The following is a 115,343-nucleotide window of genomic DNA, read 5'->3' on the forward strand; positions in this document are numbered from 1 at the left end:
TTATCCATCGGCTTACCAAATAGGTATCCCTGCATAAAATCACATTGATAAGATGAGACCCACTGATGCATGACATCGTGTTCAATGCCTTCAGCCGTGACTTTTTTATTTTGTGCATGACACAAGTCGATAATAGGTTTGATAACGTGGCTGTTATTGGTCCTCATAAGCGTTAATAAAAACTCTCGATCAAACTTGATTTTCTGTACTGGGTATTGAACCAATTGAGTTAAGGTTGTGTATCCAGAGCCAAAGTCATCAATTGCTAACTGATAGCCTAGACGAGAAAGTTTATCCAATAAGCATGTTCCTTTGTTGTCCGTGACGTAGGTTTCGGTAATTTCAATCTCAATATATTGAGTTGGAACATCATGCTCTATCGTTTTAGCATGAATAAAATCAGACATTGTCGAGGAATTAAGCTCAGCAGATGATAGGTTGATGGAAAGGGTAATATCTTTCTTAAAAATTGCTTTAAGAGAGTGGTAATCGGCTAAAGCATTCGCAAATACCCATCGATCTATTTTCTCAAACAAGCCACTTTGCTCTGCTATCGGGATAAATTCTTTTGGTGAGATCACACCAATTTCATCGGCTTCCCAACGTAATAGGACTTCGAGTCCTTCGATCTCTTTCGTTTTTGCATCCAAATAGGGTTGGAATACAAGAAAGAACCCTTTTTCTACGCTTGGTTGCCTCAAAGCGTGTTCGATATATGCCCTTCTTTGTGCTTGAATATCAAGCAGCGCAGAATAAAACTGGTATTGGTTTTTTCCTGCTCGCTTCGCTTGATACATTGCCGTATCCGCACAAGATATGAGCTTCTCAATTGTTTCTCCATCATGGGGGTACCGAGCGATTCCTACGCTTGCAGTGACAGAGAGAGAGGAAAACGATGGATGAGCTCTAAACTCCAGCAATTGTTGAGCAAAGCTCTCTAGGTGTGATGTTGTTGTTAATGTTGAACTGCATAATATTGCGAATTCATCGCCAGATAGTCGTGCACTAAAGCAAGCTGAGTTGTGTATTTGTGTAAAAACTTTACAAATACTTTGGAGATGAGAAGCAAAGCTTTTGAGAACTTTATCACCTGAAGTGTGCCCAAATTTGTCGTTGATACACTTGAAATTATCCAAGTCTACGTAGATTAGCCATACATTTTCGGGAGGCGATATCAGTACTCTAGACGCTTGTTCATTAAACTTATGTCGGTTAGCGAGTTGGGTGAGGTGGTCGGTTTCGGCAAGGTGTTTGGTTTGATGATAAACCTGATTCAGTTCGTCATATATATTGAAGAAGCGCGAGGACAGCCTACTAATTTCATCATTTTCTAACAATTTATCGATATTTTTGCGCTTTTTCGATTCAATTTCCTGTAATTGATTATCTAAGTTAGAAACAGGGCTGAGTATATAACGATAGAGGACGAGTACGATAAGCCCGATAGTGATAATAGAAGCGGCACCAAAACACCATGCGAGTTCTAACCAGACTTTATCTACTTTTTCCCACATTAAATACTCAGCGGGAGATAGGAGTGCATAAAGATTAGGCATGAGCTCAATTGTTTGAGAAAGAGGCAAATCTAAAAAGATCGGCTTATCTGAAAACGTAATCACGCTATGAGTATCAAATTCAACAATATGTTTGATGGTATTAAACTCATCTAATGATGCCGAAACAATGATGTAAAAGATGTTTTCAGGCTCGTAATGTTGTGCAATCTTTCCCGTATTTTTATCAAAGATTTGATACTTAAGTAAGATAGATTGGCCACTAGAGTTATAGATGAACCCCGTATGCTCAGAAACGTGTCCTAAAGCATGATTTTGTTGAATGTAGTTCAAGATCTTCGGGTCAAGGTTACCACTTGGTTCAAAATACTTATTGTCAGTGTAGTAAATAAGATCTTGTTTTCCATCTAAAATCGCCATGTTGGCCTCACCATTGTACCCGTAGCTTAGTACACTTGCAGATTCCCCGAGTCGTTGCCAAAGGCCTTGTTTATACTGATCATCGTTATGGTTGATTTTATCTTGGTAAAAAAAGTAATCCTGAAAGGCATTACTTTTATGGAGAGTGTAGGCATAGGTATTGAGAAATGCATGGGCTTGATGAAATTGCCCAGCAAGCTTCTCTATTTGGAGTTGTATATAGCTATCTTCCCTTTTTATTAGTGCGACTTTTTGGATACTGTAAATAATGTAACTGGAGACTAAAGCACTAATCAAAACCACAGGAGCGACAAGCAAAATAACTCGATTGCTTAATTTCATGTGTTTTTCCGCTGACGTATTTATACATATTGCTGCTCTATGCCCAAAACATTTCCAAGCCGAACCTTCTTTGAGGCTTTGTTAGCTAGACGATAAATGCATTACTTGGTTATAAAGTGAACAAAAATTGAGGTTTTTATATTTTTATCTGGAAATTGTAAAGGGGTGTTTTTATGAAGTCAGTTGTACTTCTTAGATTTGTGATATTGTTGCCCTTTTTGATAAATATCAGGGGTATTCATCTCATAAATAATAAATACTATTGATAGTGCAATGTATTTATGGGTACAGTAAGGAGGAACTGGTTGTGAGATGGTAGCAAAGTTATTGATTATATTTGATTAATTCATCAATTATTGGGCAGTTTTGTTGATCATCACCAGGGCAAGATGAGATCCATTGTTGTAGTTGTGCTTTGATTTCGACTAAGTGTTCTATTCGAGCCTCGACTTCTTGCAGTTTCTTGTTAGTGCGTGTTTTTACTTCACTGCTCGTTCTGATCGGGCTATGCGCCAGCTCAACTAAATCTTTGCATTCTAGTAGAGAAAATCCCGCTTTCCGCGCTCTAGAAATAAGGTTAAGTTCCTTGAGCTGTTTATGAGTGTATTGACGGTAACCAGATGCGCTACGAGCTGGTGGTGAGATAATGCCTTTTTCTTCGTACAATCGGATTGATTTTGTCGATAAGCCAGTCCTCTTTGCTACCACACTAATATTCATCACGTCCTTCCCCTTGCAGAGCCTGCTCAGTAGCGATTGTCTTGGCAGCATAATTACTGAAGGGATGTCGAGATAACCACATTTGACGTTTGATTTAAAGGTTTGCGTCACCGTGTTTATCTCGCTTCAACAATAAGAGGCTCAATCCGCTCTAATTATTGGATTTTACTTCTTGGCGCATTCTAGCAAGAAAGTATACGTTAACACAGGCAATAAATCCGTTGGTAATGACCACTGGCCAAGAGTCAATCATTAAGCCATAAGCGGTAAAAAGTGCACACCCAATAAAGTTAAGGATGCGAAGCTTGATGATGTCCTTCATGGTTAATGAAATAGCCACCATGATTGATGCGGCATAGCCTAAAATTTCAACGGCATTAATTTCCATTAGTGTACTCTCTTAAATCTGCTGGTTATCATTGCCATTCTTCTCACCTTGAGAACAGAGGTAGCAGCCTTGCCGGAATGGTTTAAACATAACTATAACAATGGAAGAAATCTGATGGAAGAGTCAAGAAAAGGTTAAGAGAAGGTTAGCGATTACGCAAACGTTTAAAGAAGAAAAAATTTCATACACAAATAAATCAAATATGCAACATGACTCTATCTATTTAGACGCGAATAAGAACTCAGGTTGTCTTGTTGAACACTGCATCTTGGGGTTGCTTGGGCATAGTGCCTAAGAAAAAAGCTCTGCTAATACGTCTCGCTCTTCACTTGTTAGTAAAGGGCCTTCTTGGCTATTCAAAGTGCGGTTAATTTCATTTTGTAAAGACTTTAGCTGGCTTATTGTTAGGCCTTGGATCATGTCTCGCAAATCGTTAAATTGTTGTGTTTTCATTTAGGCCTCCCCGTATGCTCAGTATTTGCCTATGCGTATGTTGCTTAGTAGAAAGGTGAATCTTTCGTACTTTATGGGCACATAATAAAGATAAAACACTAGTTTTAGGTTAAGCGTACGTTATTTCAATGTCAGATTACGATGGGGTGCTCTGACCTTCTCTTTGGAGGCTCTATCACTAAGATTATTAGGGTTTCACAGTTTGCCTTGGTGAGTAAACTTTTGAGCCAAGTCTTGAAGTTCAGGGAGCATGTGGTAGATCAAATGCAACTGCTGTAAAACCATTCTTGCGGAGTGTTCATCATCCTCTCGCCATTCATTGAGACGTTGCTCTAAATGGTAATTGTTTAGCGTGATAGGCTCTAATGACTTATTTGGGTGCAGTAATTGTTGCTCTAACTGTTCCAAATGTTGATGAATAGACCCGTAAGCGTCTGAAATTAGACGATGGATAGATTCATCATTTATTCTGGTTCGGTGGGCTCCTAGCGCGGAAACATAATTCAGCATGGCGTGACTGAGTGTCAGAAAGCGGAAACTTTCGTCGACGGCCGTTCGGTATTTATCGGGCTCGGAAAGCATGGTGTGAACCGCTGCCGATAAATTCGCATCGGTGTTATGCGCATGCCGCCTAGCAATTCGATAGCTCAAGCTGTCTTTTTTACCGATGCGATACTGAGCGATGATTTGACCTAGGTAAGATTTATTTGCTTCGATTGCGGCAGCCATAACTTTAGGCAGTCGTCGTGACTGCCAATCAGGTAGAATCGTCATGACCGCGATGACCGCTAAAATACAGCCGATTAATGTGTCGGCTAAACGAGGTAAAACGACCGCATACCCTTCGCCAAGTTGGTTAAACAAAAATAACACGAGTAAGGTAATAAACCCTGTCGCGTAGCTGTAGTTATTGATTCGAAAAGCAAAAAATAGCACGCCAGAAATAACGATGAAAACCAATTGACTTTCTTGCGAAGGAAAAAAGGTCAACAATGGCACACCAATAAGCAGCCCTGCAAATGTGCCGATAACTCGCGCTGTCAGCTTTTGGCGAGTGGCGCTGTAGTTAGGTTGGCAAACAAACAATGTGGTGAGTAGAATCCAGTAGCCATGGTCGATGTTAAAGCCTTTGATGATGGCATAACCTGTAGTGAGTGCTAAAGACATACGTAAAGCATGGCGAAATAACAAGGAGTCACGAGTAAAGTTCGTCGTTATCCGTTGCCACATTACTTTAAGAGTACGAGGATCAGAATCATCCAACGTGCCTTCTTCCAGTCGCTCTGCATCAGGGTTACTGATATTACTTAACTGCTTTTCTACGGTTGCTAAGTTATTAAATAAATAGCTCAACTGAAACAGAAGACGATTCCATCGAGGGTGTTGTTGCTGTTCAAGGTAGCTTAAAGCGTTCTGGAGTTCATTGAGAGCAAGTATCGACTGTTCGGTATGAATGTACTCGTTACCTAAGCGAATGGCTTGAGCAATTTCACGGCAAGCTTGAGCTTGTGATTGCAATAAATACTTAAAGCGAAAAAGAATATCGGAACGCTCAAACTCTTTCGCAAGGTCTTGGTAGCGATAGTGGCTAGAGCTGACTCGTTCGTGGATGTCTTGAGCGATAAAGTAAAGGTTGAGATATCGGTCGCTGGGGCCGTTGATATGACCACGTTTGGAACGATTCAGCAAGGTGACTTTACATGCATTCAGTGCATGCACCGTCATTGCGTTGAAATTGGCGACTTCAAGCCGCATGCCTTGTGGGCTTAAATTGGCTCCCGGGTGAAAAAACTGAGCTTTGGCATCAAGATAATGGGCTGTTTGTTGAAAAACGGTCGCTAAACTCTGTTGCACAGGCTGTAATGGCCAAAATATTTGCCAAATCATTGACATCAGATAGTACCAAGCGGCACCGCTGAGCAATAGCAAAGGTTGAAGCCACACCGTTGTCCATTGCTGAGCACCAAGCATAGTGTAAATAGCAATGAGTAAAGACCCAAAAGCAATACTGGCATATTTAGGGCCAATGGCTCCCAGCATGATAAACCCAAAGGTAGAAACAAAGAGGCCAAAGCCAAAAAACCATGGGCTATCAAAAAGCAGTTCAATCGAAAAAGCTGCAATGGCAAAACATAGGAAAGTTAATAACAGTGCTTTCAGTCTTCCTGTGAAGCTATCGTCACTTTCGGCGATCGCAGCGGCAATGACGCCTAGAATTAAAGGAGTAATAAAAGCATGTTGACCTAAATACCAAGCAGGAACAACGACGCCCAGTAGAGTCAATAGAATCAGAACACTATAGTTGATGGTTTGGTTAGACCAATAGAGGCGAAAGGTTAAAGCAGATAGCACCGTGAGTCTTCTATCATTATGGGGAAGAAATAATTTTAACAAATTTCTATTCTGTTCCCAAGTGAGTACCTAAAAAACCAATGAGGCAAACTGAGGTGTATAAGAAATCATCACACATGATAGAGAGGCTAAACATCTTCTACAATTTGACCGTCTAAAATGATATAAAACAAAGACAACTGAATAACAAGGCACCACTTTCATATGCAACTCTCTGCCTCTGCTAAAGCACGATTTTTCATTCAAAATGAGTATTATCAAGTTAAAGTTAATGATAACAGTGTTTTATTAAGCTCTACGGGTAGTGATGAACATATCCCCTTTACGGTTTGGAATGGTAAAGTTATCGTCAAACGCGGTTTACTCTGGAGTTCATTGCAGTTCTTTGCGCATCCACAGCAAGGAAAGCAGCAAAGTTGGCTGGTGCAAGGCTTGCCATGGCAGCAATGTCGAGAATTTGCGGCTCAAGCAGTAAAACACTATCAGGATTGGCATAATCTCCAGTGCCGTAAGCTGCTGGAGTACTTACCTCGTTGGGAAAAGAGCTTATCGGAACTCAAGCACTTGCCTTTGTATTTATCCGCTTCGAAAGTGGATGCTTGGAGCGAACAAACGAAAGCTGACTTTGTTGAGATACAAACCAGTTTGCTGGAAGCAAAAATGCATATGCCAAATCGTATCGAAGACATTGACACTTGGTTAACGCATCCCGAGCAAGCCCTCACGGATCGCAACCTTATTTGGTTAGAAAACGAACGTGAAAAGTGGGCACCGTTATTTAGTAACATCGAATCCTCTCCGCTCAACCTTTCTCAACAGCAAGCGGTGCTGCTTAATGAGGATCATAATTTAATACTTGCAGGAGCGGGTTCAGGCAAGACCAGTGTGTTAACCGCTCGGGTGGCTTATTTACTTCAAAGCGAGCAGGCAAAGGCAGAAGAGTTATTGTTGCTTGCTTTTGGGCGTGATGCTGCAAATGAAATGCAGACCCGTTTGGTAGAAAAAGTAGGGCCGATTGCCGAAAAGTCATGCGTGAGTACATTTCATCAACTAGGGCTAAGAATTCTCAAACAAGTTGAATCTGAAACCGTTGAGATTAGCCCACTTGCCATTGATGATAATCAACGTACCGCTTGGTGTATTGACTGGCTGAAAAAACATTGGATGACACCAACTAATTTTAAACGTTGGCAAAAACACTTAGACAAATGGCCCATCGCATATTTGAAAGGGGATGATGAGCTAGGAAGCCACTCCGAAAACCCCAAATTGATTGCTTGGTTGGATAGCCAAGTTGCTCAGTTAGCCGCAAGTGGATTGAGCAAAAAGGAAGTACAGCAAAAATTACTTAATCATCAGGACAATGCACGACTCAATAGTGAATTGGCTTTGTGCTGGCCTTGTTTCAGCGCTTGGCAGAAAATGTTAAAGGAAACCAAGCACATTGATTTTCCGACTATGATCAGTCGTGCTACGGATTATGTTGTAAAAGGGAAATTTGTTTCACCTTGGCGCTTTATCATGGTGGATGAATATCAGGATATTTCTCCTGATCGACTCGCGCTAATAGAAGCTTTATGTGCTTCAACAGCGAAACAAGCAGGAGCAACCTTATTTGCCGTAGGAGATGATTGGCAAGCGATTTATCAGTTTGCTGGGGCTGAGGTTGATCTCACTACAGGTTTTCAAGCTCGTTTTAAACATTCCACGGTCCATCAGCTTGATACAACTTATCGATTCAATGATCAAATTGGTGCGGTTGCTAATATCTTTGTGCAAGAAAACCCACGACAGATCCCTAAAACGTTGAACAGTCATAAAAAGCGCAAACAAAAAAGTGTCCATATTTCACCGACTAATCAAGTTGAAAAAATCCTAGACCAACTTAATCATCAAGCTAAAAAAACACGCAGCGTTCTGCTACTTGGGCGTAATCACTACCATAAACCGGATTTGTATTCAGAATGGTTAAGTCAATTCCCTAAATTAGACATCCAATTTATGACTTGTCATGCGAGTAAAGGTAAAGAAGCAGACTTTGTGATCATTTTATCGGTCAATGAAGGTCAGTTTCCAGCCAAGAAAAAGCAGCAACACATCGATGGCGCTTTGACAGGCACCAAGGATCATTATCCTTATGCGGAAGAACGTCGTTTGTTTTATGTTGCGCTGACTCGCGCCAAAGAGCGTGTTTGGGTGACACACACGGGCTCTGGCTCCAGTTTTGTACATGAACTTAGTAACGGCGATTATCCAGTCGTTATTTCTAAGTGATTTGGGCACCACAGTTCATTGGGCATCAATCTGTGGGAGATGTTAAATTCTCTCGGAGAGATAGGCTTGATAATCTGGAATTTCGATATCAACCTCTTGATCCAACAACGAAGATTCGAAGAGAAACTGTGCAGATGCTTGATTGGTTGCGACTGGGATATTCCACACGCTGGCGATGCGAAGTAAGGCTTTTACATCTGGATCATGTGGGACTGAGTTTAATGGATCCCAAAAGAACACCAAGATATCAATTTTCCCCTCTGAGATAAGGGCACCAAGCTGCTGATCTCCTCCCATAGGGCCACTAATAAGGCTGTTGATATTCAATCCTACTTTCTGACTCAGAATGTGGCCAGTCGTTCCTGTTGCGTACAGCGTATGCTGCTCTAGCTTTGGTTTATTTTCTGTTACCCACTGAAGAAGAGCTGGCTTACAATGATCGTGAGCAACAAGAGCAATATGTTTACTGGTAGACATGGTACGAGTTGTTTTATTCATTAGATCCTTCCGTATTTAATGGTGTCACGATTTGATTTTGTTAAGGAACCACGGGTTTAACATTGAAGACTGGTCGATATTCTGAAGGGGAAAGAGAGTCTTCAATGGTATGGCTCGACAGGCTATCAGAGGTCAGTGCTTGAATGGGTAGAGATATTTGTTGTTGGTATTTCTCGCCTCGCAGATATTGCAGTGCTTGTTTTACCGAGAGTCGACCTTGTGTCACCATGTTATCTGTCGGAGCGAATTCTACTTTATGGCGTATTAAACCACGATAAATTCCGTGACTAAGATAAACTGAAATCAAGCCAATTTCTTTTGCTTTTTGACTCGTACGCAGTTCACTTATGGCTGCTTCTATTGCAACAGCACTGCCAACAATGTAGTCAACTTTATCGGTGTCAATAATACGCTGGACTAGGTTACGTTGTAATTCTTTATCGTTATCTGCCCAATAGGTGTATTTGACTTTGATGTCGGAATTTTTAATGGCTTCGGTAACCCCTTTAGTGACAGGTTTAGTCCCCCCTTTTGTCCGAGGGCCGAGTAATAAGGCAATATTTGTCTGGCCAGAGCCTTTGGGGTGTTTCTGTGTTAAGTATTTGCCGACCTCATACCCCATCCAATACCAATCAATACCTACTCCGCCTTTGAGATGTTCACTTTGACTCGCGTCAAGATTCAATTGATTGACGATAGTAAAAACAGGAATGTCGCCGACCAAAGAACCAAGGTGTGTTTCATAAGCATTAGGGGAAACCGTGCCTAATAAAATCGCATCAGCTCCCCATTGACGGCATAGAGTCAGTTGGTCTTCTTGCTTGGATATGTTGTTATATCCACCTGATTCCATGACACGCAGTTCAATTCCGAGGTCTTCTGCTTCTGATACCATCCCGTAGTTAATCGAAAGCCAATAAGAATCTTTTAAATGAGGGTAGATCGCGCAAAGTTTCTCAGCAGCAGCCGAAGGTACTAAAGTAATAAATAACAAGCAAGAGACAAAATGTCTAAAAAATAGGCTGAAACGGTGATTGTTTGTATACATGGGACGGACTTTATAAAGATATAATGGTAAACATTATAAAATATAACGTAATATTGTGTTTAACACGAACATTCAGGTTAATTAAATATGCTGTTAGCTACCGCAAACATTGGTCGTAAATTGCTATTGTCTTATATGGCAATGGCAATGCTGGTGATGATTTCTGTATTGATCGGTGTCTCTGGCTTTTCTTTGGTGGCAAAAACAGAAAAAAATGTCGTCGATTCAGCGATACCGGCAATGATTGAAGCCCGTCAGGTTTCAGAGCTCAGTGCTCGGATCATCTCGTCAGTACAAATGTTATCGAGTGCACAAAATGAAAAGGAGCGACAAGAAGCAGGGCATAACCTCTTCGCACAACTTGAATTGCTCTTGTCTCATATTGAAGAGTTAGGAGATGAGTCTTTTGATCTGACCTTAGTGAAAGCATTAGAGAGAAATGTGCAAAATATTATTAATAATTTGGCAGAGCTTGGGATTTCTGTAGAACGTAAATTATGGCTAACTAAAGAAAAGTCGTCTTTTATCACTGAGATGAGAGCTCTCACCAAAGAGTTAGAGCAACTAACACGAACGCAGGTCCAAAATACATCGACCATTGCTGTTGCAAACGTAACCCACATTTATGAGCTGTTGGATAAGAAAGACGAAGGGAAAATTTACAAAGCTTTGGATAACTTGGTTGAAGTCGATTTAGATTTAACCGAACGTTTGCATGAGTTGCATTTGCTTGCATATAAAATTCTTAATCAGATTGAGGAAGCCAGTACTTTAGAAAACGAACAACAAATCACGGCGGCACAAAAGCAGTTTGAAAAAAACCTAAAAATTATGGAGAGACGGGCAATGGCCGTCGAAGATCCAACGCGTTCAGATCAAATGACGAAGATACTTTCTGAATTGAGTAAACGCCAGTTAGTTTTCGCGATTTTGAAACGACAATATGATAATGAAGCACAAGCTGATAACTTAATGCAGCAAACATTAACTCTATTTACAGAGTTAAATGATACGGTAAATAAATTAGTCGATGACGCCAATGAAACCACATTAATTGCGGCAGATGAGTTAACGAATACATTGAAATTTGCCCAATGGTCGCTGACACTCATCTCTGTCATTGGTTTGCTCATAGTCTTTCTAATTCTATGGAAAGTCGTTTATGTTTCAGTTATCAAGCGCTTAACAGAATATTCAGCTGCGTTACTTTCTGTGGCACGTGGTAACTTAGCGGTAGAGCTCGAAGTGACGGGGAATGACGAACTTGCCCATATGGGGCGTGCTATCATGACAGCCCGAAATACCGCTAAAGCCTTTAAAGTGCTGGCAGAGAGTGAAGCAAGAGCTAAGCGTGAATTACAAGAACATAAAGCCGCTTTGGAAGAGCTTATTGAACAACGAACTTCAGAGCTGAAATTGGCGAACCTTCGTTTAAATGAAGAGGTTCTGAATCATGCGAAAGCCCGAACGGCCGCCGAGCAAGCGAATCGTGCTAAATCTGCATTTTTGGCCACAATGAGTCACGAAATTAGAACCCCCATGAATGGAGTGCTTGGTACAGCACGTTTATTGATTGATTCAGGTTTGAATTCTATTCAAGAAAAGTATGCAGAGATTATTAATCGCAGTGGTACAAACTTGCTTGAGATATTAAATGACGTTTTGGATTATTCAAAAATTGAAGCAGGACATTTAGAAATTCGAAATCTGGGCTTCGATCTTCATCAAATGGTTGAAGATACCTATCAATTGATGGGTAGCAGAGCACAGGAAAAAAACTTAATGTTTACTTACCATATTGACGATAATGTCGGCCGATACTGGAAAGGGGATGTCACACGATTAAGTCAAGTGCTGAATAATTTGGTTGGTAATGCGATCAAGTTTACCGAGCAAGGAAAAATAGGAATTCGTGTTCAGTTGAACCCCAACATTGATTCAGAAGTCCTTTTTGAAGTGATCGATACTGGAGTTGGTATTGCACAAATCGAGCAGAAAAACTTATTCGATCCATTCACTCAAGCCGAAGGTGGTCTTAACCAAATGGGAGGTACGGGGTTAGGTTTAGCCATCAGCCGACGGATAGTACAAGCGATTGGTGGAGAGCTAAATTTAGAGTCAGCTCAGGGAGTAGGAAGCCGTTTTTGGTTCTCTGTACCACTTGAAGAGAGTGAGCCAGTGGAAAGTGGTGTTACGATACACAGCAATGAGTTTATTCGTGCAAAAGTGCTGCTTATTGAGGATAACCCGATTAATCGTTTAGTCGCTGAGGGGTTCTTACTCAGTTTGAATCACGAAGTAATCATGGCTGAAAATGGTGCTCAAGCCGAAGAAATCATGAAAACGGAACCGTTTGATATTGCGCTTGTCGACATAAATCTACCTGATTGCAACGGTGCGGACTTAATCCACCGTTTAAGAGATATTGATTCAATGCGTGATGATATTGGCACGCGCTTGGCGATTCCAATGGTTGCTGTATCTGCTCAAGTATTTGCGGAAGAAGTCGAAAGCTATTTAAACTCTGGCTTTGACGGCTATTTACCGAAGCCAGTAGAGAAGGAAGCATTAGCCTCATTAATTTTTAGTATGTTAGAAGGTAAACCTCTGTTGTTACCTCAAGAGAAACTGTCTATGAACGAAGAAGAGAGCGTTGACTCTCCTCCGATACCGACAACACTTGGTAACGCATTAGGTAACACGGCGATGATGGAAGAAGTGAATATGTTGATCAACCCTGAAGTGGTTCAGGCGGATAGGCAAGTTCTGGGTCAAACGAAGATGCAGCACATTGTCGAGCTTTTTGAACAAACAAGTAGTGAAATCCTGGCAGACTTAGAGAAAATGGCAGCAAACAACGAACAACGCGCGATTAAGGATCTTGCACATAAGCTTAAGGGGAGTGCAGGTAGTTTAGGTTTGCAGGCCTTAATGGATTGTTGCCAGCATATAGAAGCTGCCGATGACCCTCTGGCAGTCTATATAGAAACCAAAAAGAATTTGCGTGAGCTTTTTGAGCAATCGTTAGTTGCAATCAAAGATTTGTTAAGGCCACAGTGAACATATACCCAAGCATATTGAAGTTACTAGGGTATAAAGCCTCCAGCACCAGTCCGGAGGCTTATGTTTATTTGGTCGTTTCTCTTTGCCACTCGAACTGAGTGTTGATGGCATAAGGAGCATCCTCAAATGGATGTTCAAGCCTGCCACGTAAGTATTCGAGTTGGTGCTCTAAAAGATTGACCGTGTCGTAATCATTTTCAGAACAGGCAACAAACAGCTGTTGTTCCAGAACTGAGATAGTGTCTCGGATACTCATGAGAACCCCCTTTGATCATAATGATTCTCATCAGGAGTATAGAACCTCACATGGCGTCGTGTAGGGCAGGTTTTTACAATATTAATAAATGTGATCTTAATCTATTTTTAGCTAGAAACAGATGATTCAATTGCTTTGTTTGACACATAACATACTGAAAAATTAAGGTTTAAACGATTAAAAATACTGATCCAACGCCACTGATTGTCTTGGAGTTTATCGCCTGGGCCTTTGACTTCAATCCACTTAAACTCTCCATTCTTAAATGCAATTAAATCAGGCATACCATTGCGGTAAATTTTTAAATCACTGAGTTGAATCTTAAAAATTGCCACCAGCTTGTCACTGGGTATATGTGATAAAGCAAGTTCAATAAGCTCACGGGTTAGGCATGACCATTGGACAAGTGGATTACTGATGCCATGTTTTAGAGTGAAAGTTTCCAGTAAATGCTCTGTCTGATGTTGATAAACATTATTGAGTGCTTGTTCAATTAAAGTTGTTCGGTTTGCGGTAAAACTTGGATGATAGAAATCCAGTGGCCGAGTTTGGTAAGCATTAATAAATGCCCCCTCGACGGCAGAGTAGATCGCCTCCCAAATGGTTAAACCCAGTAAACCATTTAAGAGTGAATTCTCGGTATAAAACACCGTCCACCCTAAATGTTCATACTGTTCTTTAACTGCAAATTCAACACGTTGCTGTGATAAATCTAATTCCATATATTCGGAATGAAAAACCGGTTTGCTGTAGCTTAATTTGGCTAACCCCTGTTTACGTCGAACGCGTTGTTCCAGCTTTTGTGCGACTTCAAGCTCGGAGATGTTCACTGGGTTCTGGAGCATGGCACTGACTACATCAGCCAACTGCTGATTCTGTTCTAATTTGTCATAAATACGAGCTTGACGTTCCCGACTTGGAGGCAGTGAGGTTTGGTTGAACAAAGCTAATGCAGTGTCAAAGTTATTCAATCGTTCATAGTCACGAGCAATATCATTGAGTAAATGTTCTCTTTTACGATCTAAATAGTGATGTCCGATAGAAGCGGGTAGAGCACTGACAAGCTGATCAAGGTTGGTGACCTGTTTTCGATCAAGCTGAGTATAAAGATCAGATAAGGCGCTGAGTTCGATGAGCTGATTGACCTGTTTTCGCTGGTCAAAAAATCGCAGCGATTTACTCAAAGGATAGTTTTCAAAGCGATGAACACCAAGATCACTTAAAACAAACTGGCTGAGGTCCTGTCGTGCATTGGCGAAAAATAATGCTAAAAGTACCTCAATGATATGGGCGGAGTTCAATTTAATGATCGTGAAATTGAGAACAGAAAATTGATCAAAAGTCTCCTTACTCAGGCTGTCAACGAGCTCCTTTTTTTTGAGTAATTTTGAACAGTTTGGAAAAACAGCTAGCGCCTCTGGTTTCGTTAATAGCTGAGATGCAAGCTCTTGATTTGATAGAACAGGCGATAGTTCGATTAACTTGAAACTCTCAAGAGTAAGCAAACAAGCTGGAATGTCTTCAATTTCGTTGTAGTTCAGTTTATCACTACGAAATAAGTCCCCTTTTCGGCTGTACAAACGAACCAAAAGACATTGAGCTGAGTGGGGGAGCTGATGAAAAGATGAAAGCCATTGCTGTTCTTCAGTTGTCAATAGATCCTGATACCAACTTTCAGCATGATGAATTAATTTACAGAAGTTTTTAAGATAGTAATCAGGAGCAAGTTCATTGATGTCATTCATAGGCAAACGAAAAGCTTAACACACCGGAGCAGGTTAAGCTTTTTATTTATCAAATCAATGCCTATTGGAAAGATTTTGAAAATTTGTGGTGCTTGTCAAAGCTGACAAGAGCAGGGTTAATTTTTTCTCCAAGGAGTAGTAATACTGCTTCCTTTCAGTGATATCTTAATGTTTGTGACTTTGCTCAGATCGATATCCTCATGATTCTTAAGCTTAATGGTCCAATTTGACATTAAACTGGGCTTAAAAGTGTAACTCTTAAATTCTTCTTCTAAGTTACCATCCTGATTAATATTATGAATGTCTCCGTCTTTTTCGTATGAGAAGAATTTGTTAATTAATGTGCCATTGAATACAAATTCCTTACCTTTATATAGATCGGTAAACTGTCCGGTGTGTGAAATTTGAAATTTGTAAAGTGTATCTGGCAAATCAGAGCCAATAAGCTCGACACCAAAAGTTTCTAGGCGGATTCTGTTTTCACCCTCAAAAAAACCAGTACCAAAGCTTGTATAGTTATCAGGGCTAATACTAATTGAAAATTGCCCAGTTTCTCTAAGGCTCTTTATAGCATCAGCGTCATTTAAATCGAAACTATTTCTGAATACTTGAGCATATTCTGACAAACTAGACATATAGTCATTAAATTGCTCCTGCATCGTAACTCTATCTTGGCTATATTCAAGGTAACTTGCATTGAGTTTAGGTGTGACTTTACTGTTTTCAAAGGTTGTGTATTTGTATGCTGCATTGTAGTTTAACTGCGCAGAGTACAAAGGTCTTTTGAAAAAGTTGTAGCTTCTTAGCAAGTATTGTTCTACTTCAAGCATCGCCTCTTCATCAGACTCAAGGCTATCGATAAGAGCCGAGATACGATCAATGTCTTCTAAGATCACCGTCTTCTCTAGTTCGAGTTCGATGACGCGTGAGCTCATCTGAATCATCGCAAGTTGTGTTCCACTAATTGCTGATCCCCAAGTCATAAGTTTTTCTAAAGCTGCGCGGTATGCACTTGTGCCTCTGATACCAAGTTTTTCAGCAGCCCCGAGTTGAACCGCAATATCTTGTTTGGTCAGATCCCATGTAATCGAAGAAGATTCAAGCTCAGGTATCGTGAGATTAATCTCATTCATCTGTTCACGAAGATCAGCATTAAATACATGGTCTTTTACCAATTGGAGAATCTTATTAATGGTGTCAGCCATTTTTTTTATGTTGGCGATATTATCAGCAAGCTTCTTTAAGTTTTTAGCATTGAACACCGTATCTTGCACTTTGTCTGCCATGTCAGCTGCAGAATCAGCGACCTCGCCAACGTTACCTGTATAAGCAGAAATTATCCCAGTCGCTAGATCAGAAATGATTGAAAAACAGTCAAAAACAGAGGTCCACACAACCGTTTGAGTATAAAGTTCGATACCTTCACGAAAACCATTCGCGGTTTCATTGACATAGTCTTGCTGCTTCTCAAACTCGATTGTACGATCATCAATAACTTGCTGATAAGCTTCAATTTTCTTGTTTTGATTATCAATAATACCTTGCTGTGCAGTGAGAGCACTTTCTAGATGCTCAAGCATTAATTTAGCAGACTGTTTGCGAGCGGCTAAATCTTTGCTTTGGTCTTCAAATTGATCATATTCACTTTGATAAGCATTCATAGCCGATAACAAAGTGCCGTATGATTGAGAATAGACATCCATGTTTAAATTCGGCAGGTAATCACCAGACTTTTGATTTGCAGTAACAAAAATAGCCATTGATTTCAAAGATTGAAATAAGTTTGTAAAATCCTGATTTTTCTCAAGCAAACCTTGCGATTGTCCAAGTGCTTTGGAATACCAATTCAGCATCTCTAGACTAAGATTCGAATCTTGATCGAAAATAGATGCTCCGGTATCAAATGCTTGGTCAAATAAAAATGTTTTCTTGTTATGAATTGCGTCAATAAATGCTACTAAGTTTAGATCGTCATTCTGCTCAAAATGAGTTAAACCACCAGAGAATTGTACAAACCTAACTTTATGACCGAGGGTTGTATCGATTTTTTTTACATCACCATCAGTTAAAAGGTGAATGTCAGTTTCAACTTTATCAGCTATTAAATAGAATAATCCTGAATCGTTCTTATCTATCGATAAGTTCATATGATCAGAACCAATAATTCTTCTAGCCATTATTTTTAATGAAAGATCGGAAATATTAGCGAGAATAGGGTCATCGATATTAATTGTATCAGCAATGATCGTAATACCACTATAGTCTGATGAGCTGTTGAGCAGTTTGTTTATTTCATTTGAGTCAACATACATACCTTGAAGAGTCGCAGAGTTATATTCTTCCTCGAGAATAGAATTGGCATAATCAGAAGGAAAGTATTCAGGCTCTTGAAGGTTATAGAAGTCTGTCCAAGTATTTGCAAACGAAAACCCACTTGATAAAGCGAGTGATAGAGCAATGAGGTTTTTTTTAAACATAGTATGTCTGTGCCAGTAAAAAAGAAGTTTTAAATGGGTTTGGAAACCACCGCTGAATGACGGTGGTTGATAATGGTTTATTTAAAGCTATGTGCACTTTGCTCGGTGATATATGCATTCTTGTTCCATGCATCTGCAGAATCACCAATTTTCTGCCATTTCTTAACGATTTTACTAACAGCGCCACTGGTACCAAATGCTGCAGATATCATATCATCTCCATTTATAACTTGTTCAGTTGTTATACTTTCAATATCAACGAGAACAAACTCCAGTTGGTTAGAAATATCATGCCAAGCACCTTTCAATTTAGACAGTGAGTTAAGAGCATCTGCAATTGAACCTTTGGTATCTGTGATATTTTTTGTTGCCAGTTTCCAAGAAGAATAAACGGCACTTGTATGGTCATACTCTTTGCTCAAATCTTCGATTTCTTGCTTCTTAGCATCAAGTTTTGCTTTCAGCTGGAGTGCTTCGGCAGTTCCGGCAGCGGCGGTACTAATTGCAGCAATCGTTCCCAGAGGGAATATCCAACCATAAGTTGGAGTTGTTGCAGAGACTTTCACCCAATGTGCGTATTCTTCGTTCAACTGATCTTTTTCAACGATAAGTCGGTCAATATTCGCTTGAATAGCTGAACCATCGTTTAAAAGAAGCTCGGCATTATTATCCTCAATAATTTTAAGTTTCGATTGTTCTTTATCTAAAATGAGAATAAAGTTGGTTAACTCATCGTCGAGTTTTTTTGCGTCATCTGAGTAAGAGGTGACTTGTTCATTCAATCTTTCAACTTTTTTAGTGATCGCTGATTTAAGGCTTTCAAATTGAGCCTGATCATCATTCAATGCCGCTTCAATGAAATATTGAGTTAAAACTTGTAGCCCTTCGGCATCAGTAACGACATCGAGACTATAATTTGACAGTTGAGATGATAGATCAACCATTTGTTCACGATAGCCATTAGGGGCTAGCCATTTATTCCCAATATCATAGATATCTCTGTAGCTGGCTAATAAATCGACATAAGTGCCATCAAATTCAAGATCATCCGTCATTTTAAACTGACTTCTCATATCATGTTCAGTAACAGGCAATGAGAGTGCAGTCTTACCGAAAAGCTGAATTTTATACCACTCTTCAGAGGTCAAAATATATTCATCATCTTCCATAAAAACAGATGGGTCGCCAAAGATATTACCATCGCTATCAATAGAAGCTAAATGATTGCTTGTAACACTATTTTTATTAAAGTAAATGTTTTCTATATTACTTGTATTTGAGGCTATCGCATTAGTCTGAAGTCCTAGAGCGATCAATAAACATAAAGCTTTTGGTTTGTTAAATTTCATAATAATCTCCATTAGTGGTAAGTTTCGATTGTGATACTGTCAATAAAACGCTCACATCTCTGACTAAGTAAACGCCAGTTTGATTCTAATTTTTGTGCTGTGAATTCAGCTAAAATAGCGGCAATGATATTCTCTTCATCTAAGTTACTATCAAGTTCTTCAATTGCGTTGATCACACTTGATAATGAGTTTTCAAAAAGCCTCCATTGACCGATTAAAAGACCAAGACTGTTTGATGCTGGTCCAATTAATTCCTCAGTAGATTGAATACTTTGTCTTGCTAGTTTCCAAGAGCGGAAAATTTTTTTTCCATGGTCAAGAGACGTTTCAAGAGCATGCAGTTCATGAAGTTTTTCTTCTCGTTGTCGATTGACTTCAGCTGCCTGTGTGCCATAAACACCTGCGATAGCAGGAGCAATAAACCAACCCCAGAAGGGTACCCAAGCATAGGTAGGAGTTGTTGCTGCGATCGTCACTAATCTAGCGTATTCTTTATTTAATTGATCAATTTCTACCCTTAATTGTTCAATATGTTCTTTAATTGAATCACCATCATAGCTGCCAATCAGATCATCATATTGGCTCTCTAACCGGTCTAATTCGATATTTTTCTCACCAAGGTGATTTTGGAAATTAATCATTTCACCACGCAGTTTGTCTGCTTCCTCTGCACGTGGTACCGCAAAACTTAACAGCTGTTTCAACAGCATTAATAAAGGGCTTTTATTGTTTTCAAATAAAATCGAATTATCGATATCAGCGGCATACTGAAGTTCTTCTATATACCAATAGATGACTTGCATGATCTGACTTGAGTAGCTACACCAGCCAGACATCGCATCAACGCTACTAATCAGTTTTGGGAAGATGCTGTTATTCCAATGCTCGGCATTATTTTTAAGGTCGGTGTAGCAGTCCATCAACCAACGAAATCCTTCGATGTCGGTTTCCGCTGGAATTTGAAATTCGTTCTGAAACTCAAATATTGTGGTTGGTAAAGACTGTACATGAATAATGTAGGTTTGTATCTGAAGCCATTGATGATCAGTTAAAACAAAGCTCCCATCATCATTGATGAAAATATTTTCACCAGCAAATGCATCTAAATTAAAGTTACCTAAAATAAGTTCATTAGACATTGATTTAGATACTGCACTTAGAGGAAACAAAGATCCTACATATAATGTCGATAGTGTTTTCAGTAGACATCGCCTTTTCATTCCAATTCCTCCAAACTAATAAACTAATAAACTAATAAACTAATAAACTAATAAACTAATAAACTAATAAACTAATAAACTAATAAACTAATAAATATAATTTTAAATTTAGCGTTTATATTTTCTTATAAGTTAACTTTTGAAGGTAGATTGGTAAAATCAAATAAAATGAAACGTTTTATTTATATTAAACAATAACTTAAGTTATAAATTTTTTGTTTTGTGATTTTTTAAAAAAAATTCACAAACTAGTAATTGATAACTTAACTAGTTTTTCATGTTATTAATAAATATACTCGGATCATTAATATCTATTGGTTTATACCCAAGCATCTTGAGGTCACTTGGGTATAGGATGAGTTAGCTAATAAAAGTATTGCTTATTAAGTAATTTGTTTTTTAGGTGAGTTATTTATTGAAAGGGTGACTATGAAATAGGTGGTTTACTAAATTGGTAGTTGACTCAATAGATAGTCAAGTGGGTTATTGTGTAAAGAGTTGGGAGTTGGGAGTTGGGAGTTGGGAGTTGGGAGTTGGGAGTTGGGAGTTGGGAGCGGATATAAAAAAGCTTAACAAACCGGAGCAAGTTAAGCTTTTTATGTTCAAATCAATACCTATCAGTAAGATTTTAAAATTTTTTGATACTAAAAATGTGTGGTACTAAAATGTACAGTACTTATGCACTTTTAAGTTGGGCCAATTTCGCTTCTGAGAGCGGCTTAGTGATGAGTGCTAGCACAATACATACGGCCATCATTGCTGCGGAGATGGTGTAAGCAAATGTATAGCCCTCACCATTTGCCATCGAAAGTCCGACGACAGCAGCACCAATCGCACCACCAATACCCCATGAAGTATATAAAACGCCATAGTTAGTACCGTAGTTCTTAAGTCCGTAAAATTCAGCAGTGAGTGTTGGGAATACCGCTAGCAGAGTACCATAACCAATCGCAGCAATTGCTGTACCGATGATCAGAGTAAACTCCGTGTCAAACGTTGCGAACAGAACCATGTTGATACCTTGAAGAACAAAAGCAAGCAACAGTGTACGTACGCCACCAATCTTATCTGCTAAAATTCCCGCAGCAACACGACCACCAGAGTTAAAAATAGCAAGAATAGAGGCCAAGTAAACAGCGTTTGGTAGGTTTGCTTGAACACTTGCAATTGTCGTGATGTTACCAATGATCATTAAGCCTACAGATGCTGCTAATGCGTACATTACCCACAAAGCATAAAATTGTGGCGTTTTAAGCATGGCTTTCCATGATAGATCTTGACCATTTTTTAATGCTTTAGGCGCTTGACCGTGCTTTAGTTGTGGTTCGGTAGGTGTGTAACCCGCTGGTGGATTGTTTATTGTTGCCGCAAGTGGCACTGCAATAGCTAAAATTCCAACGCCAAGCACAATAAAGCTGGTTTGGATTCCCATACTGTTGATCAGTGCTGCGGTAAGAGGAGCTAGATAAATAGCTGCAAGTCCAAAACCTGCTGCAATAATACCGTTAACCATCCCTTTTTTGGATGAGTGGAACCACTTCATCGCCGATGGTGAAAGACATGCGTAGCCAAAACCGATACCGGCGCCAGTGACAACACCGAAAGTAATGTTAAGCATCAATGGTGAGTCGACAAACCCTGATGCAATCATGCCTAACCCTGTTAGTACTGTGCCTAATATTAGAATAAGGCGTGGGCCCATTCGGTCTTGTAAAATACCAGCAACCAACAGACAAATCGAAAAAGTAATCGTAGCGGTCGCATAAGGTGCAGAGGCTTCTGCTGCACTCCAGCCAGATTCAGTTACTAAAGCTTTGTTGAAGACACTCCAAGCATATAGGATGCCCAAACAAAGGTTGATACAGAACCCTGCCAACAGGATGCGCATCGCTTTATCAATCTTGTTCATGTTCAATCTCAGTCAAAACTCTCGCTATCAAGCGATAGAGGGGTTAAAAAGAAAGGTGTAAAAATAAGATTTCACTAATGGGTGTGAATCCAGATTGGCGCGGATTATAACCAATAAACTTTAGAATGGAATCCTTTTATCGAGCTCTAAAAGAAAATTAATGATTTATTAATGGTAATTGTATGGTTTTTGTTTCTTAAGGTGAGTAATTGTTAATTTATCTGCGGTTGTTCATCGTTTGGTAGTTTAGCTTTTATTAATAAATAAGACATTTATGGTAAAATTTAGAATAAAAGAAACAATTTGTTTCAATTTTAGTGTTAAGAAAATGTTTTTGAAGTGACCGCTGTTTCGTATTGTAAGGCTTGAATTATTGTGAATATAAGCTTTTTTAGGTTTTAATTGTAAGTGATATGTTTAAAATGTGTTTCTAATGCGTTTTTTTGTCAGAGTGGAGAAAAATTAAGCTTGAAATTAAGATGAATATCCGTCAAATTACATGCAAATTGAGTTCTCAATAATGAAAGGATGCTTTTTCTACTTTATCAGAGGTAATAATGAAACTAATCTTGATCGCGCTTTTTTCTATCTTGGCTAGCGTTCTATCTATTGAACATTTTCACTCTTTTTTATTTGGTTTCATGATTGCCACCTTGGCAGTAGGAAGTTGTTATTGGTTTGCTTTCCGTAGCTCTCGGTTTCCTGAGTTAGCGCTGTTTTTGTTAATCTGCGGTATGTTATCGAAGTTGGTGGTCACCGTCTCTGGTGTAGCATATGGTATGTCTCAGCAAATAATTACTTCTCCTATAGTGTTTGCTTTGTCTTACTTGTTTTTCTCAATTACAGTCACCTATTTGTGGTTCAGCCATAGAGAAAATAAGGTATCGATGCAAGAGACAACGAAAGAAGTTGCTCAGAAAGCAATTCTGGAACATGATTTTAGAGTTCAAATAGTCTAGTTCGGCTAGTTATATGTACACTAGGCATGTATTTATACATATCTACATCGCTAAATATGGTAACTTTTAGTGGTCAACTGAAGAAATAACTCAGTTGAGTCTATACCCAAGTTCCACGAGTCACTTGGGTATAAAGGGGGAAAGGTTAACGTTTATTACGTAAATAGCGTTTGCGTCGCTCTTCTTTACGTTTCGCTTTTTCTTCTTCTTTGCGTGCGGTCTCTTGCTCTACTTCAATCAACTCTTGCGTGATCATTTCTGGGAGTTCTAGGGTAACTTGCCCCAGTGTTCCTTGACGAAGCTCATGGAGAAGAATCTCAGAAACTTTGTGTAAATCAACGCGGCCACCAGCTCTCAATGCACCGCGACGACGACCTATTTCTTCCATGATTTCGATATCCGACTCAGGCAATTCGTCCATTTGATAACGCTGTTGGAGTTTTTCTGGGTAATGCTGGGCCAAATATTCAACCGTATAGAAAGCGACCTCTTCGTATTCCATTGCAGTGTCTTTGACAGCACCAGTTGCAGCAAGACGAAAACCACTGTGAGGGTTTTCAACTTTTGGCCATAAAATTCCTGGCGTATCCGATAAGACAATCCCATTTTGTAAATTGATTCTTTGCTGACGACGAGTCACAGCAGGTTGGTTGCCTGTGACAGCGATCGTTCGGCCTGCTAACGTATTAATGATGGTTGATTTACCGACGTTAGGAATCCCCATGATCATCGTGCGAATGTTTTTACCGATTTCTTCACGATGAGGTGCCAGCTTGCGACACAACTCCATGATTTTATTAACCTCGCTGACTTCCGAGGTTGTGATCGCCATCGCTTTCACATTATGTTCTTGTTCAAAGTGTTCAATCCAAACCTGAGTGAGTTCAGGATCGGCAAGATCGCGTTTATTGAGAACCTTAACGACAGGCTTGTCACCACGTAAAGTGGATATCATCGGGTTTTCGCTGCTAAAGGGAATACGCGCATCGAGTACTTCGATGATCACATCCACTTGCGGGATCGCCTCTTCAATTTCCTTACGTGCTTTATGCATGTGGCCGGGGAACCACTGAATAGAGTTATTAACCATTTGAAAATCGCCTTATTGTTTCATGGTTACGCTGTAACAGGTATCAATGCATTGGTGTGCGTAATAGGCTCACTCAAGCCAGTTCAGACCGAGAATATTGGCAATGATGCGATGAAAACAGCAAATATTAAGAAGATTTTAACACTTATTCAGTCAGGCAGGAATTTAAGAAAGAGCGATCGATACAATTATACTCAAGCATCTTGAAGTCACTTGGGTATATTGGAGGCAGTTGGCTAAGTGAAACGCTCCCCAAGGCCATCTTTTTAAACACAGCATCTTGGGGTAGCTTAGTTATCAGTAAGGCGGTGTAAATGCTATTTTGACTTTTGTTCGAGAGCCGAAATCAGCTCTTTACGTTCCAATTTGGCGGCTCGTTCAGCTTTATGATCGATAGGTGGCTGTGGGTGAGTTCGCATAAAGCGCTCATAATTGATGGCTCTGCCATTGTCGAGTAATTCAAGATGTAAATGTGGCCCTGTTGTTCGGCCGCTATTACCCGAATGAGCAATCACCTCGCCTTGTTCAACTCGATCGCCGACATCAACAAAACGCAGTGACAAATGTAAATAGCGCGAAACCATGCCATCTGAATGCTGCACATTAATGTAATCACCTGCAAAACGATTATATCGTGACTTAATCACGACACCATCGGCAATGCTGTGGATCGGAGTCCCAATCGGTACGGCATAATCTGTCCCTAGGTGAGGGGTGATTAATCCTGTGACTGGGTGTTTTCTGCGCATATTAAACCCGGAAGAAACTCGATAATTTTCATTCACGGGCATAATGAAATAAGGGTGCTGGTAAATATCTTGCTGATAAACGTTGTCACTATAGTTTACTTCATTATTTATAGCGAAATATTCACTTTTACTATCGAAGTAGTAAAAAGAACTGATGTATTTTTCATTATAACGGTCGGTTTTTAGCTTAATTGCAAACTGAGCACCATTTGTCACTGATTGAATAATATCAAAGTCTTTTTCGATTAAAGATAACAGAGATTTTATATGTGCTTGAGATAACCCAGTATCAATTAATGAGGGAACAAAAGAATAGCGAACAGTACCAGTAATAATCTGAGTTCGTTGAAAGTATTTATCATAAACATCCTCCATATGAAATGGCACAATGGCAGGGGGTTTGGCCTCAAGCGTGATGGTTTGTTTTTCGCTTTTAGGCGCCGTAACTAGGGCAATCAAAGCGGCATTGGTTGCTACTACCAATGCGATAGCCGCAATCGGCGGTGAAATACTTTGATGATGTTGCCTGAGTAATAAACCAGTCATGATATAAACAAACTTAGATAAAGAGTGGAGTCAAAGTATAATATTTTAAAGAAAATGTTACACGTCAGATAAGCAAATTCCTGTCTTTTAACTAAACAAATGATAATACAATTTGACATAAACCGAAGTTTGTCTGTTTCAATGACGGAAAGTATAGTTATTTCGGCGTTTTAATTGGGCTTTTTACCATATTGAGAAAAAATATAACAAGAATATAATCGCGGGAAAATTCCTATAGTTGTAATGCAGTATGGCCACTAAAAAAACATTTAAAACGACACTCAGCCTTATTTCTGTTTCACTGATGCTTTCCTCTTGTGGGGGAGGCGGCGGCGGTGGTGGCGGTGGTAGTAATACGCCTCCAGAACGCGCGAAAGGAACCGTATCCGGTGTGGTTTTTGATGCGCCAGTTGGTGGGGCCGTCGTTTCTGCTTGGGAATACGAAAATGGTCGACTCGGTCGATTGCTGGATGAAGTGAAAAGTGGCGTTGATGGACGTTATACCTTGAAACTGCAAACGTCATCAAAACCAGTTTACATTGAAGCTAAAGGAGGGGCATATCTTGACCCCTACACCGACAAGCAAATCAGTGAAAGCAACGGTCAAAAACTGCATCTTCGAGCTATCTTGAATTATAGTGAGGGGGATAATACCACTCAAATGATCACCCCACTGACCAACATGTTAACTGGTTTGGCGGAATTTAAGATCCATAATCAAGGTCACGATGTGCAGCGTGCTATCAGTGATACCTCTGCAACGTTAGAACAACTATATAGCTTTAATGTCAATCTCGTTGAGCCCATTGATATTGTGAATTCTGGCCAAAGTTCGATGCCAACAAGCGGTCATAAATACGGTGCATTATTGACGGCGTATTCTTCATTTTCTTATGATCTGATGGATCCAAATAACGAAGATGATCCATTACTTTACACTTCCATGCATCTCGCCGATATCCAATATCGAGATATACGTGCTGATGGTAAACTCGATGGGCGTGAAAAAGACGTGATAACAGGTGGTTCAGCTGTTATGTCGTTTGGTAAAAAAAGTGTTGGTTCAGAGCTCTATACTCATGACTTAGCAAAGTCTCTCCTTAATGTTGTTAATGATACTAAGATAAATCACTCTTCAACAGCAGGGAAAGACTATGTTGATTTCGCCAACCATATCAGTGGTTTGGGTTCAAACTCCAGTGCGAACTCTGGTGGTGGTGTTATTCCTCCTCGTGATGAGACACCAATAGATAATGTTAAACCAACAGTTAGTAGAGAAAAGCCAGGTGAAATACTGCAAGGTGAGAATGGCCAAATTCGTTTAACACTCAGTGATGATGTCGGCATCAAAGATGTGAGTGTCTCTTTGGATTATGGTACTGAAACCTTCCTTTGCGTTGCTCAGGGTGAGACCATACTAGACAGTTTTTGTTCAATTAACAGAGGCGTATTTACCGCAGGTCAACGTGAAACCCAAGTCGACGTTATCATTGATACAGTTAAAGTTGATCAAGAGCAAGCAACCGATGCGTTAGATCAAGCGAAGTTGATTGTCACACCATATGAAGTTGAGCCTTATGTCGGTAAACCAGAAGATGAAACCACCGAAATTCGTTTTCAGTGGGATAACCAATATCCTGTCATTAACTTTAAGGGTGGGGATGTTGGTGCGGTAAAATGCGATTCATTTAATAACGATGAATGCCAATATGCAGATGAATATGAACTCCAAGGTACAGTGAGTGATGCAGAACTGACTAGTAAAGTACAGATTGGTAAGAAAGGCGAGGCACTTGTCCCGACAGATTGTAAATCTCAAGGTGAAAATACTTGTGCTTTTTATTACAAAGTTGGCATAGATAAAAATTTAAATAAAACCTTACTTGAAATTCGTGCCAGTGATAAACGTGGCAATGAAACGGTTAAGGATTTCCCAATTTTTAGGGATACTAAGCAGCCCATATTGAGTGAGTTCTCCTTTCCCAAGGGAGATATGAATTTTATTTATGATGGTGATAGCGGTCGTGTTCAAAGTAAAGCGCAATACACTGAATCTACCTACCCAACAAATGAAGAAGCGGCTGGAGAGGCAAAGTTCTATTTGGATATCAACCGCTCGATTGCTAAAAACGGCATTGCTGTAGACAATTTTGACCCTGCATATCTTGATAACAACTCAATCCCTTATATCTCGTTCACAGCGTCGGATTTTTTTGAGCAAGATCCTACCAGTGGTATCGCAATCAGTACGCCGTCTGAGGAACTGAAAGTAGAGGTGGTTTGCTCTAAAAAAAGAGGTGAACAATGGATCCCCTATCAAGCCAGACAAGAGCAACTTCCGCGAATTGCCCCCAGTAATCCGGGAGATGATATTATCTACTACTTACCGTACACCAGACAAACCTGTGGTCAAATACTGATTAACCAAAGTAATGATCAGGACTTATTTAAAATCGATGTAAGGGTCGTCGATAATGCGGGGCGTAAAAGTCGGACAGAGAGCGCCTATTTTAAAAAGACGTTTAATCTACCAAGAATCAAAATCCATACGCCATTTATTGAAGCGCAGGTGAGAGCGGAAGTTTTAAATCCTGAAAATGGTAATTTTGAATCATTAGGGGTATGTACCACTCGTACTGATGAAGGTGATGAATATCATGATCGAGCGTCGTGTGAAATTGAAGCCGAGATAAATGAAGACAGCCGCATTCGAGTCAAATTGTTAGGGCAGGCCAGCTTTTATAACTGGTGTAATAATAACTGTTCAGAATCGAATAAAACCACGGTTACGCTGACGGAGAAGAATAATCCAACACCATATTTAGGTGCGTATTACAAGGTAGAAAAATCAGGTGAGTCACTTGACCTCCACCTAACGGAATTGTCAGCTTATCAAATGGGCCTATTTGAGTTTTTATGGAACAAGGCCGATGACAAATCCATAGCGAGCTTTGATACCATTCTTGATCAGGTAGAGACGGCGTTATCGGGTTCTAGTCTTGGTTCTGATGATGATAAGCCTTTCTTCGGGTTCGACCCAACCATTACCAGCTATGCTTTTGGTGACATGCTAAAAGAGATTACCGATCAACAAGCCGCGAGCAACGAATTCATTCATCGCTTTTTAGCTGAAGCATTGAATAAGATCCCTGGAGATAACCCTCAAAATGGATCAGATTGGGCCAGAGCAATTTTCAATGATCTTAAAGCCGATGGTAAAGCAGACGGTAAAGGAGCTCAAGGTCAGGATATCTTCGTCGATGGCAACCAATTGACCGAGGAAACATATCGCAAAGACTTAGCACAGGCGTATTTTAATGTAGCTACTGATACATATGGTGTTACTAAACATATTGCTCAGGACTATGCCGACGATATCTTTAACGCCAACCCAAAGTTAGGCGATGAGACGATTTTAGGACCAATATGCGATTCGACGCTTTTAGGACAAAAATGCGAAACAAGCATTGATAATAAGCCCCCGAGTGTATCTCTTGAATTCAGTGAAGAAAGCCGCACCATTGAGGTTGGTACAAATTTTGATAATAAAAAGATATACGTTGCGGGGAGCATATCAGCAAACATTACCGTTGAAGATGAGTCTAAAATAGTCAACGGACCACAGTTCAGCTCAATATGGTATAAAAAAGGCGAAGGTGGGTATGTTGATGGGGGGGAGAATTTACTTAAAATTGATGGCGTAAACCCAGATGATGCTTATAAAAAACAGTATAGCTTTAACTTACAAACGGTAGCAAATGAGCTCAAAGATATCGCTAAGTTTGAACTCATTACTCAAGTATCGGACGACAAAGGCAACGGTTATGCTGTGGGTAAGGAGCATATCAATACCGTATATGTCGATAATGATTTTCCTGTGGTCGAGTATGTTCCACCAAAGGTTAATGGCGTTCAAGTTAGTCAAGACGATTTCTTAAGTATTCATGGAGGTACTGAGCACGATCTTATCTTTAAGTTTGACGATCCCGTTGGTGACGATATTGATTCTCGCCAAATTCAGTTTTCTAAAGACGGTTCCACCACACAAACTATTAGCCCACAGGGTAATCAGGATGAATCTTTCAATATTAAACTATGTTCTCGCAACGAGGAGTCATGTGGAGAAAATGACGTTCAACTTGATGATGGCATTTGGAACGTAAAGGTTGCAGCTAAAGATAATTTAGGTAACGAGCGTACATTGGGTGATACAAACGCGACCACTTTTCATATCAAGGTTGACTCAACGCCTCCAGAAGTGAAAAGTAACGTCAGTGAGGAGTCTACACCGCCAGTTTTAAGTGGCAATGCTGAATGGCAACCAATAATAGATTGGGGTTCACTTAGCTCACGTGCTTCTGTAGATATTAGTCTCAAAAAACAAAGTTCGGGTAGCGATGTCAAATTGGACCCATGTCTAGATGGTTCAAAGAAAGAAGGTGATTCACAAACTCCCTGTATAATCATTCCTCAAGAAGGCAGTTCTGAACCTGTTAAAGTCCAGTTATTTGCTGATTACTTTCGTCACGATAAAGATAATCCTGATATTGCCACTTTCACAGTTAAAGCTAGCGACAATGCCAAGCCATCAAACGAAGGTAGCGGTGAGTTTAAATACAGCATTGATAATCAAGGACCAGTGATCACATACGCAGATGCTTGGATTATTGCTAATGGTGGTAAGTGCAATCAAGAAGATAAAGTAGTAGGAAAGACATTCTCTATATGCTTCAAGTCAGTGTCAGATGTTAGTGGAGTCAAAAGTGTTTCTTTATTTCAGGCTCAGGCTGAAAATTCTATTCGATTAAAAGAAATAGATATTGAAACGAGTAGCATCAATCCTGCTAATGCATTTTCAATGGATCTTGTGCCTAGCGAGACAGATCACATAGTGAATAATTCGGGTCAAAGCAAAGAAATAAAATTGTATGTTAAGGCACTAGACCGTAATAACTTTGAAAGTAGTGTAAATCCGAGACCAATAATTTTTGATAATGTTGGCCCAACTTTTAAGTTTGATCCAACTCTTCCCACACCAGAAACACAGGATAACAAAGCGACGATAAATTATTATTACTCAAATTATACATTTAAACTAATAGCAGAGGATTTGAATGCTGAGGGAGTTCAGGATTATAATAAAAATGTTATTGGTAAATTAAAGTATAGTCTGTTTAAAGAAGGTGAAGAAAAGACGGGTTCTGTTATAGATAAAAATCAGCCGGATAATGATCCATACCCAATCCAAGTAACAAATTTGGATCCTGGCCAATATATATTTGAAATCGATGGGGAAGATAAGCGCGGTAATGGATCAAAATCAGAATTTGAATTTAATGTTCATAATTCCGGACCAGAAATTAGTAATGTAAGCTTAAAATATAAAAATGAAAATGAAAATGAAAATGAAAATGCTCTTAATCAAATTAATGGTGCCTATAATGTTTTTGATAATAAAGATATCGTAATAACCTTCAAAGCCAAAGACGTGAGTGGTTTACAAAAACGTATTAACGTTACCGTTACAAAAGACTCATCAGGAGACAGTGTAGATTTTGAAGCGGATTTATCTTCAGGTGATTCAGGTGATTCAGGTTATAAGGACTATACTTTTGAAATCACGAAAGATAAAATCCAAAGCAATGGTCTTTATAAAATAGATATCGATGTTTTAAATAAAGTGAAATTTAACGAGGGTGACCAAGATGCTAAAAATAAACTCACAACAAAATTAACTCTTGATTTAAATGTTCAGCGCTCTTTCATCGATCTTAAAGTTGCTAAACCTAATAACTTTACGGATTATATCTCTAATAAAGAGCTAACAGTTGAGTTTGATGTGAGTAATGATACCGGGCTTAAAATACAGAAACTAAAGTGTATAGTGCAAAATGATTGGAAAGAAGGTGACGACATAAATGAGTCCAGCCCAAGTGTTACGGTAATTTCACCAACCAGCCCTAAATGTTCAGTTAAACTGGATAATCAAAACATGGACAACCCTGTTTTGATAACCCAAACAGAAGCGAATAATGGTAAAGTCAAACAGAAAGAATTCAGTTTTAAGATGGTAGATACTGTTCCACCAGAGGTTGACCTTAATATGTTCACATTGAGTGAAGACAATGTCGGCTTTAATGAAGATAATTCAAGAATGTTAAGTTTTGAATTACCTTTCGTAGACAATCTTTCAGGGGTCAACATCTCTGATAAAGATAATGACTCACCTTATTTGGTCAAAAGTTCGTCATCAACAAACCTCATAAAACCTTATGATGATTGCGAAGAGAGAACGGTAGACGGAGAGGCGAAGACTTTTTGCCCTTACCGAGCTAAATTTGATGATATTATCAATATCACGGATTCAGAGCATACAATCAAAGTTAAGAACTTGAGTGATAATGCGAACAACAAAGCAAGTGACAAAGATATTACCCTCGAATGGACAAAGGATACAATTTCAAAATTAGAAATCACCACTCCTGCGAGTTCTCCAGCTTGGATACAAGACAAAGGTGAACTTAAAATCAGCTTTTATGTAGAAATCGAAAAAGGATCTAAGCTACACAAGCTGTCAGTGTCATTAGAAGAAAATACGTACAATTCCCTAGATAATAGTGGTATGTTCAGTCCGAGTACTTGTCAAAATAAAGAACCTGAAGACAAAATTATAAGCTGCTATGAGTTTACAGTAAGCAGTGTAAATTCAGCAGAATACACCTATGATCAGGTGAATGTTAATGTTAAGGCAGAAAATGTTTGGGGACAGCCAAAGGAAGAGTCGCGTACATTAAGATTTGATAATAAACCTCCTGTAATTGGAGATGAAGTCTTAAGTATTGAAAACGTACCTAATGACTCTTCAAAAGTTCGGCTAAAATTTGATATTAAAGACGAAGAAAGTGGCCTTCAACAAGTGAAGTACGGTGTCAGAAATATCGGAAATGACATCATAATTGATAAAACAAAAGATTTTGACTTTATAGATATTAATATAAGTGATTTGGATAACATTGACTCATTAACAGTCGACATTACAGCAACCGATAATGTTGGCTTATTTAATCCGGTAAAAACAATAGATATCCCTATGAGTCTTCCTCAACTGTTAGTCACCTTTGACGAAAACCTAACTAGCTTGCGGGGTAAAACGCTAGTTTTCACCAATCAAAATCAACCATTCACGATTACGTCTACCGAAGGAAGTTATATCAAGGCAAAGAGTTATGCGATTGATATGATCTCAACATCCGGAGATACGCTTAACTTCAGCGGGAATATCACGTCATCAACCCCGAATACTGGTAAGACTAATGGTACCATGTATTTTGCAATTGATGACCAAACTGAATACGACTATACATTGACTGTCACTGACTCTATAGGTCGAACCATTAAAGACTTTAAATTGTTTAACGATAACAGTTCAGTCTATGGTGCCAGAGAAATCAAATCAATAGTGGATTACCAGAAACCTTCTGTATTAATTAATGGTATAAAACAGGGTACGTCAGCAACAGATGATGGCAAATATCAGTTGGATGTCACTGCTCAGGCAACAGATAAAAACTTGGCATCTGTTACATCAACGGTTTTCAACGATTTGGGCTTGCAAGTAAGTAAAAAATCAATTGAAGAGCCCAATCCCGATGACTCTTATACTTTTAGCCACTCATTAGAGCCAGGCAACTATAAGATAAAAGTAACGGCAACAGATTTAGTCGGCAAAACAGGTGAGTCTCGAGAGACAGACGTAGAAGTCGTAGCATCAAAAGTCCCTACGTTAGAAATTAAGATACCGACAAATGAGAATGAACCTTTGGCTGGTGGCACCGAAATCCCGCTTACGTTTACTTTTAGTGAAGAAGTCAAAGAATTCGATATTTCAGACGTAAAGTTAGATGAGAATAATGGCGGTGAGCTAAAACCTTTGTCTTGGAGTACCACTGACTACGTAACTTGGACAGTTATATACGTAACACCAAGAGATGAAAATAAAAAAGTAACCATATCGGTTGAAGATGATAGTTACAAGAGTACCAATAATATAAATGGTAAAGGATATAGCATTCAACTGGACGTTGATGGGGAGTTGCCAAAACTTGAACAAGTAACGTTTGATCCTCTTCATCAAAAAATCGGTGAAGATGTCCAAGTTGAGCTTAAGTTTGATAAAGATTTGCAAGCGGCCACGGCTACATTAGGCGCTAACAACATTACTTTGATTGCTGATGATGAAAATAAGAAAGTTTGGACCGGAAGCGTGAAAGTCCCAGACGTACCAGATCTCGGTGTTGGCTTAGTGGTGAGTCAATATAAAGATCTAGTAGGAAATGTGGGCGAGGATAACACGTCATATACATTGCCAATTACGCCAACCTTAACCATTAACGATGTGGGTAAGGTGGACGAGAGCAAGGCAGAAAACTATCAGTTTACAGGCACCGCGAAACGTCTTGATGATCAAATCCTGAGTGTAGAAATCCAAACTCTAGACGCTTCAGCAACTATCGCAACCGATGATAATGTTAAGGTTGAGAACGGCAATTGGACGAGCCGTGGGATAAACCTTAGCGGTCAGCCAAATGGCAAGTACAAAGTAGTGGTAACGGGGACGAGCACAGTCGATGGCATTGATATGGAAGCGCTGCAACAGGGTGAGTTCCTGTTAGAGCAGGCATTGCCTTCGCTGACTAATGCATCGTTTGATAAGCCACATCACTTGGTGAATGACCCTGTGAAAGTCACTTTGACGTTCAGTAAAGCGGTTAAAGGAGACACCATTCAAGCGACGCTTGCGGGTGAAGCAGTATCAGGTTTCACGATGCAGGGAGATGCTACAACGTGGAAAGCAGAGGTTGCTTCTTTGGCAGACCCGGGTGATACAGCGCTTGGTGCAATCCTAGCCGTCAGTGGTTTTGAGGACGAATCGGGTAACTCGGTGACGGTGGACCAAAAATATACATTGCCAATCACACCTATCGTGACAATAAATAAGATCAGTGATTTAATGGGCGCTACATTACCCCCAATTAATTTAACTGGTACTTACTCACACTTTGCCGCGGACGATAAGTTGAGATTAACAGTCAGCGATAGCACTGGTGAGGTGAGTGGCTTATCAGCAGAAATTGATTTGACGGATCTAAGTGGCCAGTGGTCATATCAATTAAGCCTTGATGATCTTGAAAATGGAACAATATCGATAAAATTACAGGGAACGAACACCCTAAATATCACCGCTGAAGAGGCAAACATGCAATTTACTTTAAATCGTATAGTTGCTTCCACAACCAATGATCCAGAACAACACTCTACTGAGACTGAGACTGAGACTGAGACTGAGACTGAGACTGAGACTGAAAACCGTGTAGAGGAGTTGGACCTCGCCGCTTAACTGTGAAAGCGAGCCATCAAAGCTCGCTTTTATTCTTTTTACCTAAGTGAAGACAAAGACACTTGTCGTTACTTGGGTACTTTTGAAGTTTTAAAAGCCAAGGCTTAATCTGTTTCATTGATCTTCATATCATGATGGGGTCTGAGCTTATACCTCCAGATAACATCCAGATTGTCATATTCAACTTATGAGTCGTAATCAATCATTGCTTTACAGCCATAAGATTCTACTTTAAGGATAAACCTAATGCTTGAATCGCATGAGTTCGAGTTACTTAGATGCATAGGTAATGTCATTTCGTTTTGTGCTTACTTAGGTCTTTTCACACTTCTGTTAGCCGCATTCTTTTATTCATATACAAAGTTTACTCCTCTAGATGAATGGAGTTTAATTAAACAAAATAATGAGGCCGCCGCTATTGCTTTTAGCGGAGCGACACTGGGCTTTGTTATTGCTTTAACAACGGCTTTTAAAGTGTCGATAAGTATTGTGGATTTTGTCCTGTGGGGCAGTCTTGCCATTTTAGTGCAATGTTTAACGTTCCAGGCAGTGCACCTTACAATCCCGAACCTGACAGCCGATCTTAAACAGGGATATAAAGCCAAAGCCATTTTTCTGGCTTGTACTTCATTGAGTACTGGGTTGATGAATGCAGCGGCTCTCTTTTATTAATGATATATACCCAAGCGGCCTGAAGAGGCCTGAATCAGGTCACTTGAGTTTATCTATGAATAATCAATGTGATCTGGCGCATGTTTTTATCTATGCTTCATGGTCATACCTGAAGAGCTTGACTCCATTTCTTCTGTTTATCTGTGCACTTTTACTAGTGAAATAGAGGTAATAAATCATATTAAGTGAATATGTCGACTTCGATGTGCATTCTCTTGGTTGATATATAACGTTGATATTATTGTATTTTTAAATATACTTTTATTTGAATTAACGTCTCATAAAGATTGGCATGGATACTCTGTCAGTGAGTTCCCAGTACCTAGTACGAGATGTATTCAATCTTGGTTAAACAAACTTTTGTAATTTTAGTGAGGGGTGCATCTGCCTAGCTTAACTTCGCTACGATTACGCTTTGTGAGCGCTTACCTTGATGGTTTGCGCTCACCTTTTTATGACATACACAGAGATGTGATCTTAATCTTTCTTATTGTGGTGACACGAGGTGAGCACAGTGTTGAGTCGGAACCACTATTTGTTCACTAGGATGAACTGACCGCTGAAATGTCATACTTCTTCATTTTATGATTCAATGTACTTAATGGTAATGCGAGCTGCTCAGCGACCTTTTTGGTGTGCCAATTACAAGCGTTTAAACAATCTAAAATGACGGTACGCTCGTATTGACTGACGGCTTCTTTTAAACCTGCTGGCACTTCTTTATTATTGCTAGTACCAGATTGTGTTGATTCAATCGGTTCAGGACTGGGTTTTACCACCGTTTCTATTATCGCGGCTTCTGGGACTTGGTCACCAAACTCAATTTGAGTAATTGTCTCAAAGTCAGAAAGTAAAACAGAACGTTCGATAATATTTCTCAATTCACGCACATTACCGGGATACGGATAATCAAGCAGCTGCTTTTGTACTCTGGCGCTTAATCCTGGCGGCTCATTTAAACCGAGCTTGTGAGCGGTTTGTTTAACAAAATGTTGAGCAAGAGGAATAATGTCTGCGGCCCTTGCACGAAGTGGAGGCAAAGTGACAGGGAACACATTCAAACGATAAAATAAATCGGCCCTAAAGCCACCGTCTTTAATCTGTTGCATTAGATTACAGTGAGTGGCGGCAATCACACGAACATCAACTTCAATTTCTTTACTCCCACCGATTGGGCGCAACTTACGCTCTTGTAAAACCCTCAAAAGCTTTGCTTGCAGTAGCATAGGCATGTCCCCAATTTCATCGAGGAAAAGTGTCCCACCATCGGCAGCCTCAAATAACCCAACTTTATCTTTATCGGCTCCTGTAAACGAGCCTTTTTTATGTCCAAAGAGCTCTGATTCGAGCAGTTGTTCGGGGATGGCCGCACAGTTTTGGACAACAAGTGGTTGATCGGCTCGATTCGAGTTCTCATGAATGTATTTAGCGATAACTTCTTTACCAGCACCTGTTTCACCCCGAAGTAACACGTCAACAGGGAGTGAAAGCACTTTATCCAAACGACTCAGCACATCGAGCATCTCTTTGCTTTCTGCGATTGGGCCTTGATAGGATTGATTCTTTTGTTTCTTAAGCTGAGTATTTTCACGAAATAGGGCGGTATTGTCTTCACTGAGAGTGCGTATGATCTGACCATATTGTTCTAACCAGATGGCTTGTCTTATGTTACTTGCTGCCATACGACAAAATTCGGTTAGTGCGGCTTCATTGTCGATCACACTTAAGTCGAGTAATACCAAAAGACCAATGGTTTTGCCATCGTTGTCGATCAGAGGCCAAGCCAACAGATTGGTGCTTTGTACGCCCAATATTTGCTCTGTTTGATAGACATCTTCACAATCGTAGCCATTGTATTTATACAATTCGTTGATCAGAACCACTTCGCCGTTATGTACGGCAAAACTGAATGGGTCTGTCTCACTTGCGGATTCTAATTGCACCGCACTCCATGGATGCTCATAAACGGCTTTGTCATTGCAATGTACCGTACTGGGAAGTAATGCTTGACCGGTTTGGTCAAGCACGTAGATGGTTCCATGTTTTGCAAGCGTCATTTGCCTTGCAGCCGTCAGCACAGCATCTAAAGTCTGTGTCAGTTGGCTGCGATCAGCCAGAGATTGGCTGATCGCAAGTATCGCATTGCTTAGTTCGCTATGATTAGCTGAACGCATAAGCTAGAGTTCCTTGCTCATCGACGGATACGGTAATTTGGCTGTGTGCATCATCCTTGTCTTGCACAAGAAGTTGTGTGGATAATTGTGGTAATAGCTGACGGTTAATCACCGCATCGATATTACGCGCGCCTGTTTCTGCAAGTCGACAGTTACCCAAAACAAATTCAACCAAGCTGTTGTCATAATTAAGCGACAGTTTATGGTGATTGTGTAGACGTTGTGAGACTTTGTTCAGTTTATGGTGAATAATGTCAGTCATTGCGTCATCTGATAGCGGCAAGAATGGCAAGACGGACATACGAGCCAGTAGAGCAGGTTTAAAGTGACGATTCAGAGTTGGACGGATGGCTTCTGCGATCGTGTTTGCATCCATTTGCTCCGATTGTTGAGCGAGCGTTTCAATTTCATGAGTCGCAAGGTTACTGGTCATAATGATCAGGGTGTTTTTGAAGTCAATCGTACGGCCTTCACCATCGTTCAGCGTACCTTTATCGAACACTTGGTAGAATAGGTTCAACACTTCAGGATCGGCTTTTTCCACTTCGTCAAGTAATACAACGGAGTAAGGACGTTGACGAACGGCTTCTGTCAACATACCGCCTTCACCGTAACCCACATAGCCTGGAGGAGAACCAATCAGACGAGAAACGGTATGCTTCTCTTGAAACTCAGACATGTTGATTGTGGTCATAAAGCGTTCACCACCAAACATTTGCTCGGCAATAACACGCGCTGTTTCTGTTTTACCTACGCCACTTGGACCGACAAGAAGAAATACACCGGTCGGGGCATCTGGATTAACCAAACCAGCTTTGGCGGTTTGAATGCCTTCAGCCAATGCATCAATAGCAAACTCTTGTCCTTTAATGTTACTGGTTAGGCTTGCTTTTAAATTCAGCGTGGTTTCTGCTTCATCTTGAAGAACTTTGCCCATTGGAATGCCTGTCCAATCTGAAATAACGTGGCTCACTTCGTCTGGCCCAACTTCAAAGTGAACCAGAGGGTGATTGCCTCGGATCGCTGTAAGCTGCTCTTGGCAAGCGGCAATCGCTGCACGAACTGCCTCTTCATCAAGATCGGCATATGGCGAAACTTCTGCCTCTTCATCTTGCTCCTGTGTTGCTGCCATCTCTTTTTCAGCATCGTTATTTTGATGTTCGGAGACCAGCTCATGAAGGCGAGAACGAAGAGCGATCATGTCTTCAATTTGTGCTTTCTCTGCTTGCCATTGTTTCTCTTGAACGGTTAGCTCTGCTTTTGTGCGTTCCATCGCAGCTTTCAAATCTGGAATGGTCGCCAAGCTGTGCTTATCACCGGTTTGTTGTAGAGCATCACGCTCCAAGGCATCAAGCTCACGTTGTTGGGCTGCCAGCTCTTGTTGCAAGGTCTCAACTGGGGCTGGCATAGCGTTGAGACTGATGTTTACGCGAGCACAAGCGGTATCAAGGACATCGATAGCTTTGTCCGGTAACTGACGGCCTGAAATATAACGTGCAGCTAAAGATGCTGCCGCCGTAATCGCATCATCACGTACATAGACATTGTGTGATTTTTCGTAAGCAGGACGAAGACCACGAATAATCAATGCCGCTTGCTCTGGGGATGGTTCATCTAATTTAACCAATTGGAAACGACGTGCCAGAGCTGGATCTTTTTCGAAGTACTTTTTGTATTCTGACCATGTTGTGGCGGCAATGGTTTTTACTTCGCCACGTGCCAACGCTGGCTTGAGCAAGTTAGCGGCATCGCTACCACCAGCTTGGTTACCACCACCGACTAAGGTATGAGCTTCGTCAATAAATAAGATAACAGGGGTGGGTGAGTTTTTGACTTCGTCTAAGACAGCATTAAGGCGTTTTTCAAACTCCCCTTTAACGCTTGCTCCTGCTTGTAGCAGGCCCATATCGAGGCCATAAAGCTCAACACCTTTAAGGCTGTCTGGGACTTCACCTTGAACGATTTTTAATGCAAGCCCTTCAACAACCGCAGTTTTGCCAACGCCGGGTTCACCGACTGCAATCGGGTTGTTTTTTCGACGACGAGCAAGGATATCCACGATTTGACGAATTTCTTGATCGCGGCAAAATACAGGATCAATTTCACCTTTACGGGCTTTTCCTGTGAAATCAGTAGTGAACTTGCTTAGAGCGGAACCTTCTTCACGTGCTTTGGTGGTTTCTGTACTTGAAGCTTGTGATTCAATCGATTGGCTCGTCAATTCTTTGAAATTACGCTTTAGGCTGTCTTGATTGACGCTTTCTAAAATAGAAGCATAACCGTGTTGACCGTAGCGCAGTGGGTTACTGACTAGTGTAAGCAGCAAAGCGCCTGAGCGAATTTGAGTTTCACCGAGATCAAGAGAAGAGACTAACCAGCTCTCTTGCAGCCATTCGATCAGTAAAGCAGAGAAAACAGGTTTACTGCCGTTACCTTTGGCACTGGTATCTAATGTCGAACGAATGGATTGTCTAAATAGATTCTCTGAGCATTCAAAGTGACTTAATAATACGTCAAAATCACTGTTTGGCCTTTCTAAAAGACTTAATAAGTAGTGTTCGATTTGAACTTCGGTTGCTTTTTCAGAAACCGCCAATGCTGCTGCATCTTCCAATGCTACTTTTGTGATTGGGTGCAGGCGCTGTATTAATGAAGATAGGTTGATATTGATCATTGCCGTTTTTATTCACAGTAAGAAAGAGGTGCAACTATTATACTAAATCTAGCAATGGAAATTTTATTTTAAGATATTTTCACTACGGTTTTTTAGTGTAAATAAAATACCTATCGGTCTGATTGTTGGTTACATTCTTAATATATTTAAAAATACGCTCTTATTTATAGTTAAAATAACCAAAAGGCCAGTTTAAATAACTTTATTTGTTGGCTTTTTTATGGTTATTTTGACTTTATTAAACCAAATCAATTTATTATTATTTTGTCTAAATATTCGTGATTTTTTCCAATTTTTTGTTGATGAAAAATTAATAAAAAATATATTATCAATGTAAGTTGTTGTTTTTTAATGAATTAAAAGTTGGCACGGAGATTGTATTATAGTAATCGTCGCGGTGATTAGCGATTTGGTAATTCAACGAAACAGATCAAAAAGGAAATAGCAATGCCAACTCCAGCATATATGTCTATCAATGGCGAGACTCAAGGCCACATCACTAAAGATACTTACACAGCTGATTCTGTAGGTAACACATGGCAATCTGAGCACGTTGACGAGTTCTTAGTTCAAGAGCTTGATCACGTACTAACAGTTCCACGTGATCCTCAAAGTGGTCAGCCAACTGGTCAACGTGTACACCGTCCAGTTATCGTAACTAAGGTTCAAGACCGTTGTTCTCCACTGCTTTTCAACGCTCTTGTGTCTGGCGAAAAGCTTCCTGAGTGTGTAATCCGCTTCTACCGTACTTCTGTACAAGGTAAACAAGAGCATTACTACTCAATCAAACTGATCGATGCGCTACTAGTAGACATCCAAACACGCATGAACCACTGTCAAGATGCATCAACAGCGGACCGCGTAACTGAAGAAGTACTTAAGCTAACTTACCGTGCTATTGAAGTGACTCACGAGAAATGTGGCACAGCAGGTAACGACGACTGGCGTGCTCCACGCGAAGCATAATTTGCCTAATCGCGTAATAACTGAGGGCCAACATTTGTTGGCCCTAATTCGATTATTTGTATCAGGTGAAAGGTATGCTAAATAAAGTAGAATTCAAATTTGAAGTGCCTGGCTGTGGGCACGAGTTTCGAGTAGAAGGTTTTCAAGTTAATGAAGAGCTGTCTAAGCCATTCCACATCAATCTTTCATTACTTTCACTTGATCCTGATATCTCTTTTGATGAAATCATTCGTAAAGCAGGTGTTTTAACCCTTTATGGGCAAGGTGTTGGCTCTGCACGTGTATTTAACGGCGTGGTCAACGAGGTACGCTTCTTAGGGACAGGGCGTCGATTTTCTCGCTACCAAGTGGTTCTTGTTCCACAAGCTTGGTTTTTATCACAACGTCAAGACTGTCGAATCTTCCAACAAAAATCGGCTCAGGACATCATTGCTGAAGTATTAGATGATGGCTCTGTGACGGATTATCGCTTTGAACTGTCTGGTATATACCCGCCGAAAGACTATGTACTGCAATATCGAGAAACGGACTTACAGTTCGTCCAGCGTATTTTAGCTGAACACGGTATGTGGTATTACTTCGATCATTCAGAAGCAAACCACACCATGGTGATCGTGGACAGTAACGATGCGATTGTTCCTTTGGCAAACTCCACTCAAAATGCCTCTTATTCCGGCCCGATTTGGTATCACTCTGATAGCGGTGGCGCTGCCGACCGAGAACATATTACCGATCTAGAGATAGTGAATCGTGTAAGAACGGGTGAAGTTACTTACAGCGATTACAACTACGAAACACCAAAAACACCACAAGAAATGACTCAAGCAGGTCATTTGGATTCCGATCTTAAACTGTTCGACTATCCGGGACGTTATTTTGATCCTGCTATGGGTATGGTAAGGACGACCGAGTGGATATCAGAGCATGTGGTGGACAATCAGCAAGTTGAAGCAAGCAGTGATGTGATGCGCTTTGCTTCAGGTTATAGCTTTGAGATAATGAAGCATCCTCGAGAAGCGATTAACCGTGACTATATTATGCTGTCTGTTGTTCACGTTGGGCAAGATCCACAGGTTCATGAAGATGAAAACAGCGGTATGCCAACGACTTACTACAACCAATTCAGCTGTATTCCGCGTGATGTAGTCTTCAAAGCACCTAAGATGGCGGCTCCTGTCGTTGAAGGCCCGCAAACAGCAGTGGTTGTAGGTCCTGCAGGGGAAGAGATCTACACCGATAATTTAGGGCGTATTAAAGTTCAATTCCACTGGGACCGCTACGGTAACAATGATGAAAATTCAGGTTGCTGGATCCGAGTCAGTCAGTCTATGGCTGCGCCCAACTGGGGGGCTGTGTACTTACCACGTATCGGTCACGAGGTAGTGATTACCTTTTTAGAAGGAGACCCTGATAGACCTTTAGTGACCGGAGCTGTTTATAATGGTTTGCACTTTCCTCCATACGCTTTACCAGAAAATAAAACTCGTACCACGTTTCGTACCCAAACGCATAAAGGCACGGGATATAATGAACTGAGTTTTGAAGATGAGGCGAATCAGGAAGAGATCTATATTCATGCTCAAAAAGATATGTCGACAAAGGTCCTGAATAACCGCTACCGAGATATTGGCCAAGATGAATTCCTAAAGGTTGCGCGCAACCAAACTAACGATATTTACGGCGATCATAAAGAAATGATCGACGGACATAAAACAACGCAAGTTAACAGCACCTTTACCGAGACAGTAGAACAAGACGTTACCGTAACTTACAACGCTAATGAGAAACACTTTGTTAAAAACAACTCGGATTTAGAAATCGGTGATAATCGCACAACCAAGATTGGTAAAAATGATGATCTCGATGTTGGGTTAAATAGCAATTTAACGGTGGGCGCTTCAAAGAACTCAGATGTTGGGGCTGATGATAACCAAACAGTTGGCGGAAATTTAACGGTTTCAGTGAAAGGAAATACTTCCTACAAAGCGGATGGAGCCACGCAAATTATCAGTGGCGATAAGATCGTACTTAAAACAGGGGGATCGTCGTTGGTGATGACCAGTGATGGTTCAATTAAGTTGTCAGGCTCGTCGATTACGATTGAGGGCAGTGATAAAGTTGCCATAAAAGGTGGCAAAGTAGCGATAAACTAATGATGGAAAAACAAACTCTTACAACAGAGATCATCACACAAGAGCAAGCCGAAGTTTCGGCTTGCTTTTCGCGTTTTGGAAAGATAGTCAGCATCAATCCATCGACTGCCACTGTGCGAGTTGATTTTGAAGGTAATCCTTTTAAGAAGCCGTTGACTGCAAGACTCGGGCGATTGTACAAGCGTGAAGAATTGCAGATGGCAATCGATAATAATATGCATTGTCGAATAGAGTTCTTGGATAATGATATCAGTCTGCCTATGGTGACGGACATTGTATTTTCTATGCTGGATCAGCCAGAGGAATTTGTCATTCGGGCCAAAAAAATGGTGATTGAGACCGAACAAGAACTGGTTGTTAGAAGCGGAGAAACGGAAACTCGTTACAGTGGCCGAGATGGGCGTGTGACGACAAAAGGCAAGTACGTGACTTCTCAGGCAGAGAAAGCGCAAAAAATTCAAGGGGGCACGGTTGCAATCAATTAATGCCCAAATAACCAGTGTTATTATTAATGCGGAGCTTAAATAAGGTATGCGGCAGAAAATCAGTGTCGAACAGGTAAACGCATCAATTGACCAACAACAGGTTGAAAAATCAATAGAGCTTGCTGAGCATGCCATTAATGAGCTGAGTGCATTGTCTGAAGCACATTTATGTTTTTGTGAAGAAAAACTGGATACTGCCTCAGAAAGTTTTGCTTTCTTGCTGAAACAGTGGGTACAACTCTTCAAACGTGGCTACCCGAGTCGTGAGCATGAATATTTGCGTTTAATTGAACGTCAAATGAACGAATTAAAGCAAGTCTACTTCGCTTTCTATCGACTGGCTCCCGGTTTGATCCATATGCAGAAAACCACTCAACCAGACATCTATGTATGGCTGATGCTGCAACCTGAATTTGGTGCACAACTCGATAATTTGTTGTGCGGTTTGAGCCAACTTAATGAGCTGGAGCAAAGCACAGCGGACTTGTTAGTCGCGCAATCACAGTTGGTCAACATCGATCAAGTTTTAGTTGAGTTGATCGAAGGCAGAGCAGCCAACAGTTTGCGTTATTTTGATTGTCTAAAAGTTCGACACACACTAAGTATTTCATTGATCAAACGTTGGTTAAAAGCAGGGATTGTTTCAGAAAAGCTTGCTTATTCTCTATTGGCCCAAAATGATGTCAAAGAAGCGATTGAGTGGTTAAATGATCATGCGCAAAGCCAGCAACACTTATTTGAACGCCTGCTCACCAAGCACGACAGAACAACGTGGTTTAGGCAATACTTTGGCACTGATCCAAACGAACTTCCCTCTAAATTAGTGCTTACTTATGGCAAGTTACTCGATTTAGCTGAATTTTCTGTGTTCGATGTTCATTCAGAGCAAGCACCTTATGACTTTGTATTATGTGGCGACACGAACTTAGTGCCAGAAATCATCGATCATGTAACGGGGTTAGATGAATTTGATGGTGAAATTTGGGTTCAAGCACTGTATGTCGTTTATGGTGATGATTTACCACTCACCCCCAAGCAAGTGGGGATTGAGCTTGAGTGGGAAGAGGTTATTCAACTCTTGCAAAATTGGCTTGAGGAAGAAGGTTTTGAAAAAAGGCTCCCAAGCCGGCTGGGCTTCGAACTCAGTTTCGACTCTACCTTGGCTGCGATGCAGAATACCGACATTAACCATATTTTCCGCCAATGGTTGTGGAGACAATTGTGCATCCACTCTCGGGCATTTTTGCCTTGGAATATGGTCATGCCAGTCTTCCAGCAAGAATGGATTTTTCATAGTTTAAAGTCAGTACCTTCAGCACGCGAAAGATTTAATTTAAGGAACAGTAATGCAATTGTGGGATATTGAGCCACATCCTCAACTCTCGATTAAAGGTCGGTTTCAGCGTAACGAACACGGCGAAGAAGTATGGGTGGTTGTTGGCAAACAAACATGGCAATTTAACGATGGTCAATGGCAAAGTTTAGCTGAAAGTGAAATCTTTGATGATCCACAATATTTAGGAGAAGAGGGCTTTTCTGCGTTGAAAGTTGACCACGAGTTTGCTTTTTTTAAACCCAATACAGATGTGTTGATTTATGGCAAGGCGCGGAGTTACGGCAAAAAGCCTGTGACGTATCAAGAATGTCGAATTTTACTTGATGGCCATGTGGACAAAACCATTGCCATTCATGGTGAACGTGTTTGGGTTGAACACGGAGGGAGCATTAGCGTTAGTTTACCTCAACCATTTATTGAAAAAGACATGGATTATACATGTGCTGTTGGTGGGGGCTTTGACAACCGAATTGGTGGTGGTATTGCGGAGTCAACGGCTGAGCTTTTGCAACAACCCGTCCCTTCGGTGTTTTACCCTGGTGAAACCTGGAGCCCTTCAGTAACCCATTGTCGTGTGGCGGGTTTTGGTGCCATTCCACCTTTTTTCTCACAACGGCAAAAATTAGCAGGTACGTTTGACGAGGAATGGCTTGAGACTCGCAAACCAATGTTGCCTGTCGATTTTGATGTTAAGTTTAATCAGAGTGCGCCTCAAGATCAGCAATGCAAGGGGTATGTGTCTGGAGGCGAGAGGCTTATGATGAGTGGTTTTTGCCATAATGACACCATTACTTTCCGCATCCCTGATAAAAAATACATGGCCATTGCGACTTTTAAAGATCGTCAAGAACAAGCAGCGATGCCCATTTATACCATCTTTGCTGATACTGAACGCAAACAAATCTCACTCAGCTATACCGCTGTGTTTCCTTGTCAGGGAAGAGAACATTTATTGGTCTCAACGGCAGTAAAGTCTCTAGCAGAGGAGCAAGTGGATGCTTAATTCTACCGGACGTTATGTACTGGGTTGTGAAGTGGTAACACCCGCTGGTATGAACCTCGACATCGCTACTGCAGTAGCAAAAGCAGATTTAGGTTTGTTTAATCAACACACTGTTGAGGGCGGACTTGAGCGGTTTGCTTGTACCAAGATTGAATATACCCAATCCCAAGACTCATTTGAAAAAATATGTGAATTAACCAGCACGATTCTTGATTCTCTTCTATTGCAAATGCCTAGAGTCTTAAAACCAGCGCCTTTGCTGATTTCAGTGCCATCCTCTATTTCACTATTGAAAATGCAGCAATGGCTAGAAGAAAGCACTTATTCCGATTATCTTTCTTTAGTGGCAGTCTTTCATGCTAGTGGCCCTCAGTTTCTTATTCAAGCGGTTAAAGAGCTGGATAAATATGATGCGCTTATGTGTATTTCGTTAGATTCCACGGTTGAATTATTGGAACAGTTGATCGAGAAACAGCAAGTTGTTAGTACCGATAACCCTTGGGGCTTTATACCGAGTGAAGGTGGAGCAGGGCTGGTTCTTGGTCGCCGAAATATTGTTGAAACGTTAAAACTCCAGCCCAAAGCTGAATTCAGTTATTTAGATACCGAGCTTGAGACACAAGATAGACGAGGTATGTTTCGTTTGGTACAAAGGGCTGCCAAAACGTTGGCGAGCTTTGGTCAACCCTATACGGACATGACCAATTTAAGAGCGCATACGGAAGACTATGGTTTTGCACTTGGAGCGAAGGCAGAGCGGTTTATTAACCCAGAAGAGCCAACCTCAATTAATGAGCTATGGGGGACGATGGGAAGTGGTTCAGCCCTGACTCTTGTTGGCTTTGCTGCTCAGTATCATCAAGGCAACCACCCTGCGTTACTTTTGATGTTTGATCCAAGTGGGGATAAAGCGCTCGTACAACTTCGAACGGTGTAATTGACTTGGATATAGGTACATATTTTAAGTGTGATTTTTTTGCCCCATTTTATGGTACAAATAGAGGGGCGCTAAGCCAGTCAAAGCGAAGCAATTAGCAAGGAATATCTTAGTAATAATAACTAAAATCCTAGACTTAGTGCCCTTTTTTAAAACTACTATTGATACAAGCATGTACTAACAAATATCATCTGACATTAATAATACTTGTTCGATAAAAGAGTACAAAGTAGTGTCTGATAAGCAAGAAACAGCTAATGGGTATATTAACCAATTGGTTGTTAAAGCCATTGAAAAAAAGAAACTCAATCAACAAAGATTGGCAAAAAATAATAAGCCAAGGCTGGAGTATGTTCTTTTTTCACAATTCGATGTTTTAGACACACTTCCTTCAAAAAATGGTAGGACGACAATCTATCATCTTGCCAAAAAAGGCGAGCCTGAAAAGCAGCTTTGTTGCAAGATCGTCAATGAAGAAGCGCCAAATATCAGCAGTACGATGCTGCTTAATGAGGCCAGTCGATTAGAATTGTCACAGCACCCGAGTGTGGCGGAATTTATTAAAGTCAGTAATGATTTTGAGCGTCCATACCTAATGTATGAGTGGATTCAAGGAGAATCACTGGCTGAAAAAATGCAACGTCACAGTAACAAGGGTTTTCGTCACGATCACATAGCTTGGCTTGTATACCAGTTGGCCGGTGCTCTTGAGTTTATGCATACCAGAGGCATTTGCCATCTTGATATAAAACCATCAAATATTTTGGTTAGCGAAGGTGACCATGTCAAATTGATCGATTTTGGTGCGGCACGCTACATCGGTGAAAGTGAAGCACATGCTGAAGCCAGCTTAAGTTATGCCTCTCCAGCTTATTTAGAAACAGGTAATACCCAGCCCCAAGATGATGTTTATTCCTTGGCGTTACTCACTGGGCACCTGTTTTTGGGCTCTATTTTTGGCGATGCTTGGCATAAAGAAATCAAAGGACGTAAACGCCCTAGTTTGATTCCCAATCATACGTGGAAGCTGCTTAAAGAAGTGATCAATAATCCACGTGGTCATGGTTATACTGCGATATCTTTTGCTCAGCAATTGGCTCGAATCGATGCTCAAGCGATCGACTCACAGTCAAACGCTCCTATCTTCAGCAGCTTACGTAATGCTGACCTTTTACTTACGCATTGTAAGCCACAAGATAAAGCGGGCTACGGTCGTTTTAAAGTTCTAGAAGCGTGTTTAGCTTTGAGCGTTTGTGCGATCACTGGTCTTTATCTGTATCAGCAAAGCCAACCGGAGTGGAAAACCATTGTAAAGTCGGAGCCGAGCTTTACATTGACGCAAGAGCCCTTAAATCCAACGATCAAACCAGCGCAAACGGCTTCGTTTTTAGCTCAAGCTCCCTGGGAGATCGAAAACACTTTAGCGGAGATGAGCTCCGACATGCTTATCACGGCACCCTATCGTGAGGCTTATCAGGTTCAGCAGACAAAACTTAATCAACGCTTTGATAGTTACCGCGGGCAGGTTTCCTCTTATCAAAAACTGGCCGATAGTTTGCCTAAATCACTGATGAAGTTGCGTAAAGAGTTAGTGAATCTTAAAGCAACGCTCGGCAAAGGCGGTGAGTTAGCGCCTGATGCACAAAAGAGCATTATTACAGTCATGTCAGGCCTTAACTCGGCCGTTAATGCATCAAAAAAACTGTCTGAAATCGCGGGTAGCAAAGAAGAACAGATTACAAATTTAATTTTACGTGGTGAAACGGAACTTGCGGCAAAAGAGGTCCAAGCCACGTGGCAACTAAAGCAATCTGAAGCGTACTTTTACAGTCATGTTTTGCCACAAAAAGTGATGGAGCGCATCTACCAGTCGATGGAAGATAATTCAAATTCACATTTTTATACTAAAGCCATTCAGGAAGCTAAATTTGCCAGAAACTATTTTGGTGAGAGTGAAGAAATTAACTCTAGGATTAAAGATCTGATCATTAGCAGAAGTTCATTCATTTTATTCAGTACCGTAAAGGAAGATCGATTATTCGATAAGCAAAGGTTGCATGACTCACTCAGTGCACTCGAGCGCAATGATCTTAAAAAATTCAATACGATAACGGATACTCTTACAAGTATGGCTAATGAGTCGATCAATCAAGCTCATCAAAGTAATGAACCTGCACGAGGTGCAATTGCAGTCCAACAAGCGATTGGTGACTATCTAAAACAAACAAGGGGCTAATGTATGTCTGTTATTGATATCGAGCGTTTATTAGCGCCTATTTCAGAGTCTCAACCTGTAGGCGAAGACGCGAAATATGAATTCTGTTATGAAATGATGGAATCCGAAGTGAAAAAGTTTGGTTCACTGTTCGGTGAAACAGTGGATTGGCAGGTAGTCAAAAATCATGCTGTTGAAGTGTTAGAGCACCATAGCAAAGACATCAAAGCACTGTGTTATTTAATTCGTGCTTTGCTGGAAGAGGAAGGACTTAAAGGTTTTCATCAAGGCTTGTCACTGCTTAATGGGGCGTTAAATGAGTTTGGCAGCCATCTTTATCCTACTCGAAAACGGGCTCGGGATTCGGCAGTTTCATGGTTAAGTGAACAATTTGAACTGATGGTTCAACAACTTGAACAAAGCTTGCCTTCAAGTCATATTATTGATGATTGCGTGAAGCTTATTGGATCAGTACAAGGTAAATTCGATGAATTGTTCCCAGATTCTGAAACCGATTTTTTTGCTATTCGAGGTAAACTGAATGCGTTAGCTCAGCGAGCCGCGCTAGGGGTAAATGAAGAAGTTGGACAGCCATCAAGTAATCCAACAGCAACGGTGTCAGAGTCGGCGGCTTCAGAGATCTCAGAATCAGTGCCAGCGCCAGCGCAACAGGTTGAGGCTCCTCAATCAGCAAATGAGAAACCTGCACAAGCATCAGTTGAGCAAAAACCAGTTACGCCAACGCCAACAGCGCCAGTAAAACGTCAGAATACGACACAAAAACAAGTCGATATTGATACCGATTTTTCATCGCCAACAGCTTCGACACGAACGCTAAAAAAAGTCGCTGAGGTGATGCTAAACGCCAACCCTGCAGAACCGCTTGCGTATCGGATTTATCGTTATGTGACTTGGTCAGAAATAGATGGGTTACCAGCACACAATAACGGTCAGACGGAATTAGGTTCCCCTGTCTCCTCGGATCAATTGGCTGAATATACCGATAAAGCACAACGAGAAAGTGACATCAATGTTGTTAAGCGTTTAGAGAAAGATTTGGTTTATGCTCCCTTTTGGGTGACCGGGCATTTTCTTGTCTATTCAATGCTTAAAAATCTTGGGTTGGATGATGCCGCAGCGGCTGTTCAGCAAGAAACCCAGAGTTTTGTTGATACTCTCCCTGGTATCCAAAAACTCTCATTTAAAAATTCTATGCCATTTGCAGATGAAGCAGCATTGAACTGGCTCGCCAGTCAACGGCCTGCTCATTCTGGCTCTCATTCTATGATAAAGACGGTTGTTATCTCGGAAGAAGAGTCGATGCCAATGGAGGATATTACCCTCGAAAATTTCGGGGAGTTTGCAGCAGAGATTGCTCAAAAACTGGACTTAGATGGTTCGGGACGGGGGCAATTTGTATTGTATTTACAATTAATAACAGCTTACCAAACGGCTGGGTTATATCCGTTGTGTTTACCATACCTTGAGAAAGGTTGGGAAATTTGTAATGCGTTTAATCTGGCTAATTGGGAACCCCATCTCTCGATACAGCTTGAAGGTTTAATTCGAGTAACGTTGCATGCGTTGTTTGAAAATAAGGATCTTCTGCCTGAGAAGTACGAGATGTGGGAATCCATTTATGGCTAACTTAAAAAGTTAAATAAGGAATTTAATATGTCTCGTGACGGCTCGGTGGCTCCTAAAGAGCGAATTAATATCCGTTATGTTCCATCAACTGGCGATGCGCAAGACGACGTAGAATTGCCATTGAGCATGATGGTTGTGGGTGATTTTACTGCACGTGCAGATGATACTCCTATCGAAGAACGTACACCAATCAATATCAATAAAAACAACTTCAATGAAGTATTAGATGGCTTATCACCGAATGTAAAAATTAGCGTTGATAACCGTCTTACTGATGATCCAGAAGCACCGCTTAGTGTTGATCTGACTTTCCAAGATATGAAAGATTTCTCACCGGAAGCGATCGCAAAGAGCGTTCCAGAGTTGAACGGTCTACTTGAATTGCGCGAAGCATTAGTGGCTTTGAAAGGTCCTCTAGGCAACGTACCTGCATTTCGTAAGAAGATTGCAGCCGTGCTTGAAGATGAAGAAGCAAGAAAGAAACTTTTGGATGAACTAAGCATTGGCGATGACCAAGAAGCGAAAGAAGGGTAAGAGGTATCATGTCTGCAGAAGCACAAGCTCCAGAACAAGAAGTAGCCGCAGTTGAGTCTGGCTCACTTCTCGATAGCATTCTAAATGAAACGCGTTTGAAGCCAACGGATGAAGGTTTTGATGTTGCAAAGCGTGGTGTAGAAGCGTTTATCGGTGAACTACTCAGCAGCAATACTACAGAAAAAGTAGATCAATCTTTGGTTGACCTGATGATTTCTGAAATTGACCAAAAACTATCCAACCAAGTTGATGCTATTCTTCACAACCCTGAAGTTCAAGCGATTGAATCAAGTTGGCGCGGTCTTAAATACTTGGTTGATCACACTAACTTCCGTGAGAACATTCAAATCGAAGTGATCTCAGCGAAGAAAGATGAAGTTCTTGAAGACTTTGAAGATGCACCAGAAGTGGTGAAATCTGGTCTTTACAAGCAAATCTATACTCGTGAATACGGCCAATTTGGTGGTAAACCAGTCGGCGCAGTGATTTGTGATTTCGCGATGTCTGCTTCAACTCCAGATATCAAGTTGATGGAGTACATGGCAAACGTGGGTGCAATGTCACACGCACCGTTTATTACGTCTGCTTCAGCGAAGTTCTTTGGCCTAGACAGCTATGAAGAGCTACCGAATATCAAAGATCTACAGTCGGTATTTGAAGGCCCTCAGTACGCGAAATGGCGTAAGCTACGTGATCATGAAGATTCACGTTACCTTGGTCTGTGTTCTTCACGCTTCATGCTACGTTCACCTTACTCGGTAGAAGATAACCCGATCAAAGCGTTCGAGTATGATGAAAAAGTAACAGATAGCCACGACAATTACTTATGGGGTAACTCAGCTTACGCTTTAGCATCGAAGATCAGTGAGTCTTTTGCTAAATACCGTTGGTGCCCGAACATCATTGGTCCTCAAAGTGGTGGTACGGTAGAAGATCTGCCGGTTTACAACTTTGAATCTATGGGTCAAATCGAAACTAAGATCCCAACAGAGATCTTGGTTTCTGACCGTCGTGAATACGAGCTAGCAGAAGAAGGCTTCATTGCCCTAACTATGCGTAAGGGCTCTGATAACGCGGCGTTCTTCTCTGCAAACTCAGTACAAAAGCCAAAAGCATTCAGTGATAAGCAAGCGGAAATGAACTACAAGCTTGGTACTCAGCTACCTTATATGTTCATTATTAACCGTTTGGCGCACTACATCAAAGTGCTACAGCGTGAACAAATTGGTTCTTGGAAAGAACGTACGGACCTAGAGATCGAATTAAACAAATGGATCCGTCAATACGTTTCTGATCAAGAGAATCCACCAGCAGAAGTTCGTGGCCGTCGTCCACTGCGTGCAGCTAAGGTTGATGTATCTGATGTTGAAGGCGATCCGGGCTGGTACAAAGTCTCACTGTCAGTACGTCCACACTTCAAGTACATGGGCGCAAGTTTTGATTTATCTTTGGTTGGTAAATTAGACCAGTAAATCAATAACCTAAAATCAAGCAGTCAGTAAATACTGGCTGCTTTTGTATGAGGGGTAACATGGAAAAAGGATTTCGTTTATTAGAACGTATCGAACTTGGGGAGCCAAAAAATAGCTATGAGAGAGTGATTTCTCATGAACATCTTATTGCTTCCATTCACCAACATCTTGGTGACTTACTTAATACCCATTCCGGTAACGCAATGATCGACAGCGAATACGGTTTGCCTGACTTTAACGATGTACTAGCAAGTAACAATAATTTAGTGCGTCATATACAGCAAAATATCACATCCACGATACAGCGCTTTGAGCCACGTTTGGGTAATGTCGAAGTGTACTATCGTGAAGATCATCACAACCCACTTCAGCTCGGTTTTGCTATCCGTGGGCAGGTTTCGCACAACGGCGGCAATGTTCCAATGTCTATAGATGTTTACATGGGAACGGACGGTCAATTTAACATTTAGTCAATTTAACATTTAATAGGTGTCACTTGAGCAACAGTAAATACTTTCAGGATGAGCTCACGTATTTGCGTGAATCGGGCAGTGAATTTGCTAAATACCACCCTAAGCTGACTCACTTTCTTTCAGAGGGAACCTTCGACCCTGACGTGGAAAGATTGTTAGAGGGCTTTGCATTCTTAACAGGGCGAATTCGTGAAAAAATTGATGATGAATTGCCTGAGCTGACTCAATCTTTGATGACGTTACTTTGGCCACATTACATGCGTTCTATCCCTTCGTTATGCATCAGTGAGCTTCAATCTCATTCGGGAAGTGTGACAGAAAAAACACTGATTGAACGAGGGGCCGAGATGGCGAGTGCTCAAATCGAAGGCACACAGTGTTTGTTCAGGACGTGTTATGATGTCATGCTCTACCCACTTGAAATTGTGGATATAGAGCAGACTAACAGCCGCAATAATTCCAGCGTTGATGTCACTCTTGTGACTAACAATGACTCAGAAATCTCTCGAATTGGTCTAGACTCATTGCGCTTTCACCTACATGGCGAAGTTCATATCACTCGAACTTTATTTTTGTGGTTATTCCGTTACCTTGATCACATTGAATTAGATGTGGGGGGCGGTTACAAGCGAACGCTGTCGCCTGATATGATCAAGCCTGTTGGTTATGAAGAGGATGAGTCCTTACTGCCTTATGGACAAAACTCCTTTGCAGGTTACCGTTTGTTTCAAGAGTTCTTTTCATTACCTGAAAAGTTCATGTTTTTTGATTTGAATGGTTTAGACTGGTTAAATGGGGTTCCGCAGCGTAGCTCAGTGAAAATTAAATTCCATTTCAAAAGAGCATTACCATCTGAAGTTGTTCTCAAACAGAAGCACCTAAAACTTCACTGTACACCTGCTGTTAACTTATTCGACAAAGACGCCGATCCGATTCGCTTAGAGCATCAAAGAAATGAATATAAAGTGCGGCCGCAAAGTAACCATCAAGACCACTATGAAGTGTATTCTATCGAACAAGTCGAGAGTTGGAATAAAGATGAACGTCGCCGTAAACCGTTAATTGAGTTTGAAACGTTTGAACATCAGATCAACCAGAAAGACAAACAAGATTTTTATAAAACCAAAGTCGCTGAGCGCCTGAGTGGTCGAGGTTTAGAGCGCTATATTTCATTCCATACCCACAACGGTGATATCGCTGACCTTGGTAGTGAAACTATTTTGATGAAGTTGCAGTGCAGTAATGCAGACTTGGCAGAGCGGCTTTCTGCCGGTGATATTGCGTTTAACACTCATAAATCGCCAACTTACGCTATATTCAAGAACATTACCAAACCGACTCAGTCTGTCAGCCCTCAAGTGAATGGGGAACTGCAATGGCAGTTGATAGCGAACATGTCATTAAATTATCTTTCTTTGGCGAACATTGATGTACTGAAAGTTCTGCTTTCTACTTATGACTTTCACTCACGGGTTGACAGACAGGCTCATCGCGCCTCTCAACATCGATTAGATGGAATTCTTTCATCCGAAATTAAACCTGTTGATCGTATCTTCCGCGGTGTCTCCGTTCGTGGTAACCAATTTAAGTTGGTTGTTGATTCTAAATTCTTTGTCAACGAAGGAGAGATGTTTCTGATGGTGTCAGTGTTAAATGAATTTATTCGACTCTATTCAAGTGTTAATTCATTTACGGAACTAGAAGTCTTTGATGAATCAACGGGTGAAGTTTACAACTGGACAAGCCTTGTTGGGCAGCAGACCATTTTATGATTAATACTTTATCTGAACAATCTTATGAGTTTAGTTTTTATCAAGCGGTACATTTGCTTGAAAAATACTACAAAATGGAGTCTGGCTCTAACTTTGTTGCGGTCGGTGAAAATAAATACTTTAAGCATGAAAGAATAGAGTTTTCGGTCTCACCTAAGCTCTCTTTTCCCAAAAGTGATATGGATTTCATTGTCCATATGGAAAGGGAAGGTCAGCCTTACTCGCGTATTGAGACCAATTTCCTTGGCTTACACGGTGCGAGCTCGCCTTTACCAGCGGCATATACGGAAAAATTGGCGGGGCGTGACCCTGATGACAACCCGGTAAAAGACTTCTTTGACTTTTTCCATAACCGCTACACAAGTTTACTTTATCGAGTTTGGAAAAAGTATCGCTATCATATCCAGTATCAAAGTAATGCTAACGATGCGTTCTCAGGACGTATGCTGCATTTAGCAGGGCTATCGAGTGTTATTCAAGAAGCTGAAGTGGCCGAATTAGATAGGGCTAAAATCCTGTCTTATATTAACCAGCTTTCGACTCGTACTCGCTCGCCAAGGTTGATTACTGGTATTGTCGCGCATTACTTTTCATTGCCGAAAGTGAGAATGGAGGAATGGGTTTACCGGCGTGTATCCATATCACCCAGTCAGAGAAATCGACTCAATCAAGCCAATTGCATCTTAGGTAATAACTTACATCTCGGTAGCAGTATTGGTGATCTGAATGGCAAATTCAATTTATGCATTGATCAGATTGATTTCGAGAAGTTTAAGCAGTTCTCACGTGATGGTGCACAATACAAGATATTAGTTGGATTAATGCGTTTTATCCTTCGTGATCCTATGGCCTGGGATCTTAAGCTATCTGTTAAGCTCGAAACCATTCCTGAAAATGAATTGGGAAGGGGAGAGGGCAATCTACTCGGTCAGACTTTTTGGCTAGGTAATCCCGGAGAAAAGGACGTGAATATTCGCGTGATTGGCAGTGTATAAAGATTCTAAGTAAACTGACTCAACCAACTGAATTTTTATGAGAATAAAGCAAAGGCCGCTGAATTAGCGGCCTTGTTGTATCTAATGTACTCAACGTTAAAATGTACCCCAACGTTAAAACTCTGTTTTAAGGCATTCGTTGTACTGATTCAGTGTTCTCATTTAGTCAGTGACTTGGCTATATTCTTATTGTATTCACCCGACTAACAGAGACCGAATGTTGTTGAGTGCATTAGGTTGTTATGATTGAGATACTCTTAGTTTTTACTGCAGTCAGCCGTAAATTAACGGCTGATTGGCTGATGCAAAACGACAGTAGTATCGAGTTTTTCAATCCCATTGAAAGCCTCAATCTCATTGCACAAGTGATGTATGGCTTGCAGATCCGGCGCTTCAATTAACGCTATAATATCAAAGCTGCCGCCAACAACACTGGTCAATCGAACTTCTGGGATTTCTTTAAGCGAGTTAGTCACCTCATTCTTTTTGCCTTTTTCACATGAAATAAGTAAATAGCTCGCGGCCTTTCGTCCTTCATTTTCGATTCTGACCTGAGCGGTATAACCTTTAATTATTCCAGTTTTTTCCAAACGGCTAATTCTTTCTGCCACTGCCGTACGTGATAAGCCAATGTTTCTTGATAGATTTGCAATAGACTCACGTCCATTTGATAACAAACTAGATAAAATCTTACGATCTAATTTATCTAAGCCTTGTAATGTCATATTAGAAATCATATGGTCTGCCTTATTATATTTATTTATTATATCGACTCTGGGAGAGTAAAATTAAACAGCTCGCCAAGAGTGAACGGGTTTTTTTGTGTCAGTGGGGTGATGCGTAAGCTCAGTTCCCTGCCTGATACTTTTATGTCACTAACGAAGCTTCCGTTATGAGTGTTTGTCAAGGTTGAATCCCCTAGCAATCGATATATCGCCCATTGACCACTCTTATTTAAAACGTGTTGTTTTCCTTCACTAGTTACATCCTGTATCGTGACTGTAATGTTAAAGTCTCCGTCTTGTGGAGGCCATGACATCTCACGAATGCGGCTTGGACCGTGATAGTAACTAATATCGGCATCAGCAATTTTTATGCTGGCTCGCATAGCACTTGAATCAAGGTCTAAAACGGTGGCACTAAACGGAATGGATAATCTGTTTGTGCTCTTATTAATTAATGTATCTCTTATAATGTTATAATTACGTAATTGCACCAGCAATTCTGACGATAAAGGCATTGCTTTTCCATCTACCTGCTTGGCTGTCCATAAGTTGGTATCGTAAAACGGTGCAAAATTCGTCTGTATAAATGTATCGAGTAACCCACCAGAGGCAAATAGCAGTTCGAAATCTTCGATCGATATCTCTTCTGTTGCGTTGAGGTCAAATGGATATTTATGCAGGCCAAGTTCTTCAAATTTAGTATAAACTTCACTGTACCACTGAGTTTGAATACCTTTGGCTGATTCGGTGATCATCACAGACCAACTTTGTTTAACCACGTCCATTAACCAGCTTCTGACCGGTTCAGGAGATTTCTGAGCGATTTGCTTAAGCTTAATCAGTGGATCTGCTTCAGTACTGTTCATGCGATACTGGGTTGCTGCTAGAGCCGCCATTTGTGGGTCTGGTGCATCGGCAATATCTTTCATGTAGGTACGAACACGGCTTAGTGCTGCAATTGTTTCATCCCATGGGGTCGGGGAGTTTGGTGTTTCACTGATTTGCAGTTGATTCAAAAGATGGAATGCATTTTCAACTCGTTTCATCAATAAGTAGTCAGGTTCTACCGTCTCTTCTAACTTTTCAGACACGACTTCTGCAGCTTCAGCTAATTTGGGGTTCACTTTTGAAATCAGCAACTCTTTTTCACCAACCGGCGAGAATTGGGTATTGGTGTATACCTGTTTTAACACGGTTGTCATTGGCGATGATGGACCTGAAATCAGATCAATTGCGTTAGTTAAATCACCGATGTTGTTATAATCCTGAACCTTGAGTTCACTTAACGCATTGCGCCAATAGCTGATGTAATCATCGGTATACTTTTTACGTACTTCCGCTCTAAATGCATCTTGCTCTTTTTGCGTAGGAACGACATTGTGAGACAGTCCTAGCACCCAGTTGTCGCTGATGACTTGTTTAGACATCAGATCGACGCGAGGTCTATAGAAGGTACTGAACCCAGTAGAGGTATAGATCTTATTAAGAGTCAGCCCCTGCTTGTTGATTGGGTCGTTAAATATATTACTGAACTCAAAGCCAACAGCACGTTGCAAGTTGAGCGTACCAAGGTCGATAGCATCAGCTTGACTTAAGATACCCGCGTAAACTAAATCGACATTAGACTTAGCCAGTAGAGAACGGCGAGTCGCTCGAACTACATTCATATTAATGTCTACAGGTTGGAATTTGGTTCTGAAGTAAGCATCAATATAACGAGTAGAAAGCTCGATATCGTTAGTTCGACCACTTAAAGCGGTCATAACTTTGATGGTTTCACTACGAAGGAACTTAAGATCACGCTTAGAAGGATCATGAAGCATGAGGTAACCCTTCAGTAACGGCATAGCGCGGCTCACATCGTTTTGATTCTGAGTGAGTTCCAGACGGTAGGCACTTTCAATCAAAGGGATCAATTGCTCTTGAATTTGCGTTAACAAGTGATGATAAGCTAACTTCGTACTCTTTTCTAACCGGCTGATATTAAGAGGTACCACTTCTTCATCAAGTGCTTTTGAACCTTCTAGCCAAGCGAAATAAGCCGGCTGAATCTTTAAGTTAATTGCAGCCAACTGCTGATCAAAGCTGTCTTTTGGATTCACCTGAACTTGATCATCAATATTGAGCAGTCGATTGATGATATCTAAGTTATTGTTGAGGGTGTTAAAGAAATAATACCCGCCACCCACTAATAAAATCAAAGAGGCCGCCATGGCTAAATGACTTTGGCGCTGAATCGTACGTAAATAGGTTTTGTTTTCTCCTGCATAGTCTGACTCAGGCAAGATCTGAGCATCCATAAGAAAACGAGAGAAATACGGTGTTTCAGTGAGCTGCGTATGCTCTGAAGCAATGATCGGTAAATTAAAGTAGTTACTGCAGCTTTTTGCTAATAGGTTGTACTTTCGACCGCCTTGCAGGCTGGAATTGAAAAATACCTCTCTAATATCCAGCGAGTAAGTACCGTTGTTGACATCACATAAGCGCTCAAGCACATGGCCAATTTCTGACTGGCAAAGTTCAAATTGTTTTGGAAAAGCCAGAATCGCTTGTTTTTCATCGATATCTGTTGAACTTGCAGAAGCGTCTAAAGCGTTACTCTCTAACACTCTAACTAAGTTTTTGTAACCATCACGGAAGTACTCGGTAAGCACTCCTTTTGATTCTTTTAAAGGAATCGAAAGAAACTCTACGCGCGTTTTTAGCGAACTAAAATGAACATACTCCTTAAAACCATCCAGCTTGTCCAGTTTTGATACCATTAAGTAGACAGGCAAAGCGGCGGAAATTTTTTCACTGATCGAGGTTAAGCGTTGAAGGAGTGTCGTTAACGTATAATCTTTCTGCTCTGATTCAGAGATAATCATGAATTCAAAATCAATGAAGAACAAGCACCCAGCAAAAGGTTTGCGGGGATTATGGCGGATGACTTCATTTAGGAACGTATTCCATAAGGAAGCATCACTACTTGACACTTCTTGGAAAACCAAACGTTGATCGGGCTTAATGTAAACGACGCTGTCAGATTCATACCATTCAAAGAAATCGTTCTTGGTTGTACGCGAACGATCCATGGGCTTAATCGCACTGGAATTATATAAGAATTGACGTCGCCCTGACATTTTGTTGCCGAGCATTAAATATATTGGCTTACCTGCAGCGTTAGAGAGTAGCGGTCGAATTACCATCGACAGAGCTTCATCTTCTGTTTCTAGCCGTTGTGCTTTGGCATTATTCCGCTTTTTATACCAAAGTGAAAATTGAAAAAGCAGATAAAAGGTTAAAATAGACCCAAGACCTAACCACAAATAGATCTTATTTGCATCCTCTAGCCATAAGATATATACCCCTGCAAGCAGTAAGGCTAATATAATGGCAATCATGCTGGATAGCAGGATCGGATTTCTGAATGTATTCTTCTTGAACATATAGCCGTAACTTCTTTTTGTTATAATAATTTAACTTTGTACTTATTTTAATTATTCTTTATTTTTCATTACTTACTTTTCAGCATTGGTTTGCTTATCCTTAAGCTGAGATAACTTGTAAAGATAAACATTGAGTAAGTATGCAGAACGCTCCAATTCTTGTTGTTCTTGGTTATTCTCTGCATATTCTATGCGACCAAGCAGAGGGAATAATGAATTACTGTACTCATACGCTTTTTTAGCGCTTTTTGTTGAACTCTTTTTGACCACATTGGCAAAAGTGGTTCTAGCATACGAGAATTGTTTATAAATAGCATCAAACTCACTTTCAAATTGAGAACGTTGCTCTAAAAAGTTGTTCCGCAACTGTTGTACTGATGAAGAGTCTGGGTAAATATTGCTAAGTGCATGGGTTAGTTTATCAATTTTATCTGCATTAGTAACTTTAATTGGGTCAAGTGGCCAATTTGTCATCAATTCATCCAGTCTTTCTATTGTGACTGATCGTAGCGATTGCACCTGCTGCTGCGAAAGGTCGACTTCAAAAGAGTCAACGATAGCCGTCAATTGAGGAAGTGACGCTTGCTCAATTTGTGATTGTAGCTTTTCATGCTGATATTGCTTATGAATAAAGTGTGAGGCAAAAGCAGCAAACAAAATGGCCAGTATAATGAAGATCAGCCCTTTGCCCGATTTCATTGGTACTTCTTGAGTAGGCTTTTCGTCAATAGGCGTAGGTTTTTTTCTGTTTGGCGCTGAGAGAGACGGCGCAACTTCCACTTGAATGCCTTGCCTCGGTCGTTCTTGCTCTTCTACTTTTTTCCTCGGCATCTGAGGCTCTTGCGCTTTTATTTGTGCTTCTTTGAGCTCTTCAATCCAAGGTTTAATGATTCGACGAATTCGGCCAAATGAAGGGGACTTCATCCCATAATGGAGTCGGAGTTCCTCTTCTATACGTAAGCATAATTGATGGGCGGCTTCGATGAGCGGCAGCTCATCTGGCTGAATACGATGTTTTTTAATTCTGCGTTCGGTATGCTCCACCATCCATTCAATAGCACTGATTCTTGCATTAGGTTTTTCGTGTTCTGGTGATGCGTTGTACCAATACACTACGCACAAATCGAGTACGGAGTTAAGCCCTTCTACCAAGCCCTTGAGACCATCGATATTAAGCGCTGCTACGGTAAAATAGCAACTGCAGCGGAAGTCTTTGCCTTGTGTACTGAGTATTTTTTTAGATAAAGATTGTACGGTTTTCCATGAAACTCGCCCAGTAACTTTATTAAGAGTATTGATTTGACGTTTTATTTCGTCGAAGTCTTCTAAGCCGTTTGGGTTGACGCCACTTGGATTACTTTCATCGATCGGTCTTCTAGTGAAGTCGCTGAAAAACATATTGTCCAATTCCACTGTTCTTTTTGTTGAGGCCTAATGCCAAATATTTTACTTATAACGTTGTTAAGAATCTTTTCCGGATGGATTTTATAGCGAATAAAGGAAAAATGAACTGTAAATAATTGTTAATTATCTATTAATTTTCCTTTTGTGATGTTTGTCAAAAAAAAGCACGAAAAGTAAGTTTTTGTCAGGTTGATCTTTAGTGATATGTTTCAAATTTAATTTATAGGAATAAATTCACAAAATTTACATAAATATTTATAAGGGATTATCTTACAGTTTTTCGTTCTGTTTTTATGTATTACATTTTATGTATCGAGGGTAAGAAATAAAAAGTTTTTATCGGCATGTGCTAATGTTAATGATCCTATGGTCGGTTTGCCTGCTGCGTAGTTTTCTTGTTAGCAATAATGCTTTTTGCCCTTCTTGTTAGTGATATTGCTTTTATTAATAGGTGATTTGCCTTATTTGGTGGGGGGAATTTTTACCATATTGAAAATGTATTGAAAATTGCTATCTTTTGCAGCTAATTATATCTAAATGCTTTTCTAGAGGGACGACATGCCAAAGCCACGTCAGATTGGGTTGATTACCGCTATGTGTTTATTTTCTGCATTTGCGGTTGCAAAAGGTGAACGATACGGTGTATCAGTGAATATGCTAAACATTGAAAGTATGGACTACGAGCAAGGCTCTAGTGGTGATAAAAACGTATTCAGATATGGCTTAGTTCATACTCGTCCAATCGATGAAGATAACAATCGTTGGCGCTGGTGGTTTGGTCTTAACTACACGAGCGATTATTTTGATGCACCGGCGAAAGGTGTCTATCAAGAAATGTCCAATTTAGAGCTGCGTGCCGTACCTCAATTTGCCTTAGGTAACTGGAGCATTGTTACCCCTTACATCGGTGCTGGCCTTTCTGTTGGATATTCTCAATATTCAAATCGTTGGACCGTTGATGAAGGTGGTCGTCGCCGTGACTCATTAAAAGATTTTGAACAATTTGAAGTCGGTGCGGTTGCGTCTTTTGGTACTGCAATCAAGCTTGGTAGCAATCCAGATGCACACTTACAGCTTGTCCCTCAAGTTTCTTATATTCTCCCGGTCTACAACGAAGGTGCGGGTGGATTTGAACTGTCACTATCTTTGTTATTTTAAGGTTCAGGCATGCGCTTACATCAGTTAGTTCTATATATTGCTAAATGCCCAGAAGAGTATACTGGCTCGAAGCATATTGAAATGCCAGAAAATGGAGGCTCAATTGGCCGAGCTCCAGGCAGTACGCTCCACTTGATTGACCATAACCGTTTTATTTCAGGAACACACTGTTTGTTAAGTGTTTATGGGGATACATATTATATTAGCGATGTATCGACCAATGGAACCTTGGTTAACGGTACGAAAATCCTTAAAAATCAGCCTATTTCAATTGTCGATGGCGACACGATCTCCCTAGGGCAGTATGAAATTGGAGTCGGCCTAGAAAAGATTGTCGAAACGCAAGATATTGCTGTCGATATTGCGCCTGATCGTGTTTCTACCGATCCGTTAGTGAATCTTGGTGAAGCGGTTGTCGAGGAAGAAGAAAAAATCGGTGCGCTTGAAGAGCTCTTCATGGAAACCAAGCAAGATGATGTGGATTTAAATGATCCCGTTGCTCATCTTAAGTTTTCAATGCAACGTGAAGACGATCACCTCATTCGTGATGAAGAGAAGCCGCAAGCGAAGTCAACACAATCGGTTGAAAATAATCGCCAAGTTGTCGATGACAGTTTCAGCATTCACTCCGAATTTGATATCCCTAGCATGATTCCTGAGGACTGGATGGGCGGAGAAGGTGAGGGCCAGGGTGGTTTTGTTCCAAGACAAGAAGCAGCTCATGTCTCCAAATCTCCTAGTGAAAATATCGTGCCAGATAGCTTCTCATCTCAGCCACAACCCGCGGCTATGGCGGGATTTGCTTCACGCCAGTCACGTAATGAACATCAGTCGCTCAATCAAAATAGGTCTCATACTAAGGATAAATTCGTTAAGCCAGATGATAGTCACCTGCAAGCGGGGTTGAACAATGAATTACACACTAAATCCGCGCCTGTATTCGAGAAGCCACCTTTTCAGCAAGCTGAAGCGCAATTCCAAACTCAACCTCACTCACAGAGTCAGCCAGAGCCGGTAAGTTCTGCACAAGAGGAATCTGCTCAGTTTATCCCTGAGTTTGAGATTCCAGAATTCGATATTCCAGAGTTTAGCTCCTCACAAGCTCAAACTAATGAAACGGCTCAAAAATGGGAGGAGGTAACACAAGCCTTCACGCCATCTGCTCAGTCATCGACTACTATCGATTCTGTTGCCAATATCGATTCCGTTGCCAATATCGACTCAGCGGCAAGTATCAACCTAACGGAAAAAGAAACCAAAGTCGGTTTTTTAAGTTCTGAGCAAGTTGCAGAGCCAGAAAACTACGAGGTGACCGACATTAGCCAAGCGTTTTATGAAGGTTTGGGGGTGAGTAAACCGGAACTACTCAGTTCTGAGGCGTTGCTGTTTAAGCAAATGGGCACTTGTTTGCGTTTGTGTATCGAGAAACTGCAAAGAGAGCTTCATGAGGTCGAGCAATTAAAAGATGAGTCTGGACTTGGTGATATGGATGCCAATATTACCGAGCTGATGCTGACGTTAAATAGCCAGCAGTTGCTTTCTCCCAATGAACTTGTTGAACAGATGCTGGATGAACTCAATGAGCATCAAACGACGTTTAACAAAGCATTAAATGAGTTGCTATTAGAACAATCAGAAAGTAATGATCCGGTTATCTTTGCAAAAGAGGTGGCGACAAAATCGTTGTTTAACAAGAAGTCTAAATTATGGAGTGAATACCTCGAATTTTATTCCAGTAACCGTCGTCAGCTTAACGAAAGCTCATTGAAAGGGCTCATTAAAAAGAGCTACACCAAAGCGTTGAGAGGCAGTCATGCGTAAGCTTATTGTGTTAGTGGGTTTGGTTTTACTTTCAGGTTGTTCAATGTGGGAGCAATTGAAAGAGTCGACCGGAATCACCCCAGAAACTTCATCAGTCGAGTTAATCATTGAATCTTCCTCGATCCTCAACTTGCGCGAAGGAGGGCAATCCTCGCCGGTAATCTTAAGGATTCATGAGCTCAGTTCACCAGTATTATTTCGCAGTTTAGATTTCTTTGCGCTATTCGAAGATGACAAAGCATCATTAGGTGACGAGTACATCAAACGTTATGAATTTGAAATGCAGCCGGGTGATAACATTCATCAAATGCTGACTTTGGATCCTGAAACACGAGCGTTAGGCTTTTCCGTTGCCTTTAGGAATATCGATGGTTCTTCATGGCGGATTGTGGAAATGATCGAACCTCAGAGTGAATACTACATCAAACTCAAATTAGAAGGCAGTGAGCTAATCTCTGATTACACTCGCGGCGTTGAACAAGTCTATTTTTAAGGAATAAAAACATGTCTTTATACAATCCAGTTGTTTGGCAAGATGGAATGTTCATGAAGCCGCAGCATTTTCAGCAACTTGACCGCTCACAGACCAAGTTAGCAAGTATGCTAAACGCAAATGCTTCGCCATTACATTGGGGAATCAAGCTGCTTGAGATCAATACCCAGTTATTGGCATTAGGAAAAATCGGTATTACTCGCGCAGAAGGCATATTGCAAGATAGAACGCCATTTGAATTGCCTTTACTGGCAGAGCTTCCAGAAGTGAAAGATGTTGATCCCTCGATGTCGGATAAGGTTATTTATCTTTGTTGTCCGCTACCTTCTGAGCGTGCCGAAGCATTTGGTAGCCTAAAAGAAGGGGCTCGCTACAATATTGAGTCTCAAGAGACCGTTGATGCTTGCTATGAATCAGAAGACGTGGCCAATATCATGGTGGGTAAGTTGCACTTTCGTTTGATGTTCGATCATGAAGATAAAAGCGCCTATACATCGATTCCGATCCTTAAGATCTCTGAAGTAAGACCGGATGGTAGTGTCATTTTGGATGAAAGCTTTATTCCAACTTGTATTGATATTCATGCTTCAAGTGTATTGAATAAATTTGTGACTGAATTTGCTTCAATGTTAAAACACCGAGCAGAATCCATTGTTCAGCGTCTAGGTGTTGTTGATCAGCAAGGGGTTTCTTCAGTGTCTGATTTCATGCTTTTACAAGCGTTAAATCGTTATGAACCGTTGTTTTGGCATTTTGCTAGTGCAGAGGGAGTACACCCTGAGTCTCTTTATCGTATTTTGTTGCAAGCAGAAGGGGAATTAGCAACATTATGCTCGGCGTCTCGTCGTCCGATCGAATTTATCAAATATAACCACGGGGATTTAACCAGTTGCTTGTCTCGTGGTCTGGATAGTGCCAAACGAACCTTAAGTGTGATGTCTGAGCAACGTGCGATGCCATTAACACTGAAAGAGCAGAGTTACGGTATTCGTACCGCGGCAATCCCAGATCGTAAGATCATCGAAAACACGACCATGATCTTGGCAGTGAAAGCCGATGTGACCTTGGACATCCTACATACGCAATTTATTAGCCAGATCAAGATCGGTTCGATTGATAACATTCGCGATCTGATCAACTTGCAATTACCAGGCATTGAGATCAAGCCGATGCCAGTGGTGCCTCGTGCTTTGCCATACCATGCAGGATACACTTACTTCGAATTGGATAAGACGGGTGAAGAGTGGGCGGCATTGAAACACACCGCAGCGATTGCACTACATGTAGCGGGTGACTTCGCCAACTTGTCATTGCAACTATGGGCTGTTCGTCTATGAGTTATGCCGAAACAGATGTAACCGTTGTTTTATTCCAGCCAGAGCCCGGCAAACCGATGGAGGTCATGCCGGCCCCTGACCTGTCACGTAATATTGCGGTACAAGATCTGAACATCGACATGATGGGGATCAACCCTTTAGTCGATCAATTCTCTTGGCTTATTGCAAGCCTATCTTGTATTTCTTCTATTCCTTGGTTGGATGATCCGATGCCATTTCGTGAGCAAGTCGCTCGAGAAATTCGCAAAGGAGAACGAAAACTGAACGAGATGGAGCTGGATCGAGCATCGGTTTTGGTGATCCGCTACTGTTTATGTGCGGCGATTGATGAAGCGGTGTGTCGTGAAGAGTGGGGAACCAACAGCCATTGGAGCCAAAACAGTTTGCTTTCAGAGTTTCATAATGAAACCTCGGGCGGTGATAAATTCTTCGTGATTTTAGAGCGATTGAAAAGTGATCCAAGAAAATATCGTCATGTTATTGAGTTCCTCTATCTATTATTGCAACTAGGCTTCCAAGGCAAATATGGCCGTGAAGAGCGTGGTAATGAAAAGCTTGCTGAGATCGGCAATGTCATTTATCGACTCATTCGAGATGATAGGCTAGCGGATCAAGAAAAAGTCTCGTTGGTTAACCTCAAAGCAAAATATCTTAAGAAACCACTGAAGCGAGTGATATCGCCAAAATGGATTCTTGGAATTAGCGCTGGAGTATTTACCGCAATGTATATCGCGACCTACATCATTATCAAACTCAGGTTCGACCAATTAGCGAATATGTATAATTAATAACAACGGTGTGAAGCTATAAACAAGTAGAGTAATTAAGGTTATGCCCAAGCATCTTGAAGATACTTGGGTATTTTTATATTTGAAACTTCCCTTTATTTTTCACTTAACTTTTATTTCACAGGCCGGAAGGTGAAATCCATAAATTAATTTACTCAAGTTAATTTGGTATATTAGGTATTATGTAATGCGAACCACTTTTTGAATCTAATTAGAATATATACTATGATAATAAAACGTTTTTTGATTTCTTTTTTGTTTTTATTCTTCGACTTCCTCTGCGATAGTCAGTGTGATAAATTTAGATAATAATACATATTTAAGTATTGATAAACAGAATGTAGAGGGATACCCTTACGCCTTAAAGATCAAAACTGGTGATAAGACGATTAAAATTGATCAATATGCTGTGGAGGGGGGAAAGCCAATATGTAACGGGATGAGTATTACCAAAGCTGGCAATGAAAGTATAATTTTAGTTCAGTTTTATTGGAGAATGAGGAATGCAGATTATTATGGCTCATTTTATGAAACATATTATTACAGGCATAATGGGAGCAGTGTACTTGAGAATACTGTGTTAAATAAAGATCAGAATTTCTCTGGATTTCATGGTTATTACTATAATACAGATGGTCTGTGTGAACAAAATATTTATAGTTATGATACTATCGATAAGATAACGAAATATTTTAAAGAGACATATCCATAATTTTTATTCAAACGAATTAAGCAGGTTGTCTATAACCGTAACGACAATTTAGCCACTTGTTAAAATTGGATAAGATGCAACCTATAAGAAATAGGAGTTTTTGCATCCAAAAGTGCATTCGTAGTCTTGCCATAAGTGTTACCTAAGCATGATGCTGAATGCTTGCTTTCTTAGTAAATATGCAGGCTTATAAAATCAATATGGAAACGAATTGACTTTTCTATTGGTCTATATGATTCATTTATCGTTTAATCAGTTAATCACCGGGTTACTTAGGATATAATAGGTGTTCTATTTAATTGATTGAAATTTATACAGTATGAAGACCCTGTCTAAACAATCGATATATACGATAGTGCAATAAATTCTAGAAGAGGAGACCATGTAAAAATACTCCTCATATAGTAAGATTTTCATTAGCAAGCTTTTGACGTTTTGAGTCATCATCAACTGCATTTTCTATCATTTTGGTCTTTGTTAGATGAAGTTAGTCTTGATGAATTGATCTTTTATCGAGACGTTAATTCTGCATTTAATTTAGGTATCAGAAGTGTTTGAAACAATTTTCCCATTTTTATTGATTATTTTTGCTTGTTATTTGCTCAAGTATTCGTGTGATACATTTGAGCAAGCAGCTGCATATTTAGGGCGCAATCTACCTGCCGGTGTAAAAGGCGCTACGGTAAATGCTATGGGATCAAGCATGCCAGAGATGTGTGTCGTGATAGCGTGTTTATTTTGGTTTAATGACCCTCAATTAGTGATCGTAGCTTTAGGTGTTACAGCAGGCTCTGCTATTTTCAATGGCTGTGTGATCCCTGCATTCTCTATCATTTCTGCTAAAGATGAAAATGGCAAACCTGTTGATCAGATCGCCCTAAATAAGAGTGCGCTGTTACGTGACGTATTTTGGGTATTAGTCGCTGAAATTGCACTTATTGTTTGTCTTGGCTTCTCTGAGTTTTCCATTTGGATGGCTTTAGTGCTTAATTTAATCTACTTGGGTTATGCCATTCATCTTTATGTTGATTCAAAAAAGTATGGTTCAAGTGAAGAAGGTTATGAATATGAAGAAATCAATGATAGAGGCATCATTGGTAACCTTGTGACGTTTAACTTCAACGCACTTTTATTCTCAAATAAGACCTTCACAATGACTAGAGCACTGGTTGTTTTAGCACTAGCGATCGCGGTTATCTCAGGTTCATCTCATATTTTGGTGGAAGGTGTTCTAGGGAGTGCAGATGTACTTGGGGTTCCTCAATTCTTTTCTGGCTTAGTATTTGGTGCGGCAGCTTCTTCAGTTCCTGACCTCATCTTATCAGTTAAAGACTCACAAAAAGGGGAATATGAAGATGCGGTTGCAAACCCCCTAGCATCCAATACTTTTGATACAACCGTGGCTTTTGCTCTGCCATTATTTGCCTGGTTCTTGATCAATGGTGTTGATGCCTTGCCTATGCAACAAGATGATAATTTGACTATTTTGCGTTGGTCTATTGTTGGAATCACTGCGGCTGTAGGCTGTTCATTGTTGTTCAATTACAAAAAAATTACTAAGTCTATTGCCTATGTTTTGTTAGCGATGTTCGCTGCATGGGCAGTAAGTATGTATTTCGTGATTCAGTAACAGAGACTCAAGCCTTTACAGTAAGTCTTGATAGAGCTGAGTATACCCAAGTGTATAGTACCACTTGGGTATAATAGCTTTTATCTAAGCAAAAGTGGCAACTAACTGCGCTCATAACCGCCAGCATCGTTGAGCCAGTTTTTAAGATGATGAGAGAGATGTGGTAATTCTTCTGGGCCAATAAGAGCAAGGCCTAAATCTTTGGCTCTAGAAATGTCGACATACTTTAACGGTCTAAAACTAATCAGCATTGCTCTGGCTTGAAACCCACCAAGAAGATCTTTAAGTGATTCGAGTTTATACAGCGTATCATCACCGTCGATCTTCATACTTTTAGTTTTACATTCGATGAGGTGAAGCTTGTTATTAACTATCGTCGCGATGTCAATTTCGTTTTTAATTTCTTCGCCCTTAACTTGTCGACGAACTTGCAGGTTTAGCGCTTTATCTTGAATCGTGGGTATCTCATCAACCAGCTCCTGAATCTTATGATCGACAAGTAGTTCAAGCCATTCACCATTGGCAAATCTTCGGGCATCCTCTGTCTTAAAAGATAGGGTACCATTCTGATAATTGGCCAAACCTGCTTGGCAAAGATCATCAATAAGACTTCTGAGTTCAACGTATGTTTGTTGCACATCAGAGAGCTCAACCGATAAAACTTGTTCTTTTCTGCATTTAGTCGCTAAATAATTGAGTACAGACAAGCCTGCGCCTAACTCAAGGGCCGATTTTGCCCAGCGATTGCCAATATTAATCAGTTTATCCAACGTGACGTTTTCGTTAATCTGATCGTGTCTCTCACATTGTGCTCCGAATATGCTTAGGTAATCTTCCAGTTTGATATGATCTTGAATAAAAGTCGTCGATCGACCTTCAGGAAGTAACCAACAAAGTTTATCTGAGAAAGGTTCAACAACAAAAATGGGCCAATGATATTGGTGAAAAATTTCATAAATTGACAGTAGTCTATGGCGTAATCCACAACTGGCATTTAAAAAAACAGGTGTGTCTTGGTTCGCTATTTTTTCTGCTAGGATGGATGCTGACTTCTTTATTGCTTTTACTGACGGTTCTTGCGTAATTTCAAAAAACTCTGATGTAACCGAATGCTTTGCTAATACTTTTTCTACACGTGAAAACATAGCAAATTCACTGCTATCACCAATGAATATAGCGTGGCTACAAGGGGAACGTTGATCAAGTATAGGGGTTAACAGTCTTATTGGATCTTTATCAATCACACCAACGAAGATAGACATGAATTTTCCTATTAATTATATTTAGTTATGATTTTAATATTGGGGGGTATATTGGTTTTTCAAGAGCTTTAAACGAATTTTTATTCAAAGAAGACAATGCGGATTTATTTAATTTAACTTATTGATATGTTACTATGTTTTATTTATATCGTCAGGAATAGAAATGAATCAGCAACCTAACTCTAATGTGATGCATTTCATTGGTCAAGGAAGAGAGTTCTTTGATATTTGGATTGTAAATGTTCTGCTGTCAGTTATTACCCTAGGAATTTTTACTCCTTGGGCTAAAGTAAGGCAGAAACGGTATTTTTATAACAACACTTTTCTGTATAGCGATAACTTTGAATATCATGCCAATCCTAAGAAAATGTTAGTAGTTAGACTCAGTGTTGTCGTATTCATGGTTATGGCAACATATATTGCGTCAATTTATATCCGAAATTACTTAGTTGGACCGCTGATCTTTATTGCTATCTTGCCAAGCTTGATACTATATAAAACCAAATCTGATGCAGAGATGACGAGTTACAGAGATATTCGATTTTCATTTACTGGCACGTTGGAAGGCTTATTTAAAGTATTAATTGGTCGAGCCCTTGTCATGTTTTCTTCAATCGTGGGTTTTGTCATTGTTTTTACTTGGGTTAGATATGATCAAAGCTTTGATGCCTTTGGTATCAATTTACTGGCTTTTAGTATTATGTTTTCTTCATATAGCTGGTTTATAAGTGGTCTGTATAAATACTTTGCGAATGGTTATCAGTACGGTAACAAAAAGTTCACGGCTGACATTAAAGAACGATATTTCAATGAGCTATATTTCAAAGTATGTCTTGTCACTGCACCGGTGTTTTTCGCTTTGCTCTTTTTTGGCTTAATCCCTCTAGGTTTATTCTTTTTTGGTTTAAACGCTTTCTTACCTCAACTTATGTGGGATTATTACCCTTATGAATTACTGATGAGTTATTATTATGACGGCTTTATGCCTAACTTTGTTGAAATCATAACTTTTCCAATAGTCTTTCTGATTATGTTCATTGGTATCACCAGCTATACAACGGTTGTTATCCGTAATTATGTTTTTTCTCAACTTCAGTTAGAAGTATCAGAACAAGATGGCCCATCGTTTGAGTTTACGTCCACACTGACGTTTAAAGAGCTGCTTAGTTTGACTATTTATAATTTTGCACTTCAAGTTTTCACGCTTGGTCTGGGCAGGCCTTGGGCAATGATAAACACTGTTCGTTATATGACAAAAAATACAGCAGTGATAGGGGACATCAGCAAGATCGACAAATTGGATTAGAATTGCGTGTTATCCAAAAAAATAGCCTCACTGAGCAGAGTGAGGCTATTTAATCATAAACAAAGTTGTTTAGATGTGGTTGATTACTGTTGCTTCTAGCTGTTTGACACTATTACCACTGGTCGTCACTCCTTTTGAAGTGAAGTGCCACTCTTGATTATCGTAAGACAAAAGACCAATAAAAATACCAGTATGGTCGCCTTGTTCGGTCAGTGTGTAACGGCATACTTCTTTTGACGATTGATCCCGCACTCGACAAAACGCATTGCGTACATTCTCAAAACTTTGCCCAGTAAAGCTATTGACTGTGATGGCAATATATTTCACAGAACTAGGCAATTTGTTTAAGTTGATAGAAATGGTTTCGTCATCCCCTTCACCTTCGCCAGTACGATTATCACCTTGATGATGAACCGACCTACACTTTGATCTTAGCTGACGGTACCAAATGGTATCGATGACTTGCTTATCTTTATCGATTAAGAGGCAAGAGGCATCGAGATCAATGGAGTCAGAGCCAAAAAATGAGGCAAATAACCCTTTTGCTTTAGCTACATCCCAACCTAAGCCGACCTTGATGTTTGACAGCTTATCGACTTCTTTTGTTAAAGAGATCGTGGTATTTTTTGATAAATTAATAGCCATTTGGGTGCCTTATTGGTAACCAGCGACGATATCGCCAAGACCTAATTGGTAACCAGCTCCTACGGCATGGAATTCCCAGTCGTGACCATTTTTAACTAATGAACCAACCTGTACTGCGGATTCATTGGCGAATTCTTGGCCTAACTTATATTCAGCAATCAGGCTGCCTGTCACTTCATTGTAAAGCTTGATGTAACTGTTTTGTACATGAGAGAAACCGCGATTGTCATTATGAATAGTGACAAAGATTGATAACTCCTGAGCGCTAGGATCGATTGACGGTAGGTCGATGGTTATCACTTCATCGTCACCTTCGCCCGCACCCGTACGGTTGTCACCATGATGGATAACGGCATTTTGAGGACACTTCAAATTATTGTAAAAGATGAAGTGGCTATCAGAAAGAAGCTTTGGCTGCTCTTGAGCGTCGTGTTTACAAATAAAGACACAGCAGTCGATGTCCATTGGTGGTTCATTATTTAACAGATCCCAACCAAGGCCTAGTTTCAACTTACTTAAAGCAGGTTCTGCTTTGTTTAAATTAATTGTATTTCCTTTATCTAAGTTAATAGCCATTTATTATTCCTTATTCTTCTTTAAAAAATTAGACAGTTCTGACTTCATTTTGACCATTTTTTCATCTGCTGCTTTACGTGTTCTCGCGCCTTCTTTTTCTATCGACACGACATCTTGTAAAGTGGAGATGAGAGTATTTTGGACATGTTCCAATGTTTCGATATCAACCACAGAACGCTGATTAGCTTGCGCGGTTTGTAACGTATTTTGCCTTAATAGGTCGGCATTTTTTCTTATTAGATCATTGGTGGCATCGTCAATTTTCGTTGCCAGCTCAAGTGATTTTTTTTGCTCCAGCATGGAAATGGCTAAGGTAAATTGCTTTTTCCATGAAGGGATGGTGAGGGTTTTAATATTATTGAACTTCTCGACCAGAGTAATATTGTTGTTTTGCACCATTCGGATCATAGGTGCTGTTTGTAAAGCGAGCATTTGAAGTGACTTTAAGTCGTGTACGCGTTTTTCGATTCGGTTCTCACAAGCTTGTAAGTCACTGAGCTCCTGTGCTTTAAGAGGGGAGTGCTCACTGTTTAGCTCATTTGCTAAAGATCCAATTTTATCCTGAAGTAGCAAGCGTCTTGATTCACCATAAATGATGGCCTCAGTTAACGCTTTATACTGGGCAATATTTTGTGAAAATACGGCATCCAGTTGTCCTGATCTTTCTTGAAGGCGCTTTTGCTGAGTGTTGATCTCTTTGATGACCCGATCAAGCTGAGTACTGACTGAGTTAAACTGAGCAAGGATCGATTCTTTCGTTTGTCTGAACTTAGAGATGATTTTTCCAAAGAAGCTGTCTTTACCGATTAAACCACTTAAATCTACGCCTTTTGCTAAACCAACGACTTGATTAAGGTTTTCCCCCATCTCTTCTAGGTCTTTTGTCCGGACTTGGCTAAGCATGGAATCAGAGTACTGAGATATTTTTTCGGCGGATTCTTGGCCTAGATTGGCAATGCCACGCGAAGAGTAGATATCCACTTGATTGAGCTGACTGACAATGCGATCAAACACTTCTTGTGGACTCATGTCTGCTTCACTTAAATCACGTTTGTAATTATCAACGACCGTTTGAACACGATTACTCAGATTCGGTATTAGATACTCTCTGACGACGGCTGTTTGTGCGACTACAGGTGCATGGCTGTGGGGTGTTGCTACAGGCATTACCTCAGTATTGGCTGTGGCTGGTTGTAGCGTTTCGCTTGCATTGATTGTTTTAGGTGTAAAAGTTTTAGGTTTGAACGCCATTATCGTAGTTCCTCGATATTACGTATAAGTTGCTCTTGGATATTTTGTAGCTCGTAGTACAAAGTAGAATCGTTTGATTCATCAGCTGCAATTACCGATAAAAATTGTTGCTTCCATACTTGGAGTATATTCACTTTTATTTCTTCAAGACGTTCAAAGCTGACTAATAAGTTTGAGGTATATAAGTCTAACTGTGGAAACGTTAAAGTAATCGATTGGTTAAGAGCAAATAATGTTTGTGCTTTTCGTTCCCAACGTTGAATAACATCATTATTACTGCTTTGAAAGGCAATAGGGATATCATTATTCTCTGTGCTATTAGAGGCATCGATACTTTCTAGTTTGAGTTTTAAAGCCAACATTTTAAACTGTAGCTTTTTATTTAAGCTTTTTAGTTCTTTCGTCCAAAACTGAAACTGTTCAAGTGTAGAATGTGTCTCTTGAAGGTTATCGAAAACTCGGTTAATCCTCGCGTCAATAATATCACTTACGCCATCGAATTCATACCGTATCTTTCGGACTTTTTCTCTACGACTACCCATTAATCCATAGAGTATTGTAGAAATTTTATTAGGGTTAAATATATCGATGTTAATGCTTTTAGCAAGTTTAATAACAACTTTACCTAACTCTAAAATTTGGTCAACTTTACCTAATTTAGCATAGTCTGATAGGAATCCCTGAACGTCTTGAAACTTTTTAGATTCTTCTTTACCAAATTCTATTTGTAATACAGGGTCATCAAACTTGATCGAGTTAAAAATGTTAGTAATGATTAAATAATCAGCGTTGTTGATTTCAAGATCTGGGAATTCATGCTCACGTTTTTGATCGATTTTAGCCTTAATATCCTGATCGATATCAATAATATCGCTTTGTATTGAACTGATCTTGTTGCTAAAAAGAACCGAAGGCGCTTTGGGGGAAGCCTCTGCTATCGGCGCTTGTGTCGGCTCTATTATCGTAGCCTGTGCTTCAGAACCGTCTCCATCTTGGTTTATTACTTTGGTCGATTCAACATGCCCAAATTGCTTGACTTTGGGCTTTACAGGCTCTTTAGTGGCTGGTGGAACAGCATTATTATTTTGCGTAGAACTTTTGCTGTGAAATGTTTTTACCATTATTATTTCTCACTAACCTCGCTCTGAATCAAGACTCTATAGGTCACTTGGTTTTATAATGAATTTTTAGCTAAAATGAATTTGCTAAACTTATAGTACGCTTTGCCCAATTACTATGGCAGGTGACTTCCATCATTTGTCCATTCATTCTATAAACGGCTGGTGCATACTCTTTAAATACAGAATCGGCTTGTTCAATATGACTTATAGAATAATTTTTGAAGAAACCTTCAATGATTGAAACTTGCTTTGGATGGATGGCCGTTTTACCAAAAAAGCCATAGTTTACATCCAGTGCTAATTCTTTATTTAATGTTTCTTGATCATCCATCATGTCAAAAACAGGAGCGGAAAGTTCGTATCCATATGGCCTGAAATTAATGATCAAGTTTTCTATAATCATACGTAGAGGTGTATCATAAATTGTCTGATTTGGCATCCTTTTAATGCCAAGAATATTAAATAAATCATTGCCACCAATGCGTAGGCAAATAACCTCACCCTTTATATTCTTTAAGCTTTCTCTAATTTTTGGTAACTTTAATGGCTCCATGACATCAAGAGATTCTAAAGTCGGCATGATTTCAAAATAAATCGGACTGTGCTTAAGTACTCGATGGTAATCGTCGCATGTAGACAGATCATATTTTGGCAAAACAAAACCATCAATATTCTCTATGCCATCAAATTGCATGATCTCTGCTAGTAAGCTTGGTGTTCTAGGGCGAATAAATCTTTTAAATGTTGCCTTGTCTTGGCTCAGTTTTTTTATTGATGAGCGAAGGTTACCGATAGAGTGTTCTAATTCATGTTCAGGGACTGCATCCTCGGTACAAAACACCATACTTTTCGATCCCAGACCATTACTCATGATCGTTTGTAGGTTAGGGTGGTTACATGGCGTATAGAGTGTTGCACCCAAAGAGAAGTAACTTGAGTTATCCATTTTTAATTCTCGGTCTTGATGAGTTTGATTAGGGCGCAGGCTTCAAAAAGCAGTGAAGGATCGACCTGGACAGTGACGCCTTTTTCCTTTGCCAGCATGAGTAAATGGGCGACTTTTTCACAACGCTTGGAACGAACGATAAGAAGAGAAGGCACTCGGCGCAGCATCACTCTGGTCGCCTCGGCAATACCTGGTTTGATGTAATTAACATCTTCGATACCATATTGCTGCTTTATCGATGAGATAAATCCATCCATTTTGTTCTTTAAATCCGCCTCGGGCATGTTTGAATGCGGCGACAATGGATTAACCTTAGTAAGCATAGAGTCAGAGAAGCAAGCCGAGATCTCATCGACAAACCATTGTGATTGGTCCGCTGCTCGCAAATGTTCATTAATGACACAACCATGAAATGCATTAAGGTTGGCATCTCTCCATAAGCTGCGTGAAATTAAACCTGACACCGTAGAATTAAGCATGGATGAGGGGATTGGGTAATCTTCTTTGGTGGCACAAAAGTCGGCAACACCACCGGTATCACTGATCACATATAAAGCGGGCTGTATGTTGGTATTGCGCTGGTGGTTATAAGAGAGAACTGATGACTTTAATTCTCTGGTGATCACTCCTTTTGCCGTCCAACCATCGATGAAGACTAATGATGTCGCGTTATACTGTTTGACCTTCAATAAATAATCGAGGGCAACGGTGTCGATGCCTCGATCGCGGATAATACTGATGGCGTAATGGGTCACGGTTCTTTTAAAAAAACGTTCTAATGCTCGTTTGAGCAAAACACCGATTGGAGTGCCAGCTCTCGCCAGTGATAGCAAAACAATATCGCCACTTTGATTATGATGAATGGTTCTAGCCAGTTTGAACACATGCTCTGCTAAGGTCTGCTTATATTGCTCAGTAAAATTTAAGAACAATTGTTGATATTGCTCAGAGGGCTTTGACTCTTTGTTGAGAACGTCAGAGTAATGACATTGGCCTGATTGAATTTGTTTTTCTTTTTCTTCTATTGAGAGAAAGTGCGCGTCGACCGTTTGAAGTAAAAACTCACAATCTTGTGCGTTATAACTTCCCAGCAATGGTGATAGGGCTATTTGCATGTGATCAATTACCAAGATAGAGTTTCAGATATCTGACTTTTCGCGGGTATAAAAAGGAAATCAGTGTGTTTCATAAAGGGGATATCAGACAGACTGTCACCCATACTCAAGGTTAAAGCTTGGTCGTCTTTATTTAACCTATGATTCAAGAACTCCACGGCTAACTGCTTTTGAGTGTAAGGAGGGAGAAGGGCCATATTTCGACCGTTGATGTGGATCTTTATTTCATCGAGATCAAGGTAAGAGGCCGACAAAACAGAATCAAACACCTGCTGGTAATCGATATCTTCTGAGCACTTTATACACACATAACAATCAAGATCATCTTCTGACACGATATGACATTTTGCTTGGTGCTGCTGAGAATCTAACACATCGCTGATCTGGTGATTCAATATTGCAAGCTTTTTGGACCAAGAAGAAAGGGGAAACTCATGATTGAGGTAATCCAGCCACTCTTGTGATTTTTCTCCATTGGGCTCAATAATCAGTGCGCCATGGGAAACGATTTTCCATGAGTTCAGTAAGGCATCGACTTGAATACGTTGCAGTGTGCGATGACTTCTTCCCGTGACAGGAATGATCCTAGCGCCAGACTTTGAGAAAATATCGAGCAATGCTTGCTGTTTATCGGATATGTAGGAGCGGGGTTCACCATGAATATCTAACGAGGCCACCGTCAGGGGCGTGTTGTCCGCGAACTTCCTGCGTGTTGCCATAAAGCAGTCATCAATATCGGTGAACAGGAGCACTTCCACAGTGCTTTGTCGCATTTCTACTTTATCCTCTCGCGTTTCCACCTTAGCTTCTCGCGTTTCCACTTTTTCTTGCCGTGTTCCCATTACACGGTCTCACTAGCAAGCAATGGAAAGCGGGAAGCCAGCTGGTTTATCTCTCTTTGACTCTCATCTTCTAAAAAGTGCACGGCTTTGCGTCCAAGTTCTTGAAGGTTATAGATGTAGTGTTCAACATCTCTTTTGTCGACACGGAAAGCCTGTTTAGTCTCAATAGCATTGCCCAGCATAATGGGTGAGCGAGTCGTGGATTGGAAAACGATATCTCCGCCTTGCTGCTCGGCCTTTTCCGCTGCTAAAAACGGTAAGTAAAGATGTTCACCATCACCAATAACGGTTCTCGGCTGATCGATTTCTAGGTTAGGAATAGGGCCATCGAATGGCATTTTGAGTCCAAAACGACCTAAATCGTTTCGACAGGCTCTATTATCTAGGTCTTTGTCTACATTTTTAGGCAAAGACGGCGAGAATCCGGGGACTGGAGTAAAATCAAATTTACCGTCCAGTAGTGATGCGTATGTTACTGGAAGATCCCAAGCATCAAACTGAGCACGATGTTCTTGACTCAACCAATTCACCAAAGAAACAATCACCACCTCTTTGACTTGTTTCATTTTAGGTAAGAGCTTTTCGCCAAGTAACTTGAGTGTTCGACCTGTTGAAATTTCGTCATCGACTAGAATGAGCCTCTGACAGTTTGTTATTGAATCAAGTAAAACTTTCTCTGGTTGGTACAAAATATGGTCAACAGCATGACTATGAGCTTCATCTAGCGTCAACCAAATCGGTAAATCGGACTTATATCGGGTCGTATGCTGATAATAGACAGGTTGATTTTGCTTATTGGCTAAGCTGTCGGCAAACCCCGCGCCAAGACCTGTTGCAGTTTCTGCCATGCCGACAACGAAGCTACTTGTATCCCCATTGAGTTTTTCAACTAAGGTGTCATAAGCGGCTCTCATTTGACTTGGCTTAACAGGGATATGCTTGCCCAGCACTTTAGAAACAAATAAAAAGCCTCGTTTGGGGTTTTCACGAGATGCAAAATCCAGTAGCTCATTAAAGGGGATGGTTTGCTCTAAAACAGTGATGTTTAGTGAGCCATTTTTAATTTGGATATTATGCTCTTGCATGGTTTTGAAAAACTCTTCTTATAGGCTCGCAGTGTCCGTGTTACTTGGTCACAACTATCATGTGGTAAATCGGCTCAGGGATACCATTCTCAACTCAATACCTGATACCATTTGGTTATTGCTCTGGGCATATATAGGTATGTGTTGGTGATTTGTTCGTAGATAAAACGTTACTAACGGCGTTAAAAACAATATTATTTATCAATTTATCCTAATGTTAGAGCATATTCGAATTCATATGAAGCTCTACAAAGTTAGCAATATCTGAGCTCATTTTAGGTATAAAGGCAGTGTTATTGTTCATTTTGTAGATTGAGCTTTTAATAATGTCTGAATGGGTAGTGTTTATGAAGGTTGGTGTTTTTAGAGGATTGTGTTTTATTTGACTTTGATCACATAAATAAACCTAGAACTTCGATGGTTTAGTTCGGGTAATTTTGCTTGTTTTTATGCATCTGCGGTTAGTTCGGTTAATAGCTCATAATTGATGAAAAAGCACAATAAATCTGCATATTTTCATTTATTTGACACGTTTTTGTCTCGCATAATAAAATGATGTTTTATTTTTAAATTATTGATAGATAATAGAAAGTTGCTATTGAGCAAACAGGTGTTCGCCCGAAAGTATTTGCAACGCACTGTTAACTAATCCAAAATTAACTGGTACAGCCAGTTGTATAGGAACAATCTAAGGGTATCTATGAAAGTCACAAATCTATTTAAAGACAAAGTTGGTGCGATTTCTTCCCATCAAACAGAGTTAATGAATCGGATGTCTCCAGCGCTACGCGATTACTGGAGTGATTTCTTAGGTAAAGCACAAGGTCGTCCGCTTTTTTCTAACCTTCGGGATCGTAATCCATCTATTGTCGCTAAAAAAGCGCACACTAAGACAGAACCTATCGTCATGAAGCCTGAAGCTCGTGTGCTATATGACGAGCTGAAGTCTAAAGTAGGGGAAGTGATCCATGTAGGAGATTGGTTGCATGTTTCTCAAGAACGCATTAATCAATTCGGTTCTGTTACCGAAGATATGCAGTGGATTCACACTGATCCTGAACGTGCTGCAAGTGAATCGCCATTTAAAACCACGATCGCTCACGGCTTTTTAACTCTGGCATTATTGCCAAAGCTGACCGATTCTGTGGACCCTGACCAGCCTATGTTCCCGACAGCCAAACTTGTGGTTAACCTTGGTTTGAATCAGGTACGCTTCCCGTATCCGGTAAAAGCAGGTAATAACGTTCGTGCCTCAAGCACCTTGGTTAAGGTGACACCCATTAAGAAAGGCCTAGAGATCGAACGTGAAATCAAAGTCGAGATAGAGGGGATTCGTCGCCCAGGTGCGGTTGTTGTTTCTGTCATTCAACTGCATTTTTAAACAAACTAGACTGAGATTAGGTCAAGATTGAATGCGCAAAAGGAGCCGAGAGTGGCTCCTTTTGTTTTATGCCTAGGTTCTCTGACCAAAGAAGCCTGATGCAAGCACTCTGATGCGGCAGTTAGTCTAGTGAGAAACTGCCAGTCTAGTGAAAAACAGCCAATCTAATGAGAAATAACCCGTTTAGTGAGACGTTTGCAAAGGACGGACATCTTGAGATGACTTACCAATAAGTTTTAATGGACCATGTTGTCGTTGGGAATGTATCCACGGCTTGCGATAAGTGCTTGGGCTTTGTCTGACTTTAAATACGAAATAAATTGCTTACTGTCCGGATCTAAGCTTTTGTTGCGATACAGCAATAAAAATGGTCGAGCCAGCGCATACTTTTGGTTTTCGATATTTTTCGTTGATGGTGCGATGCCATTAAATTTAACGGCCTTTACGTCTTTATCCATCGCACCCAACGAAACAAACCCGACGGCGTTGACATTATGGCTGATCAGCGCTTTGACAGTACTGGTGTTGTTCACCACCAGATTATGGGGATCAATATCAGAGACCGTGCTGCCGTTAACCATTTTGGTTAAACCAAGCAATTGTTCAAAACGATGTCGAGATCCCGAAGACGTTTCCCGTGTGACCACCACGATAGGCGTGTTTGTGCCTCCGACTTGTTGCCAGTTCTTTATCTTACCTTTATAAATGTCGTATATCTGTTGTTCGGTAAGGCTAGTGATTGGGTTTGCACGATTGACGATGATCGCGAGGCCGTCATAGGCAATAGGCAGAACACTAAGATCTTTATGTTTCTCATTCTGAGTAAGGTAGCGAGAGCTCATACCTAGCTCCACCACTCCTTTATTGACCATCGCGATGCCAGCGCTTGAACCTATGCCTTGCACGGCAATAAAGTTATTGGGATGATCTTGGTTATAGTGTTCTGCTAGCACATCGATGACCTGAGCCATGGAGGTGGACCCCGATATGCTGATTTCTTTTGCGATTGCTGAGGGTAGGGACATAACCATGGCGATAATCATCGTCATAGAAATACGTAACATAATAAGCTCCAAAGTTAGACTTCAAAAGTAATATAGTAAGCAGCGTTGGTTTCAGTTTTGTGAATCTGCAGTAATGGCGTGCTTGGGTATATACTTAAACACAATAACCATAAGAGGTTTGCCCTACGGGAGAGTACCTATGTCTGTTTCTCAAATGGCGATTGGTCGCTTATATAAGTCAATTGAGCTGCTTTGCGGCCAGCGAAACGCCAATGTATCGGTGGAATTGGGGAAATGTCTTTATGAACCGTTAGAGGATGGTATTGAACTATACCAAGCCCACTTTTTATTGGATTCACAGCATAGCGAATATACTTCCCCAGTGGCTAAGATATCGTATGACTCCCAGTCTCAGCTTTGGCAGTTTTATGTGCCTAAAAGTGGTGATGACGAGTTAACTTGGGTTCCCTATCAAGCGCTGCCAACCACTAATAACCTAGAAAATATTCTCGATCTACTAGAGTCTGACCCATCTGGGTGTTTTTGGTCATAGGGCATTTGACTGTTCGTTGTTCGGCCTTCTATTATCGAATATCCGTGTGTGGTTATCCCAATGAGCGGCTTGTCTGCTGTTTAACTTGAATTAGTTTCTTAGCTTATTAGCTTATTAGTTTCTTAACTTCTTAACTTCTTAACTTATTGCGAAAATCTTTCGGGGTCATGGCGTTAATCGATTTAAATGCGGTCGTAAAATGTGCCGCACTTTTAAAGCCTGATTCGAAAGCAATATGCGCAATTGATTTGTGTGAAATGCGCAACTGGGTCGCGGCGTAGTTGATGCGTTTTATCTTCAAAATTTGAGAAAACGATACATCTTCAGCAGCAAGTCGACGCTTTAACGTTGCGATAGACATGCCAAGGTGAGCTGCGACCGTCTCTAAGGTAATTTGTTTGTCTAAGTGCACATCAATATATTTAATGGTCTTTTGTGAGGTCGTTAGGTTGTTGGCCTCATCGATGATCGAGAGCACTCTTGGCTCCTCTTTGAGCATCATTGACAACAGAGCCAGTGCCACGTGTTTTTGGGCATACTTCGGTGCATTGCTCTCTACAAGCTGCACCAGAATTTTGATCATTTGTGAAATGTCAGAATGATCTTGAATGGAAAAAGGGTAGAAGTGGCGTTGTTTATCTTCGATCTGTTGGTCTTTATGCGCCAATTTAAATTCGGTAAATAAGTGAGCATCAAACACCAGTGCAAGAGCGCGAAAATAACCAGGAGCGGCTTCCGAACGGTTTAGATCCTTAGAATTGTATAGGGTAAAGTCACCGGCTTTTAGCTCAATCTCTTCCCCTTGTGGTTGCCTTAAAAGAAAACGACCGCCCTCAACAAGATAGATCCCGTTATGTGTGGCACTATAACGTTCGGTCTTTCTCGCAGTGAATCGGTGAAAGCGAAGAATATCAATGTCTGGCATCTTAAGGTCACTTATCTCAGGAAAATAAAAAGAATTAGGCAAATAAAAAAGCGCTCAAACCGAGCGCTTTATAGTATTCAAAACCAATGAATTATTTTGCAGTTTGCTCTTCTGTTTGAGGGGCAGGTTGTTCAGCAAATATCTGGGTCGGTTTGGCAACGATATTTCGGTTTTCTTGATTAACGTCAGTTAGGACAACCTCAAGGGTATCTCCCAGCTTGTAGACGACTTCTTTATCAATGGAAATCGTGCCGTTTTCAGCGTTACAATCAATTCGTTCCTTATTATTGACAATTAAAGCGCCAGGAATAAAGGCTGATGCACCATTTTCGAGAAGTCGAACACGTGCTCCGGCTCTATTAATGTCAAAAATCTCACCAATGAAACAGGTTTTGTTGTCTGGTTCGTTAGCCAGTGTACGAGTGTATAACCAGTCGGAAACACCACGCTCAGCCATTTTGTGATGCTTACGGTGTATTGCGAGTTCCTCACCAATCGCATCGTCTGGCTTTTGGACAGGCTCTTTGTTCAAGATAATTGCCTTAAGCAAACGGTGGTTGATCATATCGCCATATTTACGTATCGGTGATGTCCAAGTAGCATAAATATCAAGGCCCATAGCATAATGAGGAAGAGGTTGATTGCCCACCTCACTGTACGCTTGGAACTTACGAATACGATTGTCGAGATATGGCGTATCTTGCTTGGCTAACCAACGACGAAGAGCCGCAAAGCCTTCCAGTGTCTTGATTGACTCTGCGGTAAACTCTAATGTCGCTTCTGGATTGATAAGCGCAATAACATCGTCGATCTTGTCGGTTTTGAAGCCAGCGTGCGTATTAAAGACGCCCAATTGGAACTTGTCGTTAAGCACTCTACCCGCACAGATATTGGCCGTAATCATGGCTTCTTCAACTAGGCGATTAGCACTGCGTCTTAGATCGGCATGAATCGCGATAACGTCATTATCTTCACTGAGTTCAAAACGATAATCAGGGCGATCTGGGAATACAACGGCATTATTTTCACGCCATTCAGCACGAGCGAGCGAGAAGGCATAAAGGTCACGCACTGTGGCAGCGATCGTGTCGTCTGGTTGCCATTCATCGGTTAGCCCATGTTCAAGCCAATCTGAAACTTTATTGTAGGCAAGTCGTGCATGAGAGCGGATGTTCGCGGCGAAGAAACGGATATCATCAGCGATAACCCCTTCCTTGCTGACCGTAACGCTACAACAGATAGCAGGGCGAGTCTCGCCTTCTAGCAGAGAACAAAGATTGTCTGCTAAATCACGAGGTAACATAGGAATGTTACGTCCTGGTAGATAAATGGTATAGCCACGCTCACGAGCAACTTTATCCATGCTGTCGTCAGGCGTGATGTAGGCCGTTGGATCCGCAATCGCGATGGTCAGCTCAAAATCACCCGATTCGTTTTTCTTAGCATACAAAGCATCATCCATATCTTTGGTTGACTCACCATCGATAGTGACGAAAGGAACGTGGGTCATATCAACGCGCTCCAGATCGGCATCGTCTTGTAGTTCCCAGTTATCGATCCCCTCAGGCTCTGAGTTTGGTAACCCATTTTGAGCGAGCGTTACCCACCAAGGGGCAATTTTATCATCGGCATCGGTGATCTTTTCGGTGATCTCAACCAAAAAGGCACCCTCATCTTTAAGAGGGTGACGAACAAGGTTGGCAACAACCCAATCACCTTCTTTGAATTCATCGGTCTTTAAGCCTTTTGTTAATTTTGCTTTTAGAGACAGCTTTTTAAGTTGTGGGTGGTCTGGTACAACGTTGAGTTTGCCTTTGAACAACTTAATACGGCCAATAAAGCGGGTAAAAGCTTGTTCTAGGAGCTCTTGTGGCTCAGCGACCTCACGCTCTTTTTCCGTACGAATAATGGCAACAACCTTATCACCGTGCATACACTTTTTCATGTAAGCGGGTGGAATGAAGAAGCTGGTTTTATTATCGACTTCAAGGAAGCCAAAACCTTTATCGGTTGCTTTAATAGAGCCTTCTTTTTTAGGCAGGGTCTCTTGGATTTGCTGCTTAAGTTGATTTAATAGCGGATTATCTTGAAACATTAATCTATTCTATATGTTTGTTTTTATTTAACTTGCTGCTGTCTTTCAAAGCATATCTCCCAAAAGAGCGTTACTCTGCCTGTGTGGTCGCCGCAACAAATTTCAGAAAGTTTGTCTTTGTCACATGTTACTTTGCATATGCTGGATTGTATAGTAATCATTGCTGTCATTGTGGGGCTAGGCCACTACCTCAGTTGTTCACTATATTTGTCGAAGTGAAAGGTACCGTGTACTTACTTTAAATTTATGATCCTTGGGCATCGAAAGCATTGAACGAGATCACTAAAATCAATCCAGATGAAAATAACTGTATATTTTCCAGATAAATAGGATATTTAGAATCATCTATGACCTTCAATAGTAATACAGAGTGCTTCATTAAAGGGTTTAAACATAAACTTTAGCATGGTACTAGTTTAGATTGAACTAGTGGTGTTAATTAAGCCATTGAAAAGATTGGTTTTAATTTTAAGGTATAGCATTTTCATAATCTTGAATTAGAGTGTCGTAAACGTTCCCCGATGGTACTTGAACATCGATTTAAATCCGTCATCAAAAAAGAATGGTGTTCTGTTTGTTTTGTGAGTAGAATCCGCAAAAATCATCCTTACATTATGCAATTGATTTCAAAAAAATGACTGACTTTATTGCTTCCATCATTGCTTCCTATAGCGCTGCATCAATCTCAGATGCATTTATCTATACCATCCTTTTGCTACTTGTCGCTTCTAGTATTTTGGCTTTTCTAGGAAAAGCGCCAAGATTTACGGCAAGTACAACTAACATCCTTACCTCTTTGGGTATCCTCGGTACCTTTGCTGGTATTGTCGTGGGTTTGATGGAGTTTGAGCCGACCAATATCGATGGCAGCATTGAATCCTTGCTGGCTGGTTTGAAGACTGCGTTTTTAACCAGTTTAGTTGGTATGGCAGCTTCGATTATTTATAAGGCAATTCTTGGAGTCATTCCGCAAAAAGGCGAAGATGCAGTAAAGGGAATAGGGCCTGAAGAAATTTACTCTGTTATGTCGGCTCAACTGAATGCTTCTAATGAGCTGCTATCTGCGATCAAAGGCGATGAAGATTCATCATTGACTTCTCAAATTAAAAACCTGCGTGTAGATATCAACGATGGAAACAAATCACTAGTTCGCCATATGGAAAAAGCAGTTGAGGGAAGTGAACAATTCCAGTTTAAATTGTGGCAAAAGATGGATGAGTTCGGTGACCTTTTATCTAAATCAGCTACAGAGCAGGTCATTAATGCACTGAAAGAAGTCATTGTTGAGTTTAATGACAAACTGACAGAGCAGTTTGGTGAGAACTTTAAGCGATTAGACGAGTCAGTGAAGAAACTCGTTGATTGGCAGGAAAACTATAAAGACCAACTAGCAGATATGGCCACGAAGTATCAGCTAGGTGTAGATGCTATATCTTCGACAGAGAAGTCAGTAGCTAGCATCAATGAACGTACAGAAGCCATCCCAGCGACTATGGAAAAACTTCATCAAGTTATGGAGTTAGGTCATGGTCAAGTGACGGAGCTCGAGCATCGCTTAGAAGCATTTAAAGATCTTCGTGATAAAGCAGTAGAAGCAATTCCGCAAATTCGCGAGCAAATGGATAATACCATGTCGGTAATTGGTGAATCAGTTAAAGCGGCTTCGACACATTACGAATCAATGCTGCAAGAGTCACAAAACATTATTGATAACTTCAGTTCGACTGCGACTCAGAGTGTTGAACATATGCGTACAAACTTGGAAGCGGGAGCCGAGAATGTATCGAGCCAACTAATTGAAAGCTCTCAAACGTTAGGTGGGCAATTATTGGAAGCATCAACGACGTTCCAAGATCAAGTGGGCACAGCGACAGGCGGCCTAAGCAATGTGACCAGTCATCTAACTGATACGACAGAGCAGATCAGGCAACACCTTGAAGACTCAATTACTGAGCTGAATGGACAGCTTCGCGTACTGGTTGCCGATATTAAAGACGATGCACGAGAAACAGGCAATGTTCTAAAAGAAGCCAACCAAGAGTTACTAAATAGCACGAAAGAAATTCAGTCAGAAGCGACATCAGCGATCAAAAAACTACACGATCGCTTAGAAACGACTCTAGAAGAGGTGTTCCAAATTCAAGCACAAGCTGTACGCCGGACCTTTGATAGCTTGGAAGACCAAATTACTCAGGCCGTAGCTCAAACGGGTAGTGCGGTAGAGAAACAAGTTGAAATATTGGACCTGCAGATGCAGCAAGAAATCAACCGAACCATGAATGAAATGGGTGAAGCGCTTGCGACGATTACTCAACAATTTACCCGCGATTACCAAGCGTTAACGCGTGAAATGTCGAATGTTGTAAACAGTAAAATTGCAGTGTAACCATGGAAAAGTTATTCGGAAAAACAAAATCTACGGGTGATAGCGGTGAACATTGGATGTCAGTATCAGATCTAATGGCGGGTTTGATGATGGTGTTCTTGTTCATTTCTGTTGCACTTATGCGTGATGCTATGGTTGAGCGTGACAAAATAAAAGAAGTCGCAGAAACTTATCAGAAAACCCAGCAGGCCATCTATATTGCGTTGCTAGAAGAGTTTGCTAAAGATCTTGATACGTGGGGGGCTGAAATTGATCGAGATACGTTGAGTGTCAACTTTACTTCACCTGAAGTACTGTTCGGAAATGGTAAGGCGAATTTAACTCAGCAATTTCAGGTAATTTTGAATGATTTCTTTCCTCGTTACCTTGAAGTATTAGAGCAGTACAAGCCGATTATTCAAGAGATTAAAATTGAAGGGCATACCTCTAGCCGTTGGAATCACGATTCTAGCGATTACGAGGCTTACTTCAATAACATGCGTTTATCACAGTCACGGACGCGTGCAGTACTTGGCTATGTAATGAAGCTTGATGATGTTCGTGAACAACATTATGGCTGGGTAAAAAATAACGTAGCGGCAGTAGGGTATTCTTCATCTAAAGCAGTTGTTAAAGATGGTGCAGAAGACGAAAAACATTCTCGTCGTGTGTCTTTTCGCGTGATAACTAATGCTGAAGAGCAAATCTTGAAGATTTTGGGGGCGGAATGAAGCTGACGCTTAATCTTCGCTCTCTGATGGGGGCCATAGAAATGATGGAGCCAGAAAAGAAAGGCGTATTTGTCTGGGACCATCAAATCACTGAAAAAAGCAAAATAGATATAGAGCTTGCTCAGGGCAAAGACGTAGAGCTCAAAGATGTTGATATTGATTCTGGTTTACTAAGCTATCAAGGAAGACAAGTTCTCCTGTATATAAAAGACCATGGTAGCGCCGTTCAGTCAGTTATTAAAAACCCATCAACTGGCAATAAATATCATGTGGCTGATTGTTCTAAGTTGAAATCTATGCGTGCAGAAGGGCGATTTGAAAGATATGTAGTTATCAATGATACATCCGGTGAGTTTCCTATATCTGGTAGCGGGTATTATGGTCAAAGTAAGGAAGAGGGTTATGCAAGATTAAACATCTGCAAATTATGCTTAGGGCAATTGAATTATAAGGGCTATAGCAGTGGCGGTCATCGTTCGAAGATATTCAATGAATTTGATATGCCAGAATTCTTTGCTACCTATAGCTCTTTCTTTCCGCATATGCCGTCTCGTCTAGCTGAGACCGCTGAGAGTGGCTACAGCGATGATTGGTCAAAAATATCCTCCCACTATCGTGTAGAAAAGAACTTTGAGTGTGAAGAATGTAAAGTGAACATGCGTTCTAACCGTGCGCTTGTGCATGTTCATCATGTTAATGGTGTTAAATCAGATAACAGGCCGTCAAACCTTCGTGCACTGTGTATCGACTGTCACAGCAAACAACCTATGCATGAGCATATGGCTCTTAGCCATAGAGAGCGTCAAACAATTAACGATTTGCGTAAACAGCAAGGTTTACTTGATGACCTCGGTGAGTGGCAAGAGTTGTTTGATTACTCAGATCCAGGTGTACATGGCGTATTGCATGCTTGTCGACAAGCGTATCTGAAACTCCCCGATATTAACTATTTTGTTGAAGACAGTTTCGGAGGGTTAGCTGCACGGCTTGAACTTGCGTGGCCGAAGCACAAATTTGGTGTCGCAATTTCGGCCAATGATATTGAAGATGGATTTAAAAATGGTTGGCAGGTTGTGAGTGTGAGTGACTTTTTAAATGACTATAAATCACAAGCACATAACTTGCGGTACTAATAATGCAGATAAAACTAGAAGAAATTATCGAAAGATTAATTACTGTCAATCATGCGTGGAAGCTTTCAAAAGATGATTAATTGATCGCCAGCTGCGCAAAGCGGGGTGGGATGCAGACAGCGTAAACTTAGTATTTTCAAAAGGTGCCCGCCCACAAGCAGGTCATAACATGGCGATTGCGGAATGGCCAACAGGAAAAGATGAAACTTGAAACTAGGGTATGCAGACTACATTCTGTTTGTCGACCTCAAACCTATCGGCGTCATTGAAGCCAAAAAAGCCAATAAAGATGTAGCCGCTAAACTGAGCGAAGCCTAGCGCTATATCCAATGTTTTGGTCATGATTTTCTGCGCAGTGAATTGCAAGATACTGTTAATGATCCGCAGTCATTAGACTTAATTGCCGAATCACTAACCGCTTATATGCCGACATGGTCGGATTCATTGTCATGCTAGAGCGTATTGCACAGGCTCGTAAGGAAGCTGAAGCGCTTGCTAAGGCTGCGAAGAAAACAAGGAAGGCCGTGGTTAATGGCCAATTGATGAATATATAATCACGCAAAATAGCGTGCTTTTTCTTGAGTGTGAAAATGGAAAAATTACAGTTTACTCAGCGTCATGTCGACCTCATTGAAAAATGGCATGGGAAGAAAAGAGACAAAAATAATGTGGAGCAACAAAAAGACTTTCCCGAACTTAAAGGAGCCTACGAGATCGTCGAGGATTGGGCGAATGCAATTAAGGAAAGTCTGTTTCCAGAAGGCAAAGTGAAACTTCGAAAAAGTCCCGTGAATCAAGGTGGTCACTTTTCCTCATACTTATGGGCAAAAATTTATCCTACGCAAAACTCTCCAGATCATCTCGCCTACACAGTGCACATATCAACGGATGAATTCGCAGTAAAGATAGACACGGTAAACGCACCAAAACCCTTGGTAGAAAAGTATGAGAGCATAAGAGGAAGTTATTATCAATCGCCCATCGTAAAATGCTTAAGTCACGAAGAAACCTTAGCGATGGACTTTGAACAACTTGTTCAATGGAGCAATGATGCAATTAAGTCTTTTGAGCTTTCCTATGACCGAGTAAGCGAAGAAATTGGTATTTCGACAGTTACAAAAGAAAAATCAGATAATACGCAAGTGAACTTTATGGATGCATACAAGCCATCATCATTAAACCAAATCCTTTATGGCCCTCCGGGGACAGGCAAAACCTATCATACGATCGAAGCGGCAGTGAAAGCAGCAGAGCCACAATTTATTTGGCATAGCCGAGACGCGCTAAAAGCTGAGTATGATCGCCTTATCAGTGAGAAACGTATCCGTTTTGTCACTTTCCATCAAAGCTATGGTTATGAAGAGTTTGTTGAAGGACTCGCGGCGTCTTCCATTGATGGTCAGATTTCATATGAAGTGAAATCAGGTATTTTTAAGGAAATATGCGAGCAAGCTAGCCGAGGCGTAGAGCAAAGTAATGACCCGCTTGAAATCGCAATTGAAGCGCTCAAAAGTGAACTGGAGGAGGGCGTATCGCTATCATTGAGCACACAACGCGGCAAGATGCTTGACATTCAATACCACGGCAATACGACATTTAGGGCTTTTCCTCATGAGACATCTCACGAAGATTTAGGCAACGGATACCCTGTATCGATTGATAGTATTCGTAAGCTTTATGGAGGAGCAGATGCAAAAGAGTTTTATAATCCATCCTATGTTAAAGCAATACTCCAACATTTAGTTAAGACCTATAATCTGCCCACTGAACCAGTGGTAGAAACAAAAGAAGTGAAGAGTTTTGTGCTTGTGATTGATGAAATTAATCGAGGCAATATCTCAAAAGTATTTGGTGAGTTGATTACTTTGATCGAACCTTCTAAGCGTAAAGGCCAAGAAGAAGCGTTAGAGCTAACACTGCCATATTCTGGTAAGCCATTCTCGGTGCCGGATAATCTAAATATCATCGGTACGATGAATACTGCTGACCGTTCGTTAGCCATGATGGATACTGCGCTTCGCCGTCGCTTTGATTTCGTAGAAATGATGCCAAAACCTGAGTTACTTACGGGTGCAGTAGTGAAGGGCATTGATTTACAGCGTTTACTCGACGTTCTGAATCAGCGTATCGAAATCCTCTATGATCGTGAACACACGCTGGGTCATGCGTTTTTCATGCCGGTGAAGGCGCTCGTCGAACAAGACAAGCAAGACTTGGCATTTTTTGAGCTTCAGTCAGTATTTAAAAATAAGATTATTCCTTTATTGGAAGAGTACTTTTTTGAGGATTGGAGCAAGATCCGTTTAGTGATTGCAGATAATCAAAAAACGCCAGAAAAACAGTTCATCAAAGAACATAGCCATACAAAGCAAGAGCTTAGTGCCTTGTTCGGTGCTGAACACAATCTCGATCAGTATGGACAATCAGTTGTGAAGTATACGTTGGCAGATAAGGCTGATGAGGTTTGGTATGATGCTGAGTCCTATATAGGTCTCTACTCAAAAGCATCCAAAACTTCGGACGAAATCCAAGGGGTTAAAATTGGTCATGAAATGGTGACAGAGCAGTAGCCATGCATACAACGGTATTTGAATATGGCTATTTGAGCTTTGAGCAATCGGCTTGTGATGAATTAGGCGCTGAGCTTATTTCAAAAAGTGCTTTCGAGTATTTAAAAGAAGTGTGCTTGAGCGCTAACGAATCAGAAGCCAGTAAGTGTTTAGGCTTAACGAAGCGCCATGGGTATGAGCTCATTCAAGTGAAAAACTATGTAGGTGTATTATTTACACCTACAGGTGAGCATATTGAAGTGTTGCCGAAAACAGGTCGCAAGGCTGCCGATCGAGAAACAGCAATAAGCGAGTCTCGCCAGATGCTGCTGATTATGTTGCAGCACTTAGGCTCTTTTCGTTACGTCGCCTCAGATCAAGCCTCGATTGCCAGTAAAAAAATGCCGTTGTTAGAAGTGTTTATCGAGCAGTTTTTACAATCGGTCAATCGGTTAGTGAAAAGGGGACTTAAAAGTGACTATGTAACGCAAGCTGACAATCTTAACTATCAAAAGGGTAAATTGTTGGTTGGTCAGCAATTGCGACGTAACCTGATTAATCAACATAAATTTTATGTCGACTATGATGAATATCTCATCAATCGACCAGCTAACCGCTTGATCACTACTGCACTAAATAAACTAGTGGCATATACTCGTTCTCCATCGAATCAACGCTTATTAAGAGAGCTCCAGTTCGCATTTGTGGATGTGCCTGTTTCAAAGTCAGTTAAGAAAGATTTGAGTGCGCTTAAGCTCGATCGAAGCATGCTTAATTATCACGCCCCGATAGCATGGGCACAATTGATATTAGAGGGTTTCTCACCTCTTAGTATGAAAGGTGAGAGCAGCGCCTTGTCACTAATGTTTCCGATGGAAGCTGTATTTGAGAGTTATGTAGCATCGGTGTTGAAGTCGAACCTTCCGGAAAATGTGGAACTGACGACTCAAGCTAGTTCAAAGCATTTGGTGAAGCACAACCAACATGCACACTTTCAACTGAAGCCTGATCTATTGATGACTCTACCGGATAAACCGCAAGTGGTTCTCGATACCAAATGGAAGCTGTTAGATCTTGACGCTCATAACTATGGCATATCCCAATCTGATATGTATCAGATGTTCGCCTATGGGCATAAATACCTGAAGGGAAGTGGAGTTCTCTACTTGATATACCCAGCACACGAAAACTTCATTAAGCCTATTGAGCACAGCTTTGATTTTAGTGACTCATTAAAGCTCTGGGTAGTGCCGTTTGTGATGAGCCCTGAGGGGAATAGTCGGGTTATATGGCCCTCACATGACTATGTCAAAAGTACGTCTGTCTTCAAGTCGATACACGTTAGAACATAAGCTTGTGAAATGTATCGTTATCGATTTGCGTTATATAGTGCCTCCTAGATTGTTTGAATTTTGATTAAACCCTGAGCTCTGAATTACTTTGGGGCTTTTGTTAGTGTTTCTTTTGATTTGTTTCAAGGATAACGATGAAAACGTTTCGCCATTGCATTGTCGATATTCTGTCATCACGCGGCTTAGAGCGTGTGAGTGGTGCACCACTTTATAGTGCTCTGTCGCAAACTCTGATAAAGACGTGGCAGAGCCATTTTATAGACCAAATTATCCTGCTAGTGCATGAAGTTGCTCATAGGCGGCTTCTCCAATTATCTCTGTCTGACCACGCTTCAATATCGTCCACAACTCTCGACCATAAAGGCTGGCTGTCGCACCTTCTAACGACTTCCAACCAAGTGCTTGCCGAGCTTTTTGCTTTACCCAACGATGACTTTGCTCCACGATATATTTGATATCCAATATCTCAATCAGTGACAGCATGAAGATACCTGTTAACCAGAGTTGGATAATGAGAGGAAATTAAGCGAATCTTAATTAAAGGGCTCTAAATTTGCGAAAACCGTTCGGAGTAAAGTACTGAAGGCATCTGATTTGTTGTTGAAGAAAATGCAGACACATCAGATCGTTGAGGTTGAGTACTGTGACAGATATTTGGCTGCCCCGTTACCTTTTAGTTTGTGTTTAAATGCTGTTGGGCGTTGCTGGAACACTACAAGGATTGTAAGGCTTCGATAATTACGGGCAGACTGCAGGATGGGGGATATTTGCCTGAATCTGTTCAAGATAATTGGTCATCTGATGATGCAAGAGCAGCAGTCGTAAACCGCTGTATTGAGAAAACACAGCTTGATATAACGTTTGAGACAAAACCAAAATATCAATTACCTCATGCGCGCACAATGACATTTACTTTCGATGATGGTGCAAAAGTAACACTCTGGCTGGATCAAGGCTTTGGTTATTGGTGGGTGGATAAATATTTACCAGAGAATCAATTCCCCGCTGCTTTAACGGTTGATGAGCAGGTTGAATGTATTGTTCAGGGGCCAGGGCGGCTAAAGAGTGGAGGTTGGCCAACAGTGGTTTTCTTCTCTATTGAGGAATGATATGAAAGGTTAACGGAAGTTAATCTGATGCGGTGAAGTTCGTTAAAACTAGGCCCTTACGGTGACGCTGATGAGGGCCAGAATCGATGTTCAAGCACCGAAAGGCTACCTTTAAACATCTTTAATTTAACTTACCAGTTGAGTTGCACACACTATAATCATTGCGAACTATGATTACTACCTAAAGGACACAAAATTACTCATGTATGTTAGGTAAGAGTTAGCTTAAGTAAATAGTGTACTTTTCTTTATAGAATATGGTTGGACGTTGAAAATTTATGCTAAAAGTGCGATTGGTGAGAATAAATTGTGATGTAATTCAATTTTTTCTAGCTTTTTTTGTGCATTTGAGGAATAATCCGCGTCCCTTAGTCGTCCCTAATGGCTTATCGCGGTTGTGTACTGTACTAATTCTTGTCTGAACCTGTTGGGTAAATCAGATGAATCAGTATCGAATTGGAAGAGCATATGGGACTGTTTTTTTGTTTAATTAAGTAGGATCCCAATGCAAGATTCTGTTACTAAATTCAGCGAACTATCACTGAATGATTCTATCCTTTCTGCTCTAGACGGAATGGGTTTCGTGTCTCCAACTCCAATTCAGGCTGCGGCTATCCCGCATCTGCTAAAAGGGTCAGACGCGCTGGGTAAAGCACAAACGGGTACTGGTAAAACGGCTGCATTCTCTTTGCCATTGCTAAACAAAATCGAACTTGATCAACGTAAGCCACAAGCTATCGTTCTTGCTCCAACTCGTGAGCTTGCTATTCAAGTTGCGGCAGAGATGAAAAACCTTGGTAAAAATATCAAAGGTCTTAAAGTATTAGAAATCTACGGTGGTGCATCTATCGTTGATCAAATGCGTGCTCTGAAAAGCGGTGCTCACGTTGTTGTTGGTACACCTGGTCGTGTTCAAGACCTGATCAACCGCGAACGTTTACACCTAGACGAAGTTCACACATTCGTTCTTGATGAAGCAGACGAAATGCTAAACATGGGCTTTGTTGACGACGTTACAGAGATCATGGAACACGCCCCTTCTTCTGCACAGCGCGTTCTATTCTCAGCGACAATGCCTCCAATGCTGAAAAACATTGTTGAGCGTTTCCTACGTGATCCTATCACTGTTGACGTTGCGGGTAAAAACCACACGGTTGATAAAGTTCAACAACAGTTCTGGGTAGTAAAAGGCGTAGAGAAAGATGAAGCGATGTCTCGTCTTCTTGAAACTGAAGAAACTGATGCGTCAATCGTATTCGTACGTACACGTCAAGACACTGAGCGTCTTGCTGATTGGCTTTCTGCTCGTGGCTTTAAAGCGGCGGCACTGCACGGTGATATCCCTCAGTCTCTACGTGAGCGTACTGTTGACCACATCAAACAAGGTGTGATCGATATCCTAGTTGCGACTGACGTTGTTGCTCGTGGCTTGGACGTTCCTCGTATTACTCACGTATTTAACTACGATATCCCGTTCGATGTTGAATCATACATCCACCGTATTGGCCGTACTGGCCGTGCTGGACGTAAAGGTAAGGCGATCCTATTGGTTCGTACTAACCAAATCCGTATGCTTCGTACGATTGAGCGTGTGACTAAGTCTTCAATGGAAGAAATCCAACTTCCTCTACGTGACAAAGTGGCTGAAGCTCGTTTGAACAAACTGGCTGCAGAACTTGAGTCTGAGAAAGAGCACAAGTCACTGGATAAGTTTGCTGAGCTTGTAGAAAAGCTGCAAACGACACTCGACATCGAGCCTGCGACTCTAGCTGCAATGCTGCTTAAGCGTCAGCAAGGTAAGCGTCCTCTATTCTACATTGGCGAAGACCCAATGATTGAAGCGATTGAGCGTGATAAGCAACGTCGTAAAGAGCGTCGTGAAGGCGGCGGTCGTGCGGCAAACAACCAAGATTGGGATACATACCAACTTCAAGTAGGCCGTGAACAAGGCGTTCAAGTGAAAGACATTGTTGGTGCACTTGCTAACGAACTTGGCCTAGGCAAAGGTTCTATCGGTGCAATCAAACTGGCTCAAGGTCATACGTTTGTTCAGCTTCCTAAAGCAATGAGCTCTGAAGCGGCAACTAAACTAAGCAAACTGCGTATCCGTCAAAAAGAAGTGGGTGCGGTAGTGTGTGACTTTGATGATTTCCGCGAGTCTCGTGGTCGTCGTGATGGCGGTGGTCGTCGCGATGGCGGACGTCGTGACGGTGGCGGCTACCGTGGGAACCGTGAAGGCGGTCGTCGTGAAGGTGGCTTCCGTGGTAACCGTGACGGCAACCGCGATGGTAACCGCGATGGTAATCGTGAAGGTGGTGAGCGTCGTTTCGATCGTAACCGTGGTGGTGACCACCGTGGCGCACATCGTGGTGAACGTGGGCACGGCCGTGGTCGTCGCACTCCAGAAGCATAATTTGCTACTACCTTAAAATAAATTTAGAAACCGAGCATTGCGCTCGGTTTTTTTATGCTTGTTACCTGAGCTGCTATGGCACTGTTTGTGACTTAGCTTATCCGTTTAGACCTCATCCACACGTTTCACCCTTAATCAAACTTATCGAATACTTACCTCATACTTAAGCCGTTTATTTCATCATCAGCTAAACTATTGAGCAGGGTTAACAGCCAAAGCTTGATTCACTGGTATTGCTCCAGATGTCGCTGGTGGATATACCCAAGCACATTGAGGTAAAGACAATTGAGTTGGATCAATGAAACCATAGCTATCATGATCAAAAACTAAGGTTTTGTTGAATAATTCAAAAAATATTGAATAATGCCTTCTGTTAGAGGTTGTTTTTTGAGGCAGCCTAGCTCACATTTAAGTGCCAACATCTTGGTTTGATAACGGGAAACGTGAAATGTCTAATTCCTACGTACTGGTGATTAACTCCGGTAGTTCTTCTTTAAAATTTGCAGTCATTGATTCACAGTCGGGTGAGGCGGTTTTGAGCGGCCTTGGGGAATGCTTTGGTCTTGCTGAGGCTCGCATGAGTTGGAAGTTCGAGGGAAATAAAGAGGAAGTTGCTCTTACTGGTGAAGGGAATCATCACAAAATCGCAATCAGTCAATTGGTTGGTTTAACCGAAAAGCTTGGCCTAGCAGCAAAACTCGTTGCTGTCGGGCATCGTATTGTGCATGGTGGAGAGAAATTTACTCAAACAGTACGAATAACGGAAGAAGTGACCACTGAAATAGAAAAACTTGCCGACTTAGCGCCATTGCATAACCCAGCCGGAGCCATCGGGATCCGAGCCGCTATGGAGGCTTTTCCTTCTTTACCGCAATTTGCTGTGTTTGATACTGCTTTCCACCAAACCATGCCGCAGCGGGCCTACACTGGGGCTATTGCCAACGAACTGTACACTGACTTTGGCATTCGTCGTTATGGATTCCACGGAACAAGCCATTACTTTGTTAGCCGTGAAGCAGCAAAAATGCTCAACAAACCCGCAGAGCAGGCGAGCTTTATTTCTGTGCATTTAGGCAATGGCGCATCTGTATGTGCGATCAATAACGGTGAGTCGATTGATACCTCTATGGGCTTTACACCTCTGTCAGGCTTGATGATGGGCACACGATGTGGAGATCTGGACCCTGGCATTATCGAATTCTTGCTTAAAAAAGGCTGGTCGCAGGAAAAGGTCTTCAACGCGCTCAATAAAGAGTCCGGATTCCTTGGTGTATCAGGATTAACGAGTGATGCGCGCGGCATTTTAGAAGCCATGGAAGAAGGGCATGAAGGGGCAACGTTGGCGTTTCAAGTCTTCACTTATCGTGTTGCCAAATACATTGCTTCGTACTTAGCGGCGTTGGACTCCTTTGATGGGATCATTTTTACCGGTGGCATCGGTGAAAACTCCTTACCGATCCGACGTGAGATCATTAAGCATCTAAAACTGCTTGGTTTTGTTGAAGACGAAAAAGGCAACGAAGCGGCAAGATTTGGACAATCGGGTGTCATTGCTACTTCGAAGCTTCTCGGCGCCAAAGCTTTGGTGATCCCAACTAATGAAGAATGGGTCATTGCACAGCAGTCGGTTGAACTTATTTAATAGATTTTAAAATCAAGTAGTTAAAAGCGAGACCAGTGCTCGCTTTTTTGATCTCATATGTGGATAAGCTATGACTATGACTATGACTATGACTATGACTATGACTATGAATGTGCTTGGCCGCTTAACCATTATTAGCTCATTTGCTTTTTGCTTACCTTACTCACCACTTACGAGGTTAGTGGTAAATTATTTATGCCCCGAAATGAGCCAGATAGGGATTGAACTCAGGTTCAAACTCAGGAATTTACCTTACTTTTCCTCATGCCTAAAGTTCTAACCTACTAGATACTGATCTTCAAACACAACTACGCACGAATACGTTGTTTAACGTGTATCTAAGTTATTGAATCGTCGATAACTAATCAGTGATAACATGCCTTGAATAGTAAGCAATGTGTGTTTGCACGGTTTACAACTGAAAACCGGATTTATACTGTATTATACTCTTATTTTTCAGTTGGTTAAGTAAGGCGTTTGGGATATGCTGAAAGTATGAATTCGTGCCTGCACGATATTAAAATGTTATACGCTTTCGAGGAAATGATGATTCAGAGTATCTATGATCAAATGTGGCAAAGGTTTGAGTTGGCATCCACTCACAACGATTATGAGCTCGATTTTCATTTATTAGATGTCGCCAATGACACTCGTAGAGGTATCACAGCTTTAGCGTATTTAAATCAGGGTAACAGCGTCATACTTGATGAAATTACCAATTTTCAGAAAGCGGTGCGAGAAATTGAACCTAATCAATATTATCATCCGCTTGATGAGCTTCATCTTACAGTTTTATCGATAATTTCATGTGTTCCAGACTTCGATCTAAACGAAATCAATATTCAGGTGTATGCTGACACATTTCTCTCGGTGTTGAACACAATACAACCGATTGAAATACATTACCGTGGCGTTAGTGCATCACCCAATTGCATTGTGCTTCAAGGTTTTCCTACGAGTAACTCTTTAGAGCAGTTCAGGCATAAACTTAGGACTCAGCTAAGTGACGCGGGATTAAGGGTAACTTTTGATAGCCGCTATAAATTAGTAACAGCCCACAGCTCTCTCATTCGTTTTAAGAACCCAATTAACAATGATCAGCAACTTTTGGAGTTATGTCAGCAGTATCGAAATTATGACTTTGGTAGCATCGTTCTGAATGACTTTGAGTTGGTGTTTAATAACTGGTATCAGAACTTGGCAGTCACGAAGTCTCTGGCTAATGGTTCAGTGACAGACCAACCACGCGTATAACAAATAAGGATTAAGCGTTGCGAAGCCAACGTTAAATCCCGAGTGTTGAGCAAGCCCGAAGCTACTTTATTAAGTAAATTATTCGATGATGATCGAAGGGCATTGCGCCTTGAACTGGTCTATTCACGTATGGCACCAAGTTAGTGACTCTCCATACCTGTAGTTATTCATAAATTGCTAATTTAGCAAAGTCACTGACGCGGAAATGTCCAGAGGCTTCATAGAGCTGAAGTTTTACATGTGGCAATTTTTAACAAAGTGCCTCCTAGTTCGGATCTGCTTCATTGTTGTTTTAGTCAAGAAACCTATGTTCCTAATTGATCGACCTTTGACCAAATATAGCTAATCTCATGCTCATTTTTTAATAAAGAGTGAAAAGTGGGTATCATTGCTCGTTTCCAGACAAAATTGTTTAGGCTTGAATGTACAATCCGCCTGTGATGAAGGAAGTAAAAATGAACATTAAGATGTTTTCTAACTTGGTAGGTTTGTCTGATTATACTCTTAGGTATTATGAAAAAATCGGCTTGCTTAAAAATGTTCAGCGCAACACTAGTGGCCACCGAGTTTATACCGAGAAAGACGTAAAGTGGGTTGGGTTTGTGATTCGCCTGAAAGAAACGGCTATGCCACTCGAAGAGATATTAGAATATGCTCGGCTAAGAGAGCTGGGAAATAATTCGGTACTTGAGCGTCAAGCCTTACTAGAACAACATCAACAAAGGTTAAAAGCGCATATAGAGCAACAACAATCCCACCTTTCGGCTTTGGAATATAAAATTGATCTGTATAAAGATGGAAAAGTCTCTTGACTTAGAGTGAACTCTAATTTGTATTTTACACTCCTATCAACACATAGGAGTAATATAATGGAAGTGTCACGTTTTGAAAAAGGTCTAGAACTACTTGAACTGATTGATGGTGAAGCAGGGCAAAATGTTATCGATAGCTTGCAAGATATAAGCCCTGATTTGGCTAAATACACCATTGAATATCCTTTCGGTGATATCTATGCGCGAAAAGGCTTAGATTTGAAATCACGTGAGATTGCGACAGTGGCAGCGTTAACAGCACTAGGTAACTGTGCCCCACAACTTAAAGTGCATCTGAATGCGGCGCTTAATGTGGGTTGCAATGAAGAAGAGATCAAGGAAGTAATAATTCAGATGTCTGGTTACGCTGGCTTTCCTGCTGCACTGAATGGGATGTTCGCGTTCAAAGAAGTGCTTGCTGAACGAACGGCAAATCACAATAGCTAAGTTGTCTATGTGGGCGTATTGAACGTAAACTCATTTGTATGCATAAATAGCTTTATTGTAAATGACCGTCCACCGTGGCGGTCTCTTTATGTACTCAAAAAGGTACTTTATGAAGAAGTTTTCAATACTTTTGCTAATACCTACCAGCCTAAATAGAGTAGAAAGCCTAACGAGATTTTGTCCGTGCGACCTGAAGTCGTATGAAGCGTTGTTCATCGCTTTATGAATGAACCATCTGTATCACCAGATGAACCTACGAGCCTGAATAAAGCAGCGGCTCGGACAATGTAACGAAGAGCAATTTTAAATTGCTCGGGATCGAAATCGTGAGAGGCAGATCCTCCTGATAACCACGTGAATCGGGTAAGTGCTAGGTAGTCAGTATGATGAACGTAAGTGAATCCATGAAAGGTGCGTTATGCTACGAAACAGCGGAAGTGGTTAATACGCTGTAGCCAAAAGGCAATGAGAGTCGGAAAGAGGTTGGACAATACTCTTTCGTGATCGCAGTGCTCTCCGCACTATAGTGGGCATCTAAGCTGATATTTTACGTGACATACGGAACAGGGTAAGCCTGTATCACTCCCATTGGGAAAGTCTCTGCGACCGATAGTGATGCAGGTATAGGAGGTCGGAAAAAGCGAAAGCTACATTGTAATGATGTAGATACAGGTTCTGCCTGACTACGAAAGTGGGCCCACTTCCGACTGGTCTCCCATTGCGAGAGAATTTGAAGAACTTTATTTAAGGAGAAAAGCAAATGATGATCTCGAAAGAGATTAGTGCATCTTCTGACGGTGCTCAGTGGCAGTCTATCGACTGGAAATCCGCTGAAGCACACGTATTAAAGCTTCAAGTGCGTATCGCAAAAGCAACGAGAGAAAAGAAATACGGTAAGGTGAAATCCTTACAGTGGCTCTTAACGCATTCTCGCTCAGCAAAACTTCTTGCAGTCAGGCGAGTCTCACAAAACAAAGGCAGTAAAACGCCCGGAACTGATGGCGTTATCTGGAACACGGATGCACGCCGTATGAAAGCGGTTAATCAACTGAGCCGCAAGGCTTACTCTGCAAAACCACTCAAACGTATCTACATCCCCAAAAAGAACGGTAAGCTCAGGCCATTGGGTATTCCATGCATGATTGATAGAGCGCAACAAGCCCTCCACCTTCTAGCATTAGAACCAGTGTCCGAAACGCTTGCCGACCTCAATAGCTATGGGTTTAGGTCAAATCGCAGTACGGCTGACGCCGTCAGTCAGTGTTTCAAATGTTTGGCTCTAAAGCGATCAGCGAAATGGGTTCTTGAGGGAGATATTAAGGCTTGCTTTGACAAAATCGGGCATCAATGGCTTATCGACAATATCACGGTTGATAAACGTATGTTAGAGCAGTGGTTAAAGTCTGGCTATGTGGATAAGGGTCTGTTCTATGATACCGATGAGGGTACACCTCAAGGTGGAATAATATCTCCAACCTTGATGCTAATGACTCTCGCGGGAATAGAGCAACAAATAAAATCTACAGCTCTGAAAATGGGTGCTAGGGCCAACTTTATTGGTTATGCCGATGATTTTGTGGTCACCTGCTCTTCAAAGGAAGTGCTAGTGAACGATATCAAACCGTTGATTGCTGACTTTCTGGCAGAAAGAGGGTTAACCCTCTCCGAAGAGAAAACGAAGGTCACTCATATTGATGATGGCTTTGACTTTCTGGGTTTCAATCACAGGAAGTACAAAGGGAAATTGCTCATTAAACCGAGCAAATCTAACACGCTGTTATTTCTTAGAAATCTACGTGAACTTATTAAAAAGCACGCAACCATCCCTGTTAATGATCTTATCAAGTTGATAAATCCGAAACTTAGAGGGTGGGCGAATTACTATCGCCACTGTGTTGCTAAACAAGTATTCGGGTATGTCGGCCACAAACTATTCCAAGCGTTATGGCACTGGGCAGTTAGACGTCATCCAACCAAGTCCAAAGACTGGGTTGTTCATAAGTATTTTCTCAATCGTAAAGGCCAGTGGCAATTTCACGGTTGGCAGAAAATCATGGACATGGACTGTCACTTCAATCTGTTCCAAATAGCTAAAGTGCCCATCGAGCGACACGTAAAAATCAGGAATGCGGCGACCCCTTTTGACCCTCAATACCAAGAATATTTGGTGAAGAGAAAATCTAAAAGGCTAGCTCGTAACTCTTGGAACGAGCCTGTCCCGACTGCGCTATAAGTTGCTGGGTATCAAATGGTGCCTTAGTGGAGGCTTGAGCCGTATGCAGTGAAAGTTGCACGTACGGTTCTTAGAGGGGCGGCACTTGGTAACAAGTGTCGTCTACTCGACAAACCTTATTTAGAATAAGTGATCTGAAATTCGTCATCACTGAACTCAATTTCTGTATATTTGCACAGTAATATTTAGAATTTCCAAATATCGAGACAAATATAGAGAAAAGTTTTGCGCGTTTATCCAGATAGTATATTTGGTACAAAGCTGGTAATTTATTAATTTACAAATAGTTAAGTGTGCGCGTTTTCACTGGTCTAACGACATAAACGCGCATGCGCACGAATAAAATGTTATGCGAGAGAATTGAAATATGGATTGTGTTGATCATAAAGTATTGGATGCCCCGTTTACTTATGACATTGTTTATTTCTCGTATGATGTAAATGTTTATGAGCATAGAGATTCTACTATTGAGCTCCATCTAGAGAGAGATGGACTTGTAAAGAAGTTAAGATTTACTGGTCCACAAGAGCTAAAGATTGAAGAAGGTTTCCCACAAGCCACCGGGGGAATGTTCTTTGAAGATGTGTCTTCGCATGGTTTGGATGGTCTAACTGTTTATGTTGGCGATTTCGAGGCCACTACAGGTTCAATTACTTTCTGGGCTCGAAGTGTTGAGTTATTGTAATTTTAAAGTGGCAGCGCATAACAAGCGCCATTTTTGTAAGCAGTTGTGCCGGGCGTTAGCACTCAATGATGATGAACTATATACAGAAAAATAATAGAAACATACCTTGGTTTACCAGTCTTATTGATGTTTTTTCTTGGCTGGAAATAGAAGCTAAAGATTACGATTGGCATTTCTCGGATGTTGATGGGGGTTGGTATGAACTAGATGATCCCTCTTGGGTGGAAGGTGAAGAATTAGCCAGAAGGCTATGTGAATACAATTACCAATTTGTTTGGTCTGTTATATCTGCGTACCCAAAAGGTACTTCGCCATATACTAGCGAAAAGCCGTATGCTGATGGTAACTCTGATTTTTGGTCAGGCATTCCCAAAAAACAGCTAGAAAATTCACTATTTGAAATAGTATGCTGGGATAGCAGTGCGACACTTTTTATTGGTATACCTGATGAGCTTCAAAAAAGTTTGCTAAAAAATGCTCCAGGTATTAGAGATTTAAACAAAGAAAATGAGCGACGAAAGTGCTAACAAGGCCAGTCACAGCGATGCCAGAAAGCGACGGCCTAAAAATACTGGCCGCCACTTTCTGGTACGCGTGCTGGCGGCATTATGTATTTGGAGAGAAATATGGATTTTCTCGTAGGCGTAGAACTTCAAGATTCATTTGTTTTGGGTTGTAACTACTGCAATCAAACTTCGGGGATTGAACTAGAGTTCAGCATCTGGCCTGAGTCTGAATACTATAAAACTCCAAAGGTAGGTGAGTATACTTGCTATCATTTGGGCTCTCTTCTGTTTGACAATGTTTCGAGTATTACTGGGCTTTTGAATCAAAGTGATATACAGCCAACCCTAGATCCTGATGGCTCAAAAGACTATAGAAACATAGAATATTTCTAAAAGAACCAATCATATTTCAAGGTTGTTGGTAGCTTTGGTAGCATATAGTTTGAGAGCTCAGGTATTCATTTTGAGCTGCGCACATTCAATAGGGATTGAAGTGTAGATTAGCCAACACTAACCCCCGAATGTTGAACAAGCCCGAAGCCACTTTATTAAGTAGATTGTGCAACTCAGTTTGAAGAGCATGTCGCATTGGGACTTTTCTCAAGGCGAACGACGCTAGCATAAGATTACGATAGCAACCTTATCAATCAGTTAGCTATTTTTTCTACCGTCTCTTCCCCTCTGATTACCTTTGCCATTATCCTTATTGTCAAATGCCTCTCGGCTAGATCGGTCGACTAATCCCCACGCAAGCCATGGCATGCTAACAGCCAGAGGTAAGATTGCATTGTTCAACCAGTGACTTTCTGGGGAAGGTTGAGCTATTTGCCATACTTTTAGTTATTCATAAATTGCTAATGTTCGATTTTCCGAAACTAATAATTGTCCAGAAATGTGCCGAAGAGGCATGGAACAAGAAAAATGCCCCAAAATGGTTTAGGGCTTTTACTCAGTTACCTTCAATTAAGATGGTTTCGACTTAGAAAAAGTTATCCTTCTAGCGTTCGATTAATATAGGCTACAGATTGTGAGTTTCCCCCTATTTTTATCAATTCTATAGAAAAGAGGATTTGACGAGACGTCAAGATCAACGTCTCATCATATTATCACTGAATACTCTTCGACTCTTTCGGCTCTGTTCGGTAGTTATCACCTGCGGTTATGTCATATCGGATTGTAGTGTCGTCAGTGAATTGGGAAAAATCTAGCCTAATATCATAAGCATTAAAAACACCTTCTTTTTTTATTTTCCCTCCAATGTAATAATCGCAACTGAAGCCACCTGACCACTTTTTTCTGAACTCAAAAAATTCAACCTTGCAATTTCTTGCCTCTAAAAGTGATTTTGTAGAAATAAATTTATCACTTTCCATTCTTGGCGGGTATATTCGTAGCTCTGCAAAACCTACCGTATCGTAAGCATTTTCAGCATCAACAGTAATATCGTACTGCTTCATATCGCACCCGTTAGATATAAAGTTGGTATAAGGAATACGTAATTCATAGTGACTTTCATCTTGCGAGAAATTATGCTCGATGCGTAATATTGCTTTGCCCCCTTTGCGTTTTTTACCGTCCACTGCACTCCAAGAAAAAGACTTACAAAGTTCGCCTCCCCCGTAGAATGTACTGTATGCTTTAACTTTCGCATCCTCTGGTTTCAAGCCTTTTATAGTAATGTAGCGATCGTCAGGCGACGCTCCAAATGGCGGAGTCGTTTTGCTGTGTTTGGCAAAGAAAGAAGGCACTGCATAATACAGCCCTAAAGCCCCAATAAAAACAACTAAAGGTAAGCCTACTTTAAAAACTTTACTCATCAATTTGTCCTTTTATGTCAATAACTAGTGGCGCTGCATTACCATAGAGTAAGGTAATAGGTGGCAACAATGCAGGAGAGTTTATAAGCACAGCGTTCAACGTTTCTTAATCCGACAGAAACGTACTTGTTCACAATGAGTTAGCTATTCAGCTAACTCAAAATTGCCCAAAAATGGTTTAGAGCTTTTACTCATTTACCTTCAATTCAGATGGTTTCGACTTAGAAAAAGTTATCCTTCTAGCGTTCGATTAATATAGGCTACAGATTGTGAGTTTCCCCGTATTTATATCAATTGTATAGAAAAGAGGATTTGACGAGACGTCAAGATCAACGTCTCATCATATTATCACTGAATACTCTTCGACTCTGTTCGGTAGTTATCACCAGCGGTTATGTCATATCGGATTGTAGTGTCGTCAGTGAATTGGGAAAAATCTAGCCTAATATCATAAGCATTAAAAACACCTTCTTTTTTTACTTTCCCTCCAATGTAATAATCACAAGCAAAGCCATCGGACCAATCCTGCCACTCGTCATAATATTTTGCTCTACAATTTTTTGCCTCTAAAAATGACGTTGCAGCAATAAACTTATCACTTTCCATTCTTGGCGGGTATATTCGTAGCTCTGCAAAACCAACGGTGTCGTATTCATTTTCTGCATCCACCACTATGTCATAGAGCTTTATATCACAGCCACTAGATATAAAGTTTTTGTATGGAATACGCAGTTCATAATGATTCTCATCGCTGGCAAAGTTATGATTGATACGCAATCTCGCTTTCCCCCCTGGGCGCTTTTTACCATCGGAGGCACTCCAAGAAAACGATTTACACTCAGCGCCGCCTCCGTAAAAAGTGCTGTATGCTTTGACCTTGGCATCTTTGGGTTTTGTCCCTTGGATTGAGATATAGCTATCTTCAGGAGATGAACCAAACGGTGGCTTGGCGCTCTCAGACCACTCAAATGCTGGGTAAACTACATAAAAAAGCACGGCCCAAAGCGCTATTAAAATCGTGCCTATTTTAAAAAACTTAGCCATTAATCCGTCCTTCTAAATCAATCTGTAATGGTTGCTTATCACCATACAATAACACACCAGGAGGAAGCACTGTTGGGGAGTTAACCAGTCCCCCTAGCTCTCTTTGAATGCGCTTAAGATTGGCTAGTAATTTGGTTATAGTTTCCTCTTCAAGCTTTAAGCTTCTACGTTTTTTGATGGCTCGTAAGGAGATATTTTTGCTTTGTTTATACTCTTCTTGTAATGTTTGAATCGCTTGATTTAAATTATCTATTGTCGCTGTAAGCTCTGTATTTGCATTGGTATAGCTTTGGGATAGAGTGCCATGGAGTAGTATTTTCAGTTGCGATTTTAGGTTTGGAATATACTCTGACATCATATGTTGGAGACCTGAATCAAGAATGGTCGCCTTGTAACCGTTTATATCAATATGTTCTTTACTTAGGGTATCTGCCAGAATAAATGTATCATCTTGTGTGTTACGTGCAAATGTTAGGCTGGTAATATGAGTCTGCTTCGGCGTTAGCAGCACCTGTTTGACTTCTTGTGGTTGGAACTTTTCACGGCTATAAGTCAGTAGTTGAACGAGATTGCCATGATGGTGATAATTATCATCATCATTGTCCACTACGAGATCTAAAACTAAAGATGAAAGTTTTGACGAATTCGAAGTTTCATCTGGATTGGTATTCGCCCATTTAAATGGTACTTGAGGTACTAGGTCATGGTTATTGACATGGCGATAATGTGTTATGTCATTATAAGCGCCCACAAATGAATGCGTGCCCGTTCTCGGCATTCCGTAGGTATAAAGCCGAAGTGTTTTTGGTGAAAAATACTGCTTCAATAATGCACTGACTATAAGTGCGCCCGCACCGCCTAGACTATGCCCACAAATATATAATTTCTTGTATTTGTGAAACGTCGAGATGTCTGTCTGTATTAGTGCCCAAAATGCTGATGCGTATTGATAAAAGCCTCGTAGTTCGCAAACCTTTCGTCTTTTTACTGGTAAAGTTTGAGCATTGCCTAAGCCCAAGATATGGCTGTCACGGATTAGACGACATTTTATATTTTGCCTTACAAAAAGTTATGCATTAATCGCTAATGTACAATTTTACGAAACTCTTTTTTGTCCAAAAATGTGCCGACGGGGGGGCATGAAACACGGAAATGCCCCTTTTTCACTTAGATCAAATGTTCTACACATTTTACGAATAGGTCAATAGATTTAATAAACGCGTCAATCAGGACGCTCGTGCGCTCGTGCCTATTACACGGGCCTTATCTGTTGATAAACTATGAGACCAATTTTTTAAAAAACGGAAGGTCTTAATAACAACCTTAGGAATCAATAATGAAAGCACCGACAAGTAAATCCCTGAAGTATTGTAATGAAATTTGTCGATTAGGTGCGCCGCTTGTCATTGCCTTTCTTGCCCAAATTGGTATGCAGATTGTTGATACTGCCATGCTAGGACAACTCGGTGCTAAAGCACTAGCTGTTGGCGCATTGGGTGGTACAATCATCTACACATTGATAAGCTTCAGTGCTGGCTTTTTAAGCCCTAGTGGGGTTTTTATTTCTGAAATGCGTGGGGCACGCAACAATAAACACATCCCTATCATTATAAAACAAGGCTTACTTATTGCTTTAATACTAAGCTTTTTGTTTATTGCGATATTATATTTTTCTCCCTTTTTCTTACAGTTCATGGAGTTAGATAAAGAACTGGTTGAGCAAACGGGATTATATTTGCAAACTCTAGCATGGGGCTTGCCAAGTATTTTGATATTCATCATCCTACGTGACTTCATTGTCGCTTTCAATTATTCCAAGCTCGTGATGATAATCTCACTTATCGCTATTCCGATGAATGCTATACTCAATAGCATTTTAATGTACGGTTTATTTGGCTTACCTGAACTCGGGCTTATTGGTATTGGGTATTCAACCTCAATAACTCGTATAGCTATGTTGTGTTTTCTCGTTGTCTATATTGCGTCAAATCCAAGAATCTGCGTCTTACTAAGAAACGCGTCAAACCATTTAACGACATTCATCCAGTTTAAAAAAATGCTTACTATGGGAGGCTCAACAGGGGCCATGGTAGGTTTAGAGGTCGGTATGTTTTTAATGGTTACATTGTTTGTCGGCCAAATTGGTGTTATATCTCTCGCAGCTCACCAAATTGCCTCTCAATGTGTGAGTGTTGCATTTGCTATTGCGTTTGGTCTTTCTCAAGCAGCTAACATTAGAGTTGCCTATGTAAAAGGCGCGAATAAAGCCCATTTAGTTCCAGTCTATACCTACGCATCGCTGGGTCTAGGTCTGTTTTGTTCATCAATTATCGCATTACTACTCGTACTTGGCGCCAAACCCATTATCAACCTATTTTTTGACTCAGAACTTTTGGCAAACCAAGAAGCATTGGGTCTAGCTATAAACTTGCTCTGTATGGCTGCAATTTTGCAATATTTTGATTCATGCCAGGCTATACTACTGGGTGTATTACGCGCCTTGAAGGACACCTTTGTCCCGATGTTACTCGCAATCTCTAGTTATTGGTTATTGGGGGTTGTAAGTAGCTATTTACTGGCATTTCATATGAACTGGGGTACCGTTGGTATATGGGTTGGTATTTGCCTAGGAATAGGAGCTTCATCACTGTTTGCCTATATGCGTTACCTCTTCATCAATCAGCGAGCAGTTGCAATAGATGATGATCAAGCAGTGATACTCAAAACCACATAGAAAGCGTTATAAGGCTCACGAGTGCTGTGATAAAGGATAAATATATTATGTATAAAGTCGGTATTGTTTTGTTTGATGACTTTACAGATGTAGATTTCTTTCTCACGTATGACTTACTTGGTCGAACATCTGATAGTTGGACGGTTAGTGTACTTGGAACGAAATCTGAACATAATTCCCATCTTGGTATGAAAGTTAAAATGGACGGACATGTATCAGAAGTTGTTAATCAAGATGTAGTTCTTATCACCAGTGGTAAACGTGGAATCCCAGCGGCGTTAAAAGATCTTGGGTTTATGTCGGCATTGAATCTTGATCGGAATAAACAGCTAATTGGATCAATTTGTGCGGGGTCATTTATCCTTCATGAGCTCGGCTTACTTAAAGGCAAGCCGTTAACGACAAACCCAGATGCAAAGACTGTTCTAGAAAGTATGGGAGGGGACGTTCAAGACCTACCTCTAGTGATAGAAGGCAATATAGCAACTGCCGGGGGTTGTCTTTCACTGATGTATTTAGTTGGTTGGTTAGCTGAAAGGTTGTTTGACTCTAGTAAACGACAAAGCATACAAAATCAGTTAATCCCTGCTGGGCAATTAGACCTGTTTGAAGAGCTTATTTCCACAACTATTCAGTCTGCTGAATTGGCAAATTCGCATATAAGTGTTTAAGGTATTTAAAAATACTTTTTCTAATCTGACACAGGGCGTTTAGGGTGATATTACTAAAAACGTTTTTGTCCACAGAACTTTCACAGTTGGCGCTTTGTGATTACCGACGGGGTGTGAGACACGAAAATGTCCAAACCTGTGCTTCAACGGAATTTATAACATCTATAAAAATCGGTAATTAGAACTTGATTATTCTAATAAGAAATTTTCGGTATGCTTTCCTGATTAATAAAAATACTTTAAATTTGTACTAATGATAAAAACTATTTATAGTTAGCTAAATGTAATGATATTACGCACGCTTTATCAGTAGTAGATATCAGAAAATACTTAGAAAATATCGATAAAAGTTAAGGAGGGGGTAAGAGATACTCCCCGAATTGTACCACTAGAATGCGACGTTAAGTCTTTCCCAACTAATTTGGAAAATAGTTATGCTATTAGAAGTTAAACACCCCGAATTTAAAAATCATAAGGTTGAAGTTAAAATTGGCGGTTTTTTTTCTGGGCCCAAGTTGATAGTTAATGGTTCTGAAATAAAGAAAAAAAATGGCTGTTATAGTATTCCATTAAGTTCTGAAAGGGAAATGACGATTCAGTTAAAATATAATATTCTTGACCCAGTTCCTAAAGTAAAAATTAAAGAACGTATTCTTGAAATTGCAGAACCTCTAACATGGTTTGAATATTTTTGGATAGTGGCACAGCCAATTCTTCTAGGAGTTTTAGGTGGCTCTGTAGGAGTGATCTTTGGCTGTGTTGCCGCAGTTGCTAACGGCAGAATATTTCGGAGTGATAAAAGTGTAATAGCGAAATATACTCTCTCTTTCCTTTTGACTTTGGGTGCTTTATTGGCTAACTTTCTTATTGTCTTTGCGCTTCTCTTTGTGCTTCATTGGCAATCAATGACTTAATAATCAGGCATTTTACAGATTAAGCTATCTAGTTGGCTTGATTGACTCTCGAAGCTTTGCAATTTCAGTTTAAGTGAGCTTTAAATGAGGCAAGGTTTAGAGTTGGGGGGCGTGTTGGTCTCCACTTAACTTAGCGTGAGAAGCCCAAGGAAATATCGAGTGGAATCCAAAATATCTTTGAGCGAGTTTAAATCAAACTTAGAGCTGGTGGAGACTTATATTGCTAATAGCTCTACTAAGAAACTGACTCGGATAGAATATCGTTCCTTCGATGAAGGAATGTGTGATGCTAACCTTTTCGTTATTTCCAAAAGTGAGGTTGCAGACGAACTTGAAGCATTCGTGACCCTTTGTAATTTTCAACTTCATTTCTATGAAGAGTGGAGCTTATCGGACACGACATCAGAGAATGCTAATTCAATTCTCAATCTTTGGGTGCAACCAGATATTGAGAGCTACCTGTTCGACACGCTCTCATCTAGTGAAGTGCATCAAGAAATCGATTGGATTATTAACTCAATTATTAAGCTTCTATCTGATGATTCTTTATTGTTGAAAAGAGTAAGGGATCCCGATAGGTGGGGAGTTTTTGTAAATGGAGAACGTATCTCCAGCGAAACAGCTCTGTCGGATATCGGTCTTAAAGAGATTATCTGTGGTATTGGCTTTGCTCTTGAGTGGAATTCAGTTGATATTATGTATCAAACAAAAAATGATTATATATTCTTTTCATGGGGTTCCGGGGCTTGAGAAGTTAGGCGCTTAGTAAGCAGCAACGGGCTGTCACACCTTCCACTCAAATTGTTGCGCAATTACGCGATCGCGTACGAATAAAATGCTATGAGTAATATATGAATAAAATATCCAAGGATACGAGAAATCTAAACATCAGATACGACCTTCCGACTGAAGTGTGGGACAAGATTAGGAGCATATACCAGTCAATGGATGGGTGGTTAGGGTTCAGCGATGGTACTGTCGGTTATGAAAACATACCGTATTGGTTTAGTTTCGACGATAAAGAAAAATGTATATCGGCTTCCGTTGAACCTTCAGGTTTGCAGTTTGAAGCAAACAATATCGATGAAGTCGAATGGGAAGCTTGGATGAGAAAAATAAAAAGTATTGCAACCGAAATATTAGGGTTCAAGGTCGGCGAGATTGAACTGGGAGAGGTGACTCATGAAATTGAATGGATCGATAAAAACTAGAGGAATGGAAAGAGTCTCTTTGGTTGGATAAGGTTGCGTGTGCTATCTTGCCAAAAATCGTCCTTCACATTTGTCCGCATTAAGTCGTATTTATGAACCCAAGTCTAGAGCAAGTAGCAAAAGCGCTTCAGGATAATTGGTCTGAAGAAAGCACCGATGAGCCAGAAAATTGGACGCCATCTAATCCAAGCCGTGGGCAGTGCGGAATGTCATCGCTCATAATCAATGATTACTTCGGTGGAAAGCTGATTTTATGGAAGGTGTTTGTGGGTGCTGAGCAAGTTGGCGTCCATTATTCCAACGAGTTACCAGATGGGACGCTCTTTGATTCAACGAGCGAGCAATTCTGGGAGTCAGAAGAGTTAAAAGAGCCTAAATTATTCGAAAGGCCGCACAAATTGCCAAAGAATGGGGTAGACCGTTATTTCAAATTATCAGGCTTAGTTCGTAGTCAATTAGAAAATGCATAAGTAGAGAGGAGTGATTGTGGGTGACTACGCGAAAGTCACGTATTTAAAGCATTTAAGAGTCACTCCCAACACTTGGTGTTTTCGGTTTAATTCAGTTTTAGTGTTTACTGTTGAGCTGGCCCGAGCTAAAACTAAGCAATCAATATTTGTAGGTTATTTCGTGAAAAAAACTATTTTAGCTGTTCTTTTTAGCGCATCGGTTTTTGCTTCCTCAAGCAAAGACGTTCCAACGATGAATGATAAGAACGGTTACGTAGAACCGTTTCAGATGTTTGATAATGTTTATTATGTTGGGGACAAATGGGTTTCATCATATGCAATTGATACAGATGACGGACTAGTGATCATTGATACACTTGATTTCCCTTATTCTAAGTGGATTTCTATCAACCTTGAGAAGTTAGGGTTAGAAGATAAACCAATAACGCACATATTGGTAACACATGGGCACTCTGACCATGTTGGAGGTGCTCAGTTACTTCAAAAAATGTATGGCTCTAAAGTTGTGATGACCAAAAGCGCTCATGAATTATCTATACAGCAATCAAACAAGAGCAAAGGTGAGAAGCAGTTCCTTTCACCAACCCTAGACATAGAGATAAAAAGTGATACCTCTATGGTTATTGGCGGCAAGGAGTTTAAGTTTTATCTCACCCCGGGTCATACTGAAGGTGATTTTTCCCTAGATTTTACAGTCAAAGATAAAGGCGCTGAACATCGTGCTTTTGTTGTTGGTGGCCATAGCGTAAGTGGTAACGATCCAAAAATGATTAACCAGTTCCTGAATAGCATTGAGAAAGTTAGGAAGATTGCACTTCAGTCGCCCCTTGTGAGTGTTAATCTTTCCAACCATCCACATAAAAATTACCTATTTGAGAATAGGGAAAAGCTAGTTGTAAATGGGAACCCATTTATTAGTGAGACAAACTTCTTCATGTTTCTTAAGCAACAAGAAAGCTTAGCTAAGAATAAAATAAAAGGGCTGTAACAGTTCTGAAGAAATGGGAAGTTTTTGCAGCTGAATTAGTTGATTAGGGGGGCCTAAGGTGATCCGCCCAATGCGAAATTAGCAAAGCTTCTGTCCAGAACCCTCACAGTTGGCTTGCATGAATTAAGACAAGCTGACCGTTGTGTAAACATTGCTTTAGGTTTTATATCTTGTGGTCTAAGTTAGGAAAACTAATTAACCAACCAATCTTCTAAAAGAGAGGTAAATCAGTCTGATATCTTCAGGTTTTGGTGCCTATTTAAAGGTTAAGGAGCTTTTTAAGGCTAAATAAACTCTCCATAGAGTATGGATATTCACTTTATTAGTAGTGGGTGAAGTTATAAGTCTTAATTTAGATATTTAATGTCTTAAAATTGTTGTTT

Annotated in this window: 85 protein-coding genes and 2 pseudogenes (1 of these 87 cut by a window edge); 50 read left to right on the forward strand and 37 right to left on the reverse strand. The window is 40.7% G+C overall.

All coding sequences use genetic code 11. The features are described from left to right. From BS333_RS15810 to yccS, 5 genes are all read right to left on the reverse strand, one after another. On the reverse strand, positions 1-2,276 hold the 5' portion of the coding sequence (locus BS333_RS15810) for a putative bifunctional diguanylate cyclase/phosphodiesterase (RefSeq protein WP_021708576.1). The gene continues 85 nt to the left of window position 1, outside the view; only the first 2,276 of its 2,361 coding nucleotides appear in the window; it begins with the start codon at positions 2,274-2,276; its stop codon lies off the left edge, out of view. Positions 2,277-2,600: 324 nt separating this feature from the next. After that, entirely contained in the window at positions 2,601-2,996 is a 396-nt protein-coding gene (cueR, locus tag BS333_RS15815; RefSeq protein WP_021708577.1) for a Cu(I)-responsive transcriptional regulator, read from the reverse strand. A gap of 151 nt (positions 2,997-3,147) precedes the next feature. Beyond that, positions 3,148-3,384: a YgjV family protein gene (locus BS333_RS15820; RefSeq protein WP_021708578.1), complete on the reverse strand. Its 237-nt coding sequence runs from the start codon at positions 3,382-3,384 to the stop codon at positions 3,148-3,150. Positions 3,385-3,675: 291 nt separating this feature from the next. After that, positions 3,676-3,837, reverse strand: a complete 162-nt coding sequence (locus tag BS333_RS22205) for a hypothetical protein (RefSeq protein WP_021708579.1) — start codon at positions 3,835-3,837, stop codon at positions 3,676-3,678. Positions 3,838-4,032: 195 nt separating this feature from the next. Continuing rightward, positions 4,033-6,189: a YccS family putative transporter gene (gene yccS / locus BS333_RS15825; protein ID WP_021708580.1), complete on the reverse strand. Its 2,157-nt coding sequence runs from the start codon at positions 6,187-6,189 to the stop codon at positions 4,033-4,035. 204 nt (positions 6,190-6,393) lie between these two features. Here yccS and helD point away from each other — a divergent pair, with 204 nt between their 5' ends. Then, positions 6,394-8,463 (forward strand): DNA helicase IV, encoded by a 2,070-nt coding sequence (gene helD, locus BS333_RS15830; RefSeq protein ID WP_021708581.1) that lies wholly within the window; start codon positions 6,394-6,396, stop codon positions 8,461-8,463. Between the two features lie 42 nt (positions 8,464-8,505). Here helD and BS333_RS15835 read toward each other — a convergent pair whose 3' ends face one another. Together BS333_RS15835 and torT are read right to left on the reverse strand one after the other, a co-directional pair. Beyond that, positions 8,506-8,961 carry a methylglyoxal synthase gene (locus BS333_RS15835; protein ID WP_021708582.1) on the reverse strand — a complete coding sequence of 152 codons (456 nt, stop codon included), beginning with the start codon at positions 8,959-8,961 and terminating at the stop codon, positions 8,506-8,508. A gap of 40 nt (positions 8,962-9,001) precedes the next feature. Next, positions 9,002-10,009 (reverse strand): TMAO reductase system periplasmic protein TorT, encoded by a 1,008-nt coding sequence (gene torT, locus BS333_RS15840; RefSeq protein WP_021708583.1) that lies wholly within the window; start codon positions 10,007-10,009, stop codon positions 9,002-9,004. 87 nt (positions 10,010-10,096) lie between these two features. Here torT and torS point away from each other — a divergent pair, with 87 nt between their 5' ends. Continuing rightward, positions 10,097-13,069, forward strand: a complete 2,973-nt coding sequence (torS, locus tag BS333_RS15845) for a TMAO reductase system sensor histidine kinase/response regulator TorS (protein ID WP_021708584.1) — start codon at positions 10,097-10,099, stop codon at positions 13,067-13,069. Positions 13,070-13,136: 67 nt separating this feature from the next. Here torS and BS333_RS15850 read toward each other — a convergent pair whose 3' ends face one another. The 6 genes from BS333_RS15850 to BS333_RS15875 form a co-directional block, all read right to left on the reverse strand. After that, complete coding sequence (locus tag BS333_RS15850) at positions 13,137-13,328, reverse strand: hypothetical protein (protein ID WP_021708585.1); 192 nt, start codon at positions 13,326-13,328, stop codon at positions 13,137-13,139. Between the two features lie 107 nt (positions 13,329-13,435). Continuing rightward, positions 13,436-15,073 carry a VRR-NUC domain-containing protein gene (locus BS333_RS15855; protein WP_021708586.1) on the reverse strand — a complete coding sequence of 546 codons (1,638 nt, stop codon included), beginning with the start codon at positions 15,071-15,073 and terminating at the stop codon, positions 13,436-13,438. Between the two features lie 116 nt (positions 15,074-15,189). After that, positions 15,190-17,550 carry a hypothetical protein gene (locus BS333_RS15860; protein WP_021708587.1) on the reverse strand — a complete coding sequence of 787 codons (2,361 nt, stop codon included), beginning with the start codon at positions 17,548-17,550 and terminating at the stop codon, positions 15,190-15,192. Between the two features lie 77 nt (positions 17,551-17,627). After that, positions 17,628-18,899, reverse strand: a complete 1,272-nt coding sequence (locus tag BS333_RS15865; RefSeq protein WP_021708588.1) for an alpha-xenorhabdolysin family binary toxin subunit A — start codon at positions 18,897-18,899, stop codon at positions 17,628-17,630. Positions 18,900-18,910: 11 nt separating this feature from the next. Then, positions 18,911-20,119 carry an alpha-xenorhabdolysin family binary toxin subunit A gene (locus BS333_RS15870; protein WP_021708589.1) on the reverse strand — a complete coding sequence of 403 codons (1,209 nt, stop codon included), beginning with the start codon at positions 20,117-20,119 and terminating at the stop codon, positions 18,911-18,913. Between the two features lie 676 nt (positions 20,120-20,795). Further along, positions 20,796-22,028: an L-lactate MFS transporter gene (locus BS333_RS15875; protein WP_021708591.1), complete on the reverse strand. Its 1,233-nt coding sequence runs from the start codon at positions 22,026-22,028 to the stop codon at positions 20,796-20,798. A 557-nt stretch (positions 22,029-22,585) separates the two neighbouring features. Here BS333_RS15875 and BS333_RS15880 point away from each other — a divergent pair. Continuing rightward, a complete protein-coding gene (locus tag BS333_RS15880) occupies positions 22,586-22,987 on the forward strand; it encodes a hypothetical protein (RefSeq protein WP_021708592.1) in 402 nt (133 codons plus the stop codon). 145 nt (positions 22,988-23,132) lie between these two features. Here the strand turns inward: BS333_RS15880 and ylqF are convergent, their stop codons facing one another. Together ylqF and BS333_RS15895 are read right to left on the reverse strand one after the other, a co-directional pair. After that, a complete protein-coding gene (gene ylqF / locus BS333_RS15885) occupies positions 23,133-24,077 on the reverse strand; it encodes a ribosome biogenesis GTPase YlqF (RefSeq protein ID WP_021708593.1) in 945 nt (314 codons plus the stop codon). A gap of 317 nt (positions 24,078-24,394) precedes the next feature. Continuing rightward, positions 24,395-25,372 (reverse strand): M23 family metallopeptidase, encoded by a 978-nt coding sequence (locus BS333_RS15895; RefSeq protein WP_021708595.1) that lies wholly within the window; start codon positions 25,370-25,372, stop codon positions 24,395-24,397. Positions 25,373-25,622: 250 nt separating this feature from the next. On the opposite strand from BS333_RS15895, the gene BS333_RS15900 reads away from it, so the two are divergent. Then, positions 25,623-34,769: an Ig-like domain-containing protein gene (locus tag BS333_RS15900; RefSeq protein WP_101903934.1), complete on the forward strand. Its 9,147-nt coding sequence runs from the start codon at positions 25,623-25,625 to the stop codon at positions 34,767-34,769. A gap of 246 nt (positions 34,770-35,015) precedes the next feature. After that, on the forward strand, positions 35,016-35,441 hold the full coding sequence (locus BS333_RS15905; RefSeq protein ID WP_021709998.1) for a DUF350 domain-containing protein: 426 nt from the start codon (positions 35,016-35,018) through the stop codon (positions 35,439-35,441). A 542-nt stretch (positions 35,442-35,983) separates the two neighbouring features. On the opposite strand, the pseudogene BS333_RS22635 reads toward BS333_RS15905, so the two are convergent. From BS333_RS22635 to tssH, 3 genes and pseudogenes are all read right to left on the reverse strand, one after another. Then, positions 35,984-36,154 (reverse strand): annotated as a pseudogene (locus tag BS333_RS22635) (helix-turn-helix domain-containing protein); the annotation flags it as partial. Between the two features lie 83 nt (positions 36,155-36,237). Then, a pseudogene (locus tag BS333_RS15910) lies at positions 36,238-37,615 on the reverse strand (sigma-54-dependent Fis family transcriptional regulator); the annotation flags it as partial. Further along, complete coding sequence (gene tssH / locus BS333_RS15915) at positions 37,602-40,289, reverse strand: type VI secretion system ATPase TssH (RefSeq protein WP_021710000.1); 2,688 nt, start codon at positions 40,287-40,289, stop codon at positions 37,602-37,604. The gene tssH and the pseudogene BS333_RS15910, both read right to left, overlap by 14 nt. Positions 40,290-40,736: 447 nt before the next feature. Between tssH and BS333_RS15920 the strand changes: the two genes are divergently transcribed. The 13 genes from BS333_RS15920 (at position 40,737) to tssG (ending at position 56,277) form a co-directional block, all read left to right on the forward strand. Beyond that, positions 40,737-41,255 (forward strand): Hcp family type VI secretion system effector, encoded by a 519-nt coding sequence (locus tag BS333_RS15920; protein ID WP_021710001.1) that lies wholly within the window; start codon positions 40,737-40,739, stop codon positions 41,253-41,255. Positions 41,256-41,329: 74 nt separating this feature from the next. After that, the gene (locus BS333_RS15925; protein WP_021710002.1) at positions 41,330-43,408 is read left to right on the forward strand and encodes a type VI secretion system Vgr family protein; all 2,079 of its coding nucleotides are present in this window, start codon (positions 41,330-41,332) and stop codon (positions 43,406-43,408) included. After that, positions 43,408-43,893 (forward strand): hypothetical protein, encoded by a 486-nt coding sequence (locus BS333_RS15930; RefSeq protein WP_021710003.1) that lies wholly within the window; start codon positions 43,408-43,410, stop codon positions 43,891-43,893. Before BS333_RS15925 ends, BS333_RS15930 begins: the two co-directional genes overlap by 1 nt. Positions 43,894-43,939: 46 nt before the next feature. Next, positions 43,940-45,259 carry a hypothetical protein gene (locus BS333_RS15935; protein ID WP_021710004.1) on the forward strand — a complete coding sequence of 440 codons (1,320 nt, stop codon included), beginning with the start codon at positions 43,940-43,942 and terminating at the stop codon, positions 45,257-45,259. Then, positions 45,240-46,232 carry a DUF2169 family type VI secretion system accessory protein gene (locus tag BS333_RS15940; protein ID WP_021710005.1) on the forward strand — a complete coding sequence of 331 codons (993 nt, stop codon included), beginning with the start codon at positions 45,240-45,242 and terminating at the stop codon, positions 46,230-46,232. Before BS333_RS15935 ends, BS333_RS15940 begins: the two co-directional genes overlap by 20 nt. Beyond that, entirely contained in the window at positions 46,225-47,169 is a 945-nt protein-coding gene (locus BS333_RS15945; protein ID WP_021710006.1) for a hypothetical protein, read from the forward strand. The genes BS333_RS15940 and BS333_RS15945 overlap by 8 nt, the downstream gene beginning before the upstream one ends. 232 nt (positions 47,170-47,401) lie before the next feature. Beyond that, on the forward strand, positions 47,402-49,405 hold the full coding sequence (locus BS333_RS15950) for a serine/threonine protein kinase (RefSeq protein WP_021710007.1): 2,004 nt from the start codon (positions 47,402-47,404) through the stop codon (positions 49,403-49,405). 3 nt (positions 49,406-49,408) lie between these two features. Then, positions 49,409-51,031 (forward strand): type VI secretion system protein TssA, encoded by a 1,623-nt coding sequence (tssA, locus tag BS333_RS15955; RefSeq protein ID WP_021710008.1) that lies wholly within the window; start codon positions 49,409-49,411, stop codon positions 51,029-51,031. A gap of 27 nt (positions 51,032-51,058) precedes the next feature. Then, positions 51,059-51,565, forward strand: a complete 507-nt coding sequence (gene tssB, locus BS333_RS15960) for a type VI secretion system contractile sheath small subunit (RefSeq protein ID WP_021710009.1) — start codon at positions 51,059-51,061, stop codon at positions 51,563-51,565. An 8-nt stretch (positions 51,566-51,573) separates the two neighbouring features. Then, the gene (gene tssC, locus BS333_RS15965) at positions 51,574-53,037 is read left to right on the forward strand and encodes a type VI secretion system contractile sheath large subunit (protein ID WP_021710010.1); all 1,464 of its coding nucleotides are present in this window, start codon (positions 51,574-51,576) and stop codon (positions 53,035-53,037) included. A 59-nt stretch (positions 53,038-53,096) separates the two neighbouring features. Next, complete coding sequence (tssE, locus tag BS333_RS15970) at positions 53,097-53,507, forward strand: type VI secretion system baseplate subunit TssE (RefSeq protein WP_021710011.1); 411 nt, start codon at positions 53,097-53,099, stop codon at positions 53,505-53,507. A gap of 26 nt (positions 53,508-53,533) precedes the next feature. Then, positions 53,534-55,282, forward strand: coding sequence for a type VI secretion system baseplate subunit TssF (tssF, locus tag BS333_RS15975; RefSeq protein WP_021710012.1), 1,749 nt, complete (start codon positions 53,534-53,536; stop codon positions 55,280-55,282). After that, positions 55,279-56,277, forward strand: coding sequence for a type VI secretion system baseplate subunit TssG (tssG, locus tag BS333_RS15980; protein WP_021710013.1), 999 nt, complete (start codon positions 55,279-55,281; stop codon positions 56,275-56,277). Before tssF ends, tssG begins: the two co-directional genes overlap by 4 nt. 284 nt (positions 56,278-56,561) lie before the next feature. Here tssG and BS333_RS15985 read toward each other — a convergent pair whose 3' ends face one another. From BS333_RS15985 to BS333_RS15995, 3 genes are all read right to left on the reverse strand, one after another. Next, positions 56,562-57,014: an Lrp/AsnC family transcriptional regulator gene (locus BS333_RS15985; RefSeq protein WP_021710014.1), complete on the reverse strand. Its 453-nt coding sequence runs from the start codon at positions 57,012-57,014 to the stop codon at positions 56,562-56,564. A 26-nt stretch (positions 57,015-57,040) separates the two neighbouring features. Continuing rightward, on the reverse strand, positions 57,041-60,430 hold the full coding sequence (gene tssM / locus BS333_RS15990; protein ID WP_021710015.1) for a type VI secretion system membrane subunit TssM: 3,390 nt from the start codon (positions 60,428-60,430) through the stop codon (positions 57,041-57,043). A gap of 72 nt (positions 60,431-60,502) precedes the next feature. Continuing rightward, positions 60,503-61,828 (reverse strand): type VI secretion system ImpA family N-terminal domain-containing protein, encoded by a 1,326-nt coding sequence (locus tag BS333_RS15995; RefSeq protein WP_033003863.1) that lies wholly within the window; start codon positions 61,826-61,828, stop codon positions 60,503-60,505. Between the two features lie 564 nt (positions 61,829-62,392). Here BS333_RS15995 and BS333_RS16000 point away from each other — a divergent pair. The 7 genes from BS333_RS16000 to BS333_RS16035 all read left to right on the forward strand — a co-directional run bounded on the left by BS333_RS16000 (position 62,393) and on the right by BS333_RS16035 (position 69,773). Continuing rightward, positions 62,393-62,992 carry a hypothetical protein gene (locus BS333_RS16000; RefSeq protein ID WP_021710017.1) on the forward strand — a complete coding sequence of 200 codons (600 nt, stop codon included), beginning with the start codon at positions 62,393-62,395 and terminating at the stop codon, positions 62,990-62,992. 9 nt (positions 62,993-63,001) lie between these two features. Continuing rightward, a complete protein-coding gene (locus tag BS333_RS22320) occupies positions 63,002-64,813 on the forward strand; it encodes an FHA domain-containing protein (protein ID WP_021710018.1) in 1,812 nt (603 codons plus the stop codon). Next, entirely contained in the window at positions 64,806-65,306 is a 501-nt protein-coding gene (tssJ, locus tag BS333_RS16015) for a type VI secretion system lipoprotein TssJ (protein WP_021710019.1), read from the forward strand. Before BS333_RS22320 ends, tssJ begins: the two co-directional genes overlap by 8 nt. Before the next feature lie 11 nt (positions 65,307-65,317). Next, positions 65,318-66,643: a type VI secretion system baseplate subunit TssK gene (gene tssK / locus BS333_RS16020; protein ID WP_021710020.1), complete on the forward strand. Its 1,326-nt coding sequence runs from the start codon at positions 65,318-65,320 to the stop codon at positions 66,641-66,643. Further along, the gene (icmH, locus tag BS333_RS16025) at positions 66,640-67,431 is read left to right on the forward strand and encodes a type IVB secretion system protein IcmH/DotU (protein ID WP_021710021.1); all 792 of its coding nucleotides are present in this window, start codon (positions 66,640-66,642) and stop codon (positions 67,429-67,431) included. The genes tssK and icmH overlap by 4 nt, the downstream gene beginning before the upstream one ends. A 292-nt stretch (positions 67,432-67,723) precedes the next feature. Next, complete coding sequence (locus BS333_RS16030; RefSeq protein WP_021710022.1) at positions 67,724-68,143, forward strand: hypothetical protein; 420 nt, start codon at positions 67,724-67,726, stop codon at positions 68,141-68,143. A gap of 550 nt (positions 68,144-68,693) precedes the next feature. Beyond that, entirely contained in the window at positions 68,694-69,773 is a 1,080-nt protein-coding gene (locus tag BS333_RS16035; RefSeq protein ID WP_021710023.1) for a sodium:calcium antiporter, read from the forward strand. Positions 69,774-69,874: 101 nt separating this feature from the next. Here BS333_RS16035 and BS333_RS16040 read toward each other — a convergent pair whose 3' ends face one another. Beyond that, entirely contained in the window at positions 69,875-71,035 is a 1,161-nt protein-coding gene (locus BS333_RS16040; RefSeq protein ID WP_021710024.1) for a Card1-like endonuclease domain-containing protein, read from the reverse strand. 163 nt (positions 71,036-71,198) lie between these two features. On the opposite strand from BS333_RS16040, the gene BS333_RS16045 reads away from it, so the two are divergent. Next, positions 71,199-72,341, forward strand: a complete 1,143-nt coding sequence (locus BS333_RS16045; protein ID WP_021710025.1) for a YjgN family protein — start codon at positions 71,199-71,201, stop codon at positions 72,339-72,341. Between the two features lie 69 nt (positions 72,342-72,410). On the opposite strand, the gene BS333_RS16050 is transcribed toward BS333_RS16045, so the two are convergent. From BS333_RS16050 to BS333_RS16085, 8 genes are all read right to left on the reverse strand, one after another. After that, entirely contained in the window at positions 72,411-72,986 is a 576-nt protein-coding gene (locus BS333_RS16050; protein WP_021710026.1) for a TerD family protein, read from the reverse strand. A 9-nt stretch (positions 72,987-72,995) separates the two neighbouring features. Next, a complete protein-coding gene (locus BS333_RS16055; protein WP_021710027.1) occupies positions 72,996-73,562 on the reverse strand; it encodes a TerD family protein in 567 nt (188 codons plus the stop codon). Positions 73,563-73,565: 3 nt separating this feature from the next. Continuing rightward, positions 73,566-74,813, reverse strand: a complete 1,248-nt coding sequence (locus BS333_RS16060) for a toxic anion resistance protein (protein WP_021710028.1) — start codon at positions 74,811-74,813, stop codon at positions 73,566-73,568. After that, complete coding sequence (locus tag BS333_RS16065) at positions 74,813-75,934, reverse strand: hypothetical protein (RefSeq protein ID WP_021710029.1); 1,122 nt, start codon at positions 75,932-75,934, stop codon at positions 74,813-74,815. Before BS333_RS16065 ends, BS333_RS16060 begins: the two co-directional genes overlap by 1 nt. 70 nt (positions 75,935-76,004) lie before the next feature. After that, positions 76,005-76,880: an HpcH/HpaI aldolase/citrate lyase family protein gene (locus BS333_RS16070; protein ID WP_021710030.1), complete on the reverse strand. Its 876-nt coding sequence runs from the start codon at positions 76,878-76,880 to the stop codon at positions 76,005-76,007. A 2-nt stretch (positions 76,881-76,882) separates the two neighbouring features. Next, positions 76,883-77,995 carry a cysteine protease StiP family protein gene (locus BS333_RS16075; protein WP_021710031.1) on the reverse strand — a complete coding sequence of 371 codons (1,113 nt, stop codon included), beginning with the start codon at positions 77,993-77,995 and terminating at the stop codon, positions 76,883-76,885. 8 nt (positions 77,996-78,003) lie between these two features. Next, positions 78,004-78,837 carry an HAD hydrolase family protein gene (locus BS333_RS16080; RefSeq protein WP_021710032.1) on the reverse strand — a complete coding sequence of 278 codons (834 nt, stop codon included), beginning with the start codon at positions 78,835-78,837 and terminating at the stop codon, positions 78,004-78,006. Continuing rightward, positions 78,837-79,922 carry a phosphoribosyltransferase domain-containing protein gene (locus BS333_RS16085; RefSeq protein WP_021710033.1) on the reverse strand — a complete coding sequence of 362 codons (1,086 nt, stop codon included), beginning with the start codon at positions 79,920-79,922 and terminating at the stop codon, positions 78,837-78,839. The genes BS333_RS16080 and BS333_RS16085 overlap by 1 nt, the downstream gene beginning before the upstream one ends. A 700-nt stretch (positions 79,923-80,622) precedes the next feature. Between BS333_RS16085 and BS333_RS16090 the strand changes: the two genes are divergently transcribed. Continuing rightward, positions 80,623-81,303, forward strand: a complete 681-nt coding sequence (locus BS333_RS16090; RefSeq protein ID WP_021710034.1) for a MaoC family dehydratase — start codon at positions 80,623-80,625, stop codon at positions 81,301-81,303. Between the two features lie 236 nt (positions 81,304-81,539). On the opposite strand, the gene BS333_RS16095 is transcribed toward BS333_RS16090, so the two are convergent. Further along, positions 81,540-82,367: a phosphate ABC transporter substrate-binding protein gene (locus BS333_RS16095; protein ID WP_021710035.1), complete on the reverse strand. Its 828-nt coding sequence runs from the start codon at positions 82,365-82,367 to the stop codon at positions 81,540-81,542. Positions 82,368-82,506: 139 nt separating this feature from the next. Between BS333_RS16095 and BS333_RS16100 the strand changes: the two genes are divergently transcribed. After that, complete coding sequence (locus BS333_RS16100; RefSeq protein WP_021710036.1) at positions 82,507-82,860, forward strand: DUF3024 domain-containing protein; 354 nt, start codon at positions 82,507-82,509, stop codon at positions 82,858-82,860. A gap of 130 nt (positions 82,861-82,990) precedes the next feature. On the opposite strand, the gene BS333_RS16105 is transcribed toward BS333_RS16100, so the two are convergent. Continuing rightward, positions 82,991-83,785 (reverse strand): helix-turn-helix transcriptional regulator, encoded by a 795-nt coding sequence (locus tag BS333_RS16105; RefSeq protein WP_021710037.1) that lies wholly within the window; start codon positions 83,783-83,785, stop codon positions 82,991-82,993. A gap of 91 nt (positions 83,786-83,876) precedes the next feature. Further along, positions 83,877-85,880: an exoribonuclease II gene (rnb, locus tag BS333_RS16110; protein WP_021710038.1), complete on the reverse strand. Its 2,004-nt coding sequence runs from the start codon at positions 85,878-85,880 to the stop codon at positions 83,877-83,879. Between the two features lie 634 nt (positions 85,881-86,514). On the opposite strand from rnb, the gene BS333_RS16115 reads away from it, so the two are divergent. The 5 genes from BS333_RS16115 (at position 86,515) to BS333_RS16135 (ending at position 94,010) form a co-directional block, all read left to right on the forward strand. Next, entirely contained in the window at positions 86,515-88,266 is a 1,752-nt protein-coding gene (locus BS333_RS16115) for a hypothetical protein (protein ID WP_021710039.1), read from the forward strand. Positions 88,267-88,268: 2 nt separating this feature from the next. After that, positions 88,269-88,976, forward strand: coding sequence for an OmpA family protein (locus BS333_RS16120; RefSeq protein WP_021710040.1), 708 nt, complete (start codon positions 88,269-88,271; stop codon positions 88,974-88,976). After that, positions 88,973-90,109 (forward strand): HNH endonuclease signature motif containing protein, encoded by a 1,137-nt coding sequence (locus BS333_RS16125; protein ID WP_021710041.1) that lies wholly within the window; start codon positions 88,973-88,975, stop codon positions 90,107-90,109. Before BS333_RS16120 ends, BS333_RS16125 begins: the two co-directional genes overlap by 4 nt. 590 nt (positions 90,110-90,699) lie before the next feature. After that, complete coding sequence (locus BS333_RS16130) at positions 90,700-92,679, forward strand: McrB family protein (RefSeq protein WP_021710042.1); 1,980 nt, start codon at positions 90,700-90,702, stop codon at positions 92,677-92,679. 2 nt (positions 92,680-92,681) lie between these two features. Further along, a complete protein-coding gene (locus tag BS333_RS16135; protein ID WP_021710043.1) occupies positions 92,682-94,010 on the forward strand; it encodes an McrC family protein in 1,329 nt (442 codons plus the stop codon). Between the two features lie 267 nt (positions 94,011-94,277). Here the strand turns inward: BS333_RS16135 and BS333_RS16140 are convergent, their stop codons facing one another. Then, entirely contained in the window at positions 94,278-94,493 is a 216-nt protein-coding gene (locus BS333_RS16140; protein WP_021710044.1) for a hypothetical protein, read from the reverse strand. 284 nt (positions 94,494-94,777) lie between these two features. On the opposite strand from BS333_RS16140, the gene BS333_RS22220 reads away from it, so the two are divergent. The 10 genes from BS333_RS22220 (at position 94,778) to BS333_RS16195 (ending at position 105,504) form a co-directional block, all read left to right on the forward strand. Next, positions 94,778-95,119, forward strand: a complete 342-nt coding sequence (locus tag BS333_RS22220; RefSeq protein ID WP_033003867.1) for a hypothetical protein — start codon at positions 94,778-94,780, stop codon at positions 95,117-95,119. A 505-nt stretch (positions 95,120-95,624) separates the two neighbouring features. Beyond that, complete coding sequence (locus BS333_RS16150) at positions 95,625-97,532, forward strand: DEAD/DEAH box helicase (protein WP_021710046.1); 1,908 nt, start codon at positions 95,625-95,627, stop codon at positions 97,530-97,532. 448 nt (positions 97,533-97,980) lie between these two features. Further along, on the forward strand, positions 97,981-99,174 hold the full coding sequence (locus tag BS333_RS16155) for an acetate/propionate family kinase (protein ID WP_021710047.1): 1,194 nt from the start codon (positions 97,981-97,983) through the stop codon (positions 99,172-99,174). Between the two features lie 546 nt (positions 99,175-99,720). Continuing rightward, entirely contained in the window at positions 99,721-100,428 is a 708-nt protein-coding gene (locus BS333_RS16160) for a 2'-5' RNA ligase family protein (protein ID WP_021710048.1), read from the forward strand. 455 nt (positions 100,429-100,883) lie between these two features. After that, positions 100,884-101,240: a MerR family transcriptional regulator gene (locus BS333_RS16165; RefSeq protein WP_021710049.1), complete on the forward strand. Its 357-nt coding sequence runs from the start codon at positions 100,884-100,886 to the stop codon at positions 101,238-101,240. A gap of 57 nt (positions 101,241-101,297) precedes the next feature. Further along, a complete protein-coding gene (locus tag BS333_RS16170) occupies positions 101,298-101,687 on the forward strand; it encodes a carboxymuconolactone decarboxylase family protein (protein WP_021710050.1) in 390 nt (129 codons plus the stop codon). 760 nt (positions 101,688-102,447) lie between these two features. Beyond that, positions 102,448-103,920, forward strand: a complete 1,473-nt coding sequence (ltrA, locus tag BS333_RS16175) for a group II intron reverse transcriptase/maturase (protein ID WP_101903937.1) — start codon at positions 102,448-102,450, stop codon at positions 103,918-103,920. A gap of 367 nt (positions 103,921-104,287) precedes the next feature. Next, positions 104,288-104,605, forward strand: coding sequence for a hypothetical protein (locus BS333_RS16185; protein ID WP_021710052.1), 318 nt, complete (start codon positions 104,288-104,290; stop codon positions 104,603-104,605). A gap of 65 nt (positions 104,606-104,670) precedes the next feature. Further along, positions 104,671-105,132 carry a hypothetical protein gene (locus BS333_RS16190; protein WP_021710053.1) on the forward strand — a complete coding sequence of 154 codons (462 nt, stop codon included), beginning with the start codon at positions 104,671-104,673 and terminating at the stop codon, positions 105,130-105,132. Positions 105,133-105,231: 99 nt separating this feature from the next. Next, the gene (locus BS333_RS16195; RefSeq protein WP_021710054.1) at positions 105,232-105,504 is read left to right on the forward strand and encodes a hypothetical protein; all 273 of its coding nucleotides are present in this window, start codon (positions 105,232-105,234) and stop codon (positions 105,502-105,504) included. Positions 105,505-106,217: 713 nt separating this feature from the next. On the opposite strand, the gene BS333_RS16200 is transcribed toward BS333_RS16195, so the two are convergent. From BS333_RS16200 to BS333_RS16210, 3 genes are all read right to left on the reverse strand, one after another. After that, positions 106,218-106,928: a hypothetical protein gene (locus BS333_RS16200; RefSeq protein WP_021710055.1), complete on the reverse strand. Its 711-nt coding sequence runs from the start codon at positions 106,926-106,928 to the stop codon at positions 106,218-106,220. A 348-nt stretch (positions 106,929-107,276) separates the two neighbouring features. After that, entirely contained in the window at positions 107,277-107,972 is a 696-nt protein-coding gene (locus BS333_RS16205) for a hypothetical protein (protein ID WP_021710056.1), read from the reverse strand. Next, the gene (locus tag BS333_RS16210) at positions 107,965-108,990 is read right to left on the reverse strand and encodes a lipase family protein (RefSeq protein ID WP_158297066.1); all 1,026 of its coding nucleotides are present in this window, start codon (positions 108,988-108,990) and stop codon (positions 107,965-107,967) included. Before BS333_RS16210 ends, BS333_RS16205 begins: the two co-directional genes overlap by 8 nt. Positions 108,991-109,308: 318 nt before the next feature. Here BS333_RS16210 and BS333_RS16215 point away from each other — a divergent pair, with 318 nt between their 5' ends. From BS333_RS16215 to BS333_RS16245, 7 genes are all read left to right on the forward strand, one after another. Beyond that, positions 109,309-110,706: an MATE family efflux transporter gene (locus BS333_RS16215; protein WP_021710058.1), complete on the forward strand. Its 1,398-nt coding sequence runs from the start codon at positions 109,309-109,311 to the stop codon at positions 110,704-110,706. A 47-nt stretch (positions 110,707-110,753) separates the two neighbouring features. After that, a complete protein-coding gene (locus tag BS333_RS16220) occupies positions 110,754-111,377 on the forward strand; it encodes a DJ-1/PfpI family protein (RefSeq protein WP_021710059.1) in 624 nt (207 codons plus the stop codon). 434 nt (positions 111,378-111,811) lie between these two features. Continuing rightward, positions 111,812-112,291, forward strand: a complete 480-nt coding sequence (locus BS333_RS16225) for a hypothetical protein (RefSeq protein WP_021710060.1) — start codon at positions 111,812-111,814, stop codon at positions 112,289-112,291. 159 nt (positions 112,292-112,450) lie between these two features. Next, on the forward strand, positions 112,451-113,041 hold the full coding sequence (locus tag BS333_RS16230) for a hypothetical protein (RefSeq protein WP_021710061.1): 591 nt from the start codon (positions 112,451-112,453) through the stop codon (positions 113,039-113,041). A gap of 101 nt (positions 113,042-113,142) precedes the next feature. Continuing rightward, on the forward strand, positions 113,143-113,502 hold the full coding sequence (locus tag BS333_RS16235; RefSeq protein ID WP_021710062.1) for a hypothetical protein: 360 nt from the start codon (positions 113,143-113,145) through the stop codon (positions 113,500-113,502). A 92-nt stretch (positions 113,503-113,594) separates the two neighbouring features. Next, the gene (locus BS333_RS16240) at positions 113,595-113,972 is read left to right on the forward strand and encodes a YunG family protein (RefSeq protein WP_021710063.1); all 378 of its coding nucleotides are present in this window, start codon (positions 113,595-113,597) and stop codon (positions 113,970-113,972) included. A gap of 160 nt (positions 113,973-114,132) precedes the next feature. Beyond that, complete coding sequence (locus BS333_RS16245; protein ID WP_173391670.1) at positions 114,133-114,960, forward strand: MBL fold metallo-hydrolase; 828 nt, start codon at positions 114,133-114,135, stop codon at positions 114,958-114,960. Positions 114,961-115,343: the final 383 nt, after the last annotated feature.

The sequence above is a fragment of the Vibrio azureus genome (assembly GCF_002849855.1).
In the GTDB taxonomy this organism is placed as follows: Bacteria; Pseudomonadota; Gammaproteobacteria; order Enterobacterales; family Vibrionaceae; genus Vibrio; species Vibrio azureus.

Excerpts from the sequence above, each read along its gene's own strand:
- cueR (WP_021708577.1), bottom strand. The coding sequence starts at position 2,996 with ATGAATATTAGTGTGGTAGCAAAGAGGACTGGCTTATCGACAAAATCA.
- BS333_RS15820 (WP_021708578.1), bottom strand. The coding sequence starts at position 3,384 with ATGGAAATTAATGCCGTTGAAATTTTAGGCTATGCCGCATCAATCATG.
- BS333_RS22205 (WP_021708579.1), bottom strand. The coding sequence starts at position 3,837 with ATGAAAACACAACAATTTAACGATTTGCGAGACATGATCCAAGGCCTA.
- helD (WP_021708581.1), top strand. The coding sequence starts at position 6,394 with ATGCAACTCTCTGCCTCTGCTAAAGCACGATTTTTCATTCAAAATGAG.
- BS333_RS15835 (WP_021708582.1), bottom strand. The coding sequence starts at position 8,961 with ATGAATAAAACAACTCGTACCATGTCTACCAGTAAACATATTGCTCTT.
- torT (WP_021708583.1), bottom strand. The coding sequence starts at position 10,009 with ATGTATACAAACAATCACCGTTTCAGCCTATTTTTTAGACATTTTGTC.
- torS (WP_021708584.1), top strand. The coding sequence starts at position 10,097 with ATGCTGTTAGCTACCGCAAACATTGGTCGTAAATTGCTATTGTCTTAT.
- BS333_RS15850 (WP_021708585.1), bottom strand. The coding sequence starts at position 13,328 with ATGAGTATCCGAGACACTATCTCAGTTCTGGAACAACAGCTGTTTGTT.
- BS333_RS15855 (WP_021708586.1), bottom strand. The coding sequence starts at position 15,073 with ATGAATGACATCAATGAACTTGCTCCTGATTACTATCTTAAAAACTTC.
- BS333_RS15860 (WP_021708587.1), bottom strand. The coding sequence starts at position 17,550 with ATGTTTAAAAAAAACCTCATTGCTCTATCACTCGCTTTATCAAGTGGG.
- BS333_RS15865 (WP_021708588.1), bottom strand. The coding sequence starts at position 18,899 with ATGAAATTTAACAAACCAAAAGCTTTATGTTTATTGATCGCTCTAGGA.
- BS333_RS15870 (WP_021708589.1), bottom strand. The coding sequence starts at position 20,119 with ATGAAAAGGCGATGTCTACTGAAAACACTATCGACATTATATGTAGGA.
- BS333_RS15875 (WP_021708591.1), bottom strand. The coding sequence starts at position 22,028 with ATGAACAAGATTGATAAAGCGATGCGCATCCTGTTGGCAGGGTTCTGT.
- BS333_RS15880 (WP_021708592.1), top strand. The coding sequence starts at position 22,586 with ATGAAACTAATCTTGATCGCGCTTTTTTCTATCTTGGCTAGCGTTCTA.
- ylqF (WP_021708593.1), bottom strand. The coding sequence starts at position 24,077 with ATGGTTAATAACTCTATTCAGTGGTTCCCCGGCCACATGCATAAAGCA.
- BS333_RS15895 (WP_021708595.1), bottom strand. The coding sequence starts at position 25,372 with ATGACTGGTTTATTACTCAGGCAACATCATCAAAGTATTTCACCGCCG.
- BS333_RS15900 (WP_101903934.1), top strand. The coding sequence starts at position 25,623 with ATGGCCACTAAAAAAACATTTAAAACGACACTCAGCCTTATTTCTGTT.
- BS333_RS15905 (WP_021709998.1), top strand. The coding sequence starts at position 35,016 with ATGCTTGAATCGCATGAGTTCGAGTTACTTAGATGCATAGGTAATGTC.
- tssH (WP_021710000.1), bottom strand. The coding sequence starts at position 40,289 with ATGATCAATATCAACCTATCTTCATTAATACAGCGCCTGCACCCAATC.
- BS333_RS15920 (WP_021710001.1), top strand. The coding sequence starts at position 40,737 with ATGCCAACTCCAGCATATATGTCTATCAATGGCGAGACTCAAGGCCAC.
- BS333_RS15925 (WP_021710002.1), top strand. The coding sequence starts at position 41,330 with ATGCTAAATAAAGTAGAATTCAAATTTGAAGTGCCTGGCTGTGGGCAC.
- BS333_RS15930 (WP_021710003.1), top strand. The coding sequence starts at position 43,408 with ATGATGGAAAAACAAACTCTTACAACAGAGATCATCACACAAGAGCAA.
- BS333_RS15935 (WP_021710004.1), top strand. The coding sequence starts at position 43,940 with ATGCGGCAGAAAATCAGTGTCGAACAGGTAAACGCATCAATTGACCAA.
- BS333_RS15940 (WP_021710005.1), top strand. The coding sequence starts at position 45,240 with ATGCAATTGTGGGATATTGAGCCACATCCTCAACTCTCGATTAAAGGT.
- BS333_RS15945 (WP_021710006.1), top strand. The coding sequence starts at position 46,225 with ATGCTTAATTCTACCGGACGTTATGTACTGGGTTGTGAAGTGGTAACA.
- tssA (WP_021710008.1), top strand. The coding sequence starts at position 49,409 with ATGTCTGTTATTGATATCGAGCGTTTATTAGCGCCTATTTCAGAGTCT.
- tssB (WP_021710009.1), top strand. The coding sequence starts at position 51,059 with ATGTCTCGTGACGGCTCGGTGGCTCCTAAAGAGCGAATTAATATCCGT.
- tssC (WP_021710010.1), top strand. The coding sequence starts at position 51,574 with ATGTCTGCAGAAGCACAAGCTCCAGAACAAGAAGTAGCCGCAGTTGAG.
- tssE (WP_021710011.1), top strand. The coding sequence starts at position 53,097 with ATGGAAAAAGGATTTCGTTTATTAGAACGTATCGAACTTGGGGAGCCA.
- tssG (WP_021710013.1), top strand. The coding sequence starts at position 55,279 with ATGATTAATACTTTATCTGAACAATCTTATGAGTTTAGTTTTTATCAA.
- BS333_RS15985 (WP_021710014.1), bottom strand. The coding sequence starts at position 57,014 with ATGATTTCTAATATGACATTACAAGGCTTAGATAAATTAGATCGTAAG.
- tssM (WP_021710015.1), bottom strand. The coding sequence starts at position 60,430 with ATGTTCAAGAAGAATACATTCAGAAATCCGATCCTGCTATCCAGCATG.
- BS333_RS15995 (WP_033003863.1), bottom strand. The coding sequence starts at position 61,828 with ATGTTTTTCAGCGACTTCACTAGAAGACCGATCGATGAAAGTAATCCA.
- BS333_RS16000 (WP_021710017.1), top strand. The coding sequence starts at position 62,393 with ATGCCAAAGCCACGTCAGATTGGGTTGATTACCGCTATGTGTTTATTT.
- BS333_RS22320 (WP_021710018.1), top strand. The coding sequence starts at position 63,002 with ATGCGCTTACATCAGTTAGTTCTATATATTGCTAAATGCCCAGAAGAG.
- tssJ (WP_021710019.1), top strand. The coding sequence starts at position 64,806 with ATGCGTAAGCTTATTGTGTTAGTGGGTTTGGTTTTACTTTCAGGTTGT.
- tssK (WP_021710020.1), top strand. The coding sequence starts at position 65,318 with ATGTCTTTATACAATCCAGTTGTTTGGCAAGATGGAATGTTCATGAAG.
- icmH (WP_021710021.1), top strand. The coding sequence starts at position 66,640 with ATGAGTTATGCCGAAACAGATGTAACCGTTGTTTTATTCCAGCCAGAG.
- BS333_RS16040 (WP_021710024.1), bottom strand. The coding sequence starts at position 71,035 with ATGTCTATCTTCGTTGGTGTGATTGATAAAGATCCAATAAGACTGTTA.
- BS333_RS16045 (WP_021710025.1), top strand. The coding sequence starts at position 71,199 with ATGAATCAGCAACCTAACTCTAATGTGATGCATTTCATTGGTCAAGGA.
- BS333_RS16050 (WP_021710026.1), bottom strand. The coding sequence starts at position 72,986 with ATGGCTATTAATTTATCAAAAAATACCACGATCTCTTTAACAAAAGAA.
- BS333_RS16055 (WP_021710027.1), bottom strand. The coding sequence starts at position 73,562 with ATGGCTATTAACTTAGATAAAGGAAATACAATTAATTTAAACAAAGCA.
- BS333_RS16060 (WP_021710028.1), bottom strand. The coding sequence starts at position 74,813 with ATGGCGTTCAAACCTAAAACTTTTACACCTAAAACAATCAATGCAAGC.
- BS333_RS16065 (WP_021710029.1), bottom strand. The coding sequence starts at position 75,934 with ATGGTAAAAACATTTCACAGCAAAAGTTCTACGCAAAATAATAATGCT.
- BS333_RS16070 (WP_021710030.1), bottom strand. The coding sequence starts at position 76,880 with ATGGATAACTCAAGTTACTTCTCTTTGGGTGCAACACTCTATACGCCA.
- BS333_RS16075 (WP_021710031.1), bottom strand. The coding sequence starts at position 77,995 with ATGCAAATAGCCCTATCACCATTGCTGGGAAGTTATAACGCACAAGAT.
- BS333_RS16080 (WP_021710032.1), bottom strand. The coding sequence starts at position 78,837 with ATGGGAACACGGCAAGAAAAAGTGGAAACGCGAGAAGCTAAGGTGGAA.
- BS333_RS16085 (WP_021710033.1), bottom strand. The coding sequence starts at position 79,922 with ATGCAAGAGCATAATATCCAAATTAAAAATGGCTCACTAAACATCACT.
- BS333_RS16090 (WP_021710034.1), top strand. The coding sequence starts at position 80,623 with ATGAAAGTCACAAATCTATTTAAAGACAAAGTTGGTGCGATTTCTTCC.
- BS333_RS16095 (WP_021710035.1), bottom strand. The coding sequence starts at position 82,367 with ATGTTACGTATTTCTATGACGATGATTATCGCCATGGTTATGTCCCTA.
- BS333_RS16100 (WP_021710036.1), top strand. The coding sequence starts at position 82,507 with ATGTCTGTTTCTCAAATGGCGATTGGTCGCTTATATAAGTCAATTGAG.
- BS333_RS16105 (WP_021710037.1), bottom strand. The coding sequence starts at position 83,785 with ATGCCAGACATTGATATTCTTCGCTTTCACCGATTCACTGCGAGAAAG.
- rnb (WP_021710038.1), bottom strand. The coding sequence starts at position 85,880 with ATGTTTCAAGATAATCCGCTATTAAATCAACTTAAGCAGCAAATCCAA.
- BS333_RS16115 (WP_021710039.1), top strand. The coding sequence starts at position 86,515 with ATGACTGACTTTATTGCTTCCATCATTGCTTCCTATAGCGCTGCATCA.
- BS333_RS16120 (WP_021710040.1), top strand. The coding sequence starts at position 88,269 with ATGGAAAAGTTATTCGGAAAAACAAAATCTACGGGTGATAGCGGTGAA.
- BS333_RS16125 (WP_021710041.1), top strand. The coding sequence starts at position 88,973 with ATGAAGCTGACGCTTAATCTTCGCTCTCTGATGGGGGCCATAGAAATG.
- BS333_RS16130 (WP_021710042.1), top strand. The coding sequence starts at position 90,700 with ATGGAAAAATTACAGTTTACTCAGCGTCATGTCGACCTCATTGAAAAA.
- BS333_RS16135 (WP_021710043.1), top strand. The coding sequence starts at position 92,682 with ATGCATACAACGGTATTTGAATATGGCTATTTGAGCTTTGAGCAATCG.
- BS333_RS16140 (WP_021710044.1), bottom strand. The coding sequence starts at position 94,493 with ATGCTGTCACTGATTGAGATATTGGATATCAAATATATCGTGGAGCAA.
- BS333_RS16150 (WP_021710046.1), top strand. The coding sequence starts at position 95,625 with ATGCAAGATTCTGTTACTAAATTCAGCGAACTATCACTGAATGATTCT.
- BS333_RS16155 (WP_021710047.1), top strand. The coding sequence starts at position 97,981 with ATGTCTAATTCCTACGTACTGGTGATTAACTCCGGTAGTTCTTCTTTA.
- BS333_RS16160 (WP_021710048.1), top strand. The coding sequence starts at position 99,721 with ATGATTCAGAGTATCTATGATCAAATGTGGCAAAGGTTTGAGTTGGCA.
- BS333_RS16165 (WP_021710049.1), top strand. The coding sequence starts at position 100,884 with ATGAACATTAAGATGTTTTCTAACTTGGTAGGTTTGTCTGATTATACT.
- BS333_RS16170 (WP_021710050.1), top strand. The coding sequence starts at position 101,298 with ATGGAAGTGTCACGTTTTGAAAAAGGTCTAGAACTACTTGAACTGATT.
- ltrA (WP_101903937.1), top strand. The coding sequence starts at position 102,448 with ATGATGATCTCGAAAGAGATTAGTGCATCTTCTGACGGTGCTCAGTGG.
- BS333_RS16185 (WP_021710052.1), top strand. The coding sequence starts at position 104,288 with ATGGATTGTGTTGATCATAAAGTATTGGATGCCCCGTTTACTTATGAC.
- BS333_RS16190 (WP_021710053.1), top strand. The coding sequence starts at position 104,671 with ATGATGATGAACTATATACAGAAAAATAATAGAAACATACCTTGGTTT.
- BS333_RS16195 (WP_021710054.1), top strand. The coding sequence starts at position 105,232 with ATGGATTTTCTCGTAGGCGTAGAACTTCAAGATTCATTTGTTTTGGGT.
- BS333_RS16200 (WP_021710055.1), bottom strand. The coding sequence starts at position 106,928 with ATGAGTAAAGTTTTTAAAGTAGGCTTACCTTTAGTTGTTTTTATTGGG.
- BS333_RS16205 (WP_021710056.1), bottom strand. The coding sequence starts at position 107,972 with ATGGCTAAGTTTTTTAAAATAGGCACGATTTTAATAGCGCTTTGGGCC.
- BS333_RS16215 (WP_021710058.1), top strand. The coding sequence starts at position 109,309 with ATGAAAGCACCGACAAGTAAATCCCTGAAGTATTGTAATGAAATTTGT.
- BS333_RS16220 (WP_021710059.1), top strand. The coding sequence starts at position 110,754 with ATGTATAAAGTCGGTATTGTTTTGTTTGATGACTTTACAGATGTAGAT.
- BS333_RS16225 (WP_021710060.1), top strand. The coding sequence starts at position 111,812 with ATGCTATTAGAAGTTAAACACCCCGAATTTAAAAATCATAAGGTTGAA.
- BS333_RS16235 (WP_021710062.1), top strand. The coding sequence starts at position 113,143 with ATGAATAAAATATCCAAGGATACGAGAAATCTAAACATCAGATACGAC.
- BS333_RS16240 (WP_021710063.1), top strand. The coding sequence starts at position 113,595 with ATGAACCCAAGTCTAGAGCAAGTAGCAAAAGCGCTTCAGGATAATTGG.